The sequence below is a fragment of the Streptomyces sp. NPDC047061 genome (assembly GCF_040643955.1).
Classification (GTDB): Bacteria; Actinomycetota; Actinomycetes; order Streptomycetales; family Streptomycetaceae; genus Streptomyces.
In genome coordinates this window covers 1-115,343 of the sequence record NZ_JBEYVI010000027.1, presented here as the reverse complement: position 1 = coordinate 115,343, position 115,343 = coordinate 1, and the positions used below count along the sequence as shown (strand labels likewise).

At 71.5% G+C, this 115,343-nt stretch carries 88 protein-coding genes and 3 pseudogenes; 35 read left to right on the top strand and 56 right to left on the bottom strand.

The features are described from left to right. Positions 1–685: 685 nt before the first annotated feature. From ABZ887_RS32235 to ABZ887_RS32215, 5 genes are all read right to left on the bottom strand, one after another. Positions 686–1,312 (bottom strand): hypothetical protein, encoded by a 627-nt coding sequence (locus tag ABZ887_RS32235; RefSeq protein ID WP_361297005.1) that lies wholly within the window; start codon positions 1,310–1,312, stop codon positions 686–688. 203 nt (positions 1,313–1,515) lie between these two features. Continuing rightward, positions 1,516–1,824: a GNAT family N-acetyltransferase gene (locus ABZ887_RS32230; RefSeq protein ID WP_361297002.1), complete on the bottom strand. Its 309-nt coding sequence runs from the start codon at positions 1,822–1,824 to the stop codon at positions 1,516–1,518. Positions 1,825–2,419: 595 nt separating this feature from the next. After that, a complete protein-coding gene (locus ABZ887_RS32225; RefSeq protein WP_361296999.1) occupies positions 2,420–2,764 on the bottom strand; it encodes a hypothetical protein in 345 nt (114 codons plus the stop codon). A 94-nt stretch (positions 2,765–2,858) separates the two neighbouring features. Continuing rightward, complete coding sequence (locus tag ABZ887_RS32220; RefSeq protein WP_361296996.1) at positions 2,859–3,389, bottom strand: hypothetical protein; 531 nt, start codon at positions 3,387–3,389, stop codon at positions 2,859–2,861. A 291-nt stretch (positions 3,390–3,680) separates the two neighbouring features. Next, on the bottom strand, positions 3,681–4,031 hold the full coding sequence (locus ABZ887_RS32215) for a hypothetical protein (protein WP_361296993.1): 351 nt from the start codon (positions 4,029–4,031) through the stop codon (positions 3,681–3,683). A 445-nt stretch (positions 4,032–4,476) separates the two neighbouring features. Here ABZ887_RS32215 and ABZ887_RS32210 point away from each other — a divergent pair, with 445 nt between their 5' ends. Further along, the gene (locus tag ABZ887_RS32210) at positions 4,477–4,851 is read left to right on the top strand and encodes a hypothetical protein (protein ID WP_361296990.1); all 375 of its coding nucleotides are present in this window, start codon (positions 4,477–4,479) and stop codon (positions 4,849–4,851) included. A gap of 142 nt (positions 4,852–4,993) precedes the next feature. On the opposite strand, the pseudogene ABZ887_RS32205 reads toward ABZ887_RS32210, so the two are convergent. Beyond that, positions 4,994–5,514: pseudogene (locus tag ABZ887_RS32205) on the bottom strand (IS5/IS1182 family transposase); the annotation flags it as partial. 212 nt (positions 5,515–5,726) lie between these two features. Here ABZ887_RS32205 and ABZ887_RS32200 point away from each other — a divergent pair. Together ABZ887_RS32200 and ABZ887_RS32195 are read left to right on the top strand one after the other, a co-directional pair. Then, positions 5,727–5,915, top strand: a complete 189-nt coding sequence (locus ABZ887_RS32200; RefSeq protein WP_361296987.1) for a hypothetical protein — start codon at positions 5,727–5,729, stop codon at positions 5,913–5,915. A 240-nt stretch (positions 5,916–6,155) separates the two neighbouring features. Then, entirely contained in the window at positions 6,156–6,881 is a 726-nt protein-coding gene (locus ABZ887_RS32195) for a hypothetical protein (RefSeq protein ID WP_361296984.1), read from the top strand. Between the two features lie 228 nt (positions 6,882–7,109). On the opposite strand, the gene ABZ887_RS32190 is transcribed toward ABZ887_RS32195, so the two are convergent. Beyond that, complete coding sequence (locus ABZ887_RS32190; RefSeq protein ID WP_361296981.1) at positions 7,110–7,688, bottom strand: hypothetical protein; 579 nt, start codon at positions 7,686–7,688, stop codon at positions 7,110–7,112. A 355-nt stretch (positions 7,689–8,043) separates the two neighbouring features. Beyond that, positions 8,044–9,195, bottom strand: coding sequence for an ROK family protein (locus tag ABZ887_RS32185; RefSeq protein ID WP_361296978.1), 1,152 nt, complete (start codon positions 9,193–9,195; stop codon positions 8,044–8,046). Positions 9,196–9,380: 185 nt separating this feature from the next. On the opposite strand from ABZ887_RS32185, the gene ABZ887_RS32180 reads away from it, so the two are divergent. From ABZ887_RS32180 to ABZ887_RS32170, 3 genes are all read left to right on the top strand, one after another. Next, the gene (locus tag ABZ887_RS32180) at positions 9,381–11,828 is read left to right on the top strand and encodes a glycoside hydrolase family 3 C-terminal domain-containing protein (RefSeq protein WP_361296975.1); all 2,448 of its coding nucleotides are present in this window, start codon (positions 9,381–9,383) and stop codon (positions 11,826–11,828) included. Between the two features lie 49 nt (positions 11,829–11,877). Then, entirely contained in the window at positions 11,878–13,518 is a 1,641-nt protein-coding gene (locus ABZ887_RS32175) for a carboxylesterase family protein (protein ID WP_361296972.1), read from the top strand. A 220-nt stretch (positions 13,519–13,738) separates the two neighbouring features. Further along, positions 13,739–14,383, top strand: coding sequence for a class I SAM-dependent methyltransferase (locus tag ABZ887_RS32170; RefSeq protein WP_361296969.1), 645 nt, complete (start codon positions 13,739–13,741; stop codon positions 14,381–14,383). A 35-nt stretch (positions 14,384–14,418) separates the two neighbouring features. Here ABZ887_RS32170 and ABZ887_RS32165 read toward each other — a convergent pair whose 3' ends face one another. From ABZ887_RS32165 to ABZ887_RS32155, 3 genes are all read right to left on the bottom strand, one after another. Further along, complete coding sequence (locus ABZ887_RS32165) at positions 14,419–14,799, bottom strand: toxin Doc (protein ID WP_361296966.1); 381 nt, start codon at positions 14,797–14,799, stop codon at positions 14,419–14,421. After that, positions 14,799–15,038, bottom strand: coding sequence for a hypothetical protein (locus tag ABZ887_RS32160; RefSeq protein ID WP_361296963.1), 240 nt, complete (start codon positions 15,036–15,038; stop codon positions 14,799–14,801). The genes ABZ887_RS32165 and ABZ887_RS32160 overlap by 1 nt, the downstream gene beginning before the upstream one ends. 264 nt (positions 15,039–15,302) lie before the next feature. Beyond that, a complete protein-coding gene (locus ABZ887_RS32155; protein ID WP_361296960.1) occupies positions 15,303–17,375 on the bottom strand; it encodes a glycosyl hydrolase family 28-related protein in 2,073 nt (690 codons plus the stop codon). Positions 17,376–17,809: 434 nt separating this feature from the next. Here ABZ887_RS32155 and ABZ887_RS32150 point away from each other — a divergent pair, with 434 nt between their 5' ends. The 12 genes from ABZ887_RS32150 (at position 17,810) to ABZ887_RS32095 (ending at position 42,006) form a co-directional block, all read left to right on the top strand. After that, positions 17,810–18,121: a hypothetical protein gene (locus ABZ887_RS32150; protein WP_361296957.1), complete on the top strand. Its 312-nt coding sequence runs from the start codon at positions 17,810–17,812 to the stop codon at positions 18,119–18,121. A 536-nt stretch (positions 18,122–18,657) separates the two neighbouring features. After that, positions 18,658–18,873 carry a hypothetical protein gene (locus ABZ887_RS32145; protein WP_361296954.1) on the top strand — a complete coding sequence of 72 codons (216 nt, stop codon included), beginning with the start codon at positions 18,658–18,660 and terminating at the stop codon, positions 18,871–18,873. Next, positions 18,870–20,840, top strand: a complete 1,971-nt coding sequence (locus tag ABZ887_RS32140) for a S8 family serine peptidase (RefSeq protein WP_361296951.1) — start codon at positions 18,870–18,872, stop codon at positions 20,838–20,840. The genes ABZ887_RS32145 and ABZ887_RS32140 overlap by 4 nt, the downstream gene beginning before the upstream one ends. Before the next feature lies 1 nt (position 20,841). After that, on the top strand, positions 20,842–22,800 hold the full coding sequence (locus tag ABZ887_RS32135; protein ID WP_361296948.1) for a S8 family serine peptidase: 1,959 nt from the start codon (positions 20,842–20,844) through the stop codon (positions 22,798–22,800). Between the two features lie 46 nt (positions 22,801–22,846). Continuing rightward, the gene (locus ABZ887_RS32130; RefSeq protein WP_361296945.1) at positions 22,847–27,400 is read left to right on the top strand and encodes a DUF6603 domain-containing protein; all 4,554 of its coding nucleotides are present in this window, start codon (positions 22,847–22,849) and stop codon (positions 27,398–27,400) included. Positions 27,401–27,426: 26 nt separating this feature from the next. Then, entirely contained in the window at positions 27,427–28,614 is a 1,188-nt protein-coding gene (locus tag ABZ887_RS32125; protein WP_361296942.1) for a kelch repeat-containing protein, read from the top strand. Further along, positions 28,611–31,805 (top strand): hypothetical protein, encoded by a 3,195-nt coding sequence (locus tag ABZ887_RS32120; protein ID WP_361296939.1) that lies wholly within the window; start codon positions 28,611–28,613, stop codon positions 31,803–31,805. Before ABZ887_RS32125 ends, ABZ887_RS32120 begins: the two co-directional genes overlap by 4 nt. Continuing rightward, positions 31,802–37,018, top strand: a complete 5,217-nt coding sequence (locus ABZ887_RS32115) for a hypothetical protein (RefSeq protein WP_361296936.1) — start codon at positions 31,802–31,804, stop codon at positions 37,016–37,018. Before ABZ887_RS32120 ends, ABZ887_RS32115 begins: the two co-directional genes overlap by 4 nt. Continuing rightward, entirely contained in the window at positions 37,011–38,789 is a 1,779-nt protein-coding gene (locus ABZ887_RS32110; RefSeq protein WP_361296933.1) for a hypothetical protein, read from the top strand. Before ABZ887_RS32115 ends, ABZ887_RS32110 begins: the two co-directional genes overlap by 8 nt. Positions 38,790–38,931: 142 nt before the next feature. Further along, positions 38,932–39,495, top strand: coding sequence for a hypothetical protein (locus ABZ887_RS32105; protein WP_361296930.1), 564 nt, complete (start codon positions 38,932–38,934; stop codon positions 39,493–39,495). Positions 39,496–39,584: 89 nt separating this feature from the next. Then, on the top strand, positions 39,585–40,484 hold the full coding sequence (locus tag ABZ887_RS32100) for an NAD-dependent protein deacetylase (RefSeq protein WP_361296927.1): 900 nt from the start codon (positions 39,585–39,587) through the stop codon (positions 40,482–40,484). Between the two features lie 166 nt (positions 40,485–40,650). Then, a complete protein-coding gene (locus ABZ887_RS32095) occupies positions 40,651–42,006 on the top strand; it encodes a mycothione reductase (protein WP_361296924.1) in 1,356 nt (451 codons plus the stop codon). A gap of 38 nt (positions 42,007–42,044) precedes the next feature. On the opposite strand, the gene ABZ887_RS32090 is transcribed toward ABZ887_RS32095, so the two are convergent. Continuing rightward, a complete protein-coding gene (locus ABZ887_RS32090) occupies positions 42,045–43,064 on the bottom strand; it encodes an alcohol dehydrogenase catalytic domain-containing protein (RefSeq protein ID WP_361296921.1) in 1,020 nt (339 codons plus the stop codon). Between the two features lie 180 nt (positions 43,065–43,244). On the opposite strand from ABZ887_RS32090, the gene ABZ887_RS32085 reads away from it, so the two are divergent. After that, positions 43,245–43,817, top strand: a complete 573-nt coding sequence (locus ABZ887_RS32085; RefSeq protein ID WP_361296918.1) for a TetR family transcriptional regulator C-terminal domain-containing protein — start codon at positions 43,245–43,247, stop codon at positions 43,815–43,817. Between the two features lie 56 nt (positions 43,818–43,873). Here the strand turns inward: ABZ887_RS32085 and ABZ887_RS32080 are convergent, their stop codons facing one another. The 4 genes from ABZ887_RS32080 to ABZ887_RS32065 form a co-directional block, all read right to left on the bottom strand. Next, a complete protein-coding gene (locus ABZ887_RS32080) occupies positions 43,874–44,494 on the bottom strand; it encodes a TetR/AcrR family transcriptional regulator C-terminal ligand-binding domain-containing protein (RefSeq protein WP_361296915.1) in 621 nt (206 codons plus the stop codon). Between the two features lie 62 nt (positions 44,495–44,556). Beyond that, positions 44,557–44,889 carry a nuclear transport factor 2 family protein gene (locus ABZ887_RS32075; protein WP_361296912.1) on the bottom strand — a complete coding sequence of 111 codons (333 nt, stop codon included), beginning with the start codon at positions 44,887–44,889 and terminating at the stop codon, positions 44,557–44,559. Between the two features lie 72 nt (positions 44,890–44,961). Continuing rightward, positions 44,962–45,861, bottom strand: coding sequence for an SDR family oxidoreductase (locus tag ABZ887_RS32070; protein WP_361296909.1), 900 nt, complete (start codon positions 45,859–45,861; stop codon positions 44,962–44,964). Between the two features lie 71 nt (positions 45,862–45,932). After that, entirely contained in the window at positions 45,933–46,673 is a 741-nt protein-coding gene (locus ABZ887_RS32065; RefSeq protein WP_361296906.1) for an SDR family oxidoreductase, read from the bottom strand. 220 nt (positions 46,674–46,893) lie between these two features. Between ABZ887_RS32065 and ABZ887_RS32060 the strand changes: the two genes are divergently transcribed. Together ABZ887_RS32060 and ABZ887_RS32055 are read left to right on the top strand one after the other, a co-directional pair. Next, positions 46,894–48,525, top strand: a complete 1,632-nt coding sequence (locus ABZ887_RS32060) for a phosphodiester glycosidase family protein (protein ID WP_361296903.1) — start codon at positions 46,894–46,896, stop codon at positions 48,523–48,525. 212 nt (positions 48,526–48,737) lie between these two features. Next, positions 48,738–50,240 (top strand): hypothetical protein, encoded by a 1,503-nt coding sequence (locus ABZ887_RS32055; RefSeq protein ID WP_361296900.1) that lies wholly within the window; start codon positions 48,738–48,740, stop codon positions 50,238–50,240. Between the two features lie 96 nt (positions 50,241–50,336). Here ABZ887_RS32055 and ABZ887_RS32050 read toward each other — a convergent pair whose 3' ends face one another. From ABZ887_RS32050 to ABZ887_RS31960, 19 genes are all read right to left on the bottom strand, one after another. Then, positions 50,337–51,038, bottom strand: coding sequence for a glycosyltransferase family A protein (locus ABZ887_RS32050; protein WP_361296897.1), 702 nt, complete (start codon positions 51,036–51,038; stop codon positions 50,337–50,339). After that, entirely contained in the window at positions 51,035–52,990 is a 1,956-nt protein-coding gene (locus ABZ887_RS32045; RefSeq protein WP_361296894.1) for an ATP-binding protein, read from the bottom strand. The genes ABZ887_RS32050 and ABZ887_RS32045 overlap by 4 nt, the downstream gene beginning before the upstream one ends. Position 52,991: 1 nt before the next feature. Next, entirely contained in the window at positions 52,992–54,860 is a 1,869-nt protein-coding gene (locus ABZ887_RS32040; RefSeq protein ID WP_361296891.1) for a hypothetical protein, read from the bottom strand. Then, positions 54,857–56,209: a hypothetical protein gene (locus ABZ887_RS32035; RefSeq protein WP_361296888.1), complete on the bottom strand. Its 1,353-nt coding sequence runs from the start codon at positions 56,207–56,209 to the stop codon at positions 54,857–54,859. The genes ABZ887_RS32040 and ABZ887_RS32035 overlap by 4 nt, the downstream gene beginning before the upstream one ends. After that, positions 56,206–58,209, bottom strand: coding sequence for a hypothetical protein (locus ABZ887_RS32030; protein WP_361296885.1), 2,004 nt, complete (start codon positions 58,207–58,209; stop codon positions 56,206–56,208). The genes ABZ887_RS32035 and ABZ887_RS32030 overlap by 4 nt, the downstream gene beginning before the upstream one ends. Before the next feature lie 39 nt (positions 58,210–58,248). Continuing rightward, positions 58,249–60,699, bottom strand: a complete 2,451-nt coding sequence (locus ABZ887_RS32025; RefSeq protein WP_361296882.1) for a phage tail protein — start codon at positions 60,697–60,699, stop codon at positions 58,249–58,251. A gap of 47 nt (positions 60,700–60,746) precedes the next feature. Next, a complete protein-coding gene (locus ABZ887_RS32020; RefSeq protein WP_361296879.1) occupies positions 60,747–63,185 on the bottom strand; it encodes a putative baseplate assembly protein in 2,439 nt (812 codons plus the stop codon). Next, positions 63,182–63,589 (bottom strand): GPW/gp25 family protein, encoded by a 408-nt coding sequence (locus tag ABZ887_RS32015; protein ID WP_361296876.1) that lies wholly within the window; start codon positions 63,587–63,589, stop codon positions 63,182–63,184. Before ABZ887_RS32015 ends, ABZ887_RS32020 begins: the two co-directional genes overlap by 4 nt. After that, entirely contained in the window at positions 63,586–64,308 is a 723-nt protein-coding gene (locus tag ABZ887_RS32010) for a hypothetical protein (RefSeq protein ID WP_361296873.1), read from the bottom strand. Before ABZ887_RS32010 ends, ABZ887_RS32015 begins: the two co-directional genes overlap by 4 nt. Next, on the bottom strand, positions 64,305–64,970 hold the full coding sequence (locus tag ABZ887_RS32005) for a phage baseplate assembly protein V (protein WP_361296870.1): 666 nt from the start codon (positions 64,968–64,970) through the stop codon (positions 64,305–64,307). Before ABZ887_RS32005 ends, ABZ887_RS32010 begins: the two co-directional genes overlap by 4 nt. Beyond that, a complete protein-coding gene (locus ABZ887_RS32000) occupies positions 64,967–66,049 on the bottom strand; it encodes a contractile injection system protein, VgrG/Pvc8 family (protein ID WP_361296867.1) in 1,083 nt (360 codons plus the stop codon). The genes ABZ887_RS32005 and ABZ887_RS32000 overlap by 4 nt, the downstream gene beginning before the upstream one ends. 3 nt (positions 66,050–66,052) lie before the next feature. Further along, positions 66,053–66,229, bottom strand: a complete 177-nt coding sequence (locus tag ABZ887_RS31995) for a hypothetical protein (protein ID WP_361296865.1) — start codon at positions 66,227–66,229, stop codon at positions 66,053–66,055. Positions 66,230–66,250: 21 nt separating this feature from the next. After that, on the bottom strand, positions 66,251–66,964 hold the full coding sequence (locus ABZ887_RS31990) for a LysM peptidoglycan-binding domain-containing protein (protein WP_361296863.1): 714 nt from the start codon (positions 66,962–66,964) through the stop codon (positions 66,251–66,253). Continuing rightward, complete coding sequence (locus ABZ887_RS31985) at positions 66,964–67,497, bottom strand: phage tail protein (protein WP_361296860.1); 534 nt, start codon at positions 67,495–67,497, stop codon at positions 66,964–66,966. Before ABZ887_RS31985 ends, ABZ887_RS31990 begins: the two co-directional genes overlap by 1 nt. A 2-nt stretch (positions 67,498–67,499) precedes the next feature. After that, a complete protein-coding gene (locus tag ABZ887_RS31980; RefSeq protein ID WP_361296857.1) occupies positions 67,500–69,608 on the bottom strand; it encodes a hypothetical protein in 2,109 nt (702 codons plus the stop codon). 5 nt (positions 69,609–69,613) lie between these two features. Further along, the gene (locus ABZ887_RS31975; protein ID WP_361296854.1) at positions 69,614–70,069 is read right to left on the bottom strand and encodes a phage tail protein; all 456 of its coding nucleotides are present in this window, start codon (positions 70,067–70,069) and stop codon (positions 69,614–69,616) included. Positions 70,070–70,149: 80 nt separating this feature from the next. Continuing rightward, positions 70,150–72,039, bottom strand: coding sequence for a phage tail sheath subtilisin-like domain-containing protein (locus tag ABZ887_RS31970; protein ID WP_361296851.1), 1,890 nt, complete (start codon positions 72,037–72,039; stop codon positions 70,150–70,152). A gap of 85 nt (positions 72,040–72,124) precedes the next feature. After that, positions 72,125–72,946: a hypothetical protein gene (locus ABZ887_RS31965; protein ID WP_361296848.1), complete on the bottom strand. Its 822-nt coding sequence runs from the start codon at positions 72,944–72,946 to the stop codon at positions 72,125–72,127. Further along, a complete protein-coding gene (locus ABZ887_RS31960) occupies positions 72,946–73,533 on the bottom strand; it encodes a DUF4255 domain-containing protein (protein ID WP_361296845.1) in 588 nt (195 codons plus the stop codon). Before ABZ887_RS31960 ends, ABZ887_RS31965 begins: the two co-directional genes overlap by 1 nt. A gap of 227 nt (positions 73,534–73,760) precedes the next feature. On the opposite strand from ABZ887_RS31960, the gene ABZ887_RS31955 reads away from it, so the two are divergent. Together ABZ887_RS31955 and ABZ887_RS31950 are read left to right on the top strand one after the other, a co-directional pair. After that, entirely contained in the window at positions 73,761–74,360 is a 600-nt protein-coding gene (locus tag ABZ887_RS31955) for an isochorismatase family protein (protein ID WP_361296842.1), read from the top strand. A gap of 10 nt (positions 74,361–74,370) precedes the next feature. Continuing rightward, the gene (locus tag ABZ887_RS31950) at positions 74,371–75,282 is read left to right on the top strand and encodes a DJ-1/PfpI family protein (RefSeq protein WP_361296839.1); all 912 of its coding nucleotides are present in this window, start codon (positions 74,371–74,373) and stop codon (positions 75,280–75,282) included. 123 nt (positions 75,283–75,405) lie between these two features. Here ABZ887_RS31950 and ABZ887_RS31945 read toward each other — a convergent pair whose 3' ends face one another. The 5 genes from ABZ887_RS31945 to ABZ887_RS31925 form a co-directional block, all read right to left on the bottom strand. Then, a complete protein-coding gene (locus ABZ887_RS31945; RefSeq protein ID WP_361296836.1) occupies positions 75,406–77,241 on the bottom strand; it encodes a DUF4157 domain-containing protein in 1,836 nt (611 codons plus the stop codon). A 139-nt stretch (positions 77,242–77,380) separates the two neighbouring features. After that, positions 77,381–81,655, bottom strand: a complete 4,275-nt coding sequence (locus ABZ887_RS31940; RefSeq protein WP_361296833.1) for a discoidin domain-containing protein — start codon at positions 81,653–81,655, stop codon at positions 77,381–77,383. Between the two features lie 539 nt (positions 81,656–82,194). After that, a complete protein-coding gene (locus tag ABZ887_RS31935) occupies positions 82,195–82,410 on the bottom strand; it encodes a DUF4177 domain-containing protein (protein WP_089106991.1) in 216 nt (71 codons plus the stop codon). Between the two features lie 107 nt (positions 82,411–82,517). Then, on the bottom strand, positions 82,518–83,021 hold the full coding sequence (locus ABZ887_RS31930) for a DUF1203 domain-containing protein (protein ID WP_361296830.1): 504 nt from the start codon (positions 83,019–83,021) through the stop codon (positions 82,518–82,520). A gap of 359 nt (positions 83,022–83,380) precedes the next feature. After that, positions 83,381–83,983 carry a helix-turn-helix domain-containing protein gene (locus ABZ887_RS31925; RefSeq protein ID WP_361296827.1) on the bottom strand — a complete coding sequence of 201 codons (603 nt, stop codon included), beginning with the start codon at positions 83,981–83,983 and terminating at the stop codon, positions 83,381–83,383. A 208-nt stretch (positions 83,984–84,191) separates the two neighbouring features. Here ABZ887_RS31925 and ABZ887_RS31920 point away from each other — a divergent pair, with 208 nt between their 5' ends. Next, the gene (locus tag ABZ887_RS31920; protein WP_361296824.1) at positions 84,192–86,342 is read left to right on the top strand and encodes a SpoIIE family protein phosphatase; all 2,151 of its coding nucleotides are present in this window, start codon (positions 84,192–84,194) and stop codon (positions 86,340–86,342) included. Positions 86,343–86,375: 33 nt separating this feature from the next. Here ABZ887_RS31920 and ABZ887_RS31915 read toward each other — a convergent pair whose 3' ends face one another. Both ABZ887_RS31915 and ABZ887_RS31910 read right to left on the bottom strand, forming a co-directional pair. Further along, positions 86,376–87,560, bottom strand: coding sequence for a type III polyketide synthase (locus ABZ887_RS31915; protein WP_361296821.1), 1,185 nt, complete (start codon positions 87,558–87,560; stop codon positions 86,376–86,378). Between the two features lie 125 nt (positions 87,561–87,685). Beyond that, positions 87,686–87,853, bottom strand: a complete 168-nt coding sequence (locus ABZ887_RS31910) for a hypothetical protein (protein ID WP_361296818.1) — start codon at positions 87,851–87,853, stop codon at positions 87,686–87,688. A 378-nt stretch (positions 87,854–88,231) separates the two neighbouring features. Between ABZ887_RS31910 and ABZ887_RS31905 the strand changes: the two genes are divergently transcribed. Beyond that, positions 88,232–88,651, top strand: coding sequence for a DUF485 domain-containing protein (locus ABZ887_RS31905; RefSeq protein WP_361296815.1), 420 nt, complete (start codon positions 88,232–88,234; stop codon positions 88,649–88,651). Beyond that, positions 88,648–90,264: a cation acetate symporter gene (locus ABZ887_RS31900; RefSeq protein ID WP_361296812.1), complete on the top strand. Its 1,617-nt coding sequence runs from the start codon at positions 88,648–88,650 to the stop codon at positions 90,262–90,264. Before ABZ887_RS31905 ends, ABZ887_RS31900 begins: the two co-directional genes overlap by 4 nt. A gap of 119 nt (positions 90,265–90,383) precedes the next feature. Here the strand turns inward: ABZ887_RS31900 and ABZ887_RS31895 are convergent, their stop codons facing one another. Next, on the bottom strand, positions 90,384–90,590 hold the full coding sequence (locus ABZ887_RS31895; RefSeq protein WP_361296809.1) for a hypothetical protein: 207 nt from the start codon (positions 90,588–90,590) through the stop codon (positions 90,384–90,386). A gap of 505 nt (positions 90,591–91,095) precedes the next feature. Further along, positions 91,096–93,066, bottom strand: coding sequence for a glycoside hydrolase family 97 N-terminal domain-containing protein (locus ABZ887_RS31890; RefSeq protein ID WP_361296806.1), 1,971 nt, complete (start codon positions 93,064–93,066; stop codon positions 91,096–91,098). Here ABZ887_RS31890 and ABZ887_RS31885 point away from each other — a divergent pair. Then, positions 93,065–94,561, top strand: a complete 1,497-nt coding sequence (locus tag ABZ887_RS31885; RefSeq protein ID WP_361296803.1) for an RICIN domain-containing protein — start codon at positions 93,065–93,067, stop codon at positions 94,559–94,561. The genes ABZ887_RS31890 and ABZ887_RS31885 overlap by 2 nt on opposite strands. Before the next feature lie 282 nt (positions 94,562–94,843). Next, entirely contained in the window at positions 94,844–95,170 is a 327-nt protein-coding gene (locus ABZ887_RS31880; RefSeq protein ID WP_361296800.1) for a hypothetical protein, read from the top strand. Positions 95,171–95,287: 117 nt separating this feature from the next. Here the strand turns inward: ABZ887_RS31880 and ABZ887_RS31875 are convergent, their stop codons facing one another. Further along, complete coding sequence (locus ABZ887_RS31875; RefSeq protein WP_361296797.1) at positions 95,288–95,965, bottom strand: TetR family transcriptional regulator; 678 nt, start codon at positions 95,963–95,965, stop codon at positions 95,288–95,290. A 364-nt stretch (positions 95,966–96,329) separates the two neighbouring features. Between ABZ887_RS31875 and ABZ887_RS31870 the strand changes: the two genes are divergently transcribed. Then, positions 96,330–96,710 carry a hypothetical protein gene (locus ABZ887_RS31870; protein WP_361296794.1) on the top strand — a complete coding sequence of 127 codons (381 nt, stop codon included), beginning with the start codon at positions 96,330–96,332 and terminating at the stop codon, positions 96,708–96,710. Between the two features lie 38 nt (positions 96,711–96,748). On the opposite strand, the gene ABZ887_RS31865 is transcribed toward ABZ887_RS31870, so the two are convergent. Further along, positions 96,749–97,420, bottom strand: a complete 672-nt coding sequence (locus ABZ887_RS31865; protein WP_361296791.1) for a hypothetical protein — start codon at positions 97,418–97,420, stop codon at positions 96,749–96,751. Between the two features lie 121 nt (positions 97,421–97,541). Between ABZ887_RS31865 and ABZ887_RS31860 the strand changes: the two genes are divergently transcribed. Beyond that, positions 97,542–97,991, top strand: coding sequence for an Lrp/AsnC family transcriptional regulator (locus tag ABZ887_RS31860; protein WP_361296788.1), 450 nt, complete (start codon positions 97,542–97,544; stop codon positions 97,989–97,991). Positions 97,992–98,258: 267 nt separating this feature from the next. Further along, entirely contained in the window at positions 98,259–100,127 is a 1,869-nt protein-coding gene (locus ABZ887_RS31855; RefSeq protein WP_361296785.1) for an arabinofuranosidase catalytic domain-containing protein, read from the top strand. An 8-nt stretch (positions 100,128–100,135) separates the two neighbouring features. On the opposite strand, the gene ABZ887_RS31850 is transcribed toward ABZ887_RS31855, so the two are convergent. Next, positions 100,136–102,181 (bottom strand): NB-ARC domain-containing protein, encoded by a 2,046-nt coding sequence (locus ABZ887_RS31850; RefSeq protein WP_361296782.1) that lies wholly within the window; start codon positions 102,179–102,181, stop codon positions 100,136–100,138. A 222-nt stretch (positions 102,182–102,403) separates the two neighbouring features. Further along, positions 102,404–102,928 (bottom strand): MarR family transcriptional regulator, encoded by a 525-nt coding sequence (locus ABZ887_RS31845; protein WP_361296779.1) that lies wholly within the window; start codon positions 102,926–102,928, stop codon positions 102,404–102,406. 47 nt (positions 102,929–102,975) lie between these two features. Here ABZ887_RS31845 and ABZ887_RS31840 point away from each other — a divergent pair, with 47 nt between their 5' ends. Then, on the top strand, positions 102,976–103,914 hold the full coding sequence (locus ABZ887_RS31840) for an EamA family transporter (RefSeq protein WP_361296776.1): 939 nt from the start codon (positions 102,976–102,978) through the stop codon (positions 103,912–103,914). Here ABZ887_RS31840 and ABZ887_RS31835 read toward each other — a convergent pair. The 5 genes from ABZ887_RS31835 to ABZ887_RS31815 all read right to left on the bottom strand — a co-directional run bounded on the left by ABZ887_RS31835 (position 103,885) and on the right by ABZ887_RS31815 (position 111,172). After that, entirely contained in the window at positions 103,885–104,826 is a 942-nt protein-coding gene (locus ABZ887_RS31835; RefSeq protein WP_361297109.1) for a L,D-transpeptidase, read from the bottom strand. The genes ABZ887_RS31840 and ABZ887_RS31835 overlap by 30 nt on opposite strands. A 257-nt stretch (positions 104,827–105,083) precedes the next feature. Further along, a complete protein-coding gene (locus ABZ887_RS31830) occupies positions 105,084–106,097 on the bottom strand; it encodes a nitronate monooxygenase family protein (protein ID WP_361296773.1) in 1,014 nt (337 codons plus the stop codon). Positions 106,098–106,140: 43 nt separating this feature from the next. Then, on the bottom strand, positions 106,141–107,289 hold the full coding sequence (locus tag ABZ887_RS31825; protein WP_361297106.1) for an acyl-CoA dehydrogenase family protein: 1,149 nt from the start codon (positions 107,287–107,289) through the stop codon (positions 106,141–106,143). After that, positions 107,279–109,531 carry an acetate--CoA ligase family protein gene (locus ABZ887_RS31820; RefSeq protein WP_361296770.1) on the bottom strand — a complete coding sequence of 751 codons (2,253 nt, stop codon included), beginning with the start codon at positions 109,529–109,531 and terminating at the stop codon, positions 107,279–107,281. The genes ABZ887_RS31825 and ABZ887_RS31820 overlap by 11 nt, the downstream gene beginning before the upstream one ends. A gap of 102 nt (positions 109,532–109,633) precedes the next feature. Beyond that, positions 109,634–111,172 carry an APC family permease gene (locus ABZ887_RS31815; protein ID WP_361296767.1) on the bottom strand — a complete coding sequence of 513 codons (1,539 nt, stop codon included), beginning with the start codon at positions 111,170–111,172 and terminating at the stop codon, positions 109,634–109,636. Between the two features lie 158 nt (positions 111,173–111,330). Between ABZ887_RS31815 and ABZ887_RS31810 the strand changes: the two genes are divergently transcribed. The 3 genes and pseudogenes from ABZ887_RS31810 to ABZ887_RS31800 form a co-directional block, all read left to right on the top strand. After that, positions 111,331–112,725, top strand: a complete 1,395-nt coding sequence (locus tag ABZ887_RS31810) for an FAD-dependent oxidoreductase (protein ID WP_361296764.1) — start codon at positions 111,331–111,333, stop codon at positions 112,723–112,725. Between the two features lie 29 nt (positions 112,726–112,754). Beyond that, positions 112,755–113,639, top strand: coding sequence for a TetR/AcrR family transcriptional regulator (locus tag ABZ887_RS31805; protein WP_361296761.1), 885 nt, complete (start codon positions 112,755–112,757; stop codon positions 113,637–113,639). 411 nt (positions 113,640–114,050) lie between these two features. After that, positions 114,051–114,464, top strand: a pseudogene (locus ABZ887_RS31800) (alkaline phosphatase family protein); the annotation flags it as partial. A gap of 29 nt (positions 114,465–114,493) precedes the next feature. On the opposite strand, the pseudogene tnpA reads toward ABZ887_RS31800, so the two are convergent. From tnpA to ABZ887_RS31785, 3 genes and pseudogenes are all read right to left on the bottom strand, one after another. Beyond that, positions 114,494–114,772, bottom strand: a pseudogene (gene tnpA / locus ABZ887_RS31795) (IS200/IS605 family transposase); the annotation flags it as partial. Positions 114,773–114,821: 49 nt separating this feature from the next. Beyond that, positions 114,822–115,034, bottom strand: coding sequence for an IS3 family transposase (locus ABZ887_RS31790; protein WP_361296758.1), 213 nt, complete (start codon positions 115,032–115,034; stop codon positions 114,822–114,824). Positions 115,035–115,059: 25 nt separating this feature from the next. After that, a partial coding sequence (locus ABZ887_RS31785; RefSeq protein WP_361296755.1) for a transposase occupies positions 115,060–115,343 on the bottom strand: 284 nt, incomplete at its 5' end.

The window sequence follows — 115,343 nt, the reverse complement described above, 5'->3', positions numbered from 1 at the left end:
TGCGACGATGCGGGGATGCACGAGGTCAATGAGCTGATCAACGTTGATGATCCAGCCTGGCCGCTCCTCCTTCAGGAGTTTTCCGGCACCCGCGTACGTCGAGGTGCTGCCCGGCGATCCCGTGTTAAGGCCTCAGACGTCACCTGCTTTCCGAACGTGATCGGTTGGTTCGGGGCCGGTGCGCATGCGCTGCCGGCAACTCGCCGTCGCGCCCGGACCGGGCGCCGTCCCGGCGACGGTCGAGGGACTGCGACCGAAGGGGAAACGACTGGTGGAGCGAGGGTGGGCACCCCAGATACGGCCGGGAGTGTTCATCACGCTCGCGGTGCCGGGCCCCTGAAGTCGACCGGGCGGCGTCCGGCCACGCCACCGCGACTTCGCCGCACTTCGCAAGGGCGCCATCTACAACCGAATGGCGATCCGTCCGCAGCTCACCCGATGTACTTCCCCGCCCAGTGCACGGAGGCGTCCGCACTGCGCACGTGCGGGGCACGGCCCGCAGCCTCAGCAGGTGACCAGGCAATGGCCTGATCAGGCAGCACGGCTCACGAAATCCTTGCTCCCCAGGGCCTGGTGCAGGAGGCCCGGAGCAGAGGAGAACACGCAGGACCAAGCTCACGATTGTCGCCCGCTCCGTGCTGACCGCCACCGGCACGTTCGACTGCGACCGCATCGGGGGATCGCATCACAGGACGTGTGTCGGGAGCTTCTCCGTCCCGACGACACGGAACGGATTCTTCCCCTCATTGATCCTGACAGTCCCTCCGCGGTCTCCGCTGGTCCAGTCGAGGTCCAGATGGAACGTGCAGTCACATGTGTCGGTCTCGGCGGAGACCAGGAGAACTTCGGGTTCGGTCGAGGAGATCACATAGGGGAATTTGACGGCAGGAGTGCCGTCCTCGCCTGCCTTCGTCACTACCGTCAGCTTCGGGTCGTCAAGATCGACTTCAAAGAGTCTTGGTGTCAGTCCGCCGCATCCGCCACCAGGGACGTATGCGGCACCTCTGGGCGCGCTTCTGGAGTCCACCCCCACTCGGAGCGCATGCACTACGACACTGTTCGTGGATTTCCCCTGGAGAGTGACCCGGATGACGACTCTGTCGGCGTGCGCACCGCCCTCACGTTTCACCCAGGCATCCCAATTATCCCATGAGGGAAGAGAAGCATGTGCATTGGGGATCACCACGGCACCGCCACGGCATGGCGCGTCTTCCGGCGCATTCACCTGTGTCGTCCATGTGAACGGCGCCTTGTTGCCGTCCTTGATGAGTTTGGTGCCTTTGTGGATTCCTTCGATGAGCAATGTGGTCACAGTTCCGACGGCCACTGCAGAAAGCGCGGCTGAGACGCCTTTCCAGTGGCGGCTCCACCAGCTTCGAGACGTCGCGTGGGTGGTAAGCGCGGTGCGTCTGCGCCGGGGACCGGAGGGCATGGGGTTCTCCTGGAAGTGGGCTCACTTCACGTATTGCCCATGTGTGGGACCTGCGCACGAGGTTCACCCGCACGCGCCGTGGATCAGCAGCCCTTTCCAGTCCCGGGACCTGGAACGAACCGACCACCGTGGCCGGGTTGTGCTTCGGGATCCGGACTGAGGCGCATGCGAACGTAGCGCCCGTCCTGTGGGCCGGGCCGATGGTGCCCGTCCGGCCTCCAGCCGTGCCGGGTGTAAAACGCCTGAGCCCGGGTGTTGCGCTCCCATGCTTCCAGGACGCCCGTGGCCAGTGACGCGTCACGGAGGAACTGCACGGATGCCGCGTGCAGACGGCTGCCGATGCCGTGTCCCCACAGTCCGGGACGGACGTGAACCTGGTAGAGCTGACCCACAGATACAGGATCGACATCGGCTTCGTGGGGAGTCCCATCGCCAAGACGCCCACCAGTTCGCCCTCTCGTTCCGCGCACAGAACGATCCGCTCATCGGACCAGGTGGCGCGGATCCAGCTCTCCCGCCGGCTGGACCACGCGTCGGAGGGAAGCGAGCTCCGCGTCCGACACGCCATCTGCCCGGTAGTACGCCGTGCGGGCGAGAGTGTGCAGGTCGGTGATCCTGTCCACGTCGTCCGGGTTCGCAGTTCGCAAGAGCGTCCGAGAAGTCGTCATGATCACGTGCCGCACTCACCGCGATCCTTGGTTCCCCATGCGGCGCCGGGACGCCGAGCACGTACTCCGTCACCGAGCACCTCGCTCACGGCGGCGGGCCGCGGCCGGGGCCCGCGGGGCGATCTTCCGGTGATGCACGACGTGGCTGATTGTCTCCTTGGGGGTCATGCCGCGCATCCATCGTGCAGCGAAAAGGCTGTCCGCGTTCCAGCGCCACCAGGACAGCGCGTTTGATGGTCCAGCGGAGGGTGGAAAAACCTGACGGCGGACAAGCGTGCCGCGCCGTTGGACGGCCCCGACCGTGAGGTACGGCAGTCGACTACGCTGCGCCCAGCGCAGGCAGTGGAAGTGCTACCCGTCGTGCCAGGCCGAACTCCTCGGCCGCGTCGTTGCTGACGACGGCAACCGCTCCCTCGGGGACCCCGGGGAGGGTGGCCACGCGGGACGCCACTGCCAGGAGTTCCCGCTCACCTGCTCCGGTGACGAAGAAGACGTAGGCGTCACCGTCGTCCTCTCCGTCGTCGAAGACCTCGACATCGCCTTGGTCTTCGAGAGCGAAGAGGAAGTCCTCGACATCCTCGATCCAGGGAAACGGGTAGGCGCCGTCGGGCAGATGGGGTGTCGGCAGCAACGGCACATGGATCTCGACGACTGTGGTGGGCACGACGCCATCCTGCCCCAGCGTCTCCGTCCGGCTCCACCAGGGGCCCACCTCGTCAGCACTCCTGACAAGGCAGGAAGGGCCCCCTGTGAAGTCCTTAGCCGACACCGTCCACGTCGGCCTGATCCTGGACGAGCGGGCCCGTGATCTCCTTCATCTGCTCGCGCAGGGACCATCCGGCCAGGTCCTCGCGCCAGCGGCTGCGATGCACGGAGATGCCGTACTCGGGGTCGCTCTTCCTCCCCGCGTAATCGCGGTCGGCGAAGGGCGGTCGAGCGGCACGCCACGTCTCTGCCGGGATGAGCAGGAACTCCGGCCGGTCACCGTCCGTTGGAAAGACCACCAACGCGACTGCGCGATGAGGCTCCAACGGGAAGTGCTTCTTGCGCATGAATACATAGCTGTCGCGGATGCCGACCCGAACCGATTTCACCTGGACCAGCAGATGCCGACCCGCCCCAAGGTCAACCAAGAGGTCGACTCCGCGGTCGTCTGCCAGGGGCTCGTACACCTGGTACCCGGCCAGCGCGAACTCGGCCGCCACCAGGAGTTCCGCCGCGGATCCCAGCATCGCCGGACTCGCCGCCTCCCAACGGCCGCTCTCGATCCGGCTGTCATCCTCGCCCATACCCTCCGGCCCTCTCGCCGCCCCGGCCCCCGCCAATCACGATGGAAACAGGTCCATGCGCGAGGGGCTACTGCCCGTCCATGGGCCGAGCCCGCGGCTACGGGGGGTGTGAAGTCGCCTTCGGCATGGGCCCCCGGGCCACCGTCATCTACTACTGTCGGCGGACAATCCGCAGCAACCGTCGCCCCTCGTCGTCATCGATCTCGCGCACCAGCACACGCTCAGCCACCCGAGCAGCATGACGCCTGAGCGGACGCCGGACGGCGTCACATCGCCGGCTGCCCTCGGGACTTACCTCGCGGCGTGGATACAACCGCTCGACGGCAGCAGGTCGAACTTGGGGGCGACCAGTCGCCGTTGTCCGCGAGCCTCGCACGCGCTGTTGAGCGGCGGCTCCATCTGCGCACCCGTGATGGCCACGCGACGACCATCACGGGTGCGGAGCACGAGCGACATCCCATCCATCCAGTCACCCGCACGCCAGTGGCCGGTGATCTGGGTCTGACCGTCCGGCCGACGGTGCATCTCGACCACCATGAAGTGGAACCAGTCGCCATTGCCCCGCCCCGCCTGCTGGTAGAGCTCCCCGCACTCGGCACAGGCAACGGTTGGCCCAAGCGAGGGTGATTCACCAGCAGTCACGATGCACCAGCCCCTCGTATGGACGGCAACTATTCAGTCACCGTCGGCATTCTGCAGATGCTGCTGGCTCACGTCATCTGGTTTGCGAGGCGCATAGGGCGAACGTTGCTTGATGCGGCACTAGTTCGGCTGATGCAGCCAACTGCCACGGCGGTACTCCGTAGCACTCGCCTGCCTGCCGCCGGTGTTGTCAGTGCCCCGCGATACGGTGCGGTGTGATGGGCCGGACGGAGATCGTGAGGGACTCGCGGCCATGGGGGGTGGGTCGGACAGGCCCCGGCAGCCAGCTCGGGACTGGAGACGTTTTGCCGCGCTCCACCCCCCACCTCCGCTGTTCAAGAGGCGTTCCGCCCGGCTGTTTCGCGGGTGAGCCGACATCTGTCTCGCCCCCCGAGCCACGCCGAATCCTGTGGCAACAGCCATATTCGATCTTTACAGTCAGCGCATGCCCATCGACGACGAGCGCCCACGTCTCCTCGACGTCGCTGCGATGCTCACCGACCAGACGAGCGCGTGCAAGGCAGCACGCGAGGCCGTCGCTGCCGGCGGCGAGGTGGAGATCTTCGACGGGTTGGCACCCCACCGGATGGTCCACGGCATCACCGCAACGAGGCTGAGACTGTCGTTGAAGCGCGGTCTACCGAAGACTATCGGCCTCGAAGAGACCGTAGGGATCCTCGCGCGGCACCCCGGCGAGCAACTGCGTACCGGGTCCATCGTCGCGGCAGACCGGCTCTCGTTCTTCACCTTGTACTTCGACGACACCGGGACCGAGCTTTTGGCGTGCTACGGACGCTCTGCGACACCGTTCGAGCCTTGACGTGATCCGCATCCGCACCACCGGCGCCTGCCTGACCGCAGCCGTTACCACCTGCGTGATTCTCAGCTTCGTGTAGCAGGTCGTGGGGGCATCTCAACTGCGGACAAGCGTTTCGGGACAAGCCTTGGCGGGTCGTCTCAACGACGGTGCGGCGACAGCGGATGAGGGTGCCGGCGATACCGACGAAGGCGAGGAAGTGTTCAGCCTCGCGCTCGTAGCGGCAGTGCAGGCGGCGGCAGCCGTTCAGCCAGGACATCGTCCGCCTGACCACCCGCCGCTGCCGCCCCAATCGGCCGGACGGCTCGATTCTGCGGCGGGTCATGCGCGGCACGATCTGCCGACGGCGCAGCCGGCCTCGCAGGTGGTCGAAGTCGTGGCACTTGTCCGCGTGCAGCTTCGCCGGGCAGTCCTGAGGGTCGGCGCCGGAGAGGCCCACCGAAACAGGCAGCCCGCTGCGGTCGCCGATGGCGCGAATTCTCGAACCAAACCCCCCTCGATCGGTCGGATTCGGTCCGGTCAAGGGCCCTCTTTGACCGCGCGGATAGTAACCGAGTCGATCGCGCGGCGCGACCGGTCCAGCCCGCCGGCCGCGCCGAACCCGTCCAGCACCACGCGGTGCAGCTTGGCCCACACCTGGGCCCGCGACCAGTCCGTGAATCGCCGGTGCACCATCTGCCAGGAGGCACCGAAGACCGGCGCCACGCCCTCGAAGAGCTCCCACGGCCCGTCCGGCACCAGGACCTGACGGGTCGCGTCACCGACCCCGCACCCGACAGCAACGTCACCCGAACGGCCTAACCCGACATGTCGCCCACATGGATGAACATCAAGCTGAGTACTGTCCCAACCGAGGCAATCCGTGAAAGGCGAACCACATGCGCATTCGACGAATCCTCGCCGCCGTCATCGCCACGGCAGCTCTCGCCGGACTCGGCCTCACAGGCGCTCCCACCGCCACCGCCGCCAGCCTCACCCCGGGTGAGTGCGAGCAGGGCGGCGGAACGGTCAATTGGGCGAACAACACCTGCAAGGGCGGCATGTACGACGGGCAGATGGTCGACTGAACCCCGCTGGGCGCCCCGCAACCACGCGCTGCGGGGCGCTCCCGCGCGAGCGTAGCCGGGAGAGTCGCAGAGACCGTGCCGACCCGTCGGGCACGCCGGGTCCGAATCGGCCCGGAAGCACCATCGCACCGGCCGATCCGACGCATAGCCGGTTCGCGTCCAGATCAGCACCAGGGCCTGTCCGGTCGGGAACAAGGGCAGCCCTCCGCCCCAGCTGTCACGGGGGGATTCAATGCCCAGGTGGTGAACTGGACGCAGATGCACGACTGCTACATGGACGTCGATCGCGTTCCCGTCCTCCTGGATCGGTTGGAACGCGAGGACAGCCCCGAAGCGTGGGAGGAACTGGGATATCGCCTGGTCCTGGAACACGACCTCGTCTTCCCCGCCGGCTTTGCCGCACTGCCGAGCCTGGTACGTCTCGCATCGAGGAGCACACGAGCTCGTGGACTGGCAGGGGCCATCCTGCGCCGCGCGGCAGGACACCACGGCTGCGACGATCTGCTGGCGGACTGTACCCACGCGATCACGGAGTTCCGCAAACTGCTGGACCAGCATCTCGAATCGCGACCGGTCGACTACCTCGCTGTCTTCCGCGATCTGCTTGCAGCCAAAGGGGAGTACCACTGGAGCGCCGTCCTGGGAGACTTCACGGACGACTTCTACCACCTGGCCTGCTCCCACTGCGCCGTGGACGTGACGATCGCCATCGGGGACCACGGGCGCCATTCAGCGATCCGGGACTGGAACCTGGGCGACGTGGACCGCCGCGGCCTACGGCCGGCGAGCTCCGCCGAACTCTCCGGCAGTGGCAGGTGGATGCACGAGACTGCTCTCCGCGACGGACACGAGGCACTCGCCCACGGAATCGTCCACCTTTTCGGCAAGGCCGAATGTCCGAACTGCGCCAGCGTGTTCAACATCGCGGACGAGTACGCATCCGCCAACCGCCCCGTCCTGCGATAGACCAAGGGCGCAAGAGAGCGGCGAGACTCAGGAGCAAAGCCACAGCCGGATTTGCGGCGGCCGGGGTAGACCTCGTAGACGCCTGCAACGCCGGCCAGTGGGGGTGTCCTCGTCCGCGGCGGACACCCGCGCCCCCGTCGTCAGGCGGACTGCGGGAACCGCGTGGAGCGGCGGATTTCTACGGCCCTGTGGGCGATCGCGGGCCCGGTGTCCGGGACCATCAGGCCGTCAGGCGTCCTGGGCTCTCTCCGGGTCCCCTTGAGGGCTGCCCGACGGTGCCAGGGCGACGAACAGCGGCATCTTGTACAGCGGCGGAGGTTCGCCGGCCAGTCCGAGTCGCTGCCAGGCCAGCCGGGCCGAGATCTTCAGTACCCGGCGTGCGCGCATGATGAGCAGGACGGCGAGCGGCAGTTCTACCAGTACGGCCGAGGCTATGCTCCCCCACACGTCGCCTCGCCCCCAGCTCAGGGAGATGTCGAACCAGGCATCGCAGACCAGGAGCGTGGCGGCCACGAGGGAGAGCGGAACCAGGGCCTGCCGTCTCAGCAAGACCGCCACTCCGGCGCCGGCCAGCGACACGAGCAGCATGACGTCGAAGCCCACCCAGACCATGGGCCAGTACCGGGCCTCGAAGCGATCGGGCAACGAAACGGCCAGGTAGACGGTCCAGGGAACGAGCAGGAACGCGGACAGGGCAAGCTGTCCCACCGCCCGGCGGTGGCGGCGGCGCACGGTGGGACTGTCCGGTGAGAATGCCGCCTCGGCCGTCATGCCTGTCGTTGCGGTGGGGTTGCTCTGCTCGCTCATCCTTGCCTGTCCCTGGTATCAGCTCCCGGCCCGGGCCGACCCTGTCGGTGACCGCACTGCTGATCGCGTCCGACAGACGATGCGCGGGCGTGAGGCCACGCCGCGAGACCTGTCGAGCGTTCTCGACAGTAGGGAGAGCTCCCGTCCTGTCCGCAGACGCAGACGGAGCCGCTGCCTTCGTCGGTGGCGACGATGAGCGCCCGCGCCCGTCCAGCGTACGCAGCTGGTCCCGGAGACCGGCGAGCGGGGCGGTGGTCGTACGACAACCGGGGGGCCGGTGGGGTTGTCCGAGGTCTGCCAGTGGTGTCCCGGCCGTCGGAGTGGGGAGCGGCCCCGTCGCCCCGGCCGCCTCCGGTCAGTCGTCGGCCTGCCGGATTCCGTCCCGCAGGGCGATGTCCCGGGCGAGCGTGAGGCTCCCGATCAGCTCGGCTCGGGTGCCGAGGGCGGAGGCGGCGACCAGGACGCGGTTGTCGAAGCCCGGCTGGGCGAGCCGTTCGATCGAGTCGCGGACGCCGTCGACGAACGCCTCGCCCGCCTGGCTCATCTCACCGCCGATGACGACGGCCGCGGGGTCGAGCAGCGCGCACAGGTTGGCCAGGACGCGGCCGAGGGTACGGCCGGTCTCGGCGAAGATCTTGCGGGCCACCGGGTGGTGGGCGATCTCCGGCAGCCGGGACCGCAGGTCGGTGTCGCCCGGGTAGAAGTGCTGGACCTGCTGGAGCACCTGGCGGACCGAGACGATGGTCTCCAGGCAGCCGCGGTTGCCGCACCGGCACCAGTCGCCGTCCGGGATCACCTGGGTGTGCCCGATCTCGCCCGCGGCCCCGAAGCTGCCGCTGACCGGGATCCCGTGGACGATGAGGCCCGCCCCGATGCCGTCGGAGGCCTTGACGTAGATGAGGTTGCCGCGGTGGTCGGCGGCGCCGTGCCGGTGTTCGGCGAGGGCTCCGAGGTTCGCGTCGTTGTCGAGGGAGACCCTCAGTCCGGTCCGGGAGCCCAGTTCGGCCGCCAGGTCGAGCCCGGACCAGCTGGACAGGATGGTGGGCGAGGCGATCGCCCGCTTGCTCATGTCCAGCGGCCCCGGTATGCCGACGACGCACGCGCTCACGGGTCCGTCGACGGTGAGCCGGACCTCCTCGACCGTCTGGCGGATCATGTCGGCGGTGATGTCCAGGGCCGCGGTCGGCTGGGCGTCCACGTCGATGGCCACCCGCCGCTCGGCCCGGACGGTCAGGTCGAGGGTGGCCGCGGCGACGGTGAGGTGCCGGTGGCCGACGTCCGCTCCGACGACCGCGCCCGCCGGATAGCGCGGCCGAAGGCGGCGGCCCGGGCGCCCGCGGCCGCCCCGGTTCTCCCCCTGGTGCTCGGTCAGCAGCTCGTCGGCGAGGAGGTCGCGGACGACGGCCGCGACGACCGGACGGCTCATGCCCAGGGCCGTCTGGAGTTCGGGGCGCGACGCGCTGCCGTGCCGCCGGACATGGGCCAGGACCTCGTCACGTGCCGACACGTGTCACCTCCCTGTGAGGGCGTCAATTTATGTCGGGCAAGAACGGAATTCCAGAGGGTTGACGCATCGAATGTGCGAATTTAACCTCCTTGAGCGTTCGATCTTTTATAGAGCCACCTGCTTCGACTCGAATTCTGTCCAGCGGAGACATAAATCGTCGAGCACTTCAGTGGTGAGGAGTTCGCATGGAGCTCGATCGGAGATCGGTACGACGCCGCGGCGGCCGTTTACGCCGTACGGCGCTGATCGCGGGAGTGAGCGCGGCGCTGCTCGCCGGGGGCACGGCCGTGGCTCCCGGCGCCTCGGGCGCGGGCAGTTCGGGCGTGACCTTCAAGGTGTCCCCGCGCGTCGCCGCTCTCATCGCCCGGATGACGCTGGACGAGAAGCTGTCCTTCGTCCACGGCGGCACCGATCCGGAGGCGCTCGGGCAGGCCGGATACATCCCGGGGGTGCCCCGCCTCGGTATCCCCGAACTGCGGCTCACCGACGGTCCGGCGGGCGTCCGGGTCAACGAGCACGCCACCGCGATGCCGGCACCGGTCGCCCTGGCCTCGTCCTTCGACGACGGGCTGGCCCGGGAGTTCGGCCGGACCGTCGGACGCGACGGCCGTGCACTCGGCCAGGACGTCCTGCTCGCGCCCATGACGAACACCATCCGGGTGCCGTACGCGGGGCGGAACTTCGAGACGTTCAGCGAGGACCCGCTGCTCAGTTCCCGCATGGTGGCCGGTGAGGTGGAGGGCGTTCAGAGCCAGGGTCTGATCGCCACCGTGAAGCACTATGCGGAGAACAACCAGGAAGACAACCGGATGGGGGTGAACGTCAACGTCGACGAGCAGACCCTGCGTCAGATCGAGCTGCCCGCCTTCGAGGCCGCCGTCAAGGCCGGCGCCGGGGCGGTGATGTGCTCGTACAACTCGGTGAACGGCAGCCACGGCTGCGGCAGCGAGGAACTGCTCGACTCGATCCTCAAGGAGCAGTGGGGCTTTGCGGGCTGGGTCATGTCGGACTGGGGCGCGACCCATGCGACGACCGACATCGTGAACGGCCTCGACCAGGAGATGCCGAGCGGCGTCTACCTGGGCGGGGAACTGAAGACCGCGATTACCGACGGCACCATTCCGGTCTCGGAGCTGAATGATTCGGTCGCGCGCATTCTGCAGCAGATGACGAAATTCGGTCTCCTCGACGGTGCGGCGGACCGGCGGCCCGCACGCGATCCGAAAGGCGGCGCGAAAGTCGCCCAGAAGGTGGCCGAATCCGGCGCGGTCCTGCTGAAGAACTCCGGCGGAGCGCTTCCGCTGACCGGCAAGGACACCAGCATCGGACTCATCGGCCCGACCGCGAAGACACCGAAGGTCACCGGCGGCGGCAGCTCCAACGTCGTACCGGACTCCGCGGCCTCGCCGCTGGACACCATCACCGCGCGGGCGGGCCGGCATGCCACGGTGCGGAACGCGGCCGGCATCGACACCGGCGACCCCATTCCCGCCTCGGCCCTCAGCCCCGCCCTGCCGGTGGACGCGGACGGAACGATCCCCGTCACACCGGACGCCTCCTTCTACTACAGCGGCACGCTCACCGTGCCGACCGACGGCGACTACTCCTTCGTCTTCGACCTTCCCGCCGCGTACGGCCTGGTGAAGATCGACGGGAACAGCGTCATCACCGGCTTCCTGGGCTCCAGCAGCGCCACGGTGCACCTCACGGCGGGAGCGCACAGCTTCGAGGCCGGCGCCCTCGCGATCCAGGGCGGACCGACGAAGGTCCGGCTGAGCTGGGTCACCCCGGAGGCCGCGCAGGCCGCGCGGGAGGAGGCGGTGGCGCTGGCCCGCCAGGTGAGGACGCCCGTCGTCTTCGCCTACGACGACGGCACCGAGGGCTTCGACCGGAAGAACCTCTCCCTGCCGGCCGACCAGGACGGGCTCATCTCCGCCGTCGCCGACGCCAACCCGAACACGATCGTCGTGCTCAACACCGGGTCGTCGATCACCATGCCGTGGCTTTCCAAGGTCAAGGCGGTCCTGGACATGTACTACCCCGGGGAGAACGGGGCCGAGGCCACCGCCGCGCTGCTCTACGGCGACGTGAACCCCTCGGGCAAGCTCACCCAGACGTTCCCCGCGAGCGAGTCCGCCACACCGGTGGCCGGAGACCCCCTCAGGTACCCGGGAGTGGGCGACCAGGAGAACTACTCCGAAGGCGTCTATGTGGGCTACCGCTGGTACGACAAGGAGCAGGTCGCTCCGCTCTTCCCCTTCGGCTACGGGCTGTCGTACACCTCGTTCGCCTACCGCGATCTCGCGGTACGGCAGAGTCACGGCGCGTTGACCGTCTCGTTCACCCTGAAGAACACCGGGACCCGTGACGGTGCCGAGGTCGCCCAGGTCTACGTCGGCGCGAGCCCGGGGGCCACCGCGCCGCAGGCGGTGCGCTCGCTCGGCGGCTACCAGAAGGTGCGGCTGCGCGCGGGCCAGTCGAAGACTGTACGCATCCGGGTCGACGCCCAGCAGCTGAAGTACTGGAACACGTCCTCCCACACCTGGGTGCTCGGCACCGGGAAACGGGACGTGTGGGTCGGCTCCTCGTCGCGGACGCTGCCCCTGCACGGCAGCGTAGGCGTCACCCGCTGACCTTCCGGTCCCTCGTCTCCCGCCAGAGAGGTTCCCCAGAGAGGTTTCCATGACTGCGAGCAGAATCCGTGCCGCCGTGGGCGGCGCGCTGATCCTGTCCCTGACCGCCGTCGGGCTGCTGCCCGCGACGGCGTCCGCGACCACGTCGACGGCTGCGTCCGTGCCAGCGTCCGCGAGAGCGGCGAGCGTGGTGCCCACCGACGAGGGCGCCGTGCGCGGTGCCGTCTCCCAGGGCGTCGAGCGGTTCGTCGGCATCCCCTACGCGGCGGCCCCTACCGGCTCCCTGCGCTGGAAACCGCCGCGGCCCGCGGCGCGCTGGACCGGTGTCCGTGAGGCCACCGCCTTCGGCAACCCCTGCCCCGTACTGCCCAGCGGCAACGGCCCGCGCAGCGAGACCGAGGACTGTCTCGACATCAACGTGTGGCGGCCGGCGGGTGTGCGGGCCGGTGCCCGTCTTCCCGTGCACGTGTTCATCCACGGCGGCGGCCTGACCAACGGCAGCGGCGCGCAGAACGACGAGTCGAAGCTCGTACGGGAGACGGGTGTCATCGGGGTCTCGCTCAACTACCGGCTCGGTGTCTTCGGCTTCCTCGGGCTCCCCGCCCTCACCGAGGAGGGCGGCGAGTCCGGCAACTACGGCTTCATGGACCAGCAGGCGGCGTTGCGCTGGGTGCAGCGCAACATCGCGGCCTTCGGCGGGGACCCCGCCGCGGTCACCATCGACGGCGAGTCCGCGGGCGGCTGGTCCGTCTGCGGGCATCTGGTGTCGCCCGGCTCACGCGGTCTGTTCGCCCGCGCCGTGATCCAGAGCGGGTCCTGCCCCAGCGAGCCGCAGGACCGGGCCGAGGCCACCGGAACGGCGTTCGCCCGGCAGGCGGGCTGCGACGGCACCGACCAGGCGGCCGTCCTCGGCTGTCTGCGGTCGGCTTCGGTGGGTGCGCTGCTCGATGCGAGCCGGTCCTTCTCGGCCGCCTTCGTGGACGGCACGCCGACGTTTCCGGTCGAGGTGCGCGAGGCGGTGGACAGCGGGCGGTTCGCGCGCGTGCCCGTGCTGGTCGGCGCCAACCGCGACGAGGGCCGCACCTTCGCCCAGGGCTACATAGGGGCGGGCAAGGCGGCCTACCTCGCCTTCGTCCAGGGCGTCGCCGGGGACCGTGCCGACGAGGTCCTCGCCCGCTACCCCTGGCCCGAGACGTCCGACGCGTACACCGCGGCGTACCTCGTCGGCGCGATCATGACCGACTCGGGGATGATCGGCGGGATCGGCGGGTGCGGGCAACGCTCGCTCGTGCGGACCTTCGAGCGCTACACCCCCACCTACTCGTACGAGTTCGACCACCGGACCGGGCCCGGTCTGACGCAGATACCCGGCTACGTCTGGGGTGCCGGCCACGCCGCGGAACTCGCCTACATCTGGCCCAGCTTCGACAACGGCACGCCGATCGCCCCGCTCTTCGACGCCGGTGAACGGCGGCTCGCCCGCGAGATGACGCAGTACTGGGGCGCCTTCACGAAGACCGGCCGACCGCACGTCGCCCGGCAGGCCGCCTGGCCCGCCTACCGCAGCGGCAAGGAGGTGACGCTGTCGCTGCGGGCGGGGGGCAGGAGTGTCCTGATCGACGACGCCCGGTTCGCCACGGAACACCAGTGCTCGCTCTGGGACACCATGCCGGTCACACAGGGCTCCTAAAAGAGCGTCCGGTGCGGCGGGCATCGAACAGACCACGCGGATGCGGGTTGTCGCGCCGGCCGCCGTCGTCTTCTGGGCCGACGGCTGCCGGGTCGGTTCGGCCGGCAGCAGGATCCGGGGCGAAGCGGGTGGGCGGTCGGTCGGCTTCGACGCCCTTGAGCGGCCCCGGAACTGGCTTGTTCGGGGGCCGCTTGTGCCTGGGCCCGTTAACGTCGAGGTCGTGGAAATCGATGGGGATTCCCTTTTGGCGGAGCAGATTGCCTACTACCGAGCTCGCGCGCCCGAGTACGACCGGGTCTATGCCGAGCGTGAGGACCTGCGCAAGCTGCTGGCCCTGGCCGGCGTCCTCCCGGTTGCCGGGGATGTGCTGGAGCTGGCCTGCGGAACGGGGCAGTGGACCGGGGCGTTGGCGGCGCGGGCGCGCTCGGTGACCGCTGTCGATGCGTCACCGGAGGTCCTGGGCATCGCGCGGGCGCGGGTCACTTCCTCCAACGTCCGGTTCGATCGGGCCGACGTGTTCCAGTGGCAGCCGCCGCGCCGCTACGACACTGTGTTCTTCGCGTTCTTTCTCTCCCATGTCCCGCCGTCTCGGCTCGGCGACTTCTGGAACACCGTCGCTGCCGCCCTCGCGCCCCGTGGCAAGGCCGTCTTCATCGATGAAGGCCCCGCCGCGGCCGCCCGTGCGGAAGTGGCTTCGGACGTGCGCCGGCTCGACGACGGCAGCCAGTACCGCATCGTGAAGGTCCTCCACGAACCGGCAGAACTCACCGGTGAACTGGCCGCGTTGGGGTGGTCGGCCGACATCCGGCCACGGGAGGAGTTCATCATCGGCATCGCCGAACCACGTTCCGTGCCCGTCACCTAGCGCGCTCAGCCCCCTGGCGGCCTCGGCGCCGGCGGCTACAGCTTCCAGCCGCGCAGCTGGTCGGCGACGTCCTGGACGCCGATCCGGGTGTCACGCACCTTGCGGACCAGGTCGGGCAGGGCGCCGTAGGGCGGGTCGATGCCTTCGCCGGCCTGCGCCATGTACTGGGCAGCGAGGAAGGCGGCGTACAGGCTGTTGCGGTGCGGGAGCGGCTCCAGGCGCACGATCGTGTGCAGGAGGGCCGCGGCACGCCAGGCCGTGTCGGGGTCGGCGGCCGCGAGGGTGGGCAACCGGGTCTTGTGGCGGGCGACGGCCGCAACCAGCGCGGAGTAGTCCGAGACGGTCAGGTCGTCGTGGCCGAGCGCGTTCTCCTGGACGTCCAGCAGCCAGGAGACGTCGATGTAGAGGGGCGGCATCAGGCGGCTGCAGCCCCGTTGCCGCGCTCGGCGGGCGGCACCTCGTCGGGGAAGGCCTCGTCGAACTCGCGACGCAGCCGCTCGGCCCATTCGGTCGCACCGGCGACGAACTGCTTGCGCTGCATCTCGCGGATTCCGAGGTCGTGCAGGTACTGCTTGAGGCTCTTGCCCTCGGCGGCGGCCGCGGCCCGCACGCCTTCGAGTTCCTCGTCGGTGAAGGACACGTTCAGGGATGGCATAGAGCGATGGTACCTAGTAGGTGCCTGCGGGTGAAGCGGGAGGCCGGAGCGGCCCTCGGTGAACCTGCTGCGTGATCACCTTCCGGGGGAATTTCTACAGCCCTGTAGATCCGGGCGAGCGTCAGTCGAGCGACACCCTCAAGTCGATCTCGCCGATGGTCGAGCCCATGTCTGTCGGTGCTCGGCAGGAGCGGGCGGGCCGCCTCCCACGAGTGGAGACGGTCTGCCCTCCTGTGATGGCGTGGCTGCTTCGCCCGTCGTACCTCACCAAGGGGCCGGGGCCGGTGGCGGGGCCACCGGGGGCCGGTCGTCGCAGGTGATGGTGTTCGGCAGTTCCCAGGACGCCAGCCAGGGGCCGGTCGTGCCGCCGCCGTCGTTGCCGCCGAGGTCGTTCACCGCGAACTCGGAGCCGGAGGCGGGGAAGTTGAAGGAGCCGCAGTTGTTGATGCCGACCGCGCCGACGTTGCGGGCGTCCACGTTCTCGAAGGACGCCGATCCGGCGGAGCGGGCGCTGAGCACGGAGGTGCCGGTGCCGTCCACGCGGATGTCCTTGAAACGGACACCTCGGATCGCGTACTTGTCCTTCACCGGGAAGTCGGAGACCAGCATGATCGCGTTGTAGGTGTTGTCGAGGAAGTGGTCGCCGGTGACCTGGATGTCGGCGTCGATGTCCCGTTCCAGGGCGTAGAACCAGACGGCTCCGAGGCCGATCTTCCAGTTGAGCTCGAAGGGGCCTGAGCGGACTGTGGTGTTGTCCGTGATCCGCAGGTGCCCGGTGAAGGGCCCCGCGCCGAACCGGGAGCCGACCTGGATGGCGCTGCCCTCTCTGATCGGGTCGGCTATGAGGTTGCCGGTGACCGTGTTGTCGGTGCCGCCGTACAGGGCGATGCCGTTGGCGAGGACCGGGGTCTGCACGGTGTTGTGGGCGAAGATGTTGCGCGCGTCGCCCGTCTTCTCCGACCACATGGCCAGACCGTCGTCGCCGGTGTTGCGGACGAAGGTGTCCAAGACGCTCGAATCGGTCACGCCGGTGTGGAAGTTGAGACCGTCGGCGATCTGGTCGGCGATCTGGGTGCGGGTGACGCGCAGACGGGTCATCGGGCCGTCGAACCACATGCCGACCTTGGTGTGGTGGAGGTAGAGGCCGTCGATCGTCGAGTCGCTGAGCGCCCCGCCGAGGGCGTTGACCTGGTCGGTGTCGATGCGTTCGCGTACGTCGCCCTCGACGGCGAAGCCCGACAGGTGGACGTCGTGGCTGCCGCCGTCCGCGGCGTCCTTGCCGTAGAAGCCCACCCCGGTGTGGACCGAGCCGTCGGGTGCGGGGGTGTCGAGGGTGACCTGGTGGCCCTTGACGATGGTGTACCAGCTGCCGGCCCCGACGATCGTCACGTCGTCCACGACGATGTGGCGGTTCACCTGGTAGGTGCCCGGCGGCAGGTACACCTTGAGGTGCCGTTTCTTGGCGTAGGCGATGGCCCGGTCGAAGGCGTCGCCCGCGTCACGTCGGCCGGTGGGGTCGGCTCCGAAGGCGATGACGTTCGCGGCATGCGTCTCGACGTGGGGCGCGCCGACGAGTTGGGTGTCGAGCAGGTCGATGACGGTCCAGGCGGCCGTACTGTTCCTGGGCGCAGTGAGGCGGACGGTGTCGCCGGCCGCGTACCGCTTGCCGAGCAGCAGCCTCTGCTCGTCGTAGAAGTGGCTCGGCCTGAACGGCTTGTCAATGGCGGGCGCCGGGGTGGTGGCCGCGGGAACGCAACCGCATTCGGTGATCCACCAGTCGGGGTGCAGCAGGTCGCCCTGGGGGTCGTTGCTGAACGGGTACTGGTTGTAGAGCCAGGAGTACTGCGAGGTGAGGGTCATCGTGGTGCGGTGCCGGCCGTCCACGGAGACATCGAGGGGTGCGGTGATGCCGCCGCCTCCGGGAGCGTCGGGGATGCTGTACCGCACGGTGAGGGCGTTGGCCGCGCGCGGCAGGGTGAACTCGACGTACTGGCCCGCCTTCAGGCGCACCGCCGTGCGGCCGGACGCCTCCGAGGGCAGCGTGTAGGCGGTGCGGTCCGGGCCGATGACGGTGCCGTCCGTCGCCGCGTTCTCCGCCTCCTGTTCGTCGAAGTCCACCGCGGCGCCCCGCCCCGCGACAAGGGCGGGGTCGAGCCCGGCCCGGGTCACCGTCGGGAGGCCCGCGCGGCCGGCGTGCCACGACGACGCCGGGGCCGGAGCGCCGACGCCGAGCACGAGTCCGGCGGTGACCCCGGTCAGCGCCACCAGGGTCCGAGCCGGTCTTCGCGCACGGCCTCTCAGCCGCTCCGCAGCAACGTGGTCGGCGTACCGCGCCATCGGATTCTCGTTTCTCTGGGAGCGGAGGTCACCGAGGGCAGCTCGGTGCGCGGCAGCACGACGGGAACGGGCCGTGCCGCTGCGTACCGGGACATTAGGGCGCGACAGGACGGCCGGACAAGACAGTGGACGTTTCTTTCCATCGACTGATACGGATTCTGCAATCCATTGTCGATTACTTGCGCTTGGATCTCGTTCCAACATGAGCAGCAGGCGGCCTCGAACCGTTGCTCATCAGCCCGTGACCTGCGATGATCCAATCTCGATTCGTGTTCACGGGGGGAGACCGAAGCGTGGGACCCTTGAGACCGGGCAGTGACGACACCCTGTCCCGTCGGAGCCTGAGACGACCGCGTGCGACGCTCCTGGCGGCACTGGGCATCACCGCCGTCTTCGTTACGGGGTGCGGAAGTTCCAGCGATGACGGACTGCCGGTGCGGCTGGTCAACGAGTCGGCCTGGGGTGCGCGCGTGCTCGGCTGTCCGTCCTGCGGAGAGCGCGGCGTCACGGTCGTGGGCGACCCCGACCAAGCGTCGGACGGGGGCGGTACCTACTTCGGGTGGACCGAAGAACGCACATGGCCTGTGAGGTACAGGGTGGTCGTCCGGGGAGTGGAGTCGGTCTGCCCCGTCATCGACCCGGAGCCCGCCAAAGCAGTCGGCGAAGTCGGCACCCGAGACATCATCTACGTGGTGGACAAGACCGGGAAGTGCATCGCGGGCCCTGCGAGCATGGACGACGTGTGAGTGGGCATTGAGGTGTCGCTTGCGCCCTCGGTGCAAGCGGCTGGGCCGATGGCTCGCCTACAAGAACAGTTCCGCCTGGCCGGGAGCATGAGGGGTGGCTCCCGGCCAGACGTCTGCCGTCGACCCGCGCCGTCGGCCCGAGGGGGCATCGGCTGCGGCGTGAAGTGACAGCAGTATCGCGACGAGGGTGAACGGCAGAGCCGTGAACCGGTACCCGTGCTCGGAACGACGATGCGCACCGTTCCTCGCCACGCAACGCTGGGCGCCGGGTCCGGTGGAACCCCCCGCCGGCGTCGGCAACTGTCCGATCTGCCGACCACCGGTAGCCATCGTGCGTTCCCGGTTGCCCCCTGTCGCGACCCGTTCCGCTCAGCGGACTGTCACCGTTGGCGCAGCTCACCGTGCATGGCGGTCCGGCGGGAAGTCGGGAACGGTCGCAGGTCGGGCCCGGTGACGCGGCCGTGACGATGTGGTGACGGCGGGCCCTGCACCGTCGACGGCATGCGAAAGCACGGATGCAGGCACGGACGCAGGCAATGACCACCCGGATCATCGAACCCCTGGGCGACGCGGCCCCGGAGGCGACCGTGAGGCCGGACTGCTCCACGCCGTCCACCGAGGTCACCGTCGTCGACGAGACGGTCGTATGCGGCTACGGCCCAGTCGCCGCCGGCGTCGCGGCCACCGGTGCGGCGGCCGGAAGTCCCGACGCCGCCAGGTCGGCACGAACCGGAGAGGTGCTCATACAGTGACTCAGCCACAGGACTTCCGGCTCATGATCGGCGACGAGCCGTTCGACCCCATCGAGGTACCGGCGGCAGCCGAAGCCCTCGCGTCGGCCAGGAAGCCGATGGTCGTCCAGTTCGCGGCCTCCCTCAACGGGCCCGACGCCGACCGTCTGAAGGCCGCGTACGGCTTGAGGCTCGACCGGTTCATCCCGAACCTGGCGTTTCTCGAGCGGCTCGACGACGCGACCGTCGGCAGGCTGCGGGCCGACTTCCTGGTGCGCTCGGTCGTCGCGCTCGACCCGGCGCTGAAACTCGCGTCCTGGCTGCCCGCCACCGGCACGCCGCTCGGCCTGATCGCGACCCTGTTCGCCGACGCCGACCTGACCTCCGTCGGCGCGGCGTTGAGCGCGCTGGGTGCACGCGATGTCGTACTCACCGACGGCCGGCCGCTCGGCAGTGAGCAGTACGTCTCGTTCGCCCTCGACGACCGGGCCGTACTGCCGCAGGTCGCGGCCCTCGACGAGGTGGTGTTCGTCGAGCCGGAGCCGGAGCGCGATGTGACCGACGTCCCCTCGGCCGAGGTGTTCCAGTCGGGACGGACCGGCGGCCCGGCGGACGACACGATCTGGCGGCGCGGGCTGCACGGCGAGGGCCAGATCCTCGGACTCATCGACAAGGGCCATCTCGACCTGAACCACTGCTTCTTCAACGATCCCGATGAGTCCAAGGCGAATGAGGACCACCGCAAGGTCCTCGGCATGTTCGACCAGAACGACATCGGGGCGCACGACCACTTCATGTTCGTCGCCGGCATCGCGGTCGGCGACCAGCGGAGCGCCGACGGCAGGACGAGCACCCTTCACGCGAACCGGGGTGGTGCGTACGAGGCGAAGATCGTCTGCAACAGCATGGGCGATCTGTTCGCACCGGTGAGTCGCAAATACGTGGAGCTTCTCGACAGAGGGAAGAAGGCGGGGGCCTTCATCCACAGCAACAGCTGGTCCGGTCTGGTCACGACCTACAACGCCGACGCGGTCGACGCGGACAGTTTCAGCTTCAAGAACGAGGAACACCTGATCATCGGCGCTGCCTCGAACACGAACGACCCGGGATCGGGCAACGGCGCACCGGGGATCGCGAAGAACGTGCTGTGTGTCGCCGCCGCCCAGGCCTTTCCCGACCACATGACCTTCGGCAGCGGAAAGAGTGGGCCGACCGTGGACGGGCGGCGCAAACCCGATCTCATGGCGGTGGGCAACGGCATCCGGTCCGCCCTCCTGAATCCGAGGACCCCGCCCGCCGTGTACTGCGACACCGGCCTCCCGAAGAAGAACCCCACGCTTGCCGCCACGAGCTGGGCGACCCCGAACGCCGCCGCCGCGGCCACGCTCGTGCGTCAGTACTTCACGGAGGGGTGGTACCCGAACGGGAGGAAGGAACCGGATCGCAGCGTCCGTCCGTCCGGCGCCCTGGTCAAGGCGGTGCTGCTCAACTCGACGGTCAACATGACGGGCATCGCCGGCTATCCGTCCAACACCGAGGGCTGGGGGCTGATCCAGCTCGATCGCACGCTCTTCTTCGAGAAGGATCCGCGTTCCTCCCGCCGTCTGTTCGTGAAGGACGTACGGCACAGTGCCGGGCTGTTGCCGCAGACGAGTGCCACGTACCGCTATTTCGTCGGCACCAGAACCGAGCCGCTCAAGATCACGCTCGTGTGGACGGATCTCCCCGCGTTCGAGGGTTCCACACAGACGTGGCGGAACGTCATCCGGCTGGAAGTCGAGGATGCGCTGGGTGTCAGGTACCTGGGCAACGACATCGATCCCGCCACGGGTTTTTCCCACGAGGGTGGATCCGGCCCCCAGGACTTCGTCAACAACGTCCAGATGGTCATCGTCGACAACCCGTTCACAGGCCTTTGGAAGATCACGCTTCGAGGAAGCTTCGTGTTCGAACGACAAGGCTACGCACTGGTCGTGTCGGGGGGATGACGTGAACGCACCCGGTACCGCGCCGCAGTCACCGGACTTCCGCCTCATGATCGGCGACGAGCCGTTCGACCCCGTCGACGTACCCGTACCGGACGAGGGGCTCGCGCCGGCGAAAAAGGCGACCATCGTCCAGTTCACCGCCTTGCTGACCGAACCCGACGTCGCCCGGGTGAAAGCCGCGTACGGTCTGCTCCTCGACCGGTTCATCCCGAACCTGGCCTTCCTGGAGCGGCTCGACGACGGGACCGTCGGCAGGCTGCGTGCCGACTTCCTCGTGCGGTCGTGCACCGCACTCGATCCGGCGCTGAAGCTCGCGCCGTGGATTCCCGCCACCGGCACCCCGCTTCGGCTGATCACGACCATGTTCGACGACGCGGACGCCGGCACCGTGCGATCGGCACTGGACGCGGCCGGCGCCCGGGACGTCCGGATGATCGACGACCGCCCGGCCGGCAGTCACCTCTTCGCGGAGTTCACCCTCGACGACCGTGCGGCTCTGCCCCTGATCGCGGCCATCGACGACGTCGTCTGGGCGGAGCCCGAACCGGATGCCGTGGATTTCAACGTGGAGGCGGCGCAGACGATCCAGTCGGGTGGGGTCGGCGTGCACGGCGGCACGATCTGGGACCAGGGCCTGCACGGCGAGGGCCAGGTGATCGGCATCATCGAGAAGGACGGGACGATCGACCTGAACCGCTGCTTCTTCGCCGACGAGCCGAACGTCCCCGGTCCCGGCCACCGCAAGATCCTCTCGCTCACCAGGAAGAACGACACCAAGGTGAACGAGCACGCGATGTTCGTCGCGGGCATCGCGGCCGGCGACGACCGCGCGAACCCGGGCACCCACCCGCACCGGGGCGGGGCGTTCGCGGCGAGGCTCGTCGTCCGCACCCGCGACAACCACCTCCTGAAGATGCTCCAGGACGCGAGGGACGCGGGCGCCACCATCCACAACAACAGCTGGGGGCTCGCGGACATCACGAGCTACGACAAGACGGCTCGGGACGCGGACGAGTTCAGCTTCCGCAACGAGGACCATGTGGTCGTCGGCGCCGGCGCCGGGTTCCACGAGGCGGACAACACACCACCCGGGATCGCCAAGAACGTGCTGTGCGTCGCGGCGGCCAAGGCCTTCCCCTTCGAGATGAGCGACGGCGACGGGCTTCCCGGGCCGACGAGCCCCGACAAGCGCCGGAAGCCCGAGATCATGGCCGTCGGTGGCGGTATCAGCTCGGCGCTGGTGAACCCCGCGTCGCCGTCCGCACCGTACTGCCTGACCGGCGAGCCGCAGGTGTTCGCAGCGGTCGCCACGAGCTGGGCCGCGCCGAACGCGGCGGCCGCTGCCGCGCTCGTGCGCCAGTACTTCACGGAGGGTTGGTATCCCACCGGCAGGAAGCGGCCGGACCGCCGCCTGCTGCCGACCGGCGCGCTGATCCGGGCGGTGCCGCTCAACTCGACCGTCGACATGACCAGTCGTCCCGGGTACCCGAGCCTCACCGAGGGCTGGGGGCTCATCCGGCTCGATCGCACGCTGTTCTTCGACGGCGCGCACCGCCGGGTGGACGTGCACGACGTGCGGCACAGCGCCGGCCTGGAGATCGGGCAACGGCGCACGCACGAAGTCGTCGTCAGCAGCATCACCGAACAGCTCAAGATCACGTTGGTGTGGACGGACGTTCCACCCGCCGAGACCCTGCACACCCTGCCCGCGCGGAACCTCCTCAGGCTGGAGGCCGAGGACCCCGGGGGAATCGCCTACGTCGGCAACGACATCGGCATTCCCACCGGACTGTCGAGGCCGGTCGGGTCCGGCCCGCCCGGCCCACCGGATCTCCGCAACAACGTGCACATGGTCATCGTCGACCATCCGCCGGTCGGCAAGTGGAAGATCACGGTCGACGGGTCCGTCGTCTTCGGTCAGCAAGGTTACGCGCTCGTCACGTCCGGGGCTCTGAAGTGAACGCCTCCGCTACGGGCCACCCCGACCGCCGAACCGGGAGCGAAAAATGGCACTGACCGTCGAATCGCTGATGCTGGAGATGGGGCGGGCGTTCGCGCCGCTCGAACAACGCCTGCGGGGCGGCGAGATCCCCCTCCTGTTCGCCGAGATCGGGCTGCCCGCACCCGACGTGGTCCTCGGTGCGCAAGCCGTGCAGACCGCGATCGGGGACACCGCGACCGCGCTGAGCGCGCTGCCTCGCGTGGTGACGGACCTGGCCGCGGCGATCGACTCCCGTGACACCGCCCGGATCGCGACGGCGGTGGCGGCCACGGCGCAGGTCATCAAGTCCGTCACGACGGCGATCGACGTCGTGTCCACGGCGATCAGGGCGGGGGCGCAGGCGGCCGGATCACGGCAGGCCGAGGTCGAGGCGTTCGCCGCGGAGGTGGGGCAGCGGTTGCTCGGTTTCGCGCTGGCGACCTACCTCGAAGAGCAGATACCGATGGCCGGGTACTCACTGGAGTTGCTCGGTGTCCTCGAGTCGGCGCCCCAGGCCGCGACGCCGGCGGCGCCCGCGCACGTGCGCCGCGTCCTGCGCTTCGACCGGCTGAACGCGCTGCTCCACGACCCGGTCGACGTCCTCTCGCAGCTCTACCGCTGGGGCACGCCCGAGTTCGACTGGGACCTGCTGCTGCGCCGGCTGGCGATCTTCCTCGGCGCGGTCACGAACTTCGCGTTCGTGCAGAGCGGGCCACCGCCGTTCCTGCGTGTCGCCGCGGTCGACATCAGCGTCACCGACGACCCGGTGCCCGGCGTCCAGGCCCTGCTGCGTCTGGCGGCCGCCGAGGGGCTGAATCTGGTCCTGCCGATCGGCGACACCGTGGCGCTCGTCGTGACGTCCGACGCGGCTCTGGAGGAGAAGGCCGCGGTCGAACTGCTGCCGCCCGCCGATCTCCGGGTCGTCCCGCCGGCGGCCGAAGTCCGGGGCGGCGTGCGGTTCGGTTTCCAGGCCCCGTACGCCGCCGGGGCTCCGCCGATCCTCGTGCTGGGCACGGCCGGCGGCTCGCGGATCGAGGCGCGGCTGCTGCGCGCGACGGCGGGTGCGGACCTCGAATGGAACGCCGCCGAGGGACGTGCGGACGGCGAACTCGTGGTGGAGGCGGCCGTCGAGGGCGGCAAGGTCGTCCTGGACCTGGCCGACGCGGACGGGTTCCTCAGCACGATCCTGCCCGCCGGCTCGATCGAGCTGGACGTCGACCTCGCGCTGGCGTGGTCGTCCGCCACGGGACTGCGCTTCAAGGGGGCCGCCGGGGCGGAGGTCGACGTTCCGGTCAATCTCGGCGTCGGTCCCGTGACCGTCACCAGCCTGCACCTCGCGCTGTCGCTGGCCGGCGGGGACATCACGCTCGAAGCGTCGGGTTCGGTCGATGCCCGGCTCGGCCCGGTCTTCGTGGCGGTCCAGCGGACCGGTGCCGTGCTGCGGATGTCGCAACCGGACAGTGGCGGCAGTCTGGGCCTCGCCGACTTCTCCCTCGGGTTCAAACCGCCCTCCGGGGCGGGCCTGTCGATCGACGCGGGCGGGATCTCGGGGGGCGGGTTCCTGGCGTTCGACCCGGACCGCGGGGAGTACGCGGGCGCGCTGGAGCTGGAGTTCGCGGATTTCCTGGCGCTGAAAGCGATCGGGCTGATCACGACGCGCCAGCCGGACGGTTCGGCCGGGTTCTCCCTGCTGCTCCTCCTGACGGCGGAGTTCGGCAGTGGAATCCAGCTGGGGTACGGGTTCACGCTGTTGGCCGTCGGTGGCCTGGTCGGGCTGAACCGCGGCATGAACCTGGCCGCCCTCGTCGAAGGCGTGCGCACCGGGGCGATCGAGTCCGTCGCCTTCCCGAAGGACGTCATCGCCAACGCACCCCGGATCCTCTCCGACCTCGCCCGGTTCTTCCCGCCCGAACAAGGCACCTTCCTCATCGGACCCATGGCCAAGATCGGCTGGGGCACCCCGACGCTGATCAGCATCTCGCTCGGCGTCATCATCGAGATCCCCGGCAACATCGCCGTCCTCGGCGTACTCAAAGCCGCGCTGCCCACGGTGGACGATCCGCTGCTGGTCGTCCAGGCACAGTTCGTCGGCGCACTCGAACTCGACAAGTCACGGCTGTGGTTCTTCGCGAAACTCTTCGACTCCCGTATCCTCGCCATGACCATCGACGGCGGCATGGGCGTCCTCGTCGCCTGGGGCGACAACCCCGATCTGGTACTGACCGTCGGCGGATTCCACCCCGCCTACCGGCCACCGCCCCTGCCGTTCCCCGTTCCCGACCGGCTGTCGGTGGACCTGCTCAACCGCGGCAACCAGCTGATCCGGGTGCTCGGCTACTTCGCCATCACCAGCAACACGGTCCAGTTCGGCGCGAAAGCCGAAGTCCGGCTCGGATTCAGCGGCTTCGGCGTCGAAGGCCACCTCGGCTTCGACGGGCTGTTCCAGTTCTCCCCGTTCCGGTTCGCCGTCCACATCTCCGCCCATGTGACCCTCAAGGCCTTCGGTGTCGGCGCCTTCGGCATCGACCTCGACTTCCGACTCGAAGGCCCCGCGCCCTGGCGCGCACACGGACGCGGCTCCATCGGCTTCCTGTTCTTCTCCATCTCCGCCAACTTCGACATCACCTGGGGCCAGGACCGCGACACCACGCTCCCGCCGGTCGCCGTACTCCCGCTGCTCGCCGCCGAGATCGGCAAGACCGAAGGGTGGGAGACCCGGCTGCCGTCCGGCGGCAACCGGGCGCTGGTCAACCTGCGGAACCTGCCGGACACCGGCGAGTTGGTCCTGCACCCCCTGGGCAGGCTGTTCGTCCGGCAACGGGCCCTGCCGCTGAACGTGCGGGTGGACCGGATCGGCGGCCGACGCGCCGCGGACGGCAAACGCTTCCGCGTCACCCCGGTGCCGAACAGCGGACTCACCACCGCCGGCGAGACGGCCGACCGGTTCGCCATGGGGCAGTTCCAGGATCTCTCCGACGCCGCCAAGCTGTCCCGGCCCTCCTACGAGACACAGGACGCCGGGCTCGAACTCGTCGCCGACAAAGCCCTGGCCACCGCCAGGGTGGTCCGCCGCAGCGCACGCTACGAACTCCACATCATCGACAACAGCACCACCACACCGGCGGCGGGATTCGCCGCGACCGCAACACCGGTGAAGCGCTTCCACACCGTCAGCGGGCCGGTCTTCGACCAACTGCTCAACGGCAGCAGCACCAGCCGCGCCGCCCTCTCCGCCCGCCAGGCACAGCAGAAGCAGCCGTTCGCCACCGTCGACACCGTCCGCGTCACCGAGCAGCGGTTCGTCGTCGCCTACCTCAAGAGCAACCGGCAGGCGTTCCCGCCGAGCGTGCCGGGGCGGCCGTCCCGCGGAGCGCCGGCGACCTTCCGCAGCCGGACCACCGCCGAGGACGCGCTCGCCGACTTCGTCACCGCCGACCAGAGCCTGGCCGGGCTGCTGCACGTCATCCCGGCGTCCGAAGCGGCCCTCACCCCGGGCGTGCCCGGTACCTGGTCCGCCGCCGGTGTCCTGCCCGTGCCGGTGTCCGAAGCGGACCTGGTGCCGCTGGCCACCGGGCGGATCCTGCTGGCCGGCGGCACCGACGCGGCCGGCGCACCGGTCGCCGCGGCCGCCCTGTTCGACCCCACCTCGGACTCATGGGCAGCCGGTCCGCCGCTGCGCACCGCCCGGGAACGGCACACGACCACCGGCCTCGCCGACGGACGCGTCCTCGTCACCGGCGGGCGCTCCGCCACGAACGCGCTCGCCTCGGCCGAGGTCCTCGACCCCGCCGAGGGCGCCTGGACACCGGTGCCGGACATGAGCACGGCGCGGCACGGGCACACGACGACCCTGCTGCGCGACGGCCGGGTGCTCGTCGCGGGCGGCTGTGGCGTCCGGCCCGGGCAGGAGGACGGCGCGCTCGCGTCGGCCGAGCTGTACGACCCGCTCACGCGAACCTGGACCGCTGCCCCGCCGATGACCGACGCCCGCACCGGGCACCGGGCCGTGCCGCTGGCCGACGGCCGGGTGCTGGTCGTCGGCGGTGCCCTGCCGACCGGAAACGGCCGGGCGAACACACTGGCGTACTGCGAGCTGTACCACCCGGTCACCGGCTGGTCCCCCACCGGCAGCCTCGCCGAGGCCCGCACAGGCCACCAGGCGACGCTGCTGCCGGACGGCAAGGTGCTGGTCACCGGCGGCGACCCGGTCGTCGCCGCCGACGGCACCCTCGACCCGCACAGCCTCGCCTCCGCCGAGCTGTACAACCCGGTGACCGGGTTGTGGACGGCGGTGGCGGCCATGCCCGGTGGGGGCCGCAGCAGGCACCGGTGCCTGCTGCTGCGCTCCGGAGCCGTCCTCCTCACCGGCGGCACAGGGGCCCCGGAGCTCACCGCCGGCTACCGCTCCGCCCTCGTCTACGACCCCGGCGACGACGTCTGGACCACCGTCGCCGGCCTCGGCCTCGGCCGCTTCGGCCACGCCATGACCGAGCTGACCGACGACCGCGTGCTCGTCGCCGCCGGTGCCGCCGGTCCGACCACCGACCCCGCCGGCACCGGCGAGGTGTTGATCCCGTGACCCGGCTCCTGGAGGAACGACACACCATGACCACACTCACCGCGGCCACCGTCGGGACATGGACGACCGACGCCCACGACCTGATCACCCCCGCCGCCTGGTACGGACAGCACGACGGCCCCGTGCTGCTCCAGGACGGCACCGTCCTCGTCGCCGGCGGCGCCGACGCCACCTCCTCCGCGATCCCCGACACGGCGGTCTTCACGCCCGCGGCCGGGACTGGGGCCGGGGCCGGCGAGTGGCGGGCCAGGGACCCCCTGCACACGCCCCGGCACCTGCACACCCTCACCCTCCTCGCCGACGGGAAGGTCCTCGCCGCCGGTGGACTCAACGGCACCACCGGCCTGCGGACCGCCGAGGTCTACGACCCCGGCACGGGCAGGTGGACCGCGACCGGTCCGCTGGAAACGGCTCGCTGGGGCCACAGCGCGACGCTGCTCGCAGACGGGTCGGTCCTCGTGACCGGCGGCCGCGCGGCCCGCACCGGCGGCGGTACCACCGCGTTGCGGTCGGCGGAGCGATACGACCCCGGCCACGGCGGTGAGTGGCACACCGTCGCCGCCATGACCGACGCGCGGACCGGTCACACCGCCGTCCCGCTGGCCGACGGGGTCGTCCTGGTCGTCGGCGGGGTCGCCCCGACCGGCGCGGCCGACGACGCGGCCCTCGCGTTCTGCGAGCTGTACACCCCGGGCGAGGACGACGCGCCGGGACAGTGGGCGCCGACCGGGAACCTGCTGCACGCCCGCCACCACCACCGGGCCACCCGGCTCTCCGACAAGACCGTGCTCGTCACCGGCGGCACCGCCCCCGGCTCGCCGGGCGCCGCGCCGTTCGACCCGTTCAGCCAGCGGACGGTCGAGCGGTACGACCTGGACACCGGCACATGGACCGAGCGGGCCGAGATGCCGTCGGGCCGGGCGTTCCACCGCGCCGTCGCGTTCGGATCGGGGCAGGTCCTGGTGGCCGGCGGGTCCGCGAGCGACCGGGACGAGGCCGGGTACCGCAGCGCGTTCGTCTACGACGTCGCGGGCAACACGTGGACGCCGGCGGCCGGGCTCACGACCGGGCGGTGGTCGTTCGCCGCCACCGCGCTGTCCGACGACCGGGTGCTCGTCGCCGGGGGTGCGGTCCGGTCCGGCCTGGCGGCCGCCGACCCGGCCGGCGTCGAACTCACCGCGACCACCGAGCTGTTCGACGGGAGCACGCCGTGACCAATGCGTACTCCTTCCTGCCGTGGCTGCGCACCGGCATCAGTACCCGGATCACCGAGAACCCGCAGACGGCCGAACGGGCCAGTGTCGAAGTGCGGCTCCAGGTCCTGGGCGACGCGCTCGACGGCGGCACGGTCACCCTGCCGCTCGTCACGAAGAACGTCCAGCTCTACGGCCCCGGCGACGTCGCCGGGGTGGACCCGAGGGCGATCTCACGGACCGAGCCGCGGCCGGGCGTGAGCATCGTGGAGCCGAACTTCCTGGCCCACATCGAGTTCTCGGAGGAGGACTTCGTCTGGCGGTACAGCCCGGCCGCCCCGGACGGGACCACCCAGCGGCTCGCGCCGTGGCTGGCGCTCGTCGTGCTGGCCGCCGGCACGGAGTTCACGGAGGTGCCGGGGCCCGCGCACCCGCTGCCCTCCATCACCGTGGCCGACCCGGCCGGCACGCTGCCGCCGCCCGCCCAGCTGGGCGCCTGGGCACACGTCCACGTCAACGGCTCGCTGGCCGATCCGGTCGCGACCGACGACACGGTCGCGGCGCTGGCCGCGCTCGGGGAACTCCTGCGCACCGACCCGGACAGCGCCTGTTCCCGGCTGATCTGCCCGCGCCGCCTGCGGCCCGACACCGCGTACGAGGCGTTCCTAGTACCGGCGTTCGAAACCGGGCGGCTCGCAGGCCTCGGGCTCGACCCGACGGCGTCGCCGGGCGCGCTGTACTCGAGCTGGGGCCCGTCCTATCCGAACCGGCCTGCGGAGGGCCAGCTGCCCTACTACCACCGGTGGGGGTTCAGCACCGGCACCGCGGGCGACTTCGAGTTCCTGGTCCGGCTGCTGCGGCCGCAGGCCCCCGACCAGCGGGTCGGCCGCCGGGGCATGGACGTGCACCGGTCACCGGGCCTCGGACTGCACGGGATCGAGACGCCCGTAGAGCTCGGCGGGGTGCTGCCCCTCGGCGGCGCCCTCAAGGTACCCGTACGGCAGGACGCGCCGGTCGACCCGGCCGAGAACTGGGACAACTTCCTGGGCACGCCGCCCTCGGCGCCGCCGTATCCCCACCCGTTCGAGCGGGCGCTGGCCGATGTGCTCAACCTGGCCGACGACTACCAGCGGCACGCACCCGCGGCGGCGCACGCGGCCGCTCCCCTGGCCGGGCCCGCCGCGGCCCTCGCCGCCGGACCGGACGGCGCGGGCCCCGACCCGATCATCACACCCCCGCTGTACGGCCGCTGGCACGCGCTGACCACCCGGTTGCTGAACGACGGGAACGGCACCGACGTGCCGCCCGAGACCAGCCACAACTGGGTGCACCGGCTGAACCTGGACCCGCGGTTCCGGGTCGCGGCGAACCTCGGCGCCCGCGTGGTCCGGGAGCGCCAGGAAGACCTGATGGCGGCCGCGTGGGCGCAGGTCGGCGACGTGCTGGTCGCCAACGGCCGGATCCGGGCCGCCCAGTTGGCCCGCGAGGTCGGTCACGTGCTCCAGGCCAAGCACGTCGACCCGCCGGCCGGCGGCAGCCCGGCGGCACTCGCGGCGGCGCCCGCGCTGTCGGGCCGCTCCCTGACCCTCACGGCACCGGCCCACTCCCGGGTCACGACCACCGCGAGCACCGGGACCGGCCTCGTCGCCGACACCGCGGACAAGGTCGCGGTCGGGTTCCGGGTGGCGACCAGCCAGGTCGCGGCGGCGCCGGTGTCGCCGGCGATGCGCCGTATTGTCCGGCCGGGCTCCCGCCTGATGCGGACCCTGCCGTTCGACGGCGCGCGAGCGGACGGCCTGCTGTCCCGGATGGACGCCCCCGTCGACCCTGTCACCGCGGCGCCCGTCAAGATCACGCCCGGGGCGCTGGTCACCCCGGCCGACCTGGCCGCCACGCTGCACCCGGACCGGCCACCGGCCGCGGACCCGGTCGACGTCCTGGCGCACAGCCCGGACTTCGTGCTGCGCGCCCTCGACGACCCGGTCCGGCCGCACCCCGGCACCACCGACAGCGAGGAGGCGCTCCGGTTCAAGGCGGCGCTGCGCGAACTGCAGGAGGGGCTCGACACGAGCGTCGCGGTGGGGAACACCCGTCGGCCACCCCAGCTGGACGTGCTCGGCACGACGACCTCGGTGCTCGCCGGGCTGCGCGCGGACGAGACCGTGCCCCGGGCGCTGCTGGAGGGGTCGGTCAGCCTGCCGGAGCGGCTGCGGCCGTTCGCGGCGGAGTTCACCGAGGCGATGGCCTACCCGGTCTTCGATCTGCCGATGTACCAGACGCTGCTGGCGCTTTCGGTCGACTCGTTCGTCCCGAACCTGAACCTGGTGCCGCCGAACTCGATCACCCTGCTGGCGAACAACCGGGAGTTCATCGAGTCCTACCTCGTGGGGCTCAACCACGAGATGGCCCGCGAGCTGCTCTGGCGGGAGTACCCGACCGACCAGCGCGGCACTCCGTTCCGGCAGTTCTGGGACCCGGTCACCGCGTTGCCCCAGCCGCGGGAGACCGCGGCCGAACGCCGCGAGCGAGGCTACGACATCCCGCCGATCCACGAGTGGTCCCTCCGTACCCGGCTCGGCGACAACGAGAACCGGAAGACCGGCCGGCCCCAGGGCGACGACCTCGTCCTGGTGGTCCGCGGCGAGCTGCTGAAGAAGTACCCGACGGCGGCGATCTACGCCCAGAAGGCGGAATGGCCACCGGGTCGCGACGGGCTGCCCGACCCGACCCAGCCCCGGCGGCTCGTCGAGCTCCCGCCGACCGGACTGCCCTCGCCGGAACAGCTCCTGCTGCCGACGTACGAGGCGAAGGCCGACCCGGACATCTACCTGCTCGGCTTCGACCTGGACGCCGACCAGGCGCTCGGCCGCCCCGGCGTGGACGCCGGCTGGTTCTTCGTGATCAAGGAGCGTCCCGGCGACCCGCGCTTCGGCGTCGACGACGGGCCGCCCACCCACCTCGAGGTGTGGAACGACCTCACCTGGGACGACGTCGACCCCGGCGGTCGCGGGTTCCTCGACCTGGACCCGGCCGTCACCGTGCCGCTGGCCGGTTTCGACGGGACCGACGACGCGGAGAAGCAGGACCAGCGCGCCGAAGACGTCAACCTGCCGCTGTGGTCCGCGGGGCTCAGCTCCGCCGACCTGGCCTACATCCTCTTCCAGGTGCCGGTCCTGGTGGCCGTACACGCACAGGAGATGTTGCCGCGATGACCGCACTGAGTGACGACTTCCCGGTGCTGCTGGCCCCGGTCCGCATCGAGGCCCGCTTCACCCCCACCGAGCTCCTGGTCCGGGTGTTCCCCGACGAATGGGCCGTGGACAAGTTCGAACCGAAGCCGACCGACGCCGAGATCGGCGCGCTCGACGCGTACTGGACCGCCCGGTGGGCCGCGGGCGGTCGGGCCGTCGAGCTCCAGACCGCGTGGCGGGAACTGGCCGGGCGGGTCTCCCCCGGACGGGCGTCCTGGCTTCTGCGGACCAGGACGCCCGCCAACCCCGCGGACGAACCGGCGGGGGTGCCCGACGGTTCCGTGGTCCTGGTCATCCGCGGCACGACCGCTCCCGCTCCGGCCGACCGCCAGCCCTCGATCACCTACTGGACCGCGATCTGGCGGGCCCACGGTGACCCCGAAGCCGTACGGCGGGCGGACGCCGCCCTGAACGCCGCCGTGCGGGCCGATCGCGCCGACGCGATCCGCGCCCGTCGTCCGTTCGGAGTGGACGGTGCCGCGGTGAGCGCGGTCGACGACGTCGTCGTCGCGTTCCTCGTGCTGCCCGCGCCCGCGGCGGGCAGTGTGGCCACGGATTCCTGGACGGGTGCCGCGCAGGCCCGGTTGCTGCCGGACCGCTTCCGGGTGCTCGGGTTCGTCGGCGGCGCCCAGGTGGTGTCGGTGACCGGCGCCCCGGTGCCCGCGACGCTGCAGGTGAGCCCGGACCCCACCGCCGCGGACCAGATCAGCGTGAACGAACAGACCGGGGTGCTGCACGTCCCGGACGGGCTCCGCTGGCTCACCGATTTCGACCGGGCGGTCGCGGTCGGCATGGGCGTGCGCATCCCCCGCACCGACCAGTTCCGCGACGGGCTCGACCGGCTGGTCGTACTCGGGCTGCGTGAGCAGTCCACGCCGGCGAAGACCGCCCTCGACCTCGCCGACCTCGTCACCCGGCAGCTGCGGGGCGCGGACGGGTTCAGTCTGCTGCCCCAGGGGACACCGACCAACAACTCCGAAGCGGCTTCCGCGGGCGTCGACGCGGACCAGGAGGCGGACGCCGCCCTGCGGGCCGGCACGACGGCGTTCGCGGCGGCGGCTCCGGCGGACTGGACCACCCGAACGGACGGACAGCAGCTCGTCGAGCTGCTGGGCCTCGACCCGGCCGTGCTGACCGGGATGCCGAACGCGGACGGCACCGACCACCGCGACGCCCGCGCCGCGAACACCGCGCTGTGGCCGGCGACCTGGGGCTACTTCCTCCAGACCGCCATGAACCCGCTCCTGGGCCCGGCCGCCGTCGCGGCGACCCGCGACTTCTTCCTGAAGTACGTCTCCGGCCGCGGTCCCCTGCCGACCGTGAAAATCGGCCGGCAGCCGTACGGCATCCTGCCGACGACCGCGTTCTCCCGGCTCGCCTACCCGCAGTCGGCGACACACCGCCTCGCGTTGCAGAAGGTGCTCAAGGCGGCTGCCGAGGACTGGACAGCGGCCGCCGCCCATGTGCCGCACCTGGGCCAGGACACCGACGACCCGCACCAGCTGCTGCTGGACCTCCTCGCGCTGCATCCGACCTCGGCCGAGTACCACCAGCGGTACGCCCAAAGCGTCGAGGACCTGTTCAACCGGGAGAACCTGGCCGGGCTGGGCGGCACCGTGCTGCCGGCCCTGGACGCGCTGCACCAGCCGCAACCGGTGCGCGCGTTGCTGGAGCGGTTCGGTGCCGCGCCCGGCCCGTCCCCGGACCTGCTCCGCCGGCTGTTCACCGACTTCCAGCAGCCCTTCCTGGCCCCGCTGGTCGACGACCGCCCGCTGTCGGAGACCGAACCGGTCAGGGCGTACACCACGGACGGGAAGAACTACGTGCGCTGGCTGGCCGACCTGGCCGGCGCGAAACCGGCGCAGACCCACCTGGACACCATCCGGCTGGAATTCGGCTTCACCGACGACGTCCGCCCGGCCACGCTGCTCTACCTGTTGCTGCGCCACGCCGTGCTGCTCGGCTGGGACGACACGGCGCGCGCCCTCGCGGCCGCCGCGGGAATGCCCGTGCCGTCGCCGACGGACGCACCGTTCGTCCACGTCCGGGCCGGTTCCACGGAGAGCGAGAGCCGGTTCCGTCTGCTGTACTCCCCGGCCCCCGCCGCCACCGGGGACCCGGCCCGGCTGCTCGTCGACTTCATCCCGGACGTGCTGTCCCAGCCGGGCCCCGCGGCCCCGCTCGCCGAGCAGGCCAAGGCCCTGGACGTACTGGCCGACCTGCCGACCGCCCGGCTGGAACGGGTGCTCGCCGAGCACCTCGACCTGGCCACCCACCGGCTCGACGCCTGGCGCCTCGGCCTGGCCACCGAACGGCTCTCCGAGCTCCGGTTCGGCCCGGACGGCACCGCACCGGCCCGCACCGGACTGCACCTCGGCGCGTACGGCTGGCTGGAGGACCTGCGCCCGGACACCACCGCCCTCGAACCGGTCACCCTGACCGGTCCGCTCGCCACGGTGTTCGCCGGCGGCAAGCCGCTGCTGCACGACCCGCGCAACGAGGGGTTCGTCCACACGCCGTCACCCGGCCACGCCCGGACGGCGGCCGTGCTGCGGGCCGGATACGCGGCCAACCGCACGCCCGACAACCCCGGCGCGTTCGCGGTGGACCTCAGTGCGGAACGCGTCCGCACCGCCCAGTCCGTCCTGGCCGGCCTGCGGCAGGGCCAGTCGCTCGGCGCGCTGCTGGGCTACCAGTTCGAGCGCGGCCTGCACGACCGGCACGGCGAAGCCGAGGTGGACGAGTTCATCGCGGCACTGCGGCTCCGGTTCCCCCTGCGGGCGGGGAAGATCGAACAGACCGCGACCGGCACGGATCCCGGGCAGGTCGAGATCGGACAGGTGGAGGCCAGGAACGTCGTCGACGGTCTCGCCCTGGTCCGGCACCTGACCCGCAACGCCGTACCGCAGACGTACAAGTTCGGCATCGACACGCTGCCCGACGCGAGCCCGGCCCAGGCCGCGGCCATCACCGCCGAAGCGGCACGGCTGCTCGACATCAACGACGCGGTCGCCGACCTCGCCGTCGCCGAGTCCGCCCACCAGGCACTGGCCGGCAACGTCGAGCGCGCCGCCGCGACCCTCGACTCCTACGCCAAGGAGGGGCTGCCGCCCGAGCCCGCGGTGATCGAGACACCGCGCAGCGGGACCACGCTCACCCACCGGTTCGGTCTCCGGCTGAAGACCGGCCTGAATCCGGCCGGCCGGGACACTCCGAGGGCCCAGGCCGAGCCGGCGGTCAACGACTGGCTGCCGTCCCTGCTGCCGTCGCCGCGGAACGTCGCCGCGCTGGTCACGTGGACCGACGAGAAGGGCCACGCCCAGGAACACACGGTCACCCAGGACGACATCGGCCTGGCGCCGATCGACCTGCTGTGGGCCGTGCGGCCGGTCGGGGATGCCACGATGACCGACCTCGACGACCGGATCATCGGCGCCGTGGTCGATGACGCGCACCCGCGGCCCGACCGCGAGCTGACCATCCGTTACACGCAACGGATCCCCGACAAGATCACCTTCTTCGAGCTCTCACCGCTGATCAGCGCCCTGCGTACGCTGCTGACCACCGGCCGGCCCCTGCGTCCGAGCGACCTGGTGCCGGCGGCCGGCCCCACCACCCCGGACCGGTCCCTCGACGACGGCGTCTCGGTGTCGCCGCGACGGCCCGAAGAGGTCCGCGAGTCGCTCACCGATCTCGCCGGCGACGTGGCCGACTACGTCGGCGACCTGGCGCGGCTCTACCCGACGGCGCCCGCCCCGCCACGGCGCGGCGAGGTGCTGGACCGGATCGACGTCTTCCTCACCCGATACGCCGGCCTGGCCGGGACCTCGGCCGGGTTCGGCGTGGTCCGCAGCGGTTGGGGCGAGCTGACCACGTGGCGGCGAGGTGCCTACGCGGAGGTGCTGGCCGCGGTGGCCGCGATCGCCGACCGCCTGGCCCGCGCGCTGGCCGACGCCGACGCGCAGCTCGCCGCGTACGACAAGCTGCCGAAGTCCACCCCGGACGCCGAGCGGTTGCGCCTGCTGCGCGCGATCGAGCGGCTGCTCACCACCACCCCGGCCGTGAACCCGGGCACGCCCCGCGACTTCCTCTCGGCGATCCGCCGTGCGCGGAACATCTTCAGCGGCCGGGTGAACGACCTCAAGGCCCTCGCCGGGACGGACGAGACGACGCTCGGCGGCCTGCTGGAGCGGGTCGACCGCCTGGGGCCGCTGACCGACATCGACCCCACCGGCCTCGACCTGACCGGTCTGAAGGACCGGGTGGTCGCGTTCGGCGCGGAACTGCTGGCGCGCGCTCGCACCCTTGCCGTCGAGCTCCAGGACCGGGTGGCCGCCGGCGATCGGGCGCTGGCCGTCGCGGACGAGCCCGGCGCCACCTCCGCGGACCGCGCGTCGGCCGCGACCGGGGCGCTGCGCGCGATGCTCGGCTCGGACGTCCTCGTCGTGCCCGAGTACGACATCCCGGGCGCCTTCGCGGACGAGCAGCACAACGCGTTCGAGGACAGCGGAAAGCTCGTCCGGCACCTGACCCAGGCGCCGTTCCGCCGCGACTTCCCCGTCGACGACTGGCTGCACGGCGTCGCCAGGGTGCGCGAGATGCCCCGGCTCTGGGAACGGGTCGTGCTGCTCAGCGACGCGCTGCGCGGGGAGGACGGCCTGCTGTCCGGTCAGCCGGACGACGAACCGGGGCTGGTGCCGATCCAGCTGCCCTTCCGGGCGAACGACCACTGGCTCGGGATGGAGCTCGCCGCGGGCGCCGACCTGACCGGGGACCGTGTGCTGTTCACCGCGCACTACGCGGACGAACCGTCGCGCGGCGACGACACCGAGTGCGGGCTGCTGTTCGACGAGTGGACCGAGGTGCTCCCCACCGACAAGGAGACGACCGGCATCGCGGTGCACGCCGACAGCCCGGATTCCGAACCGCCGCAGAGCATGCTGCTCGTCGCCCCGCCGGTACGGACCGGTACGTGGGACGTCGCCGACCTCGTCGCCGCGGTCACCGAGACCTTCGACCTGGCGCGCACCCGGCTGGTCGAACCGGCGCACCTGGACAACACCGGGTACGCCCAGCTGCTGCCGGCGACCGTGCTGTCGGCGACCCGGCAGCCGATCACCATCAGCACCGACCTCGCGATCGCCAACGTGCGCTGGAAGGCAGACCATGACTGAGCCCCGCATCGCGGACCTCGCCGGCGCGCTCCTCCGCCGCGAGAACCCGACGGTCGGCGTGTGGAACCGGCTGGAGGGCCGGCCCCGCACCACCGACTTCGCCCGGGCGCTGCGCGCCGAGATCCGCGACCCGCTGTGGCTGCTGGCCCGGCAGTGGCAGCTCGGCGAGTTCCGCGGCACCGACGGCGGTTCGCCGGTGACCGCGACCTACTCCGTCGTCGCGAGCCCACCGACCCGTTTCCGGCCGGCCGGTGGCCAGGCCGAGCCGCTGCCCACCGACCGTCCGCTCGAGACGGTGGCGGAACGGCGGCCCCTGCCCTTCGCCCTCGGTGCCGAGCCGATCTCGTTCGACCTGCGGCTCTCGCTCGGCCGCCGCTGGCTGAAGCTGGTCGCCGCGTCGTCCGTGCGAAACCGGCGCGACGTCGCCGAGGAGTACGTCCACGACTACCCGATCGCCCTGCCGGGGCCCGACGACGCGCCGGCCGCGCATCCGGAGGTGTGGGCGACCCTTCAGACGGTGGCCGGCCGGCGCATGGACGGATACCCGCTCTACCAGCACGTCAAGGGCGGGGGCCACGCCTCCGACGGCATCTCCGGCCTGCGCCGCCAGGACCGCGACGCGCTGGACGCGCTCGGCCTCCGGCTGGTCGCCTGGTTCGACGAACTCATCGACCAGCCGGGCGGTGACGACGCGTGGGATCCGCGGCGGCTGGAGCACCGGTTCTCCGTCTCCGCCGCGGGTCCCGACGGGGAACGGGTACTGACGGCGCCCGAGTATCCCGGCGGTGAGCTCGACTGGCACGCGTTCTCGGTCGAGGACGGCGGCTCGCTCGGCGGCGCCGGCACGGCACCGCCCGCCCTGAACCGCACGGTCTTCCCCTCGCCCGTACGGTTCTCGGGCATGCCGCTGCCGCGCTGGTGGGCGGTCGAGGACGGGCGGACGAACTTCGCCGCCGTCACACCGGACAGCACCGACCTGGCGCGCCTGATCTTCCTCGAGTTCGCTCTCGTTTTCAGCAACGACTGGTACCAGCTGCCGTGCGATCTGCCGGCGGGCACGCTCGCCAGGATCCAGGGCCTGGCAGTGACCGACGTCTTCGGTGAGCGCCGCTGGATCACCTCGGCCGACGAGGGCACGGACCGGCGCCACTGGTCGATGTACACCCTCGACGGCGACGCCGGGCTGCTCCTCCCGCCCGGTACCCCGAAGGTCGCGACCGGACCGGCGCTCGAAGCGGTCGCGCTGGTCCGCGACGAGAGCGCGAACCTGGTCTGGGGCATCGAGCAGACCGTGCGCATGACGAGCGGCGAGGGCCGGGCCGGCGACGAGGTCGCGGCGGAGTCGCTCGCCTTCCGCCGCCGTCTGCACGAGCCCGGGACTCCGGACGCACCGCACGCGCCGATCTCCTACGAGGTCATGGGCTCGGTGCCGGAGAACTGGATCCCGTTCATCCCGGTGCACGTCCCCGGCGACAACCGGAACGTGCAGCTGCAGCGAGCATCGATGCTGAGCGAGGTCGACGGCACCACCCCGGTCCGGCCGAGGACGGCCCTGCTGCGGGAGGGCCTGGACGCCGGCCGGTCGTACTACATCAACGAGGAGGAGGTGCCGCGCTCCGGCACCCGCCTGACGGCGGCGTACAACCGTACCCGGACCCGAACCGGCCGAGTGGTCGTGTGGCTGAGCATCCAGCGCGACACCGGCCGCGGCGAGCGTTCCAGCGGCCTGGGCTTCGACGAACTGATCCCCAGCGACGAGCAGGCGGGCTGACATCGTGGTTCCAGCACAGACTTCCGTACTGGGAGGCCGCTCCTCGCGAGCCAGGGGGCTGGGGTGCGGGCGAAGGCGACCGGTGGGATTCTGTACTTCCTGGAGGTCAGGGGGGCGACGGCGCGACCCCAGGCACCGGTAGTTGCCCGAGGTGGGTGAAGTGATGGGCATGATGGGAACCAGACGTCCACGACGAGGGCCCCTCACGCCGCTGGCCGCCGTCGTCGACGGCGTCGTCGCAGGCGTCGCGGGGACGATGTGCATGGATGCCACCCGCTATCTGCGATATCGCCGCGCAGGAGGGACCGAAGGTCCCAAGGACTGGGAGTTCGCGCCGGTCGAAGACTGGGAAGCGGCCCCGGATCCGGGCAAGGTGGCGAAGCGGCTCCTGGAGGGGTTCACCCAGCGCGAGGTTCCTGACCGGTGGGCATGGCTCGTGAGTACCGCGATGCACTGGTCCTACGGCTCCGTCTGGGGTGCGCTGTACGGGATCGCCGCCGGATCGGTCCGGCGCCCGAACCCGTTGCTCGGCATTCCCTTCGGCGCGGCGGTGTGGGCCAGTGGCTATCTGGTCCTCCCGCAGGCCGGGCTCTACAAGCCGATCTGGAAGTACAGCGCGAGGACATTGGCCGACGACCTGAGCGCACACCTCGTGTTCGGTCTGGGAGCCGGGACCTGCTTCTGGCTGACCAGCAGACACTGCTGACGTGGCGCTCCGCGGGAGTCCAGGCACGTAGAGGACGTAGAACGCCTGGAGGCGGCTGTGGGGCGGCGCCGACTTCGTACCCTGGTGGCATGCGCATGCGCCCCACCCTGAGCTGGACCCCCGCCGCGGATCTGCCGCCGGGCACCACCGATCTGGAACCGGTCGTCGATGCGCTGAGCACCGGCGGTGTGCTGGTGCTCAGCGGCGCGGGACTCTCCACGGAGTCCGGCATCCCGGACTACCGGGGCAAGGGCGGGAGCCTGAGCCGGCACACCCCGATGACGTACCAGGACTTCACCGGCAGCGCTCACGCGCGGCGCCGTTACTGGGCGCGCAGCCACCTGGGCCGGCGCACCTTCGGCCGTGCCACCCCCAACGCCGGGCACCGGGCCGTGGCCGCGTACGCGCGGCACGCCCATGTCTCGGGTGTGATCACCCAGAACGTCGACGGCCTGCACCAGGCCGCCGGCAGTGAGGGCGTCGTGGAACTCCACGGCAGCCTCGACCGGGTCGTCTGCCTCTCCTGCGGCGTCTTCAGCCCGCGCAGCGCACTCGCCCGGCGGCTGGAGGCCGAGAACCCGGGCTTCGACCCGGTGGCCGCGGGGATCAACCCGGACGGTGACGCCGACCTCACCGACGCGCAGGTCGGGGATTTCCGCGTCGTGCCCTGCGCGCGCTGCGGCGGCGTCCTCAAACCGGACGTGGTGTTCTTCGGCGAGGCGGTTCCGCCGCAGCGCGTCGAGCACTGCCGGCGGCTGGTCCGTGAGGCGTCCTCACTGCTGGTCCTGGGCTCCTCGCTGACGGTGATGTCCGGGCTCCGGTTCGTCCGCCAGGCGCACCAGGAGGGGAAGCCGGTGCTGATCGTCAACCAGGACCCGACCCGGGGCGACCCGCTCGCCCTCACCCGGGTCGCGCTCCCCCTCGGGTCGGCCCTGACGGCTGTGGCCCACCGGTTGGGCATTCCGGTCGGCGGTGGGTCCGCGGGCTGAGGCGGCGCCCACCGGTGTCCGGACGCACCGGCCTCGGGCCCCTGGTCGTCCTCGTGTCCGTCAGTGGTGGAAAGCGGCGTATGCGAACAGAATGGAGATCCGTGGGACCGTGTTCTCACGGCCACGCGCCGCACGGCCGGTGTCCCGCCGACGGAGGGTGGAAGACATGCGGCACTACGATCTCGTGGTCCTGGGGGCGGGCAGCGGCAACATGCTGCTGTCCGAGGAGTTCGATCGTCAGCGGGTCGCCATCGTCGAGCCGGACCGTTTCGGCGGCACGTGTCTGAACCGGGGATGCATCCCGAGCAAGATGTTCGTCGTCGCCGCGGACGCCGCCGAGGGAGCGCGGGAGGCTCGGCGTCTCGGAGTCCACGCGAGCGTGTCGCACGTCGACTGGAAGTCCGTCCGGGACCGCGTGTTCGACCGCATCGATCCGCTGCACGAGAGTGCGGCGGAATACCGCAGAAGCCAGGGCGTCGACGTGTTCACCGAGGCGGCCCGCTTCGTGGCCCCGAAGGTGCTGGAGGTCGGCGCGGAGCGGATCAGCGCCGAGACGTTCGTCGTCGCGGTGGGGTCGCGGCCGGTGGTGCCGGACATCCCGGGGCTCGACACCGTGCCCTTCCACACCTCGGACACGATCATGCGGATCGACGACCTGCCCGCCTCCCTGCTGGTGCTCGGCGGCGGCTTCATCGCGGCCGAGTTCGGCCACGTGTTCGCTTCGTTCGGCGTGGACGTCACGATCGTGCAGCGCGGGCCCCGCCTGCTCATGGCGGAGGACGAGCAGGTGTCGCAGCGCTTCACCGAACTCGCCGCCCAGCGGCACCGTGTGCTGCTCGGTTCGGAGGTCGCCTCTGTCGGACCGAAGGGGGACGGCGTGGCGGCACGGGTGGCCTCTCCGGACGGCGAGCACGCCGTCGAGGCCGACATGCTGCTGGTGGCCGTCGGCCGCAGGCCCAACACCGACCAGCTGCGGGCCGTGGACGGCGGGCTGGAGCTGGACGAACACGGCCGCATCGTCACCGACCACGCCTACCGCACGTCCGTGCCGGGGGTGTGGGCACTCGGCGACGCGGTGAACCACTTCCAGCTCAAGCACGTGGCGAACGCCGAGTCGCGGGTGGTACGGCACAACATCCTCCATCCGCAGGACGTGCGGACGCTGCCGAACACGGTGGCGCCGCACGCGGTGTTCACCCACCCGCAGATCGCCGGTGTCGGCCTCACGGAACAGGAGGCGCGGCGGCGCGGCATCGACTTCCTGGTGAGCGTCCGCGACTACGCCCAGACCGCCTACGGATGGGCCCTGGAGGACACCACCAGTTTCGTCAAACTCCTCGCGAGCCCCACCGATCGCATGCTCCTGGGCGCGCACATCATCGGGCCCCAGGCCGCCACGCTCATCCAGCCCCTGATCCAGGCCATGTCCCTGGGACTGACGGTGGACCGGATCGCGCACGACGTCATGTACATCCACCCGGCTCTCACGGAGGCCGTCGAACAGGCGCTGCTGGAGCTGTAGTCCGGCGGTACGAGGAAGTGCGCCTGGGGCGGCGACGATCAGGCCGTGACGTCGAGGACGACGCGGAACCGTGCCTTGCCGGAGAGCATCCGCTCGTAGGCGTCCATGGCCCGCTCGAAGGGCATCGTCTCGATGGCGGGGCGGATGCCGTGCGCCAGGGTGAAGGCGAGGTTGTCCTCGTTCTCGATGGACGAGCCGGTCAGGCTGCCGACGATGCTCCGGGTGCCGAAGATCAGGTCGGCGGTGGCCACCGACAGCGGGTCGGGCGCGGCACCCACGACGACGAGCTTCCCGCCCGGCGCCAGGCCGCGCACCAGCGGATTCATGGACGCGCCGCTTGACGCCGTGGCGATGACGAGCGAGGCGCCGCCCAGGCCGGCCAGCGCCGCGCCGGGGTCCGTCTCCGCGCTGTCGATGTACTCGTGAGCGCCCAGTTCACGGGCGAGCGGCTCCTTGTCCTTGCCGCGGGCGACGGCGGCGACCCGGTATCCGAGGCTGCGCGCGTACTGGAGGGCGAGGTGTCCCAGCCCGCCGATGCCCTGCACGGCCACCAGGCTGCCCGCTCTGACGGAGTCCTGCTGCAGCGCGGAGAAGGTGGTCAGTCCGGCGCACAGCAGCGGGGCGGCCTCGGCCGCGGGCATGCCCTCGGGGATGCGGACCAGTCCGCTGGCGCGCGCGTAGGTCACCTCGGCGTAGCCGCCGTCGACGTTCGTGCCGGTCTGCCCCTGGTCGAGGCAGTTGACGAAGTCGCCCCGGCGGCACGGCTCGCACTCCCCGCAGTGCCCGTTCAGGAAGCCGACGCCGACGCGGTCGCCGGGGTGCCAGGCGGTGACGCCCGGTCCCACGGCGTCGATGACGCCGACGATCTCGTGGCCGGGCACGATCGGACTCGACGGGTCGGCGCGCAGACCCTCCACGGCGAGGACGTCCGAGTGGCAGACGCCGCAGGTCTCCACCCGGAGGCGGACGTGTCCGGGCGCCGGGTCGGCCGACTCCCGCTCGACCAGCCGCAGGTTGTGGACTCCGGTGGCCTCGAAGGCTCGGTAGGTGGTGGACATGGATGCTCCTTGGTACCGCCCGCCGGGCCTGGGCCGACGGGGTTCGGCTTGACGTTGCGGGTTCAATATGACCGGTCGTCTTAGATGGCGTCAAGCCTGGTCGACAAGGGTGAGCGGGCACGCGTCCCAGGCTTGACAGCGGCCAAGACGACCGGACATATTGAGGGTGAGGTGATCCGAATGGCACGTCCGTCGAAGCGCGAGGAGATCGCGCAGGCGGCACTGGAGCAGTTCCGCACCCGGGGCTTCAACGCCACCGGCATAAGCGACATCACCTCGGCCGCCGGCGCCCCGAAGGGATCTTTCTACAACCACTTCGCCAGCAAGGAGGACAGCGCCCTGGAGGCGCTCGACCGCTATGCCGCCGGCCTGCGCTTCGACATGCTCGACGCCGCCGGGCGCCCCCCGCTGGAGCGCCTCCGGGCACACTTCGAGTTCATGGGCTCGGACACGGTGGACAGCGGCTTCGCCCGCGGCTGCCTGGTCGGCAATTTCGGCGCCGAGGTGGCCGACCACTCCGAGGAGATCCGCTCGGCCGTCCGGCGCGGCTTCCGGCAGTGGGCCTCGCACATCGAGCGCGTACTCGGCGAAGCCCGGGAATCCGGCGACGTCGGCGCCTCGCTCGACGTGCCGGCGACCGCGCTCTTCGTCCTCAGCGCCTGGGAAGGCGCCCTGATCGCGGCCCGCGCCGACAAGTCCGCCGCCCCCATCGACGCGTTCTTCCACATGGTGTTCGACGTCGTCCTGCGCTGAGCCTGCCGGCCTTCCCGCCCGCCCGATCCTGGGCGGCTCCGACCGACGCCACCGGACTACTTCGGGCGGACTCCGTCCAGCAGGTTGTTCACGAGTCCGACGATGAAGTCGTCGGTGACGGGTTCGTCGGGGATGAGCAGTCGGTGGTAGACGGCACCCCAGAGCTGGTCGACGAGAATCTGCACGTCGACGTCGGCGCGGATCTGGCCGAGTTCCTGGGCTCGGTGGAGACGTTCTCCCGCCAGCCGGCGCCGCTGCGACGAGTAGAGCTTCCGGTAGGCGGTGGCCAGGTCCTGGTCCGTCTGCGACTCGCCGATGAGCTCGGCCAGGATGCGACCTCCCGGGGTCCGGGTCATCACCTGTGCGAAGGCGCGGAGTTGGGCGAGCAGGTCGGCGCGGATGTCCCCGGTGTCGGGGAAGGCGAGCGTGTCCTCGACGGCGTGGAAGTAGCCGTCGAGGGCGAGCGCACCTCGGGAGGGCCACCATTTGTAGAGGGTGGTCTTGCTGACGCCCGATGCCCGGGCGACGCGTTCGAAGGTGAGGTCGGCGATGCCCTCGCCGAGCAGCAGCTCCCCGACGGTGCGCAGGACGTCCGCGCGGACCTCGTCCGCGGGCCGGCGCCCCCGTCCGCGACCGCTGCCCTCCCCGGCGGTGGGTCGGTTCGTGTCGTTCGCCATGTGTGCTCCTGCTCGGTTGCCGGGGGGGGTGGGCCGGTTTCTGTGTCAGGTCGCGCGCGGTGTCAGGGAGCGATCCGCAGGCTCGCGATGAGCCCGTCGCGCAGGACGAAGGTCATGGGGCCGGTGCCGTTGTGGCCGTTGCCGGTCACGGTCAGGGTCGCGACATAGGTGTCGGACGACGCGCCGGGCTCGATCGCGTCCAGCGTGAGATGTGCCTGTACGCCGATGTTGTCGGTCCGGTCCCAGGCGCGCACTCCGTCGCGGCCGCGGAACTCGCGGCCCCAGTCGTCGAGTTCGGCGTCATGGGTGAACGCGGCGGCGAACGCCTCTGCGTCGCCGCGGTTGGTCGCCTCGACGAAGGTCTGGATGGCTGCGGGGGTTTCGATGATGCTCATGGTAAATGTCTCCACCAAAGTGGCCGCGGGACGCACGCCCTGAGGCCCTCTCGGCGTCCCGGGCCAGGGATTTCAGCTCTGGACGGTGAGCAGGTCGGCGAGGCCGATGCGGGTGAGGAAGCCGCGGCGGATGCGGTCGGCGGTCACGGAGACCTCCTCGGATCCGTCGTCGGCAGGGTCGACGTGCACACGGTAGGGGCGCTTCCCGGCGGGCAGGGCGACGATGCGGGCGATCTCCTCGGAGACGAGCGACGCGGGCGCGTCCTCGGGAGCGAGGGCGGCGAGCTTTGTCGCCACCTGCTCCATCAGGCCGGGGTACCGGCTCTCGTACTCGGCCTCGACGGCGGTGTCGTCGGGGTGGCCGGAGTGAGCGAAGTGGTTGGTACCGCTGGTGAACGAGCCGGGGACGACGATCGAGGTCTCCACGCCCCAGCGGGCGAGTTCGCCGGCGTAGGACACCGCGAGGGAGTCCATGGCGGCCTTGGCCGCGAAGTAGGGGGCGAGGTAGGGCGGGGTGCCGCCTTTGACGCTGGTGCTGGACACCCAGAGCACCAGTCCCCGCCGGCGCCGGCGCATGCCCGGCAGCACGGCGCGGTTGACGCGCTGGGTGGACAGGACGTTCACGTTGTAGAGCTCGGCGAGCTGGTCGGGGGTGAAGGCTTCGGCCGGCCCGGTCACCATGTGCCCGGCGTTGTGGATCAGCACGTCGACGCCGCCGTGCTCGGCTTCGATCTGCGCGACGGCGGTGTCGACCGAGGGCTGGGAGTTCACGTCGAGTTCGACGGACCGCAGGTCGACGTGGTGCTCGTCGGCGTACTGGGCGGCGGCCCGGACCTGGGGCGCGTTGCGGCCGGTGGTCTGGCGCATGCCGGCGTAGACGGTGTGGCCGGCGTCCGCGAGCGCACGGGCGGTGAGTGCTCCGAAACCGCTGGAGGCGCCGGTGATGACGACGACGTTGCCGGTGGTGGACATGGACGTGGTTCCTTTCCGCGATGACAGTGCAGGAGTGGGGTGGAGTGGGGTGGTGCGTGTAGGGCGGGAGGTCAGGCGAGTCCGCCGTTGGCGTAGAGGACCTGGCCGTTGACCCAGCGCGCGGGACCGGCCAGGAACGAGACGACCTCGGCGATGTCCTCGGGCCCGCCGAGCCGCTCCAGCGGGGTCGCCTTGGCGAAGTTAGCGATGGTGGCGTCGTCCTTGCCGTCCAGGAACAGCGGTGTGGCGGTGGGGCCGGGCGCGACGGCGTTGACGGTGATGTCCCGGCCGCGCAGCTCACGGGCAAGGATGAGGGTCAGGCCCTCGACCGCGGCCTTGCTGGCGACGTAGGCGCCGTAGCCCGGCAGTTGGGTGCGGACCACCGAGGTCGAGACGTTCACGATCGCGCCACCCGGGCGGACCCTGCGTGCCGCCTGCTGGGAGACGACGAAGGTGCCGCGGATGTTCGTACGGTGCATCCGGTCCAGGTCGGCGAGGTCCAGCTCCACGATCGGGGACAGGACCATGATCCCGGCGGTGTTCACGACCACGTCGATGCCGCCGAAGGCCGACTCGACCGCGTCGAAGGCCGCGCTCATCGCGCTCTCGTCGGCGACGTCGCCGCCCACTGCCAGGGCCCTGCCGCCGGCGGCGGTGATCGCGGCCACGGTGCCCTCGGCCCTGGCCTTGTTTCCCGCGTACTGCACGGCGACCGCGAAACCGTCCGCGGCGAGCCGCTCGGCCGCGACACGGCCGATGCCGCCCGAGCCGCCGGTGACCAGTGCGACACGGTCAGTGGTGGGGGTGCTCATGGGGGTCTCCTTTTCACGTGCGCCTAAATGAACGACACGTTCATATAAGCATGAAATGAACGCGCCGTCCATATCGGAACGGGTGTGGCGGATGTCTTGCAGGCTTTTCCACCAGGTGTCCGCCGCTTCACGCAGGGGTCTTGGTGTCGGCCTGGGATGGCCGGGCGGTGCGGGTATGACGGGTGGCGCCGCACACGTCCAGTCGTACGTCAGGAGAGGCATGTCTGTCAGAGCCGAGACGTTCGGATACGCGGTACGGGGTGCGCGCCGCAGGGCAGGACGGGGGTTCGTGCTGGGGACCGTACTGGCCCTGGTCGCGTTCGTTCCGCCGGCCGGCGCGAGCACACGGGCCGGGAGCGGCGCCGCGGATGCCGTCGCGTGGACCACTCGGTACGTGGCGCCCGGGGTGGAGGTCCGTACCGGGGTGCTCAGTGACCCGCAAGCCGCCGGGGCGTGGACCGTCACCGTCCAGGCCCCGGCCGTCAACCGCCTCACGGGTGCCGCCACCTGGGCCCCGCTGGGTGACCGCGGGTGGGCCGACACCACCGCCGGGCAGCTGCGGGCCGCCGGGTTCGCGCCGCGCGTCGAGCAGGTGACCTGGGACCAGTACGCCGACACGCCCCACGGCACGATGGGCTGGCAGGTCAGAGTCGGCGGGTACGCCACGCAGGCCGAGGCGGGGACGCTGGGCTCGGCGATGGCGGCCGCCGGTTTCCGTACCTCCGTCGAGTGGACGGGCTACGACGGACGCCGGCCCGCCGACGCGGAACGCGTCCACGTCGCCGTCGTCGATCCGGCCCGGCTGCGCGGCACGATCGAGGTGAGTGACGGCGGGGACGCCGCCGACCGCGAGAAGACCTCGACGGTGGCCGGCCGGCTGGGCTCCCTGGTCGGCGTCAACGGCGGCTTCTTCGTCACGTCCGACGCGGACGGCGTCCAGGGCACCTCGGCCGGACTGTCCGTGGTGCGCGGCGAGTTGCAGTCGATGGCGGCCGGTTCCCGTGCCGCGCTGATCCTCGCCGACGGCGGACGGCACGTCCGGGTCGCGGACCTGTCCACCACGGTGACCGTCCGTTCCGGCTCGGCCGTCCACGCGGTGCAGGGCGTCAACCGGGTCCCGGGCAAGGTGCGCAACTGCGGCCGCCCCGGCGCCGTACCCACCGCACTCCCCCGGCAGGACGTCACCTGCTCGCTCGCGGACGACCTGGTGAGGTTCACCTCCGAGTTCGGGGCGCCCCTGCCGGCCGGCAGCGGTGTCCAGGTGGTCCTCGACCGGCACGGTGCCGTCGTCTCCCAGGGCGACCGCGGCGGCTCCGTGCCCGCCGGCGGCTCGGTCCTCCAGGGCACTGGGACCGCAGCCGCCTGGCTCGCCGAACACGCCGCACCGGGGCGCCGGCTGGAGCTGCGGGAGACGGTCCGGGACGCCTCGGGCAGGCAGGTCCGGCTCGGCCCCGACGACAGTGTCGTCAGCGCGGCCCCGACGCTCGTCGAGGACGGCCGGGTCCACATCGACGCCACCGCCGAGGGCACACTCGACCCGCTCGACCTCTCCTTCGGGTTCGCCTGGTCCAACGTGCGCCAGCCGCGCACCCTGGCCGGCATCGACGGTCGCGGGCGGCTGCTCCTCGTGACCGTCGACGGCCGGCAGCCCGGTGTGAGCGAGGGCTTCACACTCGCCGAGGCCGCCCGGTTCATGCGCTCACTCGGCGCGGTACAGGCCCTCAACCTGGACGGCGGCGGCTCCACCGCCATGGCCGTCGACGGCAGCCTCGTCAACACCACGTCCGACGCCACCGGCGAGCGTGCCGTCGGCGACACGGTCCAGGTCCTGCCGCGCACCGGACAGGACTGACCACCCCCGCGCGGCACCGTCGGGGGTCCGTCGGGAATCCGGTGCCACCGGAGATCGGCGATCCGGTACGGCTGGGGACGGCCTCGCACAACCCTTCGGCTCGCCGGCGGGTCCCATACTCTGCGGCGGGCGGCGAGGCTCCGCGGCCCGGTGCCGTCCGTGTACGTGTACGTGTCCGTGTCCGGCCTCGCAGTGATCACGGGAGTCTCACCGTGCGCCAGAACAGACCCTCCGCCACACACAGACCACGCCGCACCACCGGCGTCGCCGCCGCGACCCTGCTGCTCACCATCGGAGCCACCATCACGGCGACGGCCCCGCCCGCCGACGCCGCCCCCGCTCCCATCACGCACGACGACTTCAACAACGACGGCTACCGCGACCTCGTGGTCTCGGCCCCCGGCGGAACCGTCAGCGGGAAGAAGGGCGCCGGCTACGTCGCCGTCCTGTACGGGTCGGCGAGCGGCCTGTCCCTCGTGCGCCGGGCGACGTTCAGCATGAGCACGCCCGGTGTGGTGGGCCTCGCCCGGACCGGCGACCACTTCGGGCAGGCCACGGCCACCGCCGACGTCGACCGGGACGGCTACGACGACCTGATCGTGGGCACCCCCGGCAAGGACATCGGTGCGGCCGTCGACGCGGGCTCGGCCACCGTCCTGTTCGGCTCACCCACCGGGCTGCGCGCCACCGGCAGCAGGGAGCTGCAGGAGATCCTCCCGGTGGCGGGCAACCGGTTCGGAGCCGCCCTGGCCGCCGGCTGGTTCAAGGTGGACGACTCGTCGGTGGCCATCCTGTCCAAGGACACCCTGTGGTCCTTCGGCTTCGAGGTCGTCTCCGACGGCCGCCGGATGGAGACGGACTACACCTCCCTGTCCAGGTTCGTGCCCTCGGACTTCCGTCCCACCGCCCTCACCATGGGCGACTACAACAAGGACCGCGCGGACGACCTCGTCATCCTCGGGAGCGGGACGTTCGACAAGGCCGGTGTGTACGGCCGGGCCGTGTACGTGTCGGGCGGGCGCGGCGGGTGGGCGGACCACTACGAACTGACCGGCGGCGGCCAGGTCGGTGCCTCGGGGGACGTGAACAAGGACGGCTACACCGACGTCGTCGTCGGCGCTCCCGACGACCGGGACTCCCAGGGTCACCTGACCACCCCCGGCGGGTTCTTCGTCCACTTCGGCGGAGCGTCCGGGCCGGGCAGTCCGGAGGGCGGGTACAACCGTCAGTACTGGACGCAGAACTCGCCGGGTGTCCCGGGCGTCAACAAGCCCGCCGACCGCTTCGGCGCCGCACTCAGCGTCCGGGACGTCGACGGCGACGGATACGACGACGTGGCGATCGGCGCGCCGGGCAACGACATCGGCAGCGCCGTCGACGCCGGCACCGTCTGGGTCATGCGCGGTTCCGCATCCGGCCTGACCACGAAGGACATCCGTGTGCTCAGCCAGAGCCCACGCGCCGTCCCTGGAATCCCGGAACGCGGTGACCGGTTCGGCGCCGCGGTACGGCTCATCGACGCCGACCGCGACAGGAGGGCCGGCCTGATCGTCGGGGCTCCCGGCGAGGACGGCGGCGACGGCGGAGTGTGGGTCTTCCCCTCTGCCACCAGCGGGCCCTCTCCCAGCCGCGCATGGTCCTTCGACGGCGGCACACTGCACGCCCCCGACTCCGACGCCCGTTTCGGCCAGACCCTTGCCCCGCACGGCCGCTGACAGCGAACCCACCGGGCACGCAGGCGGGCGAGGAACGGGGGTGCGTCGAGATCCTCCGGAGGACCGAGGAGCTGACCGCCGAGTGCGTCAAGGACATCATGTAGGGAACAGGGTGCGGTAGAAGTCGAGGTCCGGGCCGAGCAGGGCCCGGACCTCGTCCGTCGTCGCGGGCGAGGCCCAGACATTGCGGCTCGACTTCGCGACGGTGTTGGCAGGGTGTACCAGGGCCACGAGGGCGTCGCCCGGTGTGGTCGCGGTGGCGGTCCGGTTGATATGCCGGTTGACGAACACCGAGTCCTCCGCGACGGCCTGGTCCGGGTAGGGTGCGCGGAGCCAGAGGTCGCGGCGGAAGCAGAGGCTCTGGCCCGCGAGCCACCGGGGCAGCCGGTTCGGCCAGGTGAAGCGCCAGGTCCGGTCGGCGGCGGGGTCGTAGTGGAGCACGCTTGTCATCCCGCACAGCTCGGCCCGTCCCGATGTCAGCTGCCGCACCTGCCGGCTCAGCCGGTCGGGGGCCTGCCAGTCGTCGTCGTCCCAGTGCGCGATGATGCTCCCTCTGGCCGCCTCGCAGGCGAGATTGCGTGCGGTGCCCACGGTGACGCGCCGGTCGATCCGGTGGTAGCGGACGGTCGGCAGGTCCGGTATCAGGTCCTCGACGGGGTCCGTTCCGTTGTCGATGATCACCAGCTCCTTGTGGGGGTGGTCCTGACGCAGGAAGTAGGAGATCGCCCGCGGTACGAAGCGTCGCCGGTTGTACGTCGGCATGATGCAGCTCACGAGCGGGGGCGGGAGCGTGTTCATGCGCGGGCCGGGGCGTGGTCCGGGAGCGGGCAGGAGGCTCCGGTGCGGCGGTACTCCCGCCGCACCGCCTCGACGAGGTCCTCGTCTCCTACGGGTGTGCCGTTGTCCAGACCGCGCAGGACCGCGTACAACGCGGCGTTGCGGATCTGGCCGCCGGTCAGGTCGCAGCGGCGGGCCGTGTCGGCCAGCACCGCGGGGCTGACCCGGTGGTCGCCGGGCAGGTGGGCGGACCACAGCCGGCGGCGCAGACCGGCGTCGGGCGGCACGAAGTCGACGGTCACGTCCATCCTCCGCAGGAAGGCCGGATCGATGCGGTTCCCGGCGTTCGTGGTGACCACGACGATTCCCTCGAAGGTCTCCAGCCGCTGCAGCAGGAAGTTGGTCTCCAGGTTCGCGTACCGGTCATTGGCGTTCGCGACGTCGGTCCGCCGGGTCATCAGCGCGTCCCCTTCGTCGAGCAGCAGCATGACGTCCAACTCCTCGGCTCGGCTCAGGAGTTGGTCGAGGCTGCGTTCGGTCTCCCCGATGTACTTGTTGACGACCGCCGCGAGGTCCACCCGGAACACGTCGAGACCGAGCGTCGCGGCGAGGTGCCGGGCCGCCAGGGTCTTGCCGGTGCCGCTCGGGCCGCCGAACAGGGCGCGTACGCCGCGGTTGAGGCCGCCTCGCATGCCCCCGGCGGCCGTCGTCAGGCGTTCCCGGTGCCGGCATCGCATGGCCAGGGTGCGCAGCTCCGCCGCGGCGGCGGGGGTGAGGACCGGCGGGTCACCGGCCGGCAGCGGGTCCAGCGGGTGGGCCAGCACCTCCAGGCTCTGCCGGTCGAGGGTCCTGGTCGCGGCGGCGACATCGGCCGGCGTGACCGCCGTGCGGCCCGCCGTGCGTGCCCCCGCGACGGCCAGCGGAGCCGCCCGGTGGATGCTGCCCGGGGTCAGCAGGAAGCGGTCCACGATGGTGTCGAGGTCGGCCGTGCCGCCCGTCACACCGAGGTCGTTCCAGAGTCCGCGGCGCTCCGCCGGTCCGCATGCGCCGAGGGTCACGGTCAGCGCCGGATCCAGCGCCTCACCGGTCACCCCGCCCGTGCGGCCGATCACGACGCCGAGCGGCTGATCGACGCCGGGCGGCCGGGGCAGGGTCAGGGTCTCACCTGGTCCGGGTGCGCACCGTACGACGGGAAGCACGTCGCCGATCGAGGCGAGGGCGCCGAACAGCCGCCAGGTGTCGTCGCCGGGCCGCCCCTCGTACACCAGCAGATCCCGGTCCAGTGCGGCGGCCAGCGAACCGAGCAGGGTGGTCCGGCCCGAACCCGCCATTCCCCGGACGATCAGCGCTGCGACGGACCCGTCCCGCAGCAGCGCGGGCAGCCTCGGAACCGTCGCGGCGGCGTCGGCGCAGAGCACGACCCGTTCCAGCGGCGGGAACTCCGCCCGCGACCGGTGGGTCAGCCCGGCCGGCAGCGCGTCGGGGCCGATCCGGCCGCTCCGCAGCAGATCCCACACCGGTACCGGGACACGCACCACCCACTCCGAACGCGGGTCGGCCGGATTGTCGACGTCCAGCAACCCGCGGCGTACGAGGTTCTGCACCCGGCCGGTGAGGTCGTACACGGTGTGGGAGACGTCGGCGAGCAGCCAGCCGAGCAGGCCGACGCAGGGCCGCCGCGACGGGAGGGGGTGCTGGAGATGGGCGAAGAGCGCGCCGAACCGGACGTCCTCCTCGATCAGTCCGGCGGCCATGAGGAGCAGTCTGTCGGGGGCGTCGAGCCGGTGCGGCGACGGGGGTTGTCCGAGTTCCGGGGAGAGGGCGTCGGAGCGTGCCGCGGCGCGGTACTCGTCGAGCCAGGGCGGGTTCGCCAGGGGATCGGACGCGGTGTGCGGCGCCTCCGCGAGCCGGTGCAGTATCCGGTCGAGCAGATCACGGCCGGTGAGATCGGCCGTCGCAGTGATGGTCGGCATGTCAGTTCCCGCCGTCATGGCCGTCGTGGTCGAAGCGGTCGTGGTCGAAGCGGTCGTGGTCGAAGCCGTCGTGGTCGAAGCCGTCGTAGTGGAAGGCGTCGTAGTGGAAGGCGTCGTAGTGGAAGGCGATGATCCGGCCCAGGGCCGGGACCCAGCCCGGATCCTGGTCCAGGCCGCTGGACCGGGCGGTGAGGTCGATCTGGTGCAGGCCGAGGATCACGTCGACGTGGGTCCGGCCGATCAGGAGGGTCCCCGGTCGCGCGAACACCTCCGGGGTGAGCCGGTGCCGGGCCAGGAGGTCCCGCAGCCGGCCGGTGACCCCGTCGAGCCGCACCGGCGTGGGGGTGAGCGGGTCACGGCCGTCGAGTTCGGCCAGGATCCGCCAGATCGGGTCCCGGTCTCCGGATCCGGGCCCGGTGGCGGACGCGTCGGGAAGCAGCCAGGCGCCCAGTGCCTCCAAGGTCGCCCAGCCTGAGACGGGCGCGGGGGCGTCGTCGGTGCGTGGCAGGTCCAGCCAGGTCATGAGGTTGACCGCGTAGAAGAGGGTGGCGAAGCGGGTCTCGACGAGCTCCCCGACTGCCGAGCTCTCCACCCTGGCTCGGGATTCCGCGAGTTGTCGGGCGGGAGTCGGGTTTCCCGTCGCATCGGGTGGGTGGGGAGTACCGGCCGGGTCCGGACGGCGTACGGCAGCGGCCGGGGGCCGGGGGTTCGGTGGATGGGAGCTCGGTGGCCGGTGGTCGGACGCGGTGTACCCGAAGTCGACCGGTTCGTCCGCCCGTTGGGGGGCGCCGGGGCTCGTCGAGCCGGCTCCGGCCCGGCGGGGCGTGGCGTGCGCGTACGGCCCGGCGGGGTTCCGGGCAGCCGGATCCGCGGGCCGCAGTCGGGCGTCGATATCCCTGGCGAGGCGGTCGTCGCGGGCGGCCCACGGCGTGGCCGCGAGCGTCAGCCCGAGGGCCAGCAGCGCCTGCCCGGCCGGCCGGAGTCCGGTGCCGAACTGTGGCAGGAAGGGCGCAGGGATGAGGGTCCGATCCTGCGCGGGACCGGACAGCCGAACCGGTGTGGGACCGGACAGCCGATCCGGTGCAGGGGCGGAGAGCCGATGCGGCGCAGGGTCGGGCAGGTCGTCCGGCGAAGGGGCGGGCAACCTGTCCGGTACGGGGTGGAGCTGCCGGTCCGGTACGGGGCCGCGCAGCCGGTCCGATGCGCTCGCGGTCCCGTCCGAGGCCGCCCCGGCCCCGGTCGCACCTCCCCCCACCCCGCCCCCGGCCGCCTCCGCCGCAGCCCCGACTGGTGCTCCTGCAGCCCCGGTTCGCGCCCGCGGCGTGTGAAATGCCGTCAGGATCGCGTCGATCACAGCCTGCGCCTGGGCGTCCGACAACAGGTCTATCGCGCGTACGGCGTCCCCCGCCGCGTCCGGGAAACCCGGGGAACGCCGTGCCAGTTGGGCCAGTGCCGCGGGTACCCAGGCCGGCCGATCCAGCCAGAGCCGGGCCAGTGTCGTGCCGGTGCCGGCCGAACGCACTCCCCTGCGGACCTCCGCCGGCCAGTACCAGCGGTCCGCGGCGCGGCCCGTGACCAGATCGGCCGTCAGGCAGGTCATGGCCTCGACCTCGTCGCTGAACATCACAGCCGTGCAGTCCGGCGGCGTCGGGCCCAGCGCGGGCCGGGCTGCGCTCCTGCGCAGGGCCGCGACCCGGTCCCGTACCGCGCGGGGCTGTGCGGCGGGCACGCTCAGCCGGCGGATCACCAGCACGGACCGGTCCGGCACGGGCGGGGCGAGACCGAGCGCGCGGACGGCGGCGTACGCGTCGGGCGGGCCGTGCCGGGGCCGGTGCAGGCGCATCCTGGCGATGCGTACGGCGTCGCTCACGTGGCGGTGCCCTTCGGCGTGTCCCCGGCCTCGGAGGCCTTGGTGTCGGAGGCCTCGGTGTCGGAGGCCTTGGTGACCGTCCCGCCGCCGTAGCTCTGCTGCCAGGGCAGGTTGGTCATGAACACCACGTAGGTGGGGATGGTCTCGGAGGCTTCGAGGTTCTCCCGGACCCAGTAGTACGTCAGGTGGGCTCCCCGCTCGTCGGAGTTGAAGGAGGTGAGTTCCGGCGGGAGTTGCCAGGACTGGCGGAGCGCGAAGTCGGCCACCGACCAGTCGACGACACCGCCGTAGTTCGCCGCACCGCCGAAGAAGGTCCACGGGTCGAACAGGGACCCGGTGAACGCGGCTGCCGACTTCCTGGCCGCCGTGGCGGCCGAGGCGGCGTCCTTGCTCGCGGTGAGGGACCCGTTCTGGAAGGCGGCGGGCAGGAATCCGACCGGAGGCAGCAGCCCGAAGTTCTCCGTGGCCGTCGCGTAGCGGGCGAGTCCGCCGGCGGAGATCAGGTCGATCTGATCCTGGAATTGCAGGAACCGCGCCTGGCCGTCGGCGTCGCGTCGGTCGGCGACCGTTGCCGACCAGCCCGAGGTGACCGGATCGGGGGTGGTGATCCGGCGCCGGGCCGACCAGTTGTCGAGGTCGACCACCTTCTGGCCGTCCCAGCGGAAGACCGCAAGGGGCAGGTCCAGGTCGGTGAGGTCCGCCGGGTCGAGACGGTCGAGTCCCGAGTACGCGCGGTCGAAGGTGAAGGGGAAGATGGGCAGGTCGACCAGTTGCTCGGCTCCGTAGCACCAATGGGCCGTCAGATTGCGCAGGTTGCCCTCGGTGGCGTCGACTCCGAAGACCGTGGTGAGGGTGGGCAGGGCGATCGCCCGGATCTCCACCCCTTCCGTGGTCCAGCGGGCCGCGCACCCCGGTGACAGGGTGCTGTCCGGCGATGCGGCCAGCGACACCTGTCCCTGCCGCTGCTGGGCCGGACGGGCCGTGAGCAGGTACGCGCCCGCGGCGACGCCGGTGTCCGTGCCGCCGGTCGAGCAGCGCGAGAAGACCGCGGTGCCGGCGGTGGTGGTGGCCGAGAGGGCCAGCGGCAGCGTGATCGTTCGCGCCGCCACGACCGGCTGCCCGGACGGGTTGACACCGGTGCCCGAGGCCACCGTGAGGGTGGTGGCACCCGAGGTCACCCAGAGTCCCTGGACGACCCCGGCACCGGCCGCCCGGCCGATACGGGCGTCCCGGGTGAGCAGGCTGGCCTGGCCGGTGGCCAGGTCCTCGGCGGCGAGCAGCCGCCCGTTGACGTAGTTCGGCAGCAGCGCGCCGCCGGTGAAGTCCGTCCCGATCGTCTGGCTGCTCATCGCTTCTGGCTCCGCCCGCTGGTCGTCCTCGGCGCGACGGTCCTCGGCGCGGCGGCCTTCGCCCGGGTGGTCCTGCTGCGGGCGGGCGAAGGCTCCTCGTCGTCGGGTGCCGGGACGCGGTGGAAGACCACGATGCTCGCCTCGTCCCGGTTCCAGCCGGTGAAGTCGACGGCTGCGCTGTCGATCCAGCTCGCCAGCGCGGTACTGCCGGAGGCGGGGCCGGCGAGGGTGAAGTCCTCGGCGGGGAAGACGAAGCGCACGTAGGCCGGGAACGGGCTGTTGCCGGCCGGGGCGCTCGTCGTCACGTGCCAGACGTTGCCGTTCCGTGGGTCCCGGGTCGGGCCGGTGACCGTCAGGGGGTCGCCGGTGGTCTCGTCGTACGCCCGGACCTGTGGGGTCTGGACAAGCATGTCGTGCCGGGTGCCCCGGGGGTCGGGGTGGAACCACAGCTCGAAGTCCAGCTGGTCCGCCGTCGCGCCGGTGCCGGTGACGGTCACGAAGGGAGCGGAGGTGAGGGGGGTGGCGGCCGGCGGGGTGGCCTCGGCCGCTGCGGTCGGCGGGTCCTGCGGAGTCTGCGCGGTCTGCTCGTTCCGCGCTTCTTCGGGCAGCAGGGTGCTCGTCGTCCCGTTCGCCGTCGCGTAGGCCAGGACCGCTCCCCCGCTCGCGGCCGTGTTGAGGAAGCGGACGCCCTGCTGGTCGCGCCATTGGTCCAGCGTCCAGACGCCCCCGATGACCACCGCGTCGGACTCGAACCGCGCGCTCAGTTGCTGACCGGCGGTGGGCTTGAACCCGGGCGGTGGGGTAAGCGTCCATACGTTCGCATAGGTCGGGGATTCCGACCCGCCTGACGGCTTACCGGTCGCCGTGAACGCGTAGGTGGCGCCGGTCTCCGTGGTGACCTGGATCGGACCGTGCAGGGTGACGGCGTAGTCCACCGGATGGAACCAGGCGTCGAGGGTGAAGGCACTGGCCGTGGGCGGGGAGGGGACCAGCGTCACCAGCTCGACCGGTTCTCTGTCGATCCGCCCCGGCGGGGGCAGTTCCTGGATCAGCTGGGTGTTCACGAGGCTGGGCCGGCCGGCGACTTCGACATGCATGTTGTAGATGGAGTTGACGTCTGTGCTGAGCCCGTACATCTGGAGGGCGCCGAGGAGGATCGCCGGGTCCGAGGACTGCGACGGGGTGATCAGGTCCGGTTCGAGCCGGGGCCTGACCTCGCTGACCCAGATGGCGAAAATCTCGTCCCAGATCAGCGCCGCCCGCCATCTGGCGATCTCGTAGGCCACCAGCGGCGTGCCGAACTCGTCTATGTCACCGGGGCCGTTCGGCGCGACGTCGGCCAGGGCACGGACCGCGGCGAGCAGCGCGTCCTCGTCCAGGAAATTCCCCTGCGGCTGCTCGATGACCGCGACCGAGGCGAGGAGCCGTCCCAGCCGTCGGTCGCTGTCCCAGCGCGGCATCTCCGGGGGGTCCCAGCGCAGTTCGACGGTCCAGGAGTCGCGGACGCGGGACGCCACCTGGGTCTGGTCTCCGGTGCCGCACGGCCGGCCGGGCAGCGGCACCAGGCCGTCCAGGCACTCGGCATAGCTCGCGACGACATAGATCGTCGCGGCCCCGGAGCCCTCGGTGTGCTCCTCGACGATGCCCGGATGTGCCTGCTCCTGGGCCGTCAGCCAGTCCTGGAGCCGGAGGCACTGGGACTCGGGGACGGTGAACTCCCGCCCCCACTGGTCGATGCCCGATCCGCGGCCGACGGTGATGACGTAGTCCCCGCCGCCGTCGGGGGCCAGGTCGACGGACACCTGCAGGCCGTAACTGGTGCCGTACCCGTGCAGCAGGCGCCGGTGCCGGTAGGTCTTCTCCTGGTGGTACAGCTGTTCCTGGAGGAACTCGTCGAGGCCGAGCACCATCCCGTACGAATAGTTGACCCGCTGGTCGGGGCAGAGCGTTCCCATGGACAGGGAGACGCAGGGCCCGGTGGTGGGCTCCGTGGTGGTCATCGCGGACTTCTCCTGATCTCAAGATGGCTCGTGCGGCGTCTACAGGGCGTGCAGGGCACCGATCCGGTCCCGGTCGCCGACGACGCGGTCGGTGATGTCGAAGGGGTGGGCGTAGCCGAGATAGCCGGCGGCGAGGACGCCGCTGCCGGTCACGATCGGTGCGAACGCCGGGCCGGCCACGACCTGGGTGTCGATGCCGAGCCGGGCCCGGCCGATCACGAACAGGTCCTGGAAGCGGCTGACCTCGAACGCGGTGTGGCCCGGTTTCGCCGCGGCCACGATCCGGGACACCATGGCGGCGGCGTCCGCCGACAGGTCACCGGGCACCAGCACGTCGAAGCGGTGGGCGAGGCGGCGTACCCGGGTCCGCGGGTCGTCGTCGGCGGTACCCGGTGCCGGGGCGGCGGCGTCCCGGGTCAGGAACCGCTCCACGACCCGGACCCCCGACGTGGCCGCCGCCCCGCCGCACTCCCCCACTGGGTCGAAGACCCGCTCGTCCACGACCGGGTCGAGGAACACCCGCAGCATCGCGACGAGACCGGGAACCGTGCCCCGGCGGCGGTAGAACGTGTCGACGTGCCGGATCAGGAAGCGTCGCCGTTCGGTGTCCCAGAGCGGGTCGAGGGCGAGTCCGAACCAGGCCGCGAGCCATGGCAGATCGGCGGTCGGTGCGGTGCGCGCGTCGAGCAGCAGGTGGGTGTGCTCGATGCGTTCCTCGATCGCGGTGTAGAGGCCTTCGGGGTTGGCGAGGAACCGCTCCAGGAAGCGGTCGGGGCCCTGGGTGGCCGTGTAGACCTCGGGCAGGTAGTGCTCGGGGTAGGAGAACCGCGGGTACCAGGCGCGCAGCGAGCGCAGCAGCGGCGAGGAGCGGCCGGTGCCGGTGAGGGTGATCTCCAGTTGGACGTAGCGGCCGGTGATGCCCTGGAACAGGAGTTCCCAGGTGCCGGTGGCGTCGGGCAGGGTGCCGTCGGACTGCCGCCGGTCGGCCCAGACGTCGGTCCAGGGCAGTTCCGGGCCGCCGGAGCGCAGGTAGGGCACCGGCTGGTCGAGCCAGGGCCGCAGGGACAGCAGGGCGGGGTCGTCGTCGGCGCGCGCCCTGATGGTCACGCCGGTGCCGGTCGGCACCTGGGCGTCCAGGAAGAGCCGGTGCCACACGCATCCCGGCAGCCTGCTGTCGAAGGTGTCTCCTGGTACCGTCCCGGCGGGGTCGAGAGCGGTCACGAGGGTCGCCGTGGTGGCGAACCGGCACTCGTTGAACACCTCCAGGGAGATCCAGCGTTCCCCGAAGTCGTACCAGGCGCCCGCTCCGGAACGGACCAGCGCCCGCCCCGCCCACCGGCGCATCGGCAGGAAGTCGTCGTGCGCCCGCACCGCGCCGGTGTCGGGGTCCAGGTCGAAGGCGATCACCTGGGCGCCCTCGGCGTCGGCGACGTACAGGACGGGTGGTGGCAGCGGGCCGGTCGCGGGCGGCCCCGCCAGGTAGCAGAAGTCGTGGCCGAGCAGCGAGTACAGGGTCGGGGTGTTCGTCGGGTCGCGGGGGTCGATCACCTCGACGACGTCCTGGAGCGGCGTCGTCCAGCGCAGTTGTCCGCCGTCGAAGCGGTACAGCGTGGAGTGGCCGCTGCCGGGGCCGGCGTCCAGGACCAGCACGCTGCCGTCGGGCCCGGGTTCGATGGCGACGGCGTGCAGGGGGTTGCCCGCCGCGTCGGCCAGCGGCCAGGGCTCGGGTACGGCGGGACTGGTCGGCGTCGGTGCCGGGGTGCCGTCGGCGGGCCCGAACTGCGCTGTGGGGATGCCCTGTTGGGGTTGTCGGCCGCGGAGCCGGAAGTGCTCGTCGAGTCGCCAGTACGCGGAGTGCGTGGCGTCGAGGACGAGCACGCCGCCGTCGGCGGTGTCGGCGAGGTCCCAGGGGTCGAAGGCGTCGCCGTCCGGCCACGGCAGCCGCAGCGGTGCGCCGCCGCCGCGCAGGTCGAACACGAGCAGCCCGGCCTCGCACGGTGTCTGCCGGCCGCGGTAGCCGACGAGGAGGTACTGGTGGGTGGTGACTGCGAGCCCCTGGAGCAGGATGTCCACCGGCGGGCAGGCTCCCGTGTGCGTGAACGTGCCCGGTTCGGCGGTCCGGCAGGCGCAGTTGTCCGCCAGGTCGTCGACGGTCCACCAGGTGGACGCCGCCCGGGCGGACGCGGCACGGCCGCGGACGGTGCGCCGGTCGGCGTCGATCCAGTACCAGTTGCCGTAGGCGTCGCGGCCGGAGCCGCGGCGGACGTCGGGGGTGAGGGGCGGGGTGCGGCCCGCCCGGCGGAACAGCGGTGTGTCCCGGCGCAGCCGGAGCACGCCGAGGTCCGGGTCGTACTCCCAGGCGGTGCCGTCGGTGGCGGGTGCGGTGTCGGACCACGCGTCGGAGAGGGTGCGTCCCGAGGCCGCGTCGGTGCAACGGCCCCAGTCGTCCATCCCGTTGACGACGTGGTACTGGGAACCCTGTACATCCATCGTTCACAGCTCCTTGGCGTGGTGGTCCCGGGTGCGGCGGTCGCCGGTCAGCAGGTGTCGGGAACGACCGGGACCGGTACCTGGGTCGGCGGTGCGGGCTGGCTGCCGCCGGTCAGGACGGCCGGGTCGGGCGCGGCCCCGGAGACGACGGTCACGGTCGCCGCAGGCAGGCGCAGGCCGCTGATCGGCACCGCGTCCACCGGAGAGACGATGCTGCCGTCCGCGGCGGTCATGGCGATCAGGACGGAGTCGACGTAGCGCACCCCCGGGACGCGGGTGGCGATCGCCTCGATGTCCTGCGGCCGGACGTCGACGCCCAGAGGCCAGCCGGTGCCGGTCGCCGTGGGTGTGATCAGGCCGCCGTCGTCGGCCGCCGTGGCCGGAAGGCCGCCGGTCAGCGGGGAGAGGTAGGTCTCCACGGCCCGGGTGACGGCCTGTTCGACGATCGACGGCACCTGGCCGGGCAGTGCGACGATCCCGACGGAGACCCGGATCGGCTGGTACTCCGGTCCGCGTACGTGCAGTTCGGTGGTGATCAGCCGGCGCGGGTCCAGCCACCCGCAGACGGCACCCAGGAACTGGCGGTCCGGCAGCGGGGCCGTCGGGTGCAGCGGATCGGAGCGGGGGACGACCAGGACGGTCACCATGCCGGCCCAGTCCTGCGGTTCGCCGGGCCGGTCGGGGTTGAACAGGGGCAGCACCTCGACACGGCCGAGGTCGACGCCCGGGGTGCGCCGGGTGAGGTCGCGGAAGTCGTCGGCGGTGACGAGCCGGTCGCGGTGGCGCAGCCAGCGGGTCACGGCGCTCTCGCCGTCGGCGGTGGACTCCCCGTCGCCCGCGCCCCACGTGGGCACCGGGTTGGTGAGGCCGAAGCCGCCGGGCAGCGCGGCGCTGCGGTTGATCCCGCCGATCGCGACCTGTCCCTGGAGTCCGCCGCCGGAGGAGTACGCGGCCCGGATCGCGGCCCCGCGCGCGGGGCGCCGCCCGGTCAGGCCGTTGCCGAACAGGAGCTTGCCGGTGGCGCGTTCGAGGGTGAAGACGGTGTCGTCGGGGCCCGCGGCGTAGATGTCGTCGATCTCGGACCAGACGTGCCAGGTGTCGTCGGTGTCCTGAACCTCGACGGTGAGTCCGCCCGGCGCGTCGTCGCCGAGGACCGGGGTCCGGGCCAGGGTGAAGGTCTGGAACGGGGTGCCCGTGCCGGTTCCGACGCGCTCGGCCGGGACCGTCACGGACTGCACCGCGCGGGTGGCGTTGACCCCGGCCCAGGTGATCCGGCCGGTGGGGCCGCCGGTCGCGGCCGACAGTGAGGCCAGAGTCGTCGTGGAAGTCGTGGCGGACGAGTCCGTGACCGAACTCCCGCAACCACAGCCGCAGCCCGATCCCGAACCCGCATCCGATCCCGTGCCGGTGCCCGTGCCCGTGCCGGTGCCGGTGCCGGTGCCGGTGCCGGTGCCGGCCGCCGTGGGCTCGTACCGCAGTCGGATCCAGGTGACCAGGCGGGCGGCGACCGCCGCGTCGTCGACGCGGGGCGGGAAGTCGCCGGTGCCCTCCTCCTCGGGGTCGAAGTTCCACAGCAGCAGTTGTTCGTACGGCGGCAGCGTGACCTGGACCAGGCCGGGCCGTTCGAGGACGGGCTCGGCGTAGGTCACCGGCAGCCGGGTGTAGCGGGCCGGGCCGACTCCGAAGCCGGGGCCGGACAGGCCGGACGGATCGGGTTCCGGTGCGGCGATCTCGAACACCAGCCCGGGGTCGGCGGTCCGGGTGCCGGTCTGCTGCGGTGGCAGCACCTGTCCGGCGACCCGGGTCGCCGGGTAGACGCCGATCGACAGGCTCTGGCCGGCGATCGCCCGCCGTACCGCGTCGAGGTCGGCGTTCTTCGGTGCGAGCAGCGCGACCCAGAGCGAGCGGTCGACGGTGCCGTTCACCGGGTCGCCGAGGTCGACCACCGGGTCCGGCCTGCCGGTGGCCGGCGGGTCGAGCGCCACCGGCTTGTAGAAGGTGAGGACGTCGGTGTCGGTCTCCAGGAACGTCTGGTAGATGAGCTGGTAGCGGCTGCGGGTCGCGGCGTCCAGGGCGGTCTGCGGCTGCTTGTAGTACAGCGCCGATGTCACGGGCAGTACGGCCAGCGGGATGCTCGTGGTGAACGGGACCTGCCCGGCTCGCAGTTCGGTGCCCGCGGGCAGCGGCAGCGGTGGGGCGAGCGGCCCCTTGTCGTTGCCGACCGTGACCAGGCCGGTGCCGGGGCTCGGCGACTGGAGGGCGATGCCCAGCATGCTGAGGAACTTGAGCCGGTTGGCCTCGGGGATGCGGTTGCTGCGGTAGAGCAGGTTCTCGGTGAGGAACGCGAACAGTTCGAGGAGGGTGACACCGGGGTCGGACTCGTTGAGGTTGGACCACTCCGGCGTGTGCACCGGGACGCGGGCCAGCGCCTCCTGGACGAGCTGGTCGAAGGAACGGTCGTCGAGGACCGGAATCGGCAGGGTCACGGCTGGTCCTGGCCTTCCGCGCCGAGGGTCATGCGCAGTCGTTCGCGGTCCCCGGTGGCGATCAGGGTGTAGACGAGGGTGAGGTCCACGTCGCGCGGGTCGGCGGCGTTGACGTCGGCGGTGACGTCCTCCAGCCGGATGCGCGGCTCCCAGCGGGTCACGGCACGCTGGACGTCCTCGACGATCAGCCGGAGCGTGGCCACCGTGTTCGGTTCGAACAGGTACCGGTCGAGGCCGCAGCCGAAGGCCGGGCGTTCGACCCGTTCCCCTGGGCGGGTGCGCAGGATCGTGACGACGGACTCGCGGACGTTGGTCTCGCCCACGGACCGGACGATGCCGCCGTCGGGGCCGACGCGGGGCGGGAACGAGATGCCCTGTCCGTAGAGCGCTGCCGGCGTTGTCATGGTGTCGGTCCTTTCGGGAGGCCCGTTGGGAGGAGGCCAGTCGGGAGAGGGCCGGTGCGCAGGCCGATGGGAGGCGGCAGCGGACCGGCGAAGACGAAGGGGTGGCTGGGTGCGCCGAGCACCGGCGGGCAGGGGTCGCGGGCGAGGACGGTACGGATGACGTGGGCGGTGGGGTCGCGGACGAACGGGTCGCCGTCGGACACCGGGACGAACCCGTAGAAGAGGGAGCGTGTCGACCGGCCGCCGGCCGCCATGCCGAGGGTGGCCGCGGCGGATCCGGGTGGTGCGAAGGCGGCGACCGGGGTGGCGTGCAGCGGCAGTTGCCGCTCGCCGGGCAGCAGCGCGTCGTCGGGTCCGGCCGCGGCGGCCGGGCGGATGACGAAGAACGGCCGTTCGCCGAGCGCGGGTCGTACGGCGTGGTCGGGGATCCCCGGCCGGCGGCAGACGAGGCTCGCCGCGACGAGGTAGTAGCGGTGGGCCGTCGGCCAGTACAGCGGGTACGTGCCGTCGGGGGCCGGGGTGGGCGGGAGGCCGGCCAGGTCCGTGGGGGTCCGGCCGCCGGTGCCGCCGGTCGTCGCCAGGAACACGTCGAGGAAGTCGTCGGTGTCCAGTTCGGCGATCAGCGGGCGCAGGAAGGCCGGGCCGGCGGTGCCGACGGTGTCCGTGGTCCACAGCGGTGCGGGGGCGGTCCACTGGAGCCGCTCGGGTCCGGCGCTCACTGGGTGTTCCCGGCGCCGCCGGCGTAGATCTTGCCCACCACGTTGTTGGCGATGAGCGTGTCGCACTTGAACGCTCCGTCGTGGGACCACATCGCCGGGCTCGACTTGGCCGAACCCGCGTCGATCTGGAGGGCCTGGGCCTTGATGGAGAGCGTGCCCGCGGAAGTGAGGGTGATCCCGGCCGGTGCCAGCTCCAGCGAGTTGCCGCCGGAGTCGGCGAGCCGGATCGTGCTGCCGCCGTCCTCCAGGGTCAGCTGCTGGCCGCCCGGGGTGCGCAGGGAGAGGGTGACGGCACCGTCGGTGTCGTCGAGGGTGATGCGGATCCCGGTCCGGGAGACGATCGACCTGAGGTTGTTGCCGTCGTCCATGGACTCCGGCGGCTCGTCCTGTCCGTTCCACAACGCGCCCATCACATAGGGCCAGTTGGGGTCGCCGCCGCCGAAGCCGACCAGGACCTCGTCGCCGGTCTCCGGTACGAACCAGGTGCCCCGGCCGCCGCCGGCCATCGTGGTCGCCAGGCGGGCCCAGACGGCGTACTCGTCGCCGCCGGGGTCGGGCGACCAGGGCAGCCGCACCTTGACCCGGCCCTGCCGTTCGGGGTCCTGGTTGTCGCAGACCACCGCGGGATACATCCCGAAGTACTGTGCGCGCGGCGTGGTCATCGGGCACTCTCCAGTCCGGGCCGCTCGACGTCGAACTCGGTGCGGTAGCCCTGGGCGAGGTCGTAGCTGTGCCGGACCCGGCAGACGTAGTAGTCGCCGTCGAAGACGGTGCCGAGGCCGGTGAGGCGGACCCGGATGCCGACGCGCAGGGCGGGGTTGCCCGCGGTGAGGCCGGTCCCGGACACGAACCGGCGGGCCCGCTCCAGATAGGCGGCCCTCGCCTGGGCCCGCGCGTCGTCGCCGTCGAGCGGCACGGACCGGACGATCCGTTCGCTGCGTTCGGCGAACGCGGCCGCCAGGACCGACGATCCGCCACGCTGGCCGGGTGCCAGCTCGGCGGCCAGGACGCCGTCGTCCGCGGTCTCCAGGACGGCCGCCTTGTCGGCGACCGACCAGCCGGTCACCGCGATCTCCGTGACCTGGTGCGCCAGGTCCGCGCGGACGGAGAACGACAGCAGGTCGCCGCCGTAGTCCAGGCTCAGCGTGTCCCCGGTCCGGTCGGGTCGGCGTCGGATGCGCAGGGTGCCGCCGTCGAGCTGGACCTCGCCGTCGTCGCTGCGGGCGAGGCCGCGCAGGAACGCCAGGTCGCTCTGGTTGAGCTGGGCGGTCACCTTACGGACCGGGCCGTCGAGGTCCACGTCCGCGGTCAGGCCGTGGTCGCGGGCGAGCCGGCCGGCGATGTCGGCGGTGGTGGCCTCGTCGAAGGTGCGGGTGCGCCGGGTGAGCCGGAGGTCCTGGAGCCGGTCCTCGGCGAACACCAGCGCCCGCACCGGGCGGTCGGCGGGGTAGTCGGCCTGGAGGGCGCTGACCTTTCCGTCGAAGACCGGGCTGTCCGTGCCGTCGGTCGAGAAGGACACCCGCAGCGGGGTACCGAGGTCGATCGGGTCGCCGCCGAGGTACCGGTAGCCGGGCACCGCGTCGCGGGCTCCCCAGTTGCTGAAAGTGGCCTCGCACCAGGACAGGCCTGCGGTGGTCTCCTCGACCGTCAGCGCCATCAGGTCGCCGGCCGCGCCGGGGTCGACCGTTCCGTTCAGGGCGATGGCCGGGGTGGACAGGTAGGCCGCGAGCAGCGGGCTCATGGCTCAGTCCGCCAGCAGCCGCAGTTCGCGGGCGCGGGTCTCGCGCTCCCAGCGCCGCAGATGCTCGCCCAGGTCAGTGACGGGCCGGCGCGTCGGGTCTCCGTCCGCGGCGGTGTCCGCGTCCGGTCCCGCCGGGGTGTCCGGTTCGAGGATCTCCAGCTCGTTGATGTCGATGCGCACGGGTGGTCCGGTCCTTCCGGGTCACGAGAGACGGGCACTGGGGTCGAGGACGGTGCCCGGGGGCAGCAGCCTCGGGTTGTCGATGCCGTTGGCGGCGGCGATGGTCTTCCACGAGACGCCGGCGCCCGAGCGTGCCGCGATCGACTGCACGGTGTCCCCGGACTGGCTGAGCGTCAGCGGTGTGGTGCCGACCGGAGCGGTGGCGGGGGCGGCGGCCGCCCCGGCTCCGGCGCCGAAGCTCACGGGCGGGGCGGGCGGCGGCGGAGCCGCGCTCTGGTCGGGCGGCTGCACGCCGGTGAGCGTCATCTCCACGGTGGCCCGCAGCGGGATGCCGGTGTCGGAGAAGAAGTCGATGGTCTGGCCGAGGCTCTGCACGACGCCGTCGAAGAGGAACGAGCCCCAGGCGAACCGCATGCCGCGCCGTGCCGGGGTGCCGGGACGGGAGGTGTCCGGCTCGGTGAACCGGACGATCTTCCCGGTCCTGGCCTGGACCGAGGTGTTCTCGGCGGTGGTGTCGAAGACGAGTTCGACACTCAGCGTGGTCGACTGTCCGGTCTGCTGGGACGCGAACTTGCTCAGGGCACCCGACTTGGTGGCCGCGTCGGCGCCGACGACGCCCGTCGGGCTGTAGGTGAGCCGCAGGCTCTTCGGGTCGAAGTCGACGACGAAGTGAACGCCCGGGTCGACCTTCTGGTGCTTGACCAGGTCCCACTCGGTGATGGTCGCCGTGCCCATCAGAGGGACCCCCCGCCCAGTGAGGCCGTGGCCGGGGTGCCGGGTGCGGCGGACGGCGTGGGGTCGTCGGGCAGGGCGATGTCGAGGTGCTCGTAGACGAGCCCGAGTTCCTCGACGGCGATCAGCCCGTCGCGGGCGTGCAGGGCCGGTGCGCGCATGCGTACCGGCAGGCAGTGGGTCAGGGTGAACCGGAGCGCGGGAGTGCCGTCGGCCGCGCGCAGGGTGATCTTGCCGAGCGCCGTACGGACGGTGCCGGGGCGGGTCCCCAGGGTGAACCAGCGCCAGAGCTGGAGGTTGTCGGTCATGCCGCGCCGCAGGGTGAGCTGTCCGTGGGTGACGGGGCCGACGAGGTGGACCTGGCCGTCGTTCATGCCGCCGACCTCGACGGTCCTCGGCTGCATCGTCATCTCCAGACCCTCGCACTCGGCGAAGGCCGCGTCGCACAGCGGACCGGTGAAACCGGGCGTGGCCACGTCCAGGTCGAGGGTCACGTCGAACCGGAAAGCGGTGAAGAGCGGATCGTTGGCTGCCATCGTCAGCCCTCCCGTACGTCGAGCAGGCCCTCGCCGGAGCGGACCAGGCTGACGGTGATGAACTCGACCGGACTGCTCGGGGCGACCTGGAGGGTGATGATCACGGTGCCGTCGTCGCCCTCGGCGGTGGTCACCCGGTGGTCCACGAACGCGCCCTGGGCGGCCAGCGCGGCGAGGACCCGTTCGAACCGCGCCCGCACCAGCTGCCGGAACCGGTCGTTGTCGGTCTCGAAGGTGTAGCGGGCGCCCTCTGCCAGCGCGGTCCTGCGCAGCAGGATCAGCAGCCGCCGTAAGGAGAGCTGGAGCAGCGCCGGATCGGCCGACAGGGTGTGCGCGCTGAGCGCGGTGATGGTGCCGGGCCGTTGGCGCAGCAGGTTGGCGTGCGCGTCGAACAGCTGGGCGGTCTCGGTGCCGGTCAGCGCCGGGACGAGCTGTACGGGGCCGCGCAGCGGCAGGTTCGCCGGGGCGATCCAGGCACCGCGGGCCAGTTCACGGGCGGCGATGGTGCCGGCCACCGTCCCGTCGGGCGGCACGGTGCGCAGCGGGGCGGTGGAGCGCGGGTCGTTCTCCAGGACCCGCAGCCACGGGTGCCAGTAGGCGGCGTAGCTCAGCGGCGACGTACCGGAGGTGCCGGCGTCGGACAACGGCCCGCGGGTGGTGAGTCGTTGCTGCCAGCCGAGCACCTGTCCGGCGTCGTAGTGCGCCGGGACGCCGAGCAGCGCCACCAGGTCGCCGCGGGCCGCGCACATCGTCACCAGCGCGCTCTGTACGTCGAGCAGCGCGGCCTCGTCGTAGGCGGCCGGGTCGTCGAGGACGGGCGGGCCGGGGGCCTGGTCCGGACCCGCGGGCGCCGGGGACCAGCCGAGGTGGGTGGCGTCGGGTACGGCCACCAGGGCGACCTCGTCGACGCCCAGCAGGGCGTGGATCCCGGTGGGCCGGCCGGTGGGGCGGGCCGGCCCGGTCAGTCGGGCCGCGTCCTCGGTCAGGGTGTACACGGTCGCCGTCGCCAGCGCCGGGTCGGTGAAGGACCCTACGGGGAAGGTGCCGAGGTCGTCGGAGCCGGTGACGTCGGGGTCGGCGGCGTCGGTGACGGCGCCGGGCGGGCTCATGCCGACGGGCACCACCAGACCGGTCGCCGCGGCCGACAGGGAGTCGGCGTCCGTGCGCAGCACCGTCGACCGGCTCCCGTCGGGTGCCTGGTCGTCGGCGGGTTGCAGGACGTCCGTCCACACCGGCCGGACCGTCGGGACCGGGCGGACCGCCGCCGGACCGGCCGTGGACACGGCCGCGTTGAAGGCGAGGTCCGTCTGCCGGTCGAGCAACCGCGCACCGTCGGACCCGAGTTGCCTGACAAGCAGGTCCATCCGCAGCAACTCGGCTGACACGACCGGGAGTTCGGCGGGGAACCCGGCCAGCGCGCCCGGGTCGGGGCGGTCCTCGGCCTCCGTGTCCGGCGCGGCGGTGTACGGCATCTCGGTGTCCATGGCGACCGCGGCGGTGCCGGGCAGTCGGCCCCGCACCCGGGTGTACAGGGCGGGGTGGCCGGGGCCGAAGCTGAACCGCAGCAGGTCGCCCGGCTGCGCCGGGACCGGGGCGTCGGTGGCGGGCAGGTACTGTCCGGGGGCTGTCGCGGTGGACCGCCGGTAGCTGCCCGCGAGGGCGAGCGGCCGGGGCAGCAGCTGGGTGGCGAGCTGGATGCCCGCGGACCAGGCGCCCGGCCAGGCCGCCTCCACGACGGCCCCGGTCACGGTGCCGTCCGGCTGCCAGATCCGCAGCCCGGGCACCGTCCAGCGGGCCGGTCGGGCGCCGGGACCGGCCACCCGCACCACGTGGCAGCGCCGCCCGCCGTTGTCGAAGAACGCCCTGACCGCCCCGGCCAGGCGCGCGTACACCGGCACGCCGGCGTCGGTGGCCAGCACCAGTTCGCCCCCGAAGACGGCGGTGAACTGGTTGACGTCCTCGACCGCGACCGGCAGGTCGAGCGGGCCGAGCGGGGCGAATCCCACGAAGGCCGCGACGTCCAGCCGTAACGGCAGGTCGGCCGCGGGCGGTGCGGCGGCGACGTCGACGCCGGGCAGGCGTCCCGAGAACGTGAGGGTCGAGGCGGCCATGGGGGCTACTCCACGCTCATGTCTTCGACGGACAGGACGAGTTCCTCGATCGCCACCTCGGAGCCCGCCTTGGCGTTGAGCGACGGCGCGGTGTAGCGCAGCGGCCGTGCGTTCAGCAGGGTCCAGGTCATCACGGGGCCGTTGTGCGCCTCGTCCTGCAAGGACACGTGCACGGTGCGCAGCGCGGACTGGTCGCCGGAACGGATCGCGTCCACCCACTGGAACAGGTCCAGCGCGCCGATCAGCCCGCGTTTGAAGGTCACGTCGCCGACCTTGTAGACGCCGTTCACCTTGATCGGATGGTTGACCGGCGAGTTCCCGGCGCGGTAGTCCGCCGAGGTGACCTCGATGTTCATGCCGCTGACCTCCTGGAAACCGCCGCGCACCGTGCTCGCGTCGCCGGTCGCGAAGTCGACCAGGAAGTTGAAACCGCCGTAGGGGTTGTCACGTTGGGTTGCCATTGCCGCTCCTCATCGGTTGGCCGCTGTCCGGCCGTGGGTGCCGTCGTCTCTCGGGCCAAGTGCTCTCAGGCCGCCTGCTCTCAGGCCGTCTGGGTGGCCGTCCACTGGCTGATCCGGAAGACGACGAACTCGGCGGGCTTGGCCGCCGCGACGCCGACGACGCAGATCAGCCGGCCGTTGTCGAGGTCGTCGGCGGTCATCGTGGAGGCGTCGCAGCGCACGAAGTACGCCTGCTCGGGCTTGGCGCCCAGCAGGGCACCGCTCTTCCACTCGTTGAACAGGAACCCCTCGACCGTGTGCCGTACGGCGTCCCACAGGGCGGGTCCGTTGACCTCGAAGACGACCCACTGGGTGCCCTGGTCGATCGACTTCTCCAGGAAGTTGAAGTACCGGCGGATGCTGAGGTACTTCCACTCCGGGTCGTCGGAGACGGTGCGGGCGCCCCACACGAGGAACCCGGGACCGGGGAAGAAGCGCAGGCAGTTGACGCCCTGCGGGTTGAGGAGTTCCTGCTGGGCCTTGTTGAGCCGGGTCTCGAAGTCGAGCGCGGAGCGGACGACCTCGTTGGCCGGTGCCTTGATCACGCCGCGGGCGGCGTCGCTGCGCGCCCAGATCCCGGCCATGTAGGCGGCGGGCGGGACGTCGACCCGGCTTCCGTCGAGGGGGCTGCTGACGGTGATCCACGGGTAGTACAGCGCAGCGTGCGTCGAGGAACGCTGGTTGCGGTAGTCCAGCGCCTCGTCGGGCAGGAAGCCCGGCGGTGTGTCCAGCGCGGCCACCCGGTAGATCATCCGCTCGCTGTGGTTGATCACCGCGTTGGCGATCGCGCGCGCCTTGCCCTGGGCAGCGGTCGTGCGGTCCCAGCCGGTGGAGGAGCCGGGCGCGGCGACGATGGAGATGTCGTCGACCGACTCGAAGGCGAGCAGCCCGTTGAACGGCAGCGCGGTGGGGTTGTTCTGGTAGTCGGCGAAGCCGGTCGGGTCGCCCTCGTACTCGGTGATGTCGGGGGCGTTGCCGTCCGTGCCGCCGGTCAGGGTGACCACGCGCTGCCGCAGTTGCAGCGGGGTGGTCGCCACGGGGCTGGTCTCCAGGATGCTGGCGTCGAAGAGCGCCGCGGCGATCACCCGGGGCAGGTCGTCGGGTGACACCTGGCCCAGCCCGGCCACACCCTCCACGGCGATCGGGACGCTCAGCGCGGCCCGGCGGGTGGGCGGGTTCGCCGTGAGGACGGTGGTGATACCGGTGCCGGCCGCCCGGGGGTCGAACCCGAACTCGCCGACCGCCTGGGGCGGGCCGAAGGCGGGCAGGCCCTGGGCGTCGACGGTCGGGTGCTGCACCTCGACCAGGGCGGTGAGCGGGTAGACGCCGCTCGCCTCGTCCAGCGCCAGCGCGAACGCGCCGCCGGTGAGGGTCCAGGCCCCGGTGGTGGTGTCCCGGCGGACGGTGAACACGCCCTTGTCGTCGGAGGCGGTCCTGGTCGCCCAGACGGTGTCGAACTCCCGTACCCGGGTGAGGTCCCCGGCGGCGGTGAGCGCGTTGGTGCCGGAGCGGAGGGTGAGGGTGACCCGCAGGTTCCCGGCCTGTCCGGGGAAGCGTGCCCGCAGGCTCAGCCGGACCGCGTCGGTGTCGCGGGGCACGGAACCGAGACCGTGGTCGTTCTCGGGGGCGTCCGCGTCGGTGCGGGCGAACGTGCGCATCACGTACAGGCTGCTGCCGCCCTCGTCGAAGAAGCCCTTGACGCCGAGCGCGAGGTAGTTGGGGAAGCGGCCGGCGTCCTCGAACTCGAGATCGACGGCGTCGCCGAAGAGGCGGGTGAAGTCGGCGTAGGAGGTGAGCAGTTCGGGCCGGCCGCTGGTGGGGCCGGAACGGGTGGGCCCGATGAAGGCCGCCGTGCTGGTGCTGACTCCCTGGATCGTTCGGGGGCCAGCGACCTCTTCGACGTAGACACCGGGTGCTAGGTATTGGGGCATCGTCGGGTCGCCTCCGCGGCTCGTTCGACTGGGCTGGGGCTGGGTTTCGTTGGGTTGGGCCGGGGCTCGGGGACCGAGCCGGGGTTCACGAGGGCACCACCGTGAGCGGCAGTACCAGGGCGGTACCGAACGCGAGGGTCTCGGTGACGGTCGGCTGGGGTCCGCCGCCGGGGTCGATCCGCGCGGGCGCCTGCCCGAGGATCGAGTCCAGGTACGGCGGGTCCTGCGGGGCCGGCTCCACCGGCCGGCGCAGGGCACCGGGCTGGCAGCGGACCGCGACGGTGACCGGCCAGGTGAGGGAGGCGAGGCCCGCGGGCGCGGGGCCCGCCGCCGCGCCGGGCTGTTCGGGCAGCTCCGGCAGGGCCTCGGGGTAGGGAAGGCAGAGCAGGAAGCGGCCGTCGGCGTCGGTCACGGTGGTGTGGCGGCCGGCGTCGGTCGACACCTCCACCACCCCCCACCCGAGAGGCGCCCCGTCGGGGGCGCCGTGGAGTTCCCCCCGGACGACCGCCCAGCCGGACGGCGCCTGCCGTCCGGGGGCCGGATACAGCGGTACGGCGACCGGTGTGCCGGCCGGCACCTGGGCCAGGAGGGTCGTCGGCAGATACCGGCGAGCACGGTCGGTGACCCGGACCACGAACGGCTCGGGAGCCGCCGGGACCGGCCAGTCCAGTGGCTCGCCGTCGGTGGAACGGGCCCGCCGGTCGGCACGCCGGCCGGGCAGGGTGCCGAAGCCGAGCAGGTCCGAGAAGGGTGACGGGGTCGCGCGGACCGTCGTCGCCGGATCGCTCTCGGGCCAGGCGACGGCGCTCAGGCCGTCCCGGGCGAAGGCCGCACCGGCCGCGTCGAGGCAGCGCACGGCCAGCGGGGCCCGGTAGCCGATCCGCTCGCGCTCTTTGGGGACGCCCATCACCCGGCCTCCGTTCCTTCGCCCGCGACCACGGCCAGCTCGCGCACCTGGACGGGTGCGCCCTGCGGCACCGTGAGGTCGGACTCGACGCGTACGACACGGGCGAGGTACGGCACCGACAGCTGGAGGCTGCCCGGGAGCACCTGCCAGAGCTGGAAGACGTCGTAGTCGCTCATGTCCACGGGGACCAGCTCGACGGTCTCCTCGGGCCGGAACACCCCCGGTGCGGCGGCGTTGAGGAAGCCGGACGACAGCACCGGGCTGTCGGCGATCGTGCGCATCGCCCAGCCGAGCAGGTCGTGTTCGGTGGACGCGTCCTGCCCCCAGGCCGTGAGGAGGAACGAGATCCGCACCGGCAGCGGGCGCCGGTGGTCGGAGGCGGCCGGTGGCAGGGTGCGCTGGATCTGGTCGACGTTCACCTGGTAGACGAAGACCGAGACGCCCTGGGCCATCGGGGTGGAGAAGTCCTTGCCCTGGTACACGTCGAACTGCGGCTCGATCCCGCCGAGCAGCGCCGGCTGCCACGCCTGCCGAAACAGCCGGGCAACGGCCTCGGCCACCGATCCGATCGACTGGTAGTTCGCCACCGCGTCGTCCCTCCGTTCTCTCGTCCCACGGACCATGGCAGGCCCCCCGTGACCACGCCGTCACGAGCGCGTCACCGTCGGCAGGCCGTCCTGTCCCGGGTACGCCGACCGGTCCGCCGGGCACCCCGGAGCCGGAATGATCACGACTCCGGCGGTGACCGGATCGGTCCGCATCGGGACCCGATGCGGCCTGTCGCCGCTGCGGTGCCGCCGGTCAGGCTGGGGGCATGACCCGAGCACTGATCGTCATCGACGTCCAGGAATCCTTCCGCGCCCGCCCGCTGTGGGACACCATCTCCGACCCGAAGATCGCCGACCAGGTGAACCGGCTGGTGCGGCTCGCCCGCCGGGCCGGGGACCTGGTGGTGTGGGTACTGCACTCAGAACCCGGCAGCGGCGATGTCTTCGACCCCGCCCTCGGCCATGTCCGGCTGATGGCGGAGTTGCAGCGCCGGGACACCGAACCGCTGATCCACAAGACCTCGCACAACGCCTTCACCACCACCAACCTGCAGCAGCTCCTCACCGAGCGCGGCATCCACGAGCTCACCGTCTGCGGCATCCGGACCGAGCAGTGCGTGGAGACCACCACCCGGGTCGCGAGCGACTTCGGCTACCAGGTCACGTTCGTCGTCGACGCCACCGCAACCAACCCCATCGCGCACCGCGACGCTCCCGCCGACCGGAGCGTCGCCGAGCTGCTGTCGGACCCCCGCACCCTGAGCGCCGAGGAGATCATCAGGCGCACGGAGTACGCCCTTGCCGGACGCTTCGCCACCATCGCCACGGTCGGACAGCTGGAAGCCGAGGCGGATTCTCGGGCATGATGACCGGATCGTGAGCCACATCGCCTTTCTCCTGGTGCCCGGACTCCACCTGCTTGACCTGGCGGGCCCCGCACAGGTCTTCTCCACGGCCTCCGACTTCGGGCACCCCTACACCTTCAGCTACGTCGCCGAACAGCAGCCGGTCCCCACCGCTCAGGGCCTGCCCGTGGTGGCCCAGCCCGACTGGCCCGACCTCGGCCCCGAGGACCTGATCGTGGTACCCGGCTGGCGGGCGCCCACCCTGGCGGGCAGCCCTGCCTTCGGGGAGGCCGCCCTCAGGGCTCTCCGGGACCATCACGCCGGGGGCGGGACCGTCGCCAGCGTCTGCGCCGGAGCCGAACTGCTCGGCCGGGCCGGTCTGCTGGACGGCCGCCGCTGCACCACCCACCACGACGTGCAGGACGAGCTCGCCCACCGCTACCCGGCGGCGACGGTCGTCCGCGATGTTCTGCATACGGCCGACGACCGGGTGGTCACCTCGGCCGGCATCGCCAGCGGCATCGACCTGGCCCTGCACCTGGTCGCCACCCGGCACGGCCCCGCCGTCGCCGCACAGGTGGCCCGGGACATGGTCGTCTACGCCCGGCGCAACGGCCACGAACCGCAGGCCAGCGCGATGCTCAGGCACCGGTCCCACCTCGACGACACCGTGCACCACGCCCAGGACCTCCTCGACGCCCGGTACGACCAGCCGCTGCCCCTGTCCGCCCTGGCCGCGACCGTGGGCGTGAGCGAACGCACCCTCACCCGCCTCTTCACCCGCGCCACCGGCGGCCTCACCCCCCTGCGCTACCAGCAGACCCTCCGGCTCGAACACGCCGAGCACCTCATCAGCCACGGCGCCACGGTCGACGCCGCCGCCCGCGCCGTCGGCTTCGAGGACCCCCGCATGCTGCGGCGCCTGCGCGCCCGCGAACACTGACCGGCGGCGACGCATGGCACCCCGCTGTGCTGGTCCGGGCAGGCGTACCGGGTACCCGCGGTCAGGGCCGGCCCAGGAGGGCGCGCAGTCGACCGAACACACGCCCACGGACAGGGGGTTCGATCACTTGCGCTGGGCGGGACCGGCCCGGCGGAGCCGGTCGATGGCGTCGAAGTAGCGGGAATCGAGATACTCGCTGCTGGTCGTTCGGGAGACCAGAAGGCGCATCATGCGTTCCCTCTCGTCGGGCGGCATGTCGCGAAGGGCGCCCTCGGGCTGGCGCGCGATCCATTCCATGACGAGCCTGGCGCTGTCCGAGGTCAGCAGTCCCGGCAGCTCCGACTGGGCCAACTGCCCGACCTCCGCGGCCAGGTCATCGATTCCCCAGCGATCTTCAAACCGGTCGTCGACGATCGGCACGAGTTGCTCGGCCGTGAACGGCGCACTCGGCACCTTGTGCGTGTTGAGGGCCGCCTGGATGTCCGCCTTCGATGCCTCGACGGCCTCGCGGGCGATGCGCACACCGTCCCCTTCCGTGGCCGGTGAGGGCGGCACCATGCCAGGAATCGGCTGCCGTCCGGCCAGTGCGCCGAAGGCTCCCTGGATGTCCGGCGCACGTGCCTCGAAGGACCGCTGGACCACGTTCTGGACATGGTTGAGGTTGTCGTCGCCGTACGCGAGCCAGCGGTCGCCTCGCCGGTTGTGGACCGCGACGCCGAAGTCGTTGCCCATGTCGTGCAGCACCTTGCTCTTGACGTCGCCCCACAGCGGCACCTTGCTCCGCACCGCTTCCAGACGGGCCGGGCGCATATGGCCGGCGGCGAACGCGTCGGTGAGGAAGTGGTCGGCGGCCGCGTTCATCGCCCACGCGGCGTTCGCCTGGCCGGCGGCGGCCAGTGCGAGCGCGGCCCTGTGGCCTTCCCGCCAGGTGCCGATGTTGTTGTGGCCGCCGCCGACGTTGGAGAAGTGCGAGACGTTGTGAGCGGCGAGGGTCAGGTATCGGCCACCGGTCGCGGCCTCGGTCTTCCCGGTGGAGGCGATCTCGAACTCCCCGGTGGCCGAGCGCGCATGCAGGATCGGGATGAGGTCGTAGATCTCCACCAGCGACGCGCGGTTGATCCGCTCCATCGTCCCGGTCACCGAGGTGGCGAAGGTCTTGAGATCGATGTCGGCGTACATGTCCCCGGACAGCGCCAGGATCTCGCCGTAGGTCAGGCCCTGGGTGATCGCACGGCGCTGGTCCGGCGAGCCGTTGGTGTAGCGGGCGATCCAGTCCGACGGCCATCCGGCGGTCGGCGTCGCGTGCTGCGGCAGGTCGCGGGCGTGGGCGTCGAGCAGGAGGTATCCGGTGGGACCGCCGGCGGAGGTGTCGCCGAGTTGGACGTGCTCGAAGCTGTCGAAGCGCTGGACGTGTCCGGCCGCGGCCGGGTCGCGGCGTACCGGCGCGTGCACGTGACCGGCGCCGGAGGCGCTGCGGGCCACGGCGTTCGCCTCGCGTTCCGCCGCCGCGGGGCCGGGACCGGAGCGCGCCGGGGCGGTCCCGGGTCCCTGCTGCACGACGTGCGTCAGCTCGTGAGCCAGCAGGTACCGGCCGACGGGCGTCGAGGGAGCGTACTGCCCGGCACCGAAGACGATGTCGGCGCCGACCGTGTAGGCACGCGCTCCGAGCGCACGGGCGGACTCGCCGGCCTCCGCTCCCGTGTGGACGCGCACCGCCCCGAGGTCTGTCGCCAGCCGCGCCTCCATCTCGCGCCGTACGCCGGCGTCGAGGGGCTCACCGGCCGAGTGCGGCGCGTGCCCGGCGCCGGCACCGGGCCCCCGTGCCCAGATCGGTACGCGCGCCAGGGATGCCTCGGAGGCCGTGGTCCCGGTGTGTCCTTCGCCGGACTCCGGCGTCGGCGTCGGCGTCGTTCGGCGGACATCGCGGCGACCGCCTCGCCCGCGTGCGAGTTCACTCATGCCGGGCCATGGTCCTCGGCCCGCGTCACCGTGCCGTCAACGGCGGCGATCGGTGCGGCCGGGATCGCCGCCCCGGCACGGACAGGACGGGGCCGCCCCCGACAGGGGCGGCCCCGTACCGTTCACAGCCGTTCGGGAACTACTCGATGTTGATCTTGAAGGTGCTGGTCGTGTTCTTGATGTCCTGGGCGTTGCCGCTCATCCGCAGGTTGCGGAAGGTGGCCTCGCCGACGGCTGGACCCTGGCCGGGCTCGGGCAGTTCGTTGGCCCAGATACCGAAGCCGGACTTGGCGTCGAAGGCGTCTCCGCTCTTCTTGGAGTTGGTGATGGAGATGTCGGTGAAGATGGTGTCCTTCACCGGGAACTGGGGCTGGCCGCCGACGTAGTTGGTCTGGAACATGACGCCTCCGTAGGTGGAGTCGTCGATGTCGACGTCGTTGACCCTGATGCCCTGGAAGACCTTCGAGGCGGAGAACGCCCAGATGGCGGGGAAGACCTGGGAGCCCCAGAAGTGGCCGCCCGTCCGGTCCAGGGAGACGTTCTCGATCGTCGTGGGATCGGTGCCGAAGCCGTTCATCGGGTAGCCGAAGTCCAGCGAGGAGATCGTGATGCCGGAGTAGACGAGGGTGTCGGCGACGCGGATGTTGCGGAAGGTGTTGGCGTAGCCGCCGTAGACGGCGATGCCGGCCGCGCGCCAGGTGAGGGTGGAGGTCAGGTTCTCGTAGAGGTTGTTCTTCTCGTCGGCGCCGCCGGCGTCGATGGCCGAGAAGAGGGCGAAGCTGTCGTCGCCCGTGGCGCGGGCGTCGTTGTTGACGACGTGGTTGTCCGTGGAGCCGTTCGTCATGTTGATGCCGTCGGCGAACGTGTCACGGATGCGGGAGTTCGAGATGGTCATGTTGTCGGTGTTGGCGCCCCAGTAGAGGCACACCATGTGCTCGGCCCAGATGTTGTCGATGGTGATGTTCGAGACGTTGGAGAAGTCGAAGACCTTGCCCGGGCCGTCGATCCGGGACGTGTAGTTGCCGAAGTAGGCGAACCCGGTGAACGTCGAGCCGTTGGCGGTGGACTCGGCGCGGAAGCCGACGTCGGTGTTCTCCTGCGAGGCGGGGGCGTGGAAGCGGGTGAACCAGGGCCCGGCGCCGACGACCTTGACCGCCTTGCCGTAGACCTGGAACTTGCTGGAGGTGTCGTAGTCACCGGCCGGCAGGTAGACGCCGACGAGCTTGCCGGTGGTGTCCATGCGGACCTTGTCGAGGGCGTTCTGCACGTCCTGCTGGGTGAAGCCGGCCGGGACCGTGTAGGCGGCGGGGTCGGGGTTCGCGATCGCCGTCGCCTGTTCGGTGTTGATGAAGTCGATGGCGTAGTAACTGGCGGTGTTCGCCGCGTCCTTCTGGAGGCGGATCTTGGAGCCGGCCGGGACGGTCTTGCCGAGCAGCAGGTTCGCCTCGTCGTAGATGTGGCGCGGGGCGCCGGAGCCGGGCGAGTTGCCGGGCGCGGTCTCGCTGCCGTAGAGCCAGGCGTACTTGGAGGTGAGGTCGATCGCCTTGAGGAACTGGCCGTCCACGTAGACGTCGAGGGTGGCGTTGGTGCCGTCCGGGATCGCGAAGCGGGTGACCAGGGTGTTGGTCGCGGCGCGGGTGGTCCACTCGACGTACTGGCCGGTGGTGTCGAGGGTGACGGCCTTGCGGCCGCTCGCCTCGCCCGCGAAGTCGCCGATGGTGCGGTTGGGTCCGACGACCTTGGCGCCGCCGCCGACGGTGCCGTCCTCGGCCTCGTACATGTCGTACGGCATGTCGGCGCCGCGGCCGACGAACAGGTTCTGTGTGGTGGTGTTGTTGGTGCGCTTGACCGGGAGTTCGTTGGTGTCGTCGGCGATGACCGTCTTGACGGTGTACTTGCCGTTGACGGCCGTCCAGGAGCCGAGGCTGATCGGTGCGGTCGTCTGCCCGGAGGCGATGGTGCCGTTGTAGGTGCCGGTGAGGGTCTTGACGGTGGCGCCGTTCGCGTCCTGGACCGTGAGGGTGACGCCGTGCGCGCCGGAGGCGGAGTCGATCGTCCCCTGGTTCTTGAGGGCCACGGTGAAGGCGACGTTGTCACCGGCCGAGGCGCTGGACGGTGTCCAGGCGACCGGGGCTGCGACCAGGTCGGAGCTGGAGACGGGCTTGACGACGAGGGCGTCGGAGCGGGTGAAGGTGTTGTTCCCCTCGTTCTGCTCGATGACCCTGTTGGACGGGTCGACCTCGGCGCCGAGCGGGTAACTGCCCGCGTCCCGGGTGCCGATGCTCGCGGTGACCGTCGCCGAGGCACCGGCCGCGAGGGCCGGGACGTCGGCGGTGGCCGCCTTGGTGCCGCCGAGGTTGAAGTTCAGGTCGGTGGCCTTGGACGCCTTGCTGCCGCTGTTGGTGACGGTCGCGGAGAGGGTGATGGCGTCCGACTCGACGGGCGCCGCGGGCGAGTTGGTGATGCCGGTGACCTTGAGGTCGGGGTTGGCGGCCGGGGTGCCGATCACCTGGAGTTCGCCGACCTGTCCGCCCGGGGCGCCGGTGTTGGAGGCGAACTTGAGCTGGATGTCGGCGGCGGCGCCGGAGACCGGGATGGTCACGGTGTTGCCGGTGGCCGGGTTGAACGTGTAGCCCTTCGCCGCGACGAGGCTGGTGAAGGCGGTCGCGTCCTGGTCGCGGCCGAGCACCTGGATGTTCTGGGTGCGGGTGGACCAGGCCGGGTCCGGGTTGAGCTTGACGACGACCTGGCTGAGGTCGGCGTTGGCACCGAGCTTGGTGGTGAGGGTGGCCGGGTAGGCGCCGCCGCCGCTCTCCCAGTAGGTGCCGATCTGGCCGTCGTTGGCGTTCGCGGCGACGTAGGTGAAGGTGTACGAGGAGGCTTCGATGGGCTTGCCCTGGGCGAGGTCCGAGCCGCCGCCGGAGCCGGGCCGGGTGACGCTGTTGCTCGCCACCGACACGTTCCCGGCGGCGTCCTTCGCCTTCACGTAGTAGGTGACGGTGGCCGTCGCCGACGGGGTGTCGGTGTAGGTCGTGACGTCGCCCGCCACGGTCTTGACCAGTTGGTCGTTGGCGTAGACGTCGTAGCCGGTGACCGCCACGTTGTCGCTCGACGCCTGCCAGGTGAGCTTCACGTCGCTGCCGGACTGCGTGTAGGCGAGGTTGCCGGGCGCCGTGGGGGCCTGGGTGTCGCCGCTCGCTCCCTTGCGGGTGACGCCGTTGCTGTTGGCGGAGACGTTGCCCGCGGCGTCCTTGGCCCGCACGAAGTACGTGATGTCGGTGCCGGCCGGCTGGGTGTCGGTGTAGGTCAGGACGTTCCCGGCGACGCTCGCCCGCAACTGGCCGTTGGCGTAGACGTCGTAGCCGGTCACGCCCGTGTCGTCGGTGGCCGCGCTCCAGGTCAGCTTGATCTGCCCGGTGGCCGGCTCGGTGTAGGCCAGGTTGGCCGGCGCGGTGGGCGCCTGCGTGTCGCCGGTGGCCGGTCCGTAGACCTCCAGCTCGGACGCCTGCCCGGCGGGCCAGCCGTCGTTGGCGGTGAACAGCGCCCGCACGTACCGGGTCGTGGTCGCGTCGAAGGAGATCGTCGCCGACTGGTCGTTGGAGCTGTTGAAGGCGTACGCCTGCGACGCCGTCAGGTCGGTGAAGTTCTGGTTGTCGGTGGAGCCCTGGATCTTGAGGGTCTGGTTACGGCTCGGCCAGCCGCTGGGCAGCCGCAGCGTCACCTGGTTCACCGAGACCGACGAACCGAGGTCGACCTTGAGCCACTGCGGGAAGGCGTTGTTGGTGCTCTCCCAGTAGGTGTTGCGGTTGCCGTCGCCGGCGTTGGCCGCGCCGTAGACGTCGGCGTGGCCGCTCTCGCTGAAGGTCTTGCCGAGGGCGAGGTTGAGGGTCGAGGCGGCGGCCGTGAGGACCTGCAGCTCGGCGAGCTGGGCGGTGCCGGCAACCGAGTTGGCGCTGAAGTCGGCCCGCACGTAGCGGGCGAGGGTCGCGGGGACGGCGACCCTCACGGTGTTGTCGTTGCCGGGGCTGAAGACGTACTGCGCCGACGACTTGAGCGTGGCGAAGCTCTTGCCGTCGGCGCTGCCCTGGAGCGCCAGCGTCTGCTTGCGGGTCTGCCAGTGCTCGGGCAGCCGCAGCACGACCTCGCGGACGCGCTTGGTCTTCCCGAGGTCGGTCTGGACCCACTGGGCCGACTTCTTCCCGGCCTGCCAGTAGGTGTCGGTGTCGCCGTCGGTGATGTTGGCGGCCGCGTGTGCGGCGCGGGCGCTGCCTGCCGTGGTCTTGGCGTCCGCGGCGGCGTTGGGGCCGCCGGCCGCGTGTGCGCCGACGGCCGGCAGGCCCAGAACCATGACGGCGGAGGCGAGCACGGCGGTCGCTGCGCGCCGTCTCCAGGATCTCGGCTTGTGTCGAGTCATGCGGGGTCACTTCCTGCGGAGGCTCGCGCGCCGGTGGGGCGGCGAGGGCGGCTCGTTCCTGACGGAGTGGTGCCGAAAGGTGCGTGCGGGGCGGTGGCGCGGTCTCCAGAGAGGTTCAAGAGAGACACCATGCGCAGACTTTTGCATTGTTTCATCGAAATATTGCAGAGTGATGTGAATGCGTCTACCGTCAGGACTACACAAATTTCACCAACAACACCCACATCTAGGCGGCGGGGACGGCGTACACATCGCTTCCGAGGCACGAAGGCGCTCAAGGAGCGGGCATCAAAGGGCACTTCCCGTGAGTGCGCATGGCTCGGGCCCCACGCAAGCCGCACGCCACGCTTGCGCCCCGAGCCGCAAGCGAACGCAAGCTACGCAAATTCTTGCGCGATTCTGCGTTGAGTCGCTGACCCGCTGAGCCGCCGAGCTCGCGCTCCTGTGGCCATGCACGAGTCCAGGTCGGGGGGAACGGCGAACGCCCCCCGGCCGCAGTGGGTCGGGGGGCGTTCGGTTTTTCGTCGGTCGCGCTCCGGTCAGCCGCGCGGACGCTCGAAGGTCAGGAGCAGGCCCTCGACGGCTCCGGGGCCTATGCGGCCCTTGACGTCGGCGGACGTGATGGCCTTGAGGGCCCAGCCGTCCTCGGCGTGCTTGTTGAGGACCTTCTCCAGCTTGTCGCTGTCCAGCGCGTCGCCGATCAGCGACTCCCGGAACGTGACGACCTTGTATTCGTAGGCGTAGGCACTGCTCATGACTGCGGGGTCCTCCTGCCGGCAGAGCCGGATCGGGATGGGATTGGCCAGGGCCAGACAATCATCCCCGGATGCCGTGGCGCACCGTGGGCCTCCGTTTTTCTGGTTCACGGGCGGTCGACGCGGAACTGGTAGCAGCCGTATTCGACGGCACGCACGTGCACTTGGGCGGTCTCGGGGTCCGCGAAGGCCTCGGCCAGCGCCTGCGCGAGAGCCGCCTGGGCGTCGTCGGGAAGCTCCAGCATGCGGCCGCCCGTGATGTGCCCTCGGCCGTCGTAGCGGCGCAGGACGCGCAGGGCGCCCGGTCGGGCCCACGGGTAGCCGAGACTCCCGTCGGCCGGGCCGCCGCAGTCCTCGGCGTGGACGAAGACGGGCCCCTGCTCGTCGTAGGCCCCGGGGTCGGCGTCGGTCTGTACCGCCCAACGGCGCAGCGGGGCATACGAGATCAGGGCGATCCGCTCTCCTGCGGTGCTGGACCGCAGGCAGCAGCGCAGTGGCGCGTCGCCCTCGTCGTCCGTGTACGGGTGCGGCGGACTGCCGGCGTCGTCGCGGACACGAAGCTCCTTCAGGACGGCGGAGGGGATGGCGAGGGGAGGGAAGGCGGTGGTCATGGTGTTCAGCGTGCCGCGGGGCGGCTCGGGTCACCGGCGGGAATCGGACGCCGTTGTCCGGTCCGGGCCGTCCGCCCTGCCGGCGACCCTGCTTGCGTACATCGAGCGCCTGCCGGGCCGGTTGACGGGTTGTCGGCCCTCCCGCCGAGGTGCGTGATCACTGGCGGGCCGTTGCGGCCAGGCGTCGCAGCGCGGCATTGCACACGTCGAAGAGCACGCTCAGTGTGCCTACCGTGAACGCGACCGCGTAGAGCCGGCCGAGGCCGAGGCCGAGGCCGAGCCGGCCGAGGGCCCAGGCGGCCGGGAGGGAGACCAGGGCCAGGGCCAGGACCCGCCCGAGGGTAACCGCCCGGCCGCGATCACGAGTGCGGTGCTTCCGCCTCGCCCTTTGGCTGGGTACCGAACTCGCGTGCCGGGTGGCCGAAGTGGACGTACGACACCCGGCGTGCCTCGGCGGGGCGCTGCTCCGGGTGGTCGGCCCGGTGGAGGTACGGCTGCAGCAGCTCCCACACCTTCTCGTCGAGTTCCCTGAGCTCGGCGGCGGTGACGAAGATCGTGGCGTCTCCCAGGGGGGCCGCCTCCTGCCAGTCCGCGGGCTCGGTGTGCCGGCGCTCCAGCCAGTGGGTCGCCTCGGTGAAGTACCGCTCGACGATCGCGAGGCTGAGCGCGGTGGCGGCCTCCCGCACCTCGGGGTCCGCCGTGTGGCCGGGCCAGGAGGTGAAGGCCGCCGTGGCCCGCCAGGGCTTCTCCCGGCCCTGCCCCTCCCCGGTCTGCTCCGCGAGCCCGTACTTGGCCAGCATCCGCAGGTGATAGGAGCAGCCGGCCACCGACTCCCCCGTCAGCTCGGCGGCCCTGGTGGCCGTGACCGCGCCTTCCCTGCGCAGGAGCCCGATCAGGGTCAGGCGGAACGGGTGGGCGTACGCCCGCAGCGCGCGCGGGTCGGTGAGCTGTCGCCGGTCCATGAGGTAAAGGTATCTTTCTAAAGGAACCTTTACAAAGGCTCTCGGCGTTACTCACGGCTTGTGTTCTTTTGATCACTTTTGCCCCTTCGATGGTCCGGGTATTTGTGTTACTCATGAGATGTGCGGTCGAGGGTTCTCAGGGCTCGACCGCTGGGACTCGGGAAGATCTGCCGGTACGCGCCGGAGTCAGGCGAACTGTGTGAGCCGCATGGACCCCACACCCTCCTCTGCTTCGCCGTTCGACACGGTCAGCGGCGCGCTGGGTGACTACATCCCGAAAGGCGGAGCAGGAGCGGCGGGCGAGCGGCCTCGGCGTCGGCTCTCGGGGGCCGCCGGGGAGGCCGAAGGCGGGGAGCAGATCCTCGGGGTGGTCAGTCTCGGCCGGGATCTGAGGATCAGCGGCTCCAATCTGGACGCCGCTCCGTTCGCGGGGGTCACCGCCGCGCCGGGGGCCGCCTTCGCCGATCTGCTGCCGCCCGGGGATGTTCCGATAGTGGTGAAGCGGCTTCGCCGGGTCCTGGAGACGGGAGAGGCGCACGTGGCCCGGGTCCAGCGGCTTCGGCGCGACGACGGGACCGAGCTGGTGGTCTCGATGAGCATCCTGCCGGCCGCACCACCGCTGGACGGTCTCACCGTCTCCCTGATCGCCATGGCCAAGCGACTGCACCTGTACGCCTCCGCCACCGCGATCGGGACGTCCCTGGACATCGGGGAGACCGCGCAGTCGCTGGCCCAGTCCCTGCTGGCCTGGGGGGAGGTCGCCGCCGTCAACCTCGACTACGCCGTGTGGACGGGCGAGGCGCTCACCGAGCAGGCGCAGGAGCGGATCCGGCTGCGGCGGGCCGCGCTGGTCCCGGACCGGGCCTGGCCCGAGGGATACCTGACTCCCGGGGACAACCTTCCGCGCGAAGCGAGCCGTCTGCTGGCCGGTGCGGTCATGCGCGACGACGTTCCGCAGGCCGTCGTCCTTCGCGACCGTGCGGCGATCGAGCGGGTGCTCGACGATCCGCAGCTGGTGCGCGCCCTGGTGCCCGGCGACCGACCGGTGAGTGTCGCCTGCATACCGCTGGTCGTGGAAGGACCCGAAGGCCTGCCCAGGCCCATCGTGCTCGGCGTGACGGAGGTCTGGCGACGGCCGGACAACCTCTTCCGCGACGGTGAGCTGCTCGACCTGCAGGAACTCGTGGCCAAGACCGCCCGGCACGTGGACCTGGCCCGGCAGCACCAACGTGAGCACGCCCAGGTGCTGGCCCTGCAGCGCCGGCTGCTGCCGCGGGCCGGCAGCGACACCATCGAGGTCGCCAGCGTCTACGAGCCCACCACCCCGGACAGTGCGGGCGTCGGCGGCGACTGGGTGAACAGCTTTCCGCTGCCCGGGGACCGTACCGCGCTGGTGGTCGGCGACGTCGTGGGGCACGGTCTGGGAGCCGCGGCGGCCATGGGCCAGCTGAGCATGGAGGCCCGGGCGCTGCTGTCGGCGGGGCTGGGCCCCGGGGAGGTGCTGGAGCGGCTGGACGAGACGGTCACGCTTCTGGACGACACGGACGCGGGGCTGGCGGCCGGGTACAGCGCGCTGGGCTCGACCTGCTGCATCGCGGTCTACGACCCGGTCGACCACCGGCTGCAGATCTCCAACGCCGGCCACCTGCCTCCGGTCCTCGTCCATCCCGACGGGTCCGCCGAGACCGTCGCGGGGCAGCCGCACCCGGCCCTGGGCGCCGAGTTCGTCGTGCGGGAGCCGTTCGAGGTGCACGAGTTCACCGTGCCGCCGGGTTCACTGCTCGTCCTCTACACCGACGGTCTGGTGGAGGATCCGGCGGCGTCGATCGACGAGGGCATCGGCCGGCTGACGGGCGTGGTGCGCGAGGTGCACCCCTGGGACGATCTGCAGCAGGCGGCGCGGGGTGTGGTCGCCGCGCTGGCCCCGAAGGAGCCCCTGCGCGACGACGTCACGCTGCTGCTCGCCCGGATGGCCGGCCGCCGCAGCCGGGACACCGCGACCTGGCACCTGCCCGCCCGCGACGACACGCCCGCCCGTGCCCGCTCCCTGACCGCTCCCCTCCTGCGCCGCTGGCACATCGGCGAGCAGGTCCGCGACAACGCGCTGCTGGTGATCAGCGAACTGGTCACCAACGCCGTCCGGTTCGGCGCCGGGCCCGTCACGGTGCGGCTGGTGCGGGCCGGCAGCCGGCTCACCTGCGAGGTCGGCGACACCGGCAACGGCCGGCCGCGCCCGCACCAGGGTGACCTGCTCGAGGACACCGGGCGGGGTCTGCACGTCGTGCACAAGCTGACCACGCGCTGGGGAGTGCGGTGGACCGACACCGGCAAGGCCGTCTGGGCGGAACTGGAGGGATAGCGCCCGGGCCGGAACGGGAGGGGCGGGCTGCGGCTACAGCCACTCCCCCTCGGCCGCCGCGGCCGTCAGTCCGGGCGCGGCGGCGTACAGCACCGTACGGCTGCCCGACTTCTGCCCGTCGTCGTGCGCGCGGCGCAGGATGTCGAGTACGGCGGCACCGCCGCGGTTGCCCGTGACGTAGCTGTCCCGGCTGTAGGCCAGGAGTCCCTCCGGCCACTCGTCGGGCATCGTCTGTTCCATGTACTCCAGCACGCGCGTACCGCCGGGATGCGCGAGCAGCAGATCGGGATGCCAGGGGCGGTCGTCGTCCTGGTGGCGGGCCTGCAGCCACTTCCACATCTCGGCCACCGTCTCCTGTACGGCGCGCGGCCCGCGGCGGTCCATCACGAAGTGCGTGCCGTCGTCCCGGGTCTCCAGCCGGTGCAGGTCCATGGTGCCGGGCAGGGTGTGGTGCCAGACCGCGTCCAGCCGCAGAATCGATTCCGCCCTGGGGCGGCCGGTGACCACCACGGCGACGGCGGTGTCCGCGAACAGCAGCCGGACGATCAGCGATTCCAGGGTGTCGTCGGCGGGCTGGTAGGTGGTGCTCAGCGCCTCCGATATCACGACCAGCACGACCCGGTCGGGGTCCGCGGCGACCAAGTCGGCCGCCAGGGCCAGTGAGCGGGTGCCGGCGATGCAGGCCCACTGGGTGGCCGGCAGCAGGAGTACGTCGCCGCGCAGGTCGAGGCGGTTGAGCAGGGACAGGTCCAGCCCGGGCAGGGCCGGGGTGGTGGAGTGACTGGTGATCAGGCCGTCGACGTCGGCGGCCTCCAGCCCGGCGGCCCGAAGGGCTTCGCGGGCCGCGCGCTCCGCGTACGTCTGGACGGCGGCCCAGGCCGGCGCGGTGCGCTCCTGGACGGTCTGCGGCGCCGGTATCGCCTCCAGCGCGGCGATCGCGCGGTTCACCTCGTCGTCGGTGAATCCGCTGCGGGCCAGTGCCGTACGGGCCTGGCCGCCGCCCGGAGTTCGCAGGCCCGGCCCGCTGCCGGGGGCGGCGGCCGCCTCCAGCGGCAGCATCCACCCGCGGGACTCGATCCCCGTGCTCGCGGCGATGCCGTCGATCCGGGGCAGCCACGGCGCCTGCGGATGCCGGCCGCGCACCTCCGCGAGGATCTCGTCGGTCTTCACGACATGTTCGCCTTGCATGACGACTGGAGGACACAGATAGGCGCCCATAACACGCATCTTTCGCAGAAAGCTCATAAATGAGGTGAAGTGTCCGAAACCTGCCTGATTTTGCCGAACAGGGTCAAGACGCTGTCATTGCAATGTACTTCGCATTCGACAACTTGCGGGCTGCCTCATGTGCCGCGAAAGCCTTGCCGGTTCGGTTCAGCATTAGCCCGGCAGGGGTACGCGATCACCCGGCCGAGATCGTTGCCGAGCAAACCCCTTGCACCTTCGACCAGTTGGGCGGCGTCCGGATCGAGGCGCCGGCCGAGACCCACGCCACCCATGAAGTGCGTCACAGCCGCACCCCTCACGGCCGGGCCAACCGGCGGGCGCGCCGGGGCTCATGGGGTGTGCGACGGCGCACTTCTCGAAGCGATCGCGCCACCCCGCGCTCCGCCCACGCTTCATCACCTTCCACCGGAGATCCGGACGTCAGCCCCACGTGCCGCGAAGGGCTCCCGGCAACTCCGGCCCGACCCCTGGCGGACCGCGCCCACGCCCGGGATCATGGCGCCCTGCTCACCCGACCGCTCCCCCGCGAGACGGCGTCCTCAACGACCGGCGCATACGGCCTTCCACGACCTCCCGGCCGCACGGTGTGCGGCTGCCCGAACCGCCCTCCCCGCCCGCAGCCCGCCACGGCCGGGCCCGGTCCCCATCGAGGAGTCGTCGAAATGTCCCATGATGTCCCGGATTTACCACCGGAGCGGCTCCTTCACGACCGCCCGTCCCCGACCTGGTCGACCGGCGATGAGCCGTACGGCGCCCGTCCGGCGGGCCCTCGCTCCGGCGCCCACCGCACCCTCCGCCTGCTGCGCCGGGCGTACCGCTGGCACCGCCGGGTGGCGACCGTCACCGCGCTCGGCTACTTCGCCGCCTTCCTCACCCTGACCGTCAGGGCGCCTGCCCTGATGGCCCGCCCCGGCCCGGGCGGCCTGCCCACCGGGCTGCTCCTGGCCCTCGCCCAGATTCCCGTCACCTGGCTGGCGGTCCTCGTCCACGAGGCCGCCGCGCACCGCTTCGTGGATCCCCTGGCGCGCCGGGCCCGCCGTCAGGCACGCGTGTCCGTCACCGACCGGGAGCGAACGCCGTGACCGGGCTCGGCGGCACCGCCCAGTCCTGGTCCCTCGTCGCCTTCTGCTCGGTCGTCGCCCTCACCCTGCTGCTGTGCGTGCTCACCGGCCCGGAGGCGGACGACCTCGCCGAGTTCTACACCGGTTACCGGTCCCTCTCACCGTTGCGCAACGGGCTGGCCGTCGCCGGTGACTACATCTCCGCCGCGACCGTCCTCACCATCGGGGGGATCATCGCCCTGTGCGGTTTCGACGGCATCGTCCTGGCCCTCAGTGCCCTGCTGTCGCTGCTGTTGCTGATGTTCCTGCTGGCCGAACCCCTCCACAACACCGGCCGCTACACCATGGGCGACGCGCTGGCCCGCCGCCATCCGGCCCGGTCGGTACGCGTCACGGCCTGCCTGGTCACCCTCGCCGCCCTCGTCCCGATGATGGTCGTCCAGCTCGCCGGGGTCGGTGAACTCCTGGCATACGTCCTCGGGTTCACCGACCCCGGCATGAAGAACGGGTGCATCGCCGGAGCCGGTGTCCTCATGATCAGTTATGCCGCACTGGGCGGGATGCCCGGGACCGCACTGGTCCAGATCATCAAGACCGTGGCACTGCTCGGCTCCGGGCTGGTCGTGAGCGTGCTGATCCTGCGCGCGTTCGACTGGCAGCCCCAGGCGCTGTTCCACGCGGCGGCGCGGCGGAGCGGGGCGGGCGACGCCTACCTGACCTGGGGGCTCCAGTACTCCAGCAGCCCGCATCCGGCCCTGGACATGGCCAGTACCCAGTGCGCCATCGTGCTGGGCGGCGCCTGCCTGCCGCACGTCACCATGCGGATGTACACGGCGGGCACGCCGCGCCAGGTCCGCCGCGCGATGTCCTGGGCGGTCTCCTCCGTGACCCTGTTCATCCTGATGCTCACGCTGGTCTGCACCGGCGCGACCGCGCTGGTCGGGCACGACCGCATCGCCGCCGCCGACGCGCACGGCACCACGGCCTACCTGCTAGGCGCCCGTGCCGCGTTCGGAACCGGCCTGTCCCGGCCGGAGAGCCTGCTCTTCGCCACCGTCACCACCGCCGTCTTCCTCACCCTGCTCGCCTCCGTCGCGAGCATGACGCTGGCCTGCGCCAACACCCTCGCCCACGACCTGACCGCGTCCCGTGCCACGCCCTGGGCGCCAGCCCGGGAACTCGCGCTCGCCCGGTGCAGTGCCCTGGCCGTCGGCGTGCCCACCGTGCTCCTGGCCGTCGTCGCCCAACGGCGCAGCCTTCAGCCCCTGGCGACGGTCTCCTTCACCCTCGGCGCCTCCGCCATCGCGCCCGCGCTCCTCTACACCCTCTTCTGGCGCCGTTACACCCGCACCGCGCTCCTGGCCACCCTCGTCGTGGGCTCGCTGAGCGTGCTCGCCCTGACCCCCGGCACCACCCTGGTCTCCGGGACACCGCTGTCCGCCTTCCCGGACGCCGACTTCGCCTGGTTCCCCTACAACACGCCCGCGCTCGTCTCCGTGCCGGCGGGCTTTCTCGCCGGCTGGCTCACCACCGTCCTGGCCGGCCGGCGGGCCGCCGACCGCGAACGAAGCCGCTACGCGTCCCACGAGCACCGTCTGCTCACCGGCCCGCCACCACGCCATTCGGCCCAGTAGGGCAGACAGACCCCGACCCGGGGCGGTCGGCCGCAAGGGGCCCTGGCTCCGGGTCGGGGGCGAGTCTGGGTCGGGTCCGGGGAAGGGACGGAGTCGGGAGTGGCGTGGACGGCCGGGGTCTACCTGGCCGGGGGCGGGTCCTGCAGGCCGGCGGTCATGGAGGTGGCAGCCGCGTTGAGACCGGCAACCGCGGCCTTGGGCAGCGCCCCGGCGACCTTGGTGGCGAGGTCACGGGGCTGGTGGGGGGCAGATCCGTCCGCGTGGGCGGGGGCGGCGAGCGCCAGGCCCGTCAGAGCGAGCGCGGTGGCGGTGATGATCCTCTTCATGCCCTGAGGAACGACCGTCTCCCGCCGGGGACACGACCGGCAGCGCCTCACCTCGGAACGCGGCCCCGATACCGAGCAGCGACCGTGGCCCGGTGGGATCAGTCCGGCTGCCGGAGAGCGGGGCCGGGCAGGGACGCCGCCAGGTGTTCCCACGCCGCGTGCACGTCCGCCCCGACGATCCCGAACTGGGTGATGACCGCGACGCAGCGCCCGGTTCAGGGTCACCGAACCGGTGCCCTCGTCCCGCGCGAGCAAGGCGGAGGTGACGCCGTCGGCGTCCAGGCGCAGGGCGATCGAGCCCGGGTGGACGGCTGCGCCTGCACCGCACAGGTCTCGATAGCGCACGGCCGCCCGGCTTCCCCGTGCGCGCGGCACTCGACGCGGCGCGACGTGGCGGACTCCTTGCGCTTCTGCGGCCACATCGAAGGGCCGAACTCGTGATTGCGGGCCCGATGACGGAGGCCTCGCCGGGCGCGTCAGCGTCGTCGCGCCGTTCGGCCCGGGGTCAGCCCGCCGGAGTCAGGATCACGGCCTGTCCGCCCGCGCTGGTCATGGCCACGTCGAGGGTGGTGGCGGCGGTGACCACCTGGGAACCGACGAGGGTGGCGGTCCCGTGTGGGGAGCTGCCCGCCGGCCCGTCCGCGTAGACCGTGGCCGTGTAGGACGTGTCGCCGTCGAGGAAGTCCAGCGGGACGGACACCGTGCGCGCGTCCTCGTTGTTCATCACGCCGAGGAACCACGTGGTGCCGCTGCGGCGGGCCACCGCGACGTACTCGCCGAGGGCGGCCGTGACCGTCGTGCTCTCGTCCCAGGTGGTGGGGATCGCGTCGAACCAGGGCAGTCCGGGCCAGTTGGCGGTGGTGGCGTAGGCGGACGGCTTGGAGTACCAGTAGAGGAAGTTCAGCGGCTGGTAGTAGACGGCCGCCATGGCCATCTGGTGGGTGTTGGTGGTCAGGTCGCGGGACTGGCCGTAGCAGATCGTGTAGTCCATGGGACCGCCCACGTTGCGGGCGAAGGGCAGCAGGACGTTGTTGGTGGCGGTGGGGAAGTGCTCGTTGCCGCGCACGCCCTCCAGGCTGATCCAGTTGGGGTAGGTGCGCTCGTACCCCCACGAGCGGACGTCGTCGTGCATGTCGATGAGCAGCTCGTACTTGGCGGCCGTCCTGGCCCAGGTGATGATCTGGTTGGTCATGGCCTGGGTGCCGTCGTTGATGAAGCCGAGCTTGACGCCGGCCACGCCCCAGCTCCTGTAGAGGGCGAAGAGGGTGTCCAAGTCCGTCGCGGCGATCCGGTTGACGTAGAGGAAGACCCCGATGCCGTTCTGGGTGGCGTAGTCGATCACGGTGGGCAGGTCGATGGCGGATATCGCGGCGGTGGCGTCGGTCGTCGTGGTCTCCGGGCCGTACCAGCCCGCGTCGTACTCGATGTGGTCCAGGTTCCGGGCGACGGCGAAGTCCACCCCCGCGGTGCCGGCCGCGGTGGTCAGTTCGCAGCGGAACACCTTGCCGGGCTTGATCCACGAGGTGTCCGACAGGGCACAGGGCGGGGCCAGGTTGAGCACCAGCTCGGCATTGTCGACCAGGTCGCCGGCCTCGTCACCGAGGACGAGGACGCGCCACGGCGTGGTGAACGGTGTGGTGACGGTCGAGGTGCTCTGCGCGGTGCCCGAGGAGCGCGCGGACTTGGTCATCAGGTACGTCTTGAGCGTGTTGCTCGCGCCGGTGACGGAACTGACCATCGACCGCGGGTAGTTCACCCGGGACGATTCGCAGAGGATGGCGAACAGCCCGCTGCCCAGAGTGACCAGCAGCGGCAGGTCGCTGAGGTAACCGTAGTCGGTGCTGGAGGTGCCGGTGTACGGGATTGCGTCAGGGGCGACCGGGCTGTAGGCGTCCTCGTCGCGGGCGCTGTAGACCGTGGTGTCGTCGGGGAACACCCACGTGGTCAGCTCGTCGGAGATGGTGGCACTGCCCGTGTCGAGCAGGACGTAGCGCAGCGCGACGCCGGTGTCGTAGGCGCGGAGCTGGACGGCGAAGTCGACGCCGCTGGTGCCGTCCCGCAGGTTCCAGCGCATCTCCTGATAGTGGTCCCGGACCGTCGCGTTGCGGCCGAATACCGGGGTCCAGGTGCTGTCCTTGGTCCAGTGCTGGTAGTTGGTCACGGACGCGTCGCCGGTGCCCAGTTCGGTGCCGTCACTCAGCCGGAGGCCCAGCGCCGAGGCGTCGAGGACGGTCGTGCCGTCGCGCTTGACCGACCATTGGAGCACCCCGCCGACCAGGGACATCGTGATCTTGTTCTTGCCGTCCGGGGAGGTCGCCGTGATCGACATGTCCGCCGCCTGGGCGGCGGAGACGGTCCCTACCAGGTCCCCGTACCCGGGCACCGCCCTCCCCGCTCCGGACACCCCGGCGGCACGACGCTGCCCGTCTCCGGACAGGCGCGCGCCCGGGACCTCGAAGAAGAGGTGAAGAAACATGTCCCGAGGAACGTTTTCCGGCCGCGGCCGCAGACCCTGGCGCACCGCCGCCGCCTCGTTCCTGACCCTGCTGGCCGCCGTCGCCGCGCTCCTGATACCCGCCTCCGCCGCCCAGGCCGCCACCGTGACCTTCACGACGGGCGCGGACCGGACCGACACCAATGGCAACGCCCTGCAGCTCCACGGTCTGGGCATCATCAAGGTCGGCGACACCTGGTACGGCTTCGGTGAGAACAAGACGGGCGAGACCTCGTCCGACACGTCCTTCCAGGCCATCTCCTGCTACAGCTCGACCGACCTGGCCAACTGGACGTACCAGGGCGACGCGCTGTCCCTGCAGAGCAGCGGCGACCTCGGCCCGTCCCGGGTGGTCGAGCGGCCGAAGGTGATCTACAACGCCTCAACCCAGAAGTACGTCATGTACGTACACATCGACAGTCAGAGCTACTCCGAGGCCAAGGTCGGGGTCGCCACCAGCAGCACACCCTGCGGCGCCTACGACTACCTGGGCAGCTCCCGCCCGCTGGGCCAACTGAGCCGTGACATCGGCCTGTTCCAGGACACCGACGGCACCGCCTACCTGCTGTCGGAGGACCGCAACAACGGCCTGCGCGTCGACCTGCTCTCCAACGACTACCTCAGCCCCGTGAGCACGGTCGCCATCCTGGGCAGCGGCGGCGGCTCCAACAGCTTCGAGGCACCGGCGATGATCAAGGCCAACGGGATCTACTACCTGCTGGCCTCGCACCTGACCGGCTGGAGCCTGAACGACAACGTCTACTCCACCGCCACCTCCGTCAGCGGCACTTGGGCCGCGATGAGGAACTTCGCCGCCCCGGGAACCCACACCTACGGCAGCCAGACCGCCAACATCATCACGGTGGCCGGCACCTCCGGTACGACGTACATCTACGCCGGTGACCGCTGGAACACCTCCGCCCTCGGCGCGTCCAAGCTGATCTGGCTGCCGCTGACCCTCAGCGGTACGACGGTGAACCTCGGCCAGTACCCGACCTGGTCACTCGACGTCTCGGCGGGCACCTGGACGCCGAACAGCGGTGTGCCGAGTACGACGGCCCACACCCTGACGAACTCGGGCAGCTCCATGCTGCTCGATGTCACCGGCGCGTCCACCGCCAGCAACGCCAACATCATCCAGGCGAGCGGCACGGGCGGGACGGACCAGAAGTGGACCCTCACCAAGGTCTCGTCCAACATCTACACGTTGAAGAACGTCAACAGCGGGCTGTGCCTGGACGTCCCCAGCAAGTCGACCGCCGAGAACCGCCAGCTCATCCAGTGGACCTGCAACGGCGGCACCAACCAGCAGTTCTTCTTCGACCTGGTCGGCAGTTACACCGGCAGTGTCTACATGCTGGTAGCCGTGCACAGCGGGATGAACATCGGGGTACTCGACAGCGCGACGACGACCGGCGCGGCCGTCGTCCAGCTGACGGGCACGGGCGCGACGAGCCAGAAGTGGACCGTCGGCTGACACCCCGGGGCACGTCAAGCGCCGGTACGCCGCCGCGGTCGGCGGCGGTGTACCGGTCCAAGGACTCCGGCTGCTCCTCGCCCGGCCCCGGACGAATCGCCGCCGCCGGTCTCCCACCACGCGGTCCGACCGGACCGCATCCGCGCCCACTGGAGCTGCATGCTCCGCGTGACAGGCCCCTGCCCCTCGGCGAGGTCCGCGGTCACGACCTGATCCGCATGCTCTCCCTGGACGGCGGGCCGAGCGGGCCGAGCGAGGCGTTCGCCCACCAGAGGACGGATCTTGAAGACCCTGCGCCTGGTCAAGTTCGCCTCCGACAAGGGACAGCGGCGGATGATCGGTGCCCGGCTCAACGTCACCGAGGCCCGTCACCGACTCGCGCGGAAGGATCTCCTTCGGGCAGCGCTGCGAACCGCGCCGGCACTACCGCGAGGACGCCGACGGTTTCCCCGTCACCGAAGAACTACTCGCCCGCCTGCCACCGCTCCATTACGACCACGTCAGCTTCCTCAGCCGACAAGCCCTCACCCGGCCGGAGGCGCCCGGCCTGCGGCAGCCGCGCGCCCCGCACAGAGACGAGACGGGACCGATGACGGCGAGAATCAGTAGCCGCGGCCTCGTACAGGCGAAGAAGCGGCCCGGAGCCAAGTTGCGATGGCTTCGGGCCGCCCTCCGGAGACGGTCGTGTTCACCGCCTGCCCTTCGGGCGCGAGGTGGCTGAACGCGTCAACGAGTCGACGGGCCTTGCTCTTGCTGCTCAAGGTGCGCCGCGGGCGTGGGCATCGGCGGTTCCCCGGAAGGGCTGAACGAGGCAAGGCCGGTCTCGATGAGCCTGGCTGCACGGCGGACGTCGGCGGTCACCGTCCCATTCACCTGCTCAGGTGCGCGGACGCCTTTCAGGTGCTTGCCCAGGCTCCGGAACTGAATGGGCCACAGGCCGAGCAGAGCCGTTGCCGCGATCTGCGGCTCAGGATCATCCGGGCTCATCCCGGCGCGCCGGGCAAGCGCCTCGGCTGCCACACCGATGAGCCGGTCGGTCATGTCCCGGTGATAAGCCCGCAGCGAGGGCGTGGACCGGGTCAGCTCGCGGAAGCGCCTGATCATGACGGCGGCCTGGGCCGGGTCGTCCTGCGCGGCGGTCCAGGACGTTATGGCGTGCAGTTCGTCGGACAGGATCCGCAACACCGCGTCGACCGGGCGACGGTCGGGGAGGACCAGATCGGTGCGCAGGGCGGTCATCGTGGTCTCACCGAGGTCCAGAAGGAGGGATTCCTTGGTGGGGAAGTAGTTGAAAACCGTCTTCTCCGAGACTTCGCACGCCTCGGCGATCTCCGCCACGCGGACGTCGTCGAAGCCTCGCTCCAGGAACATCTCGGTCGCGGTGTCCGACAGGCGTTGCCGCATCGGACGCTTCTTCCGCTCCCGCAGGCACACAGCCGGGGGTCGGCACACAGCCGGGGTTCGGTCCGCCGCCTGCGTACGGTCCGCCGGTCGGGACCGGCGGACGGCCGGTGCCCTCGCCCCGGACGGTGCCGCGGTTCCTGCTGCCACCGGGAACGGGGCGGCGCGGTCCCGGACCCGCATCCGGGCCGCGGTCGTGGCCGCCGGTGTGTCGGCCGTTGCGGCGAAGGTCGCCGTGGCGCTCTGGTGGGGCGGAGTCGGGAACCGGGACGGAGACGGACAGGCCACGGGTCGTACGTCATCGCCGTCATCGCCCTCTTCGTCCTCGTCAGGCCCGGCCGCCGCGAACGCGCTGCCCGCGTCCTGGGTGGGGACCTGGAAGGGCACCGGCCCGGGCAGTACCGCGGGTGACGGGGTGTTCAACGCCCGTACGACGGGCGTGTCCGTGACCCTCACCCTGCATGCCGCGAGTCGTGGCGATCTCGTGGGCCGGCAGGTCAGCCATGTGACCGAGGCCGGCAGCGGGGGCGACATCGGCTGCACGGAGACCCTGCGGCTGCGGGAGACGCACACGACGTCCATGGTGTTCCAGGCGGTCACCACTACCCCCTCGGACCCCTCGCAGGGTGTGGTGTGCGGATCGGGCAACGTCTACACCCTGACCGAGGACGGCGCGGACACCCTGGCGCTCGGGGACGAGGGCAGTCAGACGGCGGGGTCGCCGTCCCGCCTCGAGCGCGTGACCTGACCGCCGGTACGGGTCGCGCACCGGCCGGCACGGGGCGTTCACAGGGCCGTGGAGAGCAGGAGCAGGAGGGCGATGGTGCCAGGTACGACGGTCAGCGCGGCGCGCGTCATCACGGCGGCGGCCTGTGCTCCGGTCGTGCGGTGGGTGGCCGGGACCATGACGGCCAGCAGGACGGGGAACGCGGCCAGGACGCCGGCGGCGAAGGGGCCGAAGGCGCGGGCCGCGGTCAGGGCGAGCGGGACCGTGACGGCCGACAGCGCCATCCTCGTCCCGACCTCGCGTCCCCGGCGTACGCGGGTGGCGGGCCGGCCGGCGGGGGGTGGGGCCGGCCAGGTCACGAGCCCGGTGCAGGTGACGGCGAGGGCCACGGCGGCGGTCAGCCAGACGTTCGGGCACGTGGCCGCCGCCACGGCCGCGGCGGCCGTACCGGCGAGGGCGACGGCGAGGGCGCGGGCCGGCCGCAGCGCGGGGGCGAGGCGCCCGTAGGCCAAGCAGAAGCAGGCGACGGCGAGTTGGGCCGCGACGAGGCCGCGCGCGGCTCGGGCGGCGGCCTCGCTCCCGGCGTCCAGCCACAGCAGCATGACGAACGGCAGCGACGTCATCGGCAGACCCAGCAGCAGCCCGCCCAGGCGTGGGCCCGAGCGGCGTGCGACGACGGAGACGAGCAGGACGAGACAGGGGGCGAGAGCGGTCCGCAGAAGGATCTCCATGCCTTGGAGCCTGGCACCGAATGCGCCGACACTGGCTCGGACTTCGCGGCACTCGGCGGCCTGTCGCTGTGGAAAAATCGGCGGCACCGTCTGATCGCCGAGTTTTTCTGAGGTGGGACCCGTGGACCGTATCGACCGGCAGATCCTGACCATCCTGCTCACGGACGGCCGGGCGACCTACCAGGACCTGGGCCGCCGGGTGCGGCTGTCGGCCAACACGGTCGCCGACCGCGTGCGCCGGCTGCAGGCGGACGGGTTCGTCCGGGGCTACCGGGCCGAGGTGGACCTCGCGGCGCTGGGCCACGGCATGGAGTTGCTCAGCGACATCCGCCTGCGCGAGGGCACCGACCGCACGGTCTTCGAGAACCAGCTGCACGACGTGCCACAGGTCGTGGCCGCGATGCGGCTGACAGGGGACTACGACTACCAGCTGCGCGTCGCCTGCGCCGACGCCCGCGAGTTCGAGACCGTCGTGGACCGCCTCAAGGCCGACCTCGGAGTGCGGGAGGCCCGCAGCCGTCTGCTCCTCCACGAGGTCCCACTCGGCCCGGACCGCCTTGTGGGCTCCTGACGGCGCGCACCGGACCGGCCGCGAGCGGGGCGGACATGAACGCCTCGTACAGGAACCGTTGGTTCGAATTCCACACGCCCCGACACCAGTTCACGTCCGGAGCCTGGTCTGAACCAAAAAGGAAACAAATATTGACGCGGCCGAACAGCGTGCGTAGGTTCCCGGCCGAGCCGATCGAAGAGCTGTGTCGCCGCATCCTGAGCGCGGCCCCCCACTCCAGCTTCGAAGGGACGTGCCATGCGTGGTTCCCCGTCCGTCTGGATTGTCATGCGCTCGCCAAGCAGGGCATCACGTACAAGAGCGCGCAGGTCTAGGGTGGTGGCCGTGCTGGCCTCCCTAGGTCTCGCTCTCGGGCTGCTGCTCGGGATTCCGGGCGCCTCGCAGGCCGCCGGCTCGCTGCCGTGCGACATCTACGCCGCCGCCGGTACCCCGTGCGTGGCCGCGCACAGTGTCACGCGGGCGCTGCTCTCCTCCTACGGCGGCCCGCTCTATCAGGTGACGCGTGTCTCGGACGGGGCCACCGCCGACATCGGGCCGTCGGCGCAGGGCGGTTACGCGGACGCGGCGGCCCAGGACGTTTTCTGTGCCGGCGGTGACGGCGGCTGCCGGATCACGCGGATCTACGACCAGAGCGGCCGGCACAACGACCTCACGCCCGGACCGGCAGGGACCTCGGGCATGGGGGCCGACCGGGGTGCCGACGCATCCGAGATCGCCGTCACGGCGGGCGGGCACAAGGTGTACGGGCTGTGGGTCTCGCCGGGAGTGGGCTACCGGTACACCGGTGTCGCCTCGGGCGTCGCGGTCGGCGGTCAGGCCGAGGGCGCCTACATGGTGGCCAGCGGCACCCATGTCGGGTCCGACTGCTGCTTCGACTACGGCAACGCCGAGAGCACCCCGGCCGACACCGGCAACGGGCACATGGACGCCGTGTCGATCGCCACGACCTGCTATTTCGCGCCGTGCACCGGGAACGGCCCGTGGGTGGAGGCCGACCTGGAGAACGGCATGTTCCAGGGCGACAACGGCTCCAACACCGCCAACCTGGGCAACGGCAGCACCTTCGTCACCGCCGTGCTGAAGAACGACGGGCAGACCCGGTACGCGCTCAAGGGCGGGGACTCCCGGTCCGGCGGGCTGACCACCTGGTGGGACGGAGCGCTGCCGTCCCGGGGCGGATACCGGCCCATGCAGCAGGAGGGCGGCATCATCCTGGGCATCGGCGGCGACAACAGCAACTGGAACCGGGGCACCTTCTTCGAGGGCGTCATGGTCTCCGGCTATCCCACCGACGCCGCCGAGAACGCCGTCCAGGCGAACATCGCCTCCGTCGGCTACAGCGGCGAGACGGACGTGCCGAACGGTCCGCAGGGGACGATCACCGGGCCGGGCGGCAAGTGCGTGGACGTCGCCGCGGACGACACCGGCACCGACGGCGCCGCCGTACAGCTGTGGGACTGCCAGACCTACGCCGAGGACCAGCACTGGACGCACCATCCGGACGGCTCGCTGTCCACGCTCGGGCGGTGCCTCGACATCGAGAACAACGGCACGGCGGGCGGGGCCAAACTCGAACTGTGGGACTGCAACGGGGTCGGCGGCCAGAAGTGGGTCCAGCAGGCCGACGGATCCCTCCTCAACCCCCAGTCCGGACGCTGCCTCGACTCCCCCAGCGGCGCCACCGCCAACGGCACCCGCCTGCAGATCTGGGACTGCAACGGCTCCGCCGCACAGAGGTTCTCGGTGAACGGCGGCGGGCCGGTCAAGGGCCCGGGCGGCAAGTGCGTCGACGTGGCCGCCGACGACACCGGTGGCGACGGCGCCGCCGTACAGCTGTGGGACTGCCAGTCGTACGCGGTCGACCAGCACTGGTACCACGGCTCGGACAACTCGCTCTCCACACTCGGGCGTTGCCTGGACATCATGGGCAACGGCACCGCGAACGGCACCAAGGTCGAACTGTGGGACTGCAACGGGGTCGGCGGCCAGAAGTGGGTCCAGCAGGCCGACGGATCCCTCCTCAACCCCCAGTCCGGACGCTGCCTCGACTCCCCCAGCGGCGCCACCGCCAACGGCACCCGCCTGCAGATCTGGGACTGCAACGGCTCCGCCGCGCAGGTCTTCGGGCTGAGTTGAAGGTCGGGTCACTCCTCGGGCACCGGGCCGGCGTACGCTCCCCAGGACACGAGGGAGCGGGCGTCGCTCATGGCCGCTCGCCGGAAGGTCTGGCCGTACCGCTGCAGTCCCATGCGGCGGACGAGCCTGTCCTCGCACTCGTTGCGCAGCGCGGCCATCTCCGGTGTGCCGCGCTGCGGGTGGCCGACCGTCTCCCAGAAGCGTGACGCCGCGCCGAACGCGTACGCGGCGGCGGGCTCCTCTCCCGCGTCGGCCAGGGCGATGGCGAGGAGGTCCATGACCATGGCGATACCGAAGGCGTCCCCGATGTGCTGCTTGGCGTCGAGGGCGGCCCGCGCGTGGTGTACGGCGTCGGAGGGCCGCCCGGTGAGGAAGGCGATCAGGGCCAGTTGGTGTTCCGCGTAGGAGCGGGTCCAGTGCTCGTCCAACGCCGCGCAGAGGTCGCGGAGTTCGAGTGCCTCGTGGCGGGCCTGGTCCAGCCGGCCGGAGCCGGTGAGGCCGAAGACGTGGACCAGGCGGCACAGGACCGTCGGCGCGGTCAGTTGTTCCGGGTGCGAGCCCGTGGCGCCGGGTTCCGTCGTCTCGACGCCGTTGACCGCGGCGAGGGGACGGCCCTCCAGCAGGTGCAGCAGGCCGTCCAGATAGGCGGCCCGTCCCAGCCCGTCGGTGTCGAGGACCGCGGTGGCGGCGCGCCGGCACGCGGCGGCCGTCTCGTGCGCCGCGGCCTGCTCGCCCTGCAGGGTCAGGGTCAGGCCCAGGCTCCACAGTCCCTGCACCCACGTCTCGTTCGGCACCCGGACGGCCGGCCCGGTCGCCCGCTCCAGGTACTGGCGGGCCTCGTACAGGTAGCCGGAGCAGACCCAGAAGAAGGTGACGTTGCCGATCATCTCCAGTGCGGCGGCCGGGTCGGTCGCCAGGAGGTGGTCGGCCGCCAGCCGGATGTCCGCGTGCAGGAACGCGATCCGCCGGTACCAGTTCCGCTGCGCCGGACCGAACCACTCGCGATGGGCCTGCCGGGTCCGGGCGAGCACGTACTGGGCGTGGCGGTGGGCCAGTTCCTGCTCGGCACCGAGTTCGGCGAGCCACATCCGGCCGTACTCGCGCACGGCGTCCAGCATCCGGTACGTGCCGTCCTTCCGGATGACGACGGACTTGTCGCACAGCGAGACGAGAGTCCATCCGACGCCGCCCGGTGCGAGCGGGCCGCCGCCGGCCAGCTGGCCCGCGAGGTCGTCGTCGAAGGAGCCGGGCAGATAGGAGAGCCGCGCCCACAGCAGCCGCTCCTGCGGGGTGCACAGTTCGTGGCTCCAGCCGATGGTGGTGCGCAGGGCCGCGTGCCGCGGCGGCCATCTGCGCTCCGGCGTCCGGGGCAGGTCCACCGCCGCGTAGGGGCCCGCGCAGAGGTCCGCCAGTGACCTGCTCCGTAACTGCCCGGCCGCGAGCTCCAGTGCCAGCGGCAGTCGTTCGAGCTGATCGCACAGGCCTGTGGCCAGTTGGAGATCGGTGTCGTCCTTGAGCGGGCTCCCGGCCGCCGCGGCGCGGTCGGCGAACAGGGTGACCGCCTCCGCCGCGGAGGCGAACGGCTCGATGTCGACCACCGCCTCGGTACGGACGCGCAGCGGCTCCCGGCTGGTGGCCAGGATGGTCAGGTTCGGGCAGGTCGTCAGGAGATCGCCGGCCAGGTCGCGGCATTCGGCGAGAAGGTGCTCGCAGGAGTCGAGGACCAGCAGTGTCCTGCGGTCGCCGATCCACGCGCAGACGGCGTCCGCCGGCAGGCGTGGGGTGTGGTCGGACAGGCCCAGCGCGTCCGCGACGGTGGCCGCCAGGAGGTGTGCGTTGTACAGCGGGGAGAGGTCCGCCCAGGCGACCTCGGCACTCCCCTGGGCCGCCGCCTCGGCCAGGGACACGGCCCGCTGGGCGAGCCGGGTCTTGCCGACCCCGCCCGGGCCGCTGAGGGTGACCAGTCTGCTTTCGCCCAGCGCCGAGGCGATCCGGTCGAGTTCCGCTGCCCGGCCGACGAAGGAGGTCTCCTCGTCCCACATCATCCACACCATGCCGACATCCTCGTGGGCGAGCCGATGCGCGATGAGCCGATCAAGGCATTGCCGTGTGGCGGGTGTCCCCGGCCCGTACCCTGGATCGAGCACTGCCGTGCGAGCGCGAGAATCACTCACCCGGGTGAATCGTCGACGCGCCCGGGTGCGTGCACCGCGAAAGGACCGGTACCGCTCGCCGTGCCTCCCGGGTGGGGCGTTGACAGACCGGCGGAGGGGGGGTCACTCGCCGCCGGGAGTGCCCGCCTCTTCCAGCCGGGAGAGCCAGGTGGTGAGCAGTACTTCGAGCGACTCGGCCTCGGCGGGCGTCAGCAGGTCCACCAGGCGGCGTTCGTTGCGCATGTGGTCGGTGAAGGCCCGGTCGACGAGTTCGCGCCCCGGGGTGGTGAGGGCGACGATGCGGCCGCGCTGGTCGTCGTCGGAACGGCGGCGGGTGACGAGTCCGGCGCGTTCCAGTCGGTCGATCCGCTTCGTCATCGCGCCGGTGGTGACCATGGTGTGGGCGGCGAGCTCGCCGGGCGCCCGCTCGTAGGGTTCGCCCGCCCGGCGCAGGGCGCACAGGACGTCGAACTCCCCCTCGCTGAGGCCGTAGCGGCCGTAGACGAGGCAGAGCTCCTCGGTGAGCCGGCCGGCCAGGCGGTGCAGGCGGCCGATCACCCCCTGCGGCGTGACGTCGACGTCGGGCCGCTCGCGGCGCCAGTCGGCCTGGATGCGGGCCACGCGGTCGATCGGTTCACCGTGGTTCATGCACCCATCATAGCCAGATAGCTTCCCGGGAAGTTATATTGGCTTCCATGGAAGCTAATTCACGCTGGGTGGCGCTCACCGCGGTGGCGCCGGTGGCCTGGGGGGCCAACTACTACGTGACCCACGAGTTCCTGCCGGCCGACCGGCCGCTCTACGGGGCCGCGCTGCGGGCGCTGCCCGCCGGCCTCGTCCTGCTGGCCCTGCGCAGGCAGCGGCCGCGCGGCGCGTGGTGGTGGCGGTCCGCGGTGCTGGGGCTGCTCAACATGAGCGTGTTCTTCGTCCTTGTCTACACGGCCTCGCAGCTGCTGCCGACGAGCGTCGCCTCGACGGTCATGGCCGTGTCCCCGCTGACGATGATGCTCATGGCCTGGCCCCTGGTGTCCGAGCGGCCCCGGGCCGCCCAACTGGCCTGCGCCGTGGTCGGGCTCGGCGGGGTCTGTCTCATGCTGCTGACGGGGGTGGAGGGCACGAGCGTGCCGGGGGTCCTGGCCTCGGCCGCCGCCATGCTGGTGTCGGCGTTCGGGCACGTCCTGACCAAGCGGTGGAACGTCGGCACCGATGTGCTCGCCTCGACAGCCTGGCAGCTCACGGCCGGAGGCCTCTTCCTGCTCCCGGTCGCCGCGGTGGTCGAGGGCGCTCCACCGGCGCTCTCCGCCCCGGCCATGCTCGCGTTCGGCTACGTCTCGCTGGTCGCCACCGCGCTGGCCTTCGTCGCCTGGTTCACCGGGCTACGGCACCTGTCCGCGGGAACGGTCGGGCTGATAGGGCTGCTCAACCCCGTCACGGGCGTCCTGCTCGGCACGGTGGTCGCCGGGGAGGTGCTGACCGTTCAGCAGCTGTGCGGGCTGGTCCTGGTGCTGGCCGGAGTCGTCCTCGGCCGGCCCGGGCCGAGGACGAGGCGCAGGCGGGACGGGGCGCCTCCCGCGCAGGAGATCCGGCGCCCCGCCCGCCGCGGGTCAGAGCGCGGCGGTCGTCTCCTGTCCTGACGCGCTGCCCGTGAGCCACTGGTCCCAGCCCAGGTTGAAGTCGGCGTAGCCGTTGTCGGCCGGTGCCTTGCCCCGGGGCGAGCCGGTGATGGTGACGGGGTCGCCCTGCTTGACCTGGCCGTAGAACCACTTGGCGTCCGACAGGGACAGGTGCACGCAGCCGTGCGAGCCGCGGGCGCTGCCGCTGCCCGGATACGGGTCGCCGGTCGAGTAGTGCACGTAGGTACCGGACTGGGTCAGGTGGACGTCCCAGGGCAGCGTCAGGTCGTAGAAGTTGGGGCTGCCCTTGTCACAGCTGATGCCGACGCTGCAGGAGGTCATGTGGACCTTCTCCTGCTTGTCGATGACGGCCATCGTGCCGTCCCACGTCGGGTACTGGGCGCTGCCCGCGTTGATCGACAGCGTGCGCACCGCCTGGCCGTTGCGGGTCACCTTCATGGTGTGGCCGGTCACCGAGACGTCCGCACGCACGTCGTCGCCGATGGTGAAGGTGTGCGTGTAACCGTGCACGCCGTAGCGTCCGTTGCCGTTGCTGACGCCCGTCATGTCGGCGTCGATCCGCACCTTGGTGCCGGAGGGCCAGTACGTCTTCGGCCGCCAGTCGGCGCGCCGGTCGCCCATCCAGTGCCAGGCGCCGACCACCGGCTGTGAGGTGCTGACCTTCATGTGCTTCTCGACCGTGGCCTTCGCCTTGGCCGCCACCGGGTTCGTGAAGATCACCGAGATCGGCATGGCCACGCCGACGGTGGTACCCGTCTGCGGGGTGATCGTGTCCAGCAGCATCGGCGGACCCGCGGGCTTCGTCGGTGACGGCGAGGCGCTGCTCGCGCTCGGCTTCACCGACGCCTTCGCGTCGTCCCCGCTCGCCTTGTCGGAGCCGCCCCCGCCGCAGGCGGTCACGCCCACCAGCATTGCGACCGTACCGACTGCGATGCCTATGCCGCTCTTGCGCCGTCCCACGCCCTGCCCCACTCATCTCGCTCCACGGCCTCGACAGGCCCCACTGTCCGTCAGACAGCCGGAGCATGGGCCGTAGTTCCGTGCGGGACGTAAAACTTGGATCAAGACGCGGTACGCGGCCCCGGGGCGGGAACCCGCGAGAAGCCCGCCCGCGGGCCGACGGGCAGCGGTCGGACGGGCTTTCGGCCTGCTGGGGTGGTGTGCCGCGGTCAGCCGGTCGCGGCCGGGGCCAGGTCGGCCGACGGTAGGAGTTGCTGCCGAAGGCGGTCGCGGATGATGCTCTCGGCGTCCGCGACTATGGTGCGGACCACCGTCTCGCAGCTCTCCACGCTGTCGACGAGGCCCTGTGCCTGACCGGCCCACCACATTCCGCCCTCGACGTCGCCCTCGCCCAGCACCCGCTGCCTGCCGCGTCTCCCGGAGGCCAGTGCGGCGACGTCGGCGAAGACGGCCCCGGGGCGAGCGCCCAGGCGGGCGATCTCCTGCGAGACCGAGTTCCGCGCCACCCGGGCGGTGTTGCCGAACTCCCGGAACACGATCTGCGTGCCGCGCTCGTCGTTCGCGACGATCTGCGCCTTCACGTTCGGATGGACGGGCGCCTCCTCGGTCGCCTCGAACCGGGTTCCCATGTTGATCGCGCACGCCCCGAGCGCGAGGGCCGCGACCAGGCCGGCGCCGGTGGCGAAGCCACCCGACGCGATGACCGGGATGCGCAGCCTGCGGGCGGCCGCCGGGATCAGGACGAGGCCGGGGACGTCGTCCTGGCCGGGATGGCCGGCGCACTCGAACCCGTCGATGCTGACGGCGTCGACGCCGAGCGCCTCGGCCTTGAGCGCGTGCCGGACGGCGACCGCCTTGTGCACGACCTTCACCCCGGCCCGCCGGAACGCCGGCAGGTGCGGTGCGGGGTTGCTGCCGGCCGTCTCCACGACCTTGACGCCCGAGTCGATGATGACCGCCCGGTAGTCGTCGTACGGCACCGGTTCGATGGTGGGCAGGATGGTGAGGTTGACGCCGAACGGCTTGTCGGTCAGTTCACGGCAGCGCGCGATCTCCCGTGCGAGCGCCTCCGGGGTGGGCTGGGTCAGCGCGCTGAGGAAGCCCAGCGCGCCGGCGTTCGCGACGGCCGAGATCAGCTCCGCCGTGCCCACCGCGAGCATTCCGCCGCACACGACGGGATGTTCGACCCCGAACATCCGCGTGAACTCGTTCTGGAAAGTCATGTGTCGCTCCTGTTGCCAGAGCAGGATCAAGGGGGCCGTGTGGTCAGAGACGTCGCGAGATGATCAGCCGCATGATGTCCGAGGTGCCCTCCTCGATCTCCTCCAGCTTGGCGTCGCGCATCCACTGCTCGACCGGGAACTCGCGCGAGTAGCCCCATCCGCCGAGGGTCTGGACCGCCCCCCAGGTCACGGCCATCGCGGTCTCCGAGGCCTGCAGCTTGGCCATCGCGGCGAGCTTGGTGGCGTCGGCTCCGGCGTCCATCCGGCGTGCCGCGTGCAGGGTGAGGAGCCACGCGGACTCGATGCGGGTCGCCATGTCGGCCAGCCGGAACGCGACGGCCTGGTGCTCGATGATCGGCTTGCCGAACTGGTTGCGTTCCCGCGCGTACTGGAGTGCGTACTCGTAGGCCGCGCGCGCGGCACCGGTCGCCGCGGCGGCCAGCACGATGCGCGAGATGTCGAACGTCCTCATCAGGCCCCGGAAGCCCTGCCCTTCCTCTCCGAGGCGGTCGGACTCGGGCACGAAGGCGTCGTCGAGGAAGATCTCGCGGCAGACGATGGCACGCTGGCCCATCTTGCGCATGGGCTCGCCGAACGTCATCCCCTCGGCGCCCTTGCGCAGCAGGAAGGCAGTGACCCCCGAGGAGCCCCGGGTGGGGTCGGTCTTGGCGAAGACCACGTACTGGTCGGCGAGGCCGGCGTTGGAGATCCACGCCTTCTGCCCGCTGATCGAGTAGCCGCCGTCGACCCGGACAGCGGTGGTGACGATGGACGCGGCGTCGGAACCCGCGCCCGGTTCGGTCGTCGCCAGCGCGGTGTAGAGCGGGTTCGGCCCGGCGAGCGGGCGCAGCCACTCCGACTTCTGCCGGTCGGTGCCCAGTTCGAGCAGCGGGTCGGCGAAGAACCCGTTGGAGCAGACGAAGTTGCCGATGCCCGGGTCGCCCCAGCACATCTGCTCCTGTACCAGGCACTGGGTCACGACGTCGGTGAACCCGCCCCCGCCGTACTCCTCGGGCAGCATGAAGTCGGTGATGCCGACCTTGGCCGCGGCCCGGAAGATGTCCAGGGGCGACTCGATGTCACGCTCGTCGACCTCACGGCCGCGGGGCCGGATCTCGTTCGCGGCGAACTCCCGGCACAGCCCGACGATCGCCCGCTGCTCGTCGGTCAGCGGCCAGGGTTCAGTGGACATGCTCACGCGATTTCTCCTGCTTCTCGGTGGATTCCCGGTGGCCGTTCACCCCGGTGACTTCGGGTGCGGCTTCTGGTGCGCCTTCTGTTGGGGCTTCGGGTTCGACTTCTGGTGCGGCTGCACTTGCGGATTCCGGCTCGGCTTCCGGTACGGCTTCGGATTCGGCTTCCGGTACGGCTTCACGTGCGGAACCGGAGACGACGAGGGCGTCCACGGCCAGGGCTCCCCCGGGCCCGACCCGTATCGGGTTCACCTCGATGTCCGCGACCCCGGTGCCGGTCGCGATCGCCTCCGACACGGCGACGACCGCGTCGATCAGTGCCTCGACGTCGACCGCCGGCTGCCCCCGCCAGCCGTCGAGGAGCCGGCGCGAGCGCAGGCGGTCGAGCATCCCGGCCGCCGTGTGCCGGTCGACCGGTGCCAGTTCGAGGCTCACGTCCCGCCAGAGTTCGGCATGGACCCCGCCATGGCCCACGGCGACGGTCGGACCGAAGTCACGGTCCCGGCGGGCGCCGATCAGCATCTCGACGACGCCCGGCCGGGTGTCCTGCTCCTCCACGACGTACTCGCCCGGGCCGAGCCGCCCGTACATCTCGCGGAACGCCGCCGCGGCGGTGTCCGGGCCCAGTCCGGTTCTGACGGCCCCGTGTTCGCTCTTGTGCTCGATCCAGCCGGCCTTGAGCACCAGAGGCGGCCGCAGCGACGCGCAGGCCTCCGCGAACCCGGCCGCGTCGGTGACCCGTCTCGCCTGGGGCATCGCGATGCCGAGTGCCGTCAGGTACGCGCGGGCCGCCCAGTAGCCGGGCTCCGGGACGGCCGCCCCGCTCGACTCGGCCGCCGGGACGGCCGTTGCGGTCTGCTCGGCCGCCGGGGCGGGGCGGGGTCGCCCGCCCAGACGGGTCGCGTGGTCCAGCGCGCCCAGGGCCGCGTCGATGGTGTCGAAGACCGGGACGCGGTGCTCCCGTAGCCGGGCGACCGCCGGTGAGGACGCGCTCATGCTGTGCACGATCAGGGGGACGTGCCCCGCGCCCGTCCGGTGGAGGCGGCCGAGGCGGTCGATCACGGCGGACTCGGCGTCCACGAGGCTCGGTGAGTCCTCGCCGTAGCAGCCGAGGTATCCCGACAGGACGATCGAGTCGACCTCACCGGAGGCGGCCACCGACTCGACGACTCTCGCGTAGACCTGGAGATCCGCCTCCCCCGCGCCCGCGAGGTCCACGGGATTGGACACCGCCGCGGCAGCGGGGAGCAGAGCGCGCAGGGCGGCTTGCAGCCGGTCCGTGAAGACCTCCGCGCGCAGCCCCCGGGCGGCGGCGAGGTCCGCGGCGATCCCTCCCTGGCCGCCGCTGTCGCTGATGACCGCGACCCGGCGCCCGTCCGGCGGCCCGGTCGCGTCGAGCACGCGGGCCGCGTCGACGAGTTCGCGCGGCGTCGCGACCCGCAGGGCTCCGGCGGCACGGCACGCCGCGTCGACGACGTCGAGCGCCGAGGTCATCGACCCGGTGTGGGACCGCGCGAGCCGACGGCTGCCCTCGCTGGCACCGGTGGCGAGCACCAGCACGTGCTTGCCGGCCAGGCGGAGGGCTCGGAGGGCGCCGACGATCCGTGTGCCGTCGGCGAAGCTCTCCAGATAGAGCGCCACCGTGGTGGTGTGCTCGTCGGCCACGAGTGATTCGAGTACGTCGGCGGCTCCCACGTCGAGTTGGTTGCCCACCGAGCAGAACCGCGAGACGCCCAGACCGGCCCGGGCGCCGAGACCGGCGATCTCGGAGCCGAGCTGACCGCTCTGCGAGACGATCGCGAGGCTGCCGGGCATGAAGTTCCCCCAGGCGAGCCCGAGTTCGGTGGCGGCGTTGAACAGCCCGAGGCTGTTCGGCCCGATCATCCGGGCGCCGGCCCGGCGCAGCATCGAGGCGAGCTCGGCCTCCTCCGCGCCAAGTCCCGCGGTGATCCCGAGGAACGCCCGGCATCCCTTGGCGAGGGCGTCCCGGACGACGGGACGGACGTGTTCCGGCGGTACGGCGAGGACGACCAGATCGGGGGGCTCGGGCAGGTCGCCGACCGTCGGACTGCAGGGACGGCCGAGGACCTGTGCGGCGCGGCGGTTGACCAGCCACACCTGTCGTCGGCCGGCTCCCGCGAGGGCACCGGTGGCGAGCCAGTAACCCCATTTGGCGCGGTCCTCGCTGGCACCGACGACGGCGACGGACGAGGGGTCGACGAAGGCCTGGGGGAAGGACACAGGGGGTCTCCCGGATGCGAGAGGGGGCGCAGGTGCGAAGGCGCAGGTGCTGGGGCTCAGGTGCTGGGGGGCGCGGAAGGCCGGGTAGAAGCAGGCCCGGACTCAAGTGTGGGCCGCGGCCGTCGGCCGGCGCTCGAAGAAGCCGGGGTACCGGCGTCGGCAGACCAGCAGGGCGAGCAGTCCCAGCAGGATCGTCCCGGTGCCGATCGCGAACGTGCCGCCGACCCGGGTGCCCGAGGAGAACGGCAACGACCAGCTCGTACCGCTGTTGGCGGGGTCCCACGCCTGGATCAGGCTCCAGGCTCCCGCGGCGAGCAGGACCACCCCGCCGATCGCGGGCAGGACGACGCTCAGCCACAGATCCGCCGCCCCGGCGCGCCGTTCGGTGCGGTGCACCCAGGCCGAGGTGAGCCCGGTGAGGCCGTAGTAGAACGCGATCAGGACCCCGCAGGCGGACACCGCGTCGCCGATGACGAGACCGTGGCCCAGGAAGTTCATCGCGACGTACACCACCGCGCCGACGACCCCGACCGCGATCGTGCCCACGTGCGGGATGCGGAAGCGCGGGTGCACCCGGGCCAGTGCGCGAGGGAGCGCGCCCTGGTCGCCCATCGACAGCATGGTGCGGCTCAGGGTCAGCACGGTCGTCTCCGTAGAGGCGGCCGCCGAGGTGAGGACCATCAGGATCAGCAGGTGCCACAGCACCGAGCCGAATCCGCTCGATCCGAACACGGCGGTGCCGAAGCCGTAGAGGACGTCCCCGGAGTTGTCCGGGTTGTTCAGGCCGATCCCGGTGTCGCCGATCCCGGCGAAGGAGATCGCGGCGAAGGCGGCGACGAGGTACAGCGCCACCAGCAGCACCGTGGACCAGATCGCGGCGCGGCCCGGGATGCGGTGCCGGTCGGTGGTCTCCTCGTTCACGGTGAGCGCGGTCTCCCACCCCCAGTAGATGAACAGCATCAGCACCAGCCCGCTGACGAACGCACTTGTCGACGCGCCCTCGAACGGGTTGAGCCAGGACAGGCTCGGCCGCCGGGTCCCGGCCGGCGCGGTGCCGCCGTACACCCGGACCAGGGCGACGACGGAGAGCACCACGAGCATGCCGAACTCCAGGAACAGCAGGGCCCGTTGTACGGCGGCGGCGATCTCGATGCCGCGGTAGCAGACGAGGGTCATCAGGGCGAGCCAGCCGAGTCCGGCCAGCAGCACGCGCCAGTCCGCCGGTGCTGAGCCGATGCCTTCGGCGCCCGCCAGCAGGAACACGTACTGCCCGGCGACCTGCGCGAGGCTGCCGATCACGAGGACGAAGGAGGCGATGATCGCCCAGCCGCCCAGGAAGCCGAGGTTCGGATTCAGTGCCCGCGTGGCCCAGGTGAAGATCGTGCCGCAGTCGGGGTCACGCCGGTTGAGCGCGGCGTAGCCGAAGGAGACGAACAGGATCGGGACGAAGGCCAGCACCACCACGGCCGGGGCCTGGAAGCCGACGTATCCGACGACGAAGGCGAGCGTCGCGGTGAGGCTGTAGGCGGGCGCCGCGGAGGCCACGGCGAGGATCAGGCTGGTCGCCATGGAGAGCGCGCCGGAGCGCAGGCCCTTGTCCGAGGAGGTCTCGCGCACTTCGAGTTGCGAATCTGAGGCCATTGCCACTCCCGATCTTGTGGTCTACGGGTATCGACAACCAAACGCAATGACTGATTGGCGAGTCAGCCTGACCGTGGCCCGAGGCGCTGTCAATACTCGGATCGCAATTTCGTGAGGCATCTTGACTGATGAGTCAACCTTGCGACACGGTGGCCGGCGTGACAACACGAGAAACTTCTGCCGTCGACACCGAGGTCGTGGTCGTGGGCGCCGGATACGCGGGGCTGACCACCGCGTGGCGGCTGGCCGACGCCGGGGTCGACGTGGTCGTCCTGGAGGCCGCCGACCGGGTGGGTGGCCGCGTGTTCAGCCAGGTGAGTCCGTCGGGGGTGCGCATCGACCTCGGGGGGCAGTGGATCGGGCCGAGCCAGCGGCGGTTCCATGCGCTGGCGGACCGGTTCGGCTGCCGCACGTTCCCGACCTGGGAGACCGGGCGGCACGTCGAGGTCCGTGCCGACGGCACCCGGGTGGACTACGCGGGTGCCGCACCGGACGCCGGACCGGGGATCGAGGAGTACGAACGCGTCACCGCCCTGCTGGACGGCCTCGCCCGTACCGTCGACCTCGAACGGCCGTGGTCCACCCCGCGGTTCGCGGAGTTCGACGTACTGTCGGCCGAGGACTTCTTCCGCTCGGAGACCGACGACGAGGACGCCCTGCAGCGGCTGGCGCTCGCGGTGCAGGGCGTCTGGTGCGCCGAGCCGCGCGAGATCTCCTTCTTCCACGTGCTGTTCTACCTGGCCTCGGGTGGCGGGTACGAACAGCTGATGGAGACCCGCGGCTGCGCCCAGGACGCCCGGTTCTCCGACGGGGCGGACGCGGTGGCCCGCGCCCTCGCGCGGTCGCTGGGCGGCAGGATCCGGCTGGGCGATCCGGTGGTGTCGGTCCGGCAGACCGCGCACGGGGTGGAGGTGTCCACCGGCCGTACGGTCGTCCGCGCGAGGCGGGCCGTGGTCGCCGTGCCCCCGGCGTCGGTCGAGCGGATCGCGTTCGAGCCTGTGCTGCCCCCGGGGCGGCGCGGCTGGGTGCGCCACTCGCCGATGGGGCGGGTCGCGAAGGTGCACGCCGTCTACGAGGAACCCTTCTGGCGCGCGGCGGGCCGCTCCGGGATCGCGACGCTCTACGGCGACGGCCCGGTCGGCGTGGTCTTCGACAACTCTCCCGAGGACGCCTCGCACGGCGTGCTCGTCGCGTTCGTCTACGGCGACCGGCTCGACCGCTGGGCCGCCGGGAGCGGCGCCGGGCGTCGCCGCGCGGTGCTGTCCGCGCTGTCCGCGGTGGCCGGTACCCGGGCGGAACGGCCGGTCGACTACGTCGAGAAGATCTGGCCGCGGGCGGGCTGGACCATCGGGGGCTACGAGTGCTTCGTGACACCGGGGGGCTGGACCCGGTACGGGAGGGACGGGTGGCGGGAGCCGTCCGGACTCGTGCACTGGGCGGGGACCGAGACCGCCTCGGTGTGGAACGGCTACATCGACGGGGCGATCTCGTCGGGCGAGCGTGCCGCGGCCGAGGTGATCGGCGCGCTGGCGGCCGTCCGGCAGCCGGGGTGATCCGCCGTGCCTGACATACTGGCCGGGTTATGACCAGCATCGAGGACCGGCCGGCCACGGCCGCCGATCTGCCGGGACGCGTCCGGACGGCGATCCGGGCGGCCGGCGTCTCCCAGCGCGAACTCGCCGACCGCATCGGAATGGACCCCACCGCGCTGTCCAAGGCGCTGCGTGGGACCCGGCGGCTGCGCGACGAGGAGGTCGCCGCCATCGCCAAGGCCTGTGGAGTCGCCACGGCCTATCTGGTCGAGGGAACCGGCCCGGAGCCGGTGCTCCCGCCCGAGAGCGGACGGGACCGGGCGCAGCCGGTGACGGCGCAGGAGCGGCGGGACCAGATCCTGGAGGCCGCGACCGTGCTCATCGCCCGCCGCGGCTATCACAACGTGCGGGTCTCTGACATCGCCCGCTACTGCGGGACCAGTACGGCGACGGTGCACTACCACTTCCCGAGCAAGGAAGCCGCGTTGCACGCCGCGCTCGAGTACTACGCCCAGCGGTTCCGCAGCCGGCTCGACGAGGAGTTCGGCCGGGCGAGTTCCGCGCGTGACAAACTGCGTCGCCTGATCGAGGTGCAACTGCCGGTCGCCTCCGACGACATCGACGAATGGTCGGTGTGGATCCAGTTCTGGAACCAGGCGATGCTCGAACCCGGGCTGCGGCCCGCGCAGCGGCGGATCTACTCGGGCTGGTACGGGGTCGTGGTGGAACTGCTGCAGGAGTGCCGGGCCGAGGGCCTGGCACCGGAGGCGGACGTCGAGGCCCTCGCCGACCGGTTCACCGCGATGGTCGACGGCCTGGCGATCCAGATCCTCGCGAACTCGACCGAGATGCAGCCGGACCGGATGCGCTCGCTCCTGCTGCGGGCCTTCGAACCGCACCTCGACCTGACCGACCGTCCGTCGCAGGCCTCCTGAGACACCCGCTGCCGAGCCGGTGAAGTGCCGGCGGTCCCGTCGAGGACGGCCGCGCTCGCCGGGCCGGCAGCAGAGGGAGCAGGGGGGAGCCGTCGGCCGGACGCGTGACGTGGCTTCACATTCGCATGAGGTCGGGGAGAGTGACCCGGCGCGCGGAACGGAGCGTCCGGTCACGCGCGATCCATGTAGCGACCACCCTTCTCCAACGCTCGGCAACACCCGTGCGACAAACAGGTGTTGGGCGCAACGGCTTGGCCAACTCCGGCCATGCGTTGGTCCGGAGTTCACCAGTCGCACCTGACGCACCGCACCGACCGGGCCCCAGAGTGAACGGCGGCCCGTCCGTGTGTCCGGGCCGGCCGTCACTCCCGCAAAGGTTCTCCTGTCGGAGAGCCCTCGGAAGGAGCACCCATGGCTGAACTGACCCGCCGCAGACTCCTGGGCTCCGCCGCCGCCGCCCTCTCCCTGCTGCCGCCCAGCGTCCAGAGGTCCGTCGCCGCCGGACCGCCGAAGTACGGCTCCCTGCACGACATCGAGCACGTCGTCATGCTGATGCAGGAGAACCGGTCCATCGACCACTACTTCGGGACCCTGTCCGGTGTCCGCGGCTTCGCCGACCCGCACGCGCTGAAGCTGGACACCGGGCGGTCCGTCTTCTACCAGCCGGACGCCGTCAACCCCAAGGGCTATCTGCTGCCCTTCCACCTCGACACGCACAAGTCGAGCGCCCAGGCCATCCCCTCCACCAGCCACGCCTGGTCCGTGCAGCACCAGGCCTGGAACAACGGGAAGATGGACCAGTGGCTGCCCGCCCACCGCAAGGCCGAGCTGGTCCCGGCGGAGCTGGACGGTGCTCACACCGGCCGGTTCTGCTGTTCGATGTACTGCCCGACCACGGAGAGCGGGGCGCCGCCGACGGTTCCGGCGAAGTAAGACCCGGACCAGAGCTTGTTGGCCCGCCAGTAGTGGCGCACCAGGTCGGGGAACTCCTGGCGCAGACGGCGGGAGGAGACACCCTTGAGGGAGTTGACCAGCTTGGTCACGGCGACCTTGGGCGGGAAGTTCACCAGCAGATGGACGTGGTTGTCCTCACCGTTGAACTCCACCAGGTCGCACTCGAAGTCCGTACACACCGACCGCATGATCTCCTCCATCTGAACCGCCCCGGGTTCGGCAGAGATCTCAGATCGTGGTGATGACCTGGGGTTTCTTGAGTTCGGTGTAGTAGTTGGCTTCGTATTCGACGGGCGGGATGTGCCCTATCTCACCGTGGAGTCGACGGTGGTTGTACCAGTCGATCCACTCGGCGGTGGCCAACTCGACCTGGGAGAGCGTCTTCCAGGGCCGCTGAGGCTTGATCAGCTCGGTTTTGAACAGGCCGATCGTGGACTCCATCAGGGCGTTGACGCTCCTATAGTTGTCAACTCTTTGCGGGGGCCGTTCTCGGAGCGGGCCGAAGCAGGTGGTAGATCTCGCGGATGACGTAGCGTTTGAGGCAGCGGATGATCTCGCGTTTCGTCTTGCCCTCGGCGGTGCGGCGGGCGACGTAGTCGATCGTAGGCTGGTGGAATCGCATGCGGACGATGACGGTGCGGTAGATCGCGGCGTTGAGCTGCCGGTGGCCGCCGTGGTTGATGCGGTGTCTGCCGCTGGTCATCCCGGAGCCGGTGGGCACGGGAGCGATGCCCGCGAGCTTGGCGAGAG

Bases quoted from the DNA above. Each gene is read 5' to 3' on its own strand.
- ABZ887_RS32220 (WP_361296996.1), bottom strand. From the start codon at position 3,389: ATGGGCGAGGATGACAGCCGGATCGAGAGCGGCCGTTGGGAGGCGGCG.
- ABZ887_RS32210 (WP_361296990.1), top strand. From the start codon at position 4,477: ATGCCCATCGACGACGAGCGCCCACGTCTCCTCGACGTCGCTGCGATG.
- ABZ887_RS32200 (WP_361296987.1), top strand. From the start codon at position 5,727: ATGCGCATTCGACGAATCCTCGCCGCCGTCATCGCCACGGCAGCTCTC.
- ABZ887_RS32190 (WP_361296981.1), bottom strand. From the start codon at position 7,688: ATGAGCGAGCAGAGCAACCCCACCGCAACGACAGGCATGACGGCCGAG.
- ABZ887_RS32180 (WP_361296975.1), top strand. From the start codon at position 9,381: ATGGAGCTCGATCGGAGATCGGTACGACGCCGCGGCGGCCGTTTACGC.
- ABZ887_RS32175 (WP_361296972.1), top strand. From the start codon at position 11,878: ATGACTGCGAGCAGAATCCGTGCCGCCGTGGGCGGCGCGCTGATCCTG.
- ABZ887_RS32165 (WP_361296966.1), bottom strand. From the start codon at position 14,799: ATGCCGCCCCTCTACATCGACGTCTCCTGGCTGCTGGACGTCCAGGAG.
- ABZ887_RS32160 (WP_361296963.1), bottom strand. From the start codon at position 15,038: ATGCCATCCCTGAACGTGTCCTTCACCGACGAGGAACTCGAAGGCGTG.
- ABZ887_RS32155 (WP_361296960.1), bottom strand. From the start codon at position 17,375: ATGGCGCGGTACGCCGACCACGTTGCTGCGGAGCGGCTGAGAGGCCGT.
- ABZ887_RS32145 (WP_361296954.1), top strand. From the start codon at position 18,658: ATGACCACCCGGATCATCGAACCCCTGGGCGACGCGGCCCCGGAGGCG.
- ABZ887_RS32130 (WP_361296945.1), top strand. From the start codon at position 22,847: ATGGCACTGACCGTCGAATCGCTGATGCTGGAGATGGGGCGGGCGTTC.
- ABZ887_RS32125 (WP_361296942.1), top strand. From the start codon at position 27,427: ATGACCACACTCACCGCGGCCACCGTCGGGACATGGACGACCGACGCC.
- ABZ887_RS32115 (WP_361296936.1), top strand. From the start codon at position 31,802: ATGACCGCACTGAGTGACGACTTCCCGGTGCTGCTGGCCCCGGTCCGC.
- ABZ887_RS32110 (WP_361296933.1), top strand. From the start codon at position 37,011: ATGACTGAGCCCCGCATCGCGGACCTCGCCGGCGCGCTCCTCCGCCGC.
- ABZ887_RS32100 (WP_361296927.1), top strand. From the start codon at position 39,585: ATGCGCATGCGCCCCACCCTGAGCTGGACCCCCGCCGCGGATCTGCCG.
- ABZ887_RS32095 (WP_361296924.1), top strand. From the start codon at position 40,651: ATGCGGCACTACGATCTCGTGGTCCTGGGGGCGGGCAGCGGCAACATG.
- ABZ887_RS32090 (WP_361296921.1), bottom strand. From the start codon at position 43,064: ATGTCCACCACCTACCGAGCCTTCGAGGCCACCGGAGTCCACAACCTG.
- ABZ887_RS32085 (WP_361296918.1), top strand. From the start codon at position 43,245: ATGGCACGTCCGTCGAAGCGCGAGGAGATCGCGCAGGCGGCACTGGAG.
- ABZ887_RS32080 (WP_361296915.1), bottom strand. From the start codon at position 44,494: ATGGCGAACGACACGAACCGACCCACCGCCGGGGAGGGCAGCGGTCGC.
- ABZ887_RS32075 (WP_361296912.1), bottom strand. From the start codon at position 44,889: ATGAGCATCATCGAAACCCCCGCAGCCATCCAGACCTTCGTCGAGGCG.
- ABZ887_RS32070 (WP_361296909.1), bottom strand. From the start codon at position 45,861: ATGTCCACCACCGGCAACGTCGTCGTCATCACCGGCGCCTCCAGCGGT.
- ABZ887_RS32065 (WP_361296906.1), bottom strand. From the start codon at position 46,673: ATGAGCACCCCCACCACTGACCGTGTCGCACTGGTCACCGGCGGCTCG.
- ABZ887_RS32060 (WP_361296903.1), top strand. From the start codon at position 46,894: ATGTCTGTCAGAGCCGAGACGTTCGGATACGCGGTACGGGGTGCGCGC.
- ABZ887_RS32050 (WP_361296897.1), bottom strand. From the start codon at position 51,038: ATGAACACGCTCCCGCCCCCGCTCGTGAGCTGCATCATGCCGACGTAC.
- ABZ887_RS32045 (WP_361296894.1), bottom strand. From the start codon at position 52,990: ATGCCGACCATCACTGCGACGGCCGATCTCACCGGCCGTGATCTGCTC.
- ABZ887_RS32035 (WP_361296888.1), bottom strand. From the start codon at position 56,209: ATGAGCAGCCAGACGATCGGGACGGACTTCACCGGCGGCGCGCTGCTG.
- ABZ887_RS32030 (WP_361296885.1), bottom strand. From the start codon at position 58,209: ATGACCACCACGGAGCCCACCACCGGGCCCTGCGTCTCCCTGTCCATG.
- ABZ887_RS32025 (WP_361296882.1), bottom strand. From the start codon at position 60,699: ATGGATGTACAGGGTTCCCAGTACCACGTCGTCAACGGGATGGACGAC.
- ABZ887_RS32015 (WP_361296876.1), bottom strand. From the start codon at position 63,589: ATGACAACGCCGGCAGCGCTCTACGGACAGGGCATCTCGTTCCCGCCC.
- ABZ887_RS32005 (WP_361296870.1), bottom strand. From the start codon at position 64,970: ATGACCACGCCGCGCGCACAGTACTTCGGGATGTATCCCGCGGTGGTC.
- ABZ887_RS32000 (WP_361296867.1), bottom strand. From the start codon at position 66,049: ATGAGCCCGCTGCTCGCGGCCTACCTGTCCACCCCGGCCATCGCCCTG.
- ABZ887_RS31990 (WP_361296863.1), bottom strand. From the start codon at position 66,964: ATGGGCACGGCGACCATCACCGAGTGGGACCTGGTCAAGCACCAGAAG.
- ABZ887_RS31985 (WP_361296860.1), bottom strand. From the start codon at position 67,497: ATGGCAGCCAACGATCCGCTCTTCACCGCTTTCCGGTTCGACGTGACC.
- ABZ887_RS31980 (WP_361296857.1), bottom strand. From the start codon at position 69,608: ATGGCCGCCTCGACCCTCACGTTCTCGGGACGCCTGCCCGGCGTCGAC.
- ABZ887_RS31975 (WP_361296854.1), bottom strand. From the start codon at position 70,069: ATGGCAACCCAACGTGACAACCCCTACGGCGGTTTCAACTTCCTGGTC.
- ABZ887_RS31970 (WP_361296851.1), bottom strand. From the start codon at position 72,039: ATGCCCCAATACCTAGCACCCGGTGTCTACGTCGAAGAGGTCGCTGGC.
- ABZ887_RS31965 (WP_361296848.1), bottom strand. From the start codon at position 72,946: ATGGGCGTCCCCAAAGAGCGCGAGCGGATCGGCTACCGGGCCCCGCTG.
- ABZ887_RS31955 (WP_361296842.1), top strand. From the start codon at position 73,761: ATGACCCGAGCACTGATCGTCATCGACGTCCAGGAATCCTTCCGCGCC.
- ABZ887_RS31945 (WP_361296836.1), bottom strand. From the start codon at position 77,241: ATGAGTGAACTCGCACGCGGGCGAGGCGGTCGCCGCGATGTCCGCCGA.
- ABZ887_RS31940 (WP_361296833.1), bottom strand. From the start codon at position 81,655: ATGACTCGACACAAGCCGAGATCCTGGAGACGGCGCGCAGCGACCGCC.
- ABZ887_RS31935 (WP_089106991.1), bottom strand. From the start codon at position 82,410: ATGAGCAGTGCCTACGCCTACGAATACAAGGTCGTCACGTTCCGGGAG.
- ABZ887_RS31930 (WP_361296830.1), bottom strand. From the start codon at position 83,021: ATGACCACCGCCTTCCCTCCCCTCGCCATCCCCTCCGCCGTCCTGAAG.
- ABZ887_RS31925 (WP_361296827.1), bottom strand. From the start codon at position 83,983: ATGGACCGGCGACAGCTCACCGACCCGCGCGCGCTGCGGGCGTACGCC.
- ABZ887_RS31920 (WP_361296824.1), top strand. From the start codon at position 84,192: ATGGACCCCACACCCTCCTCTGCTTCGCCGTTCGACACGGTCAGCGGC.
- ABZ887_RS31915 (WP_361296821.1), bottom strand. From the start codon at position 87,560: ATGGGCGCCTATCTGTGTCCTCCAGTCGTCATGCAAGGCGAACATGTC.
- ABZ887_RS31905 (WP_361296815.1), top strand. From the start codon at position 88,232: ATGTCCCATGATGTCCCGGATTTACCACCGGAGCGGCTCCTTCACGAC.
- ABZ887_RS31895 (WP_361296809.1), bottom strand. From the start codon at position 90,590: ATGAAGAGGATCATCACCGCCACCGCGCTCGCTCTGACGGGCCTGGCG.
- ABZ887_RS31885 (WP_361296803.1), top strand. From the start codon at position 93,065: ATGTCCCGAGGAACGTTTTCCGGCCGCGGCCGCAGACCCTGGCGCACC.
- ABZ887_RS31890 (WP_361296806.1), bottom strand. From the start codon at position 93,066: ATGTTTCTTCACCTCTTCTTCGAGGTCCCGGGCGCGCGCCTGTCCGGA.
- ABZ887_RS31875 (WP_361296797.1), bottom strand. From the start codon at position 95,965: ATGCGGCAACGCCTGTCGGACACCGCGACCGAGATGTTCCTGGAGCGA.
- ABZ887_RS31865 (WP_361296791.1), bottom strand. From the start codon at position 97,420: ATGGAGATCCTTCTGCGGACCGCTCTCGCCCCCTGTCTCGTCCTGCTC.
- ABZ887_RS31855 (WP_361296785.1), top strand. From the start codon at position 98,259: ATGCGCTCGCCAAGCAGGGCATCACGTACAAGAGCGCGCAGGTCTAGG.
- ABZ887_RS31850 (WP_361296782.1), bottom strand. From the start codon at position 102,181: ATGGTGTGGATGATGTGGGACGAGGAGACCTCCTTCGTCGGCCGGGCA.
- ABZ887_RS31845 (WP_361296779.1), bottom strand. From the start codon at position 102,928: ATGAACCACGGTGAACCGATCGACCGCGTGGCCCGCATCCAGGCCGAC.
- ABZ887_RS31840 (WP_361296776.1), top strand. From the start codon at position 102,976: ATGGAAGCTAATTCACGCTGGGTGGCGCTCACCGCGGTGGCGCCGGTG.
- ABZ887_RS31835 (WP_361297109.1), bottom strand. From the start codon at position 104,826: ATGCTGGTGGGCGTGACCGCCTGCGGCGGGGGCGGCTCCGACAAGGCG.
- ABZ887_RS31830 (WP_361296773.1), bottom strand. From the start codon at position 106,097: ATGACTTTCCAGAACGAGTTCACGCGGATGTTCGGGGTCGAACATCCC.
- ABZ887_RS31825 (WP_361297106.1), bottom strand. From the start codon at position 107,289: ATGTCCACTGAACCCTGGCCGCTGACCGACGAGCAGCGGGCGATCGTC.
- ABZ887_RS31815 (WP_361296767.1), bottom strand. From the start codon at position 111,172: ATGGCCTCAGATTCGCAACTCGAAGTGCGCGAGACCTCCTCGGACAAG.
- ABZ887_RS31805 (WP_361296761.1), top strand. From the start codon at position 112,755: ATGACCAGCATCGAGGACCGGCCGGCCACGGCCGCCGATCTGCCGGGA.
- ABZ887_RS31790 (WP_361296758.1), bottom strand. From the start codon at position 115,034: ATGGAGTCCACGATCGGCCTGTTCAAAACCGAGCTGATCAAGCCTCAG.